This is a genomic window from Pseudomonas sp. rhizo66, assembly GCF_031931925.1.
Taxonomy (GTDB): Bacteria; Pseudomonadota; Gammaproteobacteria; order Pseudomonadales; family Pseudomonadaceae; genus Aquipseudomonas.
The window spans coordinates 1-115,343 of sequence record NZ_JAUJWZ010000014.1 but is presented as its reverse complement, the minus strand read 5'-3'; the positions used below and the strand labels follow the sequence as shown (position 1 = coordinate 115,343).

The window sequence follows — 115,343 nt, the reverse complement described above, 5'->3', positions numbered from 1 at the left end:
GATCTGGGCTACGCCAGGCGGGTTGCCGGCAACGGCACGGCTTTTCAGCACGGTCATGGCAGTTGCACCGCCGCCACCGGCGACAGCGCCGTCTTTCCAGGTGAAACCGTCTTTTTCGACTTGGGCCTTGAGCACGTCAACGGCCGCTTTTTCGCCACCGGACGTCCACCAGTGCACGACTTCGACCGAACCTTTGGATTCGGCAGCGGAAACACTGAGAGGCAGAATTGCGAGCGGGAACAGGGAGGCGACAGAAATGACAGTAGCGAGGCGAGAAATCGCATTCATCTGAGATGTACCTTTCTTGTTGTTATGCATTGCAAGTCTGGTGCTTGCGCTGCACAGGAGTTTAAACAGGGCGTATCCCTTCGCAGGTAACGAAGGGATGCGCGAATGTCACCACATGGTTACACAGGAGTGCTCCGGGACAACTGCGCCAAAGCGGTCGCCATGCTCGGCGACAAGGGTAGACGCGGGATCAGAACGGCTTGCCAGGCGTGATACAGATCGGGTTTGCCCGGCCAGATATCGGCACTTGGCTGGTTTTGCGGATTGAGTTCGTGGTGCCAGCTGCCGTTGCAACGGTCGATGAAATTTACTTCGCAGAATTCCCAGAACAGCCGGTACCAGGTTTCGTATTGCGCATCGCCGGTGCGTTTGAGCAAGGCACTGGCAGCGGCGCTGGCCTCGGCGTGCGTCCAGTGCAGGCGATGGCGGACGACGGATTTATTGTCCCAGTCGAGGGTGTAGACGATGCCCGGCGCGCCATCGACGTCCCAGCCGTGACGGCAGTTGTTCTCGAACAGTTTTGCCGCATCAGTGGCGAGCCAACCGGGCGTGAGCATGCCGGCCTGCACCCGCGCCGCTTCGAGGTGCAGCAGCAGCCGCGCCCATTCGAAACCGTGGCCCGGCGTGGTGCCGTAAGGACGGAAGCCGTCGGCGGGATTGTCGTGGTTGTATTCACGCAGCGGCTGCCAGTCGCGGTCGAAGTGCTCGATGACCATGTAACCGTTTCCGGCAGCGTGACCGTGGATCACCCGCTCGACGATGCGTTGCGCACGTACCAGCCAGCGCGGATCTTCAGTGACATCGGCCAGCGCGAGAAACGCTTCGGTGGCGTGCATGTTGCTGTTAGCGCCGCGATAGGCTTCTTCTTCACTCCAGTCGCGATTGAAGAATTCGCGCATCGCGCCCTCTTCCTCGCTCCAGAAATACGTGTCGATGATGTCGATGGCGTCATCCAGCAACGCCTGGGCGCCAGGACGTTGTGCGACCACTGCGGAGCTGGCGGCCAGTGCGACAAAGGCATGCAGATAGGCGTTCTTGCCCGTGTTGTCATCGCGGTGTTCGGCCACCGCAAACCAGCCACCGTGCAGGGCGTCGCGCAACGGCCCGCGCAAGGCCGCGATGCCGTGATCGACCAGTTCGGCAAAACCCGGCAGGCCCTGAATGTGGGCCATGGCGAAGCTGTGGGTCATGCGCGCAGTGTTCATGGTTTCGGCTTGTGCGTGCGCTGGCAAACGGCCGCGCTCGTCGAGGTTGCCGAAGCCTTCGGGCAGTTTCGAGGCCTTGGCGAAATCCAGCAGGCGCAGGCCTTCGGCGGCGAGCCATTGCTGGTGGGCAGGGGCATTCAGCCAACTGCTGAAGCCGGGTTGGAAGAGATCCATGGGTGGCCTTTTTTGTTGTTATGACTGCGGCAGTCTAAACAACGGGCCGGGGTGGTCTTGTAACGAAGGGGGCGGTGTTTGTCACCGGATCGTGACAAAAGAACAACCCTCACCCCAGCCCTCTCCCAGAGGTAGAGGGGGCCGACCGAGTGGTGCTGAGTTATCCGCCGACCTGACACATCGAGTCGATTATGGATTCGCTACCGGACTTCCAGGTCCGCGTATCTCTGCAGCATCCCCCGATCAATCCCCTCTCCCGGAGGGGAGGGGGCCGACCGAGTGGTGCTGGGTTATCCGCCGACCTGACACATCGAGTCGATTATGGATTCGCTACCGGACTTCCAGGTCGGCGTATCTCTGCAGCATCCCCCGATCAATCCCCTCTCCCGGAGGGGGAGGGGGCCGACCGAGTGGTGCTGGGTTATCCGCCGACCTGACACATCGAGTCGATTATGGATTCGCTACCGGACTTCCAGGTCGGCGTATCTCTGCAACATCCCCCGATCAGTCCCCTCTCCCTCCGGGAGAGGGTTAGGGTGAGGGAAAGCTTTTGACTCAATCCGCCGAACGCGGCAATTGCAGGGTCACGCGCAAGCCACCCTCACGCAAATTCTGCAACGTCACTTCCCCACCATGACTGTGGGCAATGTTGCGTGCGATGCCCAAACCCAGACCATAACCCTGCTGCTGCCCCGCCAGCCTAAAGTGCGGCTCGAACACCTGCTCCAGCCGCTGCTCGGGGACACCCGGCCCTTCATCGTCGACGTGCAGAACAAACGCGCGCTCATCGTCGTCGATGTGCAAATGCGCGTTCTGCCCGTACTTCAACGCGTTGTCGATCAGGTTACCGATGCAGCGCTTCAATGCCAGCGGCTTGCCCGGATAAGCTGCCAGCGCCTTGCCCTGCTGCGTCACCCGACCGTTGCCATTGGGCGCCAGATACGGCTCGACCAGACAATCAAGCACATGGTTGAGATCCACCGGTTCGATGTTCTCGTGGATGTCGGTGTCCTTCACGCATTGCAGTGCGCCTTTGACCAGCAGTTCCAACTCATCCAGATCGCGGCCGAATTTGGCTTGCAGCTTCTCGTCTTCAAGCAATTCGACGCGCAAACGCAAACGGGTGATCGGCGTGCGCAGGTCATGGGAAATCGCGCTGAACAACTGGCTGCGCTCGGTCAGGTAGCGACTGATGCGCTCGCGCATGGTGTTGAAGGCGCGGCCCACTTCGACCACTTCACTGCCGCCACCCTCGGCCACTGGCTCCACGTCAGCGCCCAGCGACAGATCCCGCGCGGCGCGCGCCAGGCGCTTGAGCGGGCGGCTCTGCCAATGCACCAGCAGGCCGATGAACAGCAGCAGGAATCCGCTGGTGAGGACGATGAACCACACCTGTTGCGAGGGCAGGCCCTGCTCTTCAAGGCTGGTGTACGGCTCGGGCAACAGTGAGGCGATGTACAGCCATTCGCCCGGGGCCATTTGAATCTGGGTAACCAGCACAGGTGGATTCACCGGTTCCAGGGTCAACGCGTAATGCGCCCAGGAGCGTGGCAGCTCATCGAGTTTCAGCCCGGCGTTGAAAATGCGCAGGTCTTCGGGACTGACAAAGGTCACCGAAATATCCGTGTCATTACCGAGGGTCTGACGCAGCACTTCGTCGACCGCTTTCATCACCGCCGCTTTGCGCGGCGTCACCGGTAGCACGTCCATGCCCAACGGTTTGTCGTTGAGGGTCACGACGAAGCGGGTACCGCCCATGCTGCGCAATTGATCCAACACCAACGGTCGATAAGCCACCGGCAACGAGCGGAAATAACTGACGCTGGCAGTCATCGAATGGGCGAGACTGCGGGCACTGGTAACCAGGCCTTCGAGCTGCGTGGCGCGCAGTTGAGAGACCCAGATCACGCTCGATAATGTCTGCGCAAACAACACCGCGAGCAGGGTCAGCAGCAACATCCGCCCAAGCAGCGAACGCGGCACCGGCACTCTGGCGGCGAATTTGCGCAGCGACTCAGTGACCATTGCCGGCAACCACGTTGGCTGCCAGTTGGTAGCCGCTGCCGCGTACGGTGCGAATCAGCCGTGGCGGTTTTTCCGTGTCGCGCAAGCGTTGGCGCAAACGGCTGACGGCCATGTCGACGATGCGATCGAGCGGCATCAGGTCGCGGCCACGGGTGGCGTTGCCGATGGTGTCACGGTCAAGGATTTCCTGCGGATGATCGAGAAACAGTTTCAGCAGGGCGAAGTCGGCACCGGAGAGAATCACTTCCTCGCCATCGGTGTGAAACAGCCGATGGCTGACCATGTCCAGGCGCCATTCATCGAAGGCCAGCACGTCGCTGCCACTGCGCTCCTGACCGAATTGCGCACGCCGCAGCAACGCCTTGATGCGCGCCTGCAGTTCGCGGGGGCTGAAGGGTTTGCCGAGGTAATCGTCGGCGCCGAGTTCCAGGCCGATCACGCGGTCGGCTTCGTCGGAACTGGCGGTGAGCATGATGATCGGCACCTGCGCTTGACGCGGATGCTGGCGCACCCAACGGCAGAGGCTGAAGCCGTCTTCGTCGGGCAGCATGACATCGAGGATCACCAGATCGCTCGGCGCCTCGTTGAGGGCCTGGCGGAAACTGGCACCGTCGGCGGTGGCCCTTACCTGAAACCCGGCGCGGGTCAGGTAGGTTTCCAGCAACTCGCGTATTTCCTGGTCGTCATCGACCAACAATATCGACTTGTTGACTGAGCTCACTTCGAAGGCATCCTTGTTGTTGGAATTGGGGCGGATTATGCCTGATGAACCTTGGAAATTTGTTGTCTGTTCTGGCCTCATCGCTGGCAAGCCAGCTCCCACACGGATCTGTGTCGTTCACAAAACCTGTGGGAGCTGGCTTGCCAGCGATGAAGGCGACTCGGAATCAAGCCTGTTCGAGGGCCACACCGGCACCGACAAGGCCGGAATACGGCGCCGTCACCAGCCACACCGGAATGCCTTTGAAGTAATCGCTCATGCAGCCTTTGTCAGCGAAGCTGCGGGCAAAACCGCTTTCAAGGAAAAAGTCGGCGAAGCGTGGAATCACACCGCCAACGATATACACCCCGCCACGCGCGCCAGTGGTCAACACGTTGTTACCCGCGACACGTCCGAGCCAGCAGCAAAACTGCTCCAGCACTTCCAGTGCAATCGGATCACCCGCAAGACCGGCCGCCGTAATCGCTTCCGGCGTATCGAGTGTCGGCTCGTGCCCGTCCACCGCGCAGATCGCCCGGTAAACCCGTGGCAAACCGCCGCCGCTCAATGCCGTTTCCGCACTGACATGACCGATTTCGTTATGGATGTGCTGCCAAAGTTGCGTCTCGCGCAGAGTACTCAGCGGCAGATCAACATGCCCGCCCTCACCCGGCAACGCCGCGAAACGGCCCTCGCCAAGATCGAGCAGGGTGCCGACGCCAAGGCCGGTGCCCGGGCCGATCACCACCGCCGGGCGCAACGGCTCCGGCGTGCCTTCGCAGACCACGCGGAATTCGCCCGGCTGCAAACGGGTCATGCCCAGCGCCATCGCCGAGAAGTCGTTGATCAGCAACAACTGCTCGACCTGCAAGGTCTGGCAGAACGCTGTGCGGCTCAGGCGCCAATGGTTGTTGGTGAATTTGAACTCGTCACCACTGACCGGGCCTGCCACGGACAAGCACACCGAACCGATCGAACCCGGCGCCAGACCGAGCCCGCTCAGATAGAGGCTGATCGCCTCTTCCGGGCTGGCGTGGTCGGCTGTGGCCAGCACCTGAACCGATTGCAGTTGCTGGTTTTTCCACAACGCAAACCGCGCGTTGGTGCCTCCGATGTCACCGACCAAAGCCAGTTTCAATTAAGCGTCTCCAGGGCAGAAGTGAAGGCGCTGGCGCCCTGCTCCGCCGAGCTGAAGGCCATGCGCATGAAGCCAAACAGTTCGCGACCGCTGCCGATGTTGTTGCCCAACAGGCCTTTGGCGGGTTCGCGCGCTGCAAATTCTGCGGCGTCGACCTTGAGTTCCAAGGTGCCTTTGACGCCATCGACGCGGATGATATCGCCCTCTTGCACGCGCGCCAAAGCGCCACCGACATAAGCTTCGGGGCTGACGTGAATTGCAGCGGGGATTTTTCCTGAGGCGCCGGACATCCGCCCGTCAGTCACCAGCGCGACTTTGAAGCCGCGATCCTGCAGCACGCCGAGGAACGGCGTCATCTTGTGCAGCTCCGGCATGCCGTTGGAACGCGGGCCCTGGAAGCGCATCACGGCGACGAAATCTTTTTCCAGCAGGCCGGCCTTGAACGCGTCGGCCAGGTCTTGTTGATCCTGGAACACCATCGCTGGCGCTTCGACGATCTGGTTTTCCAGCGCAACGGCGGACACCTTCATCACACCGCGACCGAGGTTGCCCTCCATAACGCGCAAACCACCCTCTGCCGAGAATGCACGGGCGACCGGACGCAGGATATTTTCGTCGAGGCTGTCGGTCGGGCCTTCGCGCCAGACCAACTGGCCGTTATCGAGGAACGGTTCCTTGGTGTATTTGCTCAGGCCGTGGCCAAGCACGGTGTTGACGTCTTCGTGCAACAGGCCGGCGCCGAGCAGTTCGCGGATCAGGAACGACATGCCGCCCGCTGCCTGGAAGTGGTTGATGTCGGCTTTGCCGTTCGGGTAGACGTGGCTGAGGGTCGGCACGACTTCGGAGAGGTCGGCCATGTCCTGCCAGGTCAGTTGAATGCCCGCCGCCATGGCGATGGCCGGCATGTGCAGGGTGTGGTTGGTCGAGCCGCCAGTGGCGTGCAGCGCAACAATGGAGTTGACCAGCGATTTCTCGTCGACGATTTCGCCGATCGGCATGAAGTTGCCGTTCTGCTTGGTCAGGCGCGTGACTTGATGCGCGGCTTCGCGGGTCAGCGCGTCACGCAGCGGCGTGTTCGGGTTGACGAACGAGGCGCCCGGCAAGTGCAGGCCCATGACTTCCATCAGCAACTGGTTGGTGTTGGCAGTGCCGTAGAAGGTGCAGGTACCCGGGCTGTGGTAGGACTTCATCTCCGATTCCAGCAGCTCTTCGCGGGTGGCTTTGCCTTCGGCGTACTTCTGCCGCACGTCGGCTTTTTCCTTGTTGGAAATCCCCGAGACCATCGGCCCGCCCGGGACGAAGATCGTCGGCAGGTGACCGAAGCGCAGCGAACCCATCATCAGGCCCGGGACGATTTTGTCGCAGATGCCGAGCATCAGCGCGCCGTCGAACATGTTGTGCGACAGCGCCACCGCCGTGGACATGGCGATCACTTCGCGGCTCGGCAGGCTCAGTTCCATGCCAGGCTCGCCTTGGGTCACACCGTCGCACATCGCAGGGGTGCCGCCAGCGAACTGGCCGACCGAACCAATTTCGCGCAGGGCATTTTTGATTTGTTCAGGAAAGACTTCGTATGGCTGATGCGCCGAAAGCATGTCGTTATACGAAGAAACAATGGCGATGTTCGCCGAGTTCATCATCCGCAGGCTGTGCTTGTCTTCGCTGCCGCAACCGGCCACGCCGTGGGCGAAGTTGGCGCATTGCAGCTTGCCGCGCATCGGCCCGTCGGTGGCGGCGCCGCGAATCAGTGCAAGGTAAGCCTGACGCGTGGCGCGGCTGCGGGCGATAAGCCGTTCGGTGACCTCAAGGACGCGGGGATGCATGTGTAGAACTCCAGGCTAACGGATGTGGCGACCTGATTGTCTATGCTGATCAAACGCCGTTGTTGTTGGAATGACAGACGGCTTTTTTGACCATTCGGACCAGTTGATTCAGGTCACTCGTTGTAGATAAAACAAAATATTGCCACTAAAAAGGCTTGTTTTCTATTTTTATGCGAATAATCTTGTAATTCCAACAACAAAACGACGGCGGCGCTGTTCCATGACTCTTCGAATCGCAATCAATGGTTTTGGCCGCATCGGCCGTAATGTCCTGCGCGCACTGTATACCCAAGGCTATCGACAGGATCTGCAGATCGTCGCCATCAATGATCTGGGCGACAGCTCGATCAATGCTCATCTGCTCAAATACGACACCGTTCACGGCACGTTCGACGCGCAAGTCGAGCATGACAAAGAAAGTCTCACCGTCAACGGCGACCGCATTGCGGTCAGCGCCATTCGCAACCCGGCCGAACTGCCATGGGCGGCGGAAAAGATTGATGTGGTGTTCGAATGCACCGGTCTCTTTACCGATCGCGCCAAAGCGGCCGCGCATATTACTGCCGGCGCACGCAAAGTGATCATCTCGGCGCCGGCCAAAGGCGCCGACGCCACGGTTGTCTATGGTGTGAACCACGACATTCTGCGCCAGTCGCACCAGATCATCTCCAACGCTTCGTGCACCACCAACTGCCTGGCGCCAGTGGCGCAAGTGCTGCACCGCGAGCTCGGGATCGAAAGCGGTCTGATGACCACCATTCACGCCTACACCAACGATCAGAACCTCACCGACGTCTATCACACCGACCCCTACCGCGCGCGTTCTGCCACGCAGAACATGATCCCGAGCAAGACCGGCGCTGCTGAAGCCGTGGGCCTGGTGCTGCCGGAACTGGCGGGCAAACTGACCGGCATGGCCGTGCGGGTGCCGGTGATCAATGTGTCGCTGGTGGACCTGACCGTACAACTGAAGAAGGAAGCCAGCGCCGAGGAAGTCAACGCGCTGATGAAAGCCGCCAGCCAGCATTCGAAGATTCTCGGCTTCAACACCCTGCCGCTGGTGTCCAGCGACTTCAACCACAACCCGCTGTCGTCGATCTTCGACGCCAACCACACCAAGTCCAGCGGCAAACTGCTGAAAGTACTGGCCTGGTATGACAATGAGTGGGGCTTCTCCAACCGTATGCTGGATAACTGCCTGGCGCTCTGCAACGCCGAGTAACTGAGCGACACTCCCCTGTAGGAGCTGCCGAAGGCTGCGATCTTTTGATCTTGTTTTAAATACAAGATCAAAAGATCGCAGCCTTCGGCAGCTCCTACATTCGATCACTCCAGACCTTTACCCTTCTTTAAGACAAATCAACACTTGACCACTCGATTAGATGATAAGCATTATCATTCGCTCGAAATCGATCAGGTCCTCCCGTGAGTCAATCGCGCTTCAACCACGTCTTCCTCACCCAGCGCACCTCGCTCCTGCGCACGCTGGAACGGATGGTCAACAATCACAGCACCGCCGAAGACCTGCTGCAGGAAACCTACCTGCGCGTGACGCGGGCGTTGAGCGAGCGGGCCATCGATCACCTCGAACCTTTTGTCTTCCAGACCGCGCGCAATCTGGCGCTGGATCATTTGCGTGCGCGCAAGATCCATTCGCGAACCATGGTCGACGACGTGCCGCAGGATGTCGTGCACAGCGTCGCCGCCCCCGCCAGCAGCGCCGAAGACGCCGCCCACGCCGAACAGATGCTGGAGCGCCTGAACGTGAGCCTCAGTCAACTCAGCCCCCGCCAGCAGCAGATTTTCATCCTCAGCCGTTTGCACGGGCACAGCTATCAGGAAATCGCCGACGAACTGAACGTGTCCCTCAGCACCGTGCAGAAGGAACTGAAGTTGATCATGAGCATTTGCATTGGCGTCGCCGAACGACACGACAGCAGCGGCAAGCTGTAAGCTTCAAGCCCCAAGTAAAAACGAAAAGCAGTACACGCATCTGGCTTGCAGCTTGCGGCTTGAAGCTTGAAACTGCTTCGCCAGTAGCCCTGAGGAAACACCGTGACGGACACCCACCGCTCGCCTTCGCCAGATTCGGCGCAGGACGCTGCCAATGCAATGGACCAGGCGCTGGACTGGCTCATCGTGCTCGGCAGCCCGGACGAGGAGCAGACCCGGCAGTTCCATGCCTGGCTGTCGGCCGATCCGCTAAATGCCGAGGCGTTCGCCAAGGCTCAGGCAATCTGGGACGGCCCGCAAGTCGCCCTGTGTGCGCAAAGCCTGGCGGCGAAACCTGCGAAAGTCACCGTCCTCAAGCGTCTGCGTCCGCACTGGAAACCGCTGGCCACTGCCGCGGTGCTGATCCTCGGTCTGTTCAGTTTCAGTAATCTGCCGATGCGCATTCAGGCCGATCATCTGACGGTGGTCGGCGAGCGTCAGCGCCTGCAACTGGAGGACGGCTCGAAAGTCCTGCTCAATACCAATTCGGCATTTTCCAGCACCATCAACGATCAGCAGCGCGTTGCCCGGTTGTTTCAGGGCGAAGCGTTTTTCGAGATCGCCAGCGGCCGCAGTCAACCGCTGGAAATCGATGCCGGCCCGGTCACCGCCAGCGTGCGCGATACCGCGTTCGCCGTGCGTTATCTCGATGGCGTCGCACAGGTCAACGTGCAACGCGGCGATGTCGATCTGCGCGCCACGCACAACGATGCTCGTGTGCGTCTGACCGCCGGCGAAAGCATTCGCATCGGCCCTAACGGTTTTGACCGTCCGGCCAAACTCGACGCCAACACTGACCTGGCCTGGGTGCAAGGTCGATTGGTGTTCGAGAACTGTCCGTTGAATCAGGTACTGGCCGAATTGCGCCGCTACTACCCGGGCTGGATCATCAACAACAACGAGCAACTGGCCGACGTCGCCGTGACCGGTAACTACCGTCTCGACCAGCCGCTAGATGTGGTTCGTTCCCTCGCCCAGATCACCTCGGCGCAACTGAAAGAATTCCCCGCCGTGGTCATCCTGAACTAAATGAGAATTATTTTTACTCGATAGCCAGCGTCAGTACGTCTCGTTATAGCCAATGCAATTGATTCGCATCACGCGAAGCCAATCAGCCCCTATAAAGATTCGTGCGACACGGAGCGCTATCGATGTCCTCACGCCTTACCCGCCAGACCGCTTCCCCTTCCCGCGTTCTCTCGCTGCTGACCGCCGCCATCCTGATGGCCGGCACGGCGCCGCTGATGGCTGCCACCGAACAGCCGGCGCGCAACATGGGCGATTACTCGTTCTCCATCGGTCAGAAGCCACTGGTGTCGGCACTCAATGACTTCACCGCCGTGACCGGTTGGCAGGTCGGCCTGCCGGCAGAACTGGGTCAGGGCGTGTCGTCGCCGGGCGTGCGTGGCTCGTTGCCAGCGGAAAAAGCCCTGGAGCGTCTGTTGGTGGGGACCAACCTGAGCTACCGCAAAATCAGCAACAACAACGTCGTGCTGGAAAAGCGCAACGCCAGCGGCACGCTCAATCTGGATCAGGTGACCATCAGCGCCACCCGTCAGGAGCAGTCGGTCAACAGCGTGCCGGCCACAGTCACTGTGCAGACCCGTCAGGATCTGGACCGCAACAACGTCAACACCATCAAGGATCTGGTGCGTTATGAGCCGGGTGTTTCCGTGGGCGGCGCGGGTCAGCGTGGCGGCATCAGCGGCTACAACATTCGCGGGATCGACGGCGACCGCATCCTGACTCAGGTAGACGGCGTGGAAGTGCCGGACGGTTTCTTCAACGGCCCCTACGCCAAGACCCAGCGCAACTACGTTGACCCGGAAATCGTCAAACGCGTGGAAATCCTCCGTGGCCCGGCCTCGGTACTCTACGGCAGCAACGCCATCGGTGGCGCCGTGAGCTATTACACCCTCGATCCGGACGACATCATCAAACCGGGCAAAGACGTCGGTGCGCGCCTGAAAAGCGGTTACAGCTCGGCCGATGACAGCTGGCTGAAGTCCGCCACCGTCGCCGGCCGCGCCGAGCAGTTCGACGGCTTGCTGCACTACAGCCAGCGCGACGGCCACGAAACCGACTCCTACGGCAGCAACAACGGCACCGGTCTGGAACGCACCGCCGCCAACCCGGAAGACGTCAGCGCCTACAACGTGCTGGCCAAGATCGGCTGGAACTACAACGAAGATTCGCGTCTGGGCCTGACCTACGAAAAGCACAAGGATGATCGCGACACCGATCAGAAAAGTGCCTACGGCGGCCCGTACTTCAACGGCGCCCCGACCATTCCGAACAGCGTACTGCCCGGCGGCATGTACCAGTGGCGCACCGGCAACGACACCATCACCCGTGAGCGTTTCGGCATCGAACACAGATTCGCCCTCGACAGTCTGCTGGTCGATAACGTGAAGTGGAGCCTCAACCACCAGATCGCCAAGACCGACCAGAGCACAACAGAGTTCTACTACCCGATCACCCGCAAAGTGCTGCGTACTCGCGACACGATCTACGAAGAAAAGCAGTGGGTGTTCGATGCGCAACTGGACAAGGCGTTCGCCATCGGCGCCACCGATCACGTCTTGACCTACGGCACCACGATCAAGCAGCAGAAAGTCACCGGCTCGCGCAGCGGCGACGGCACCTGCCTGGCGGTCGGTCGCGGCTGCACCGCCATTGGTGCAACCAGCACCGCTGACGTGCTGGCCAAAGCCACCGACTTCCCGGACCCGACCATCAACACCTACAGCGTGTTTGCTCAGGATCAGATCAGCTGGAACAACTGGACCTTCCTGCCGGGCCTGCGCTACGACTACACCCAACTCAAGCCGCACATCACCCAGGAATTCCTCAACACCGTGGCGGCTGACGGCCAAGGCACGGTCAGCGACAAGAACAAGACCTGGCACAAAGTCTCGCCAAAATTCGGCCTGACCTACGCCCTGAGCGAAAACTACACCTGGTACGGTCAGTACGCAGAAGGCTTCCGCACCCCGACCGCAAAAGCCCTGTATGGCCGCTTCGAAAACACCACCACCGGCTACAGCGTGGCGCCGAACCCGGATCTCGATCCGGAGAAAAGCAAAAGCTACGAAACCGGTCTGCGCGGCCACTTCGAGCAAGGCTCGTTCGACGTGGCGGTGTTCTATAACAAGTACCGCGATTTCATCAACGAAGACGCCGTGACCCCGGGCCGCAACGAGCTGACCTTCCAGTCGGCCAACATCAAGCACGCCACCATCAAAGGTGCGGAAGTCAAAGGTCGTCTGAACCTGGACTCGTTCGGTGCGCCGCAAGGTCTCTACACCCAGGGCTCGATCGCCTACGCCTACGGTCGCAACAACGACAACGGCGAGCCGATCAACAGCGTCAACCCGCTGACCGGCGTATTCGGTCTGGGTTACGACCAGGACAACTACGGCGGCCTGCTGAGCTGGACCTTGGTGAAGAAAAAGGATCGCGTCGACGACAGCAACTTCAAGTCACCGGATGGCGTCAGCAGCCAATTCAAGACCCCGGGCTTCGGCATTCTTGACCTGGCCGGTTATTACAAAGTCACCGACGACGTCACCGTCAGCGGCGGCATCTACAACCTGACCGACAAGAAGTACTGGCTGTGGGATGACGTGCGCGGTTACGACAGCGTCGGCGAAGCGTCGGTGACGCAACCGGCCAACCTCGATCGCCTGACCCAACCGGGCCGCAACTTCGCGATCAACCTGATCTGGGACATCTGATCCGGCCAACCTCACTGCGCGTGTTCAGGCACCGCGCCGTGAGGTTTTTTTACGCTTGTACGTCGCCTTGTTCGTCTCGTTATCAAGCGCCTCTTTTATCAAGGACATGTCATGACCACTTCGGAAAAAGCCCTGCGTTCACAACGCCTGAACCAGATCACCCACGAGCCGCACAGCAAGCTCGACGCGCTGGTCAAAGCCCATGCGCCGTTCGAGACCCGCGCCAATTTCGCCCGTTTCGTCGTCGCGCAGTACCTGTTCCAGTCGGAACTGGTCGAGCTGTACAACGACGCGGAACTGACCGCCATCGTGCCGGATCTGCCGGCCCGTTGCCGCGCCGAAGCGGCCAAGGCTGACCTCGCCGATCTCGACACTGAAGTGCCGGCACCGGTCGCCGGAGCAGTGAAAAACCCGAGCAAGGCTCGTGCTCTGGGCTGGATTTTTGTCTCCGAAGGTTCGAAGCTCGGCGCGGCATTCCTGATCAAACGCGCCGTGGCGCTGGAGTTGAGCGAAACCTTTGGCGCCCGTCACCTCGGTGAGCCTGAAGGTGGCCGTGCTGAAGGCTGGAAGCGCTTTGTGCGCACTCTCGACTCGTTGCAGTTCAGCGCTGAAGAAGAGGCTGAAGTGGAGCAAGGCGCGCTCGATGCGTTTAATCGCTTTACCGTGCTGCTGGAACAGGCTTACGCCACAGAGGCCGAACCGGCCTGACACAACACACATCCCCCTGTAGGAGCTGCCGAAGGCTGCGATCTTTTGATCTTGAAAACAACATCAAAAGATCGCAGCCTTCGGCAGCTCCTACAGGGGAACTGCGTAAGCCTGTAAGATCTCCATTCCGCTTCAGAAGCCACCGCTGAGCCCATGCCGCAACCCGCCTCCTCGAAACTCGCCCGTCTGCTGTTCGGCCTGCTGGCCTACGTCAGCCTCGGCATCGGCCTGATCGCCATTGTCGTGCCCGGCCTGCCGACCACCGAGTTCATCCTCCTCGCCGCCTGGGCCGCGACCCGCAGCTCGCCGCGCCTGAGTGCCTGGCTGGAAAACCATCGCTTGTTCGGGCCGATCCTGAGCAACTGGCGCAACGGCAAGATCATCGCGCGCAAAGCCAAGGTCAGCGCGACGCTGAGCATGTTGCTCTGCGCGACCTTGATGCTGGTGATGCTCGATCACGGCTGGCCGGTCTATCTGGCGATCGCCGGGATGAGCCTGGGCAATCTGTGGATCTGGTCGCGACCGGAATCCATCCGGGGCTGCACTGACCCGTCATCGCACTGAAACATCCCTGTAATTATTCGCTTTTTCAGCACTTTCCCCTGCGCAAACGTTTAGCGCTGACCGTTCGTCGGCACGCGCCTCATGCCCTCTGCTTCCACGCCGATGAGCATTGCATGGCGCTGAATGGATTTGGCGAAGCGGGTAGTTCCTGCCCGAATGCCACCCGTTTATTCATTCTCGAGATCGCCCCATGTTCGACTCTCTGTCCATTCGCCTGAAAATCGTCCTGCTCTCCGGCCTGTGCCTGCTCGGTGTGGTCGCGCTGATTGTTGGCATGAACATCTACCAGACCAACCAGAACGACGAACTGGTCAGTGCCTCCAGCAACAAGCTGCTCACCGCCAGCGTGCAAAACCTGCTGCAAGCCAAAGCCGCTGAACAAGCGGTGCGGGTGCAGAAGACCTTCGGCGAAAGCCTGACGGTGATCACTGCCGTAGCAGATCAGATCAAGGACATGCGCGTCATGGCCGCCAAGCGTTCGCTGGACGCCGGCGCCTTGCGCGAAGAGTTGAACCTGAGCCTGAAAACCGCTTTTGAGCGCAACGACAAAGTCCTCGGCATCTGGCTCGCCTTCGAACCCAATGGTCTGGACGGCAAGGACAGCGAGTTCGTCAATGACGCCGCGCGCCAGTCCAACGAAGCCGGGCGTTTCGCCACTTACTGGAGCCGCGCCGCCGGCTCGGCGCTGAATACGATCATGGTCGAAGAAGACATGACCAAGACCACCCTCAGCCTCAGCGGCACGCCGTACAACAGCTGGTACACCTGCCCTCGCGACAACAAACGTACCTGCCTGCTCGACCCGTACGCCGACACCGTCGGTGGCAAGGAAATGCTCATGACGACCATTTCCGTGCCGTTGATCGTCGACGGTAAAGCCATCGGCGTGGTCGGTGTCGACATCGCCCTCGACGCGCTGCAAGCGGCCGCCGTGGATTCCCAGCGCAATCTGTTCAACAACGCCGGGCACATGCTGATCGTCTCCGGCAGTGGCGTGTTGGGTGCCGACAGTTCTGACGCCACCAAGGTCGGCAAAAAAATCAGTGACACCCTTGGCGCCGATGGCAAGGACGTGCTGCAACTGCTGACCTCCGGCACACCGAAAATTCTCGAACAGGGCGACCTGATTCGTGCCGTGTACCCGGTCGATCCAATCGGCAACTCGCGCGCCTGGGGCGTGGTCATCGACCTGCCGAAACAAGTGCTGCTGGCTGACTCGGTCAAGCTGCAAGCGGTGCTCGATGATGCTCAGGAAACCGGTGTGATCACCGCGCTGCTGGTCGCTGTGGTCGCCGGTCTTATCGGCCTGCTGCTGATCTGGCTGACCGCGTCCGGCGTCACCCGGCCAATCAACAGCGTTGCCGAAATGCTGAAGAACATTGCGAGCGGCGAAGGCGATCTGACCCAGCGCCTGAACTACAGCAAAAAAGATGAACTGGGCGAACTGGTGAACTGGTTCAACCGCTTCCTCGACAAGCTGCAACCGACCATCGCGCAGATCAAACAGAGCATCACCGAGGCCCGTGGCACCGCCGACCAGTCTTCGGAAATCGCCCGCCAGACCAGCGAAGGCATGCAGGTGCAATTCCGCGAAATCGACCAGGTCGCCACCGCGTCCAACGAAATGAGCGCCACTGCCCACGATGTCGCCAACAGCGCCTCCAACGCAGCCAATGCCGCCAAAGGTGCCGATCAGTCGGCCAAGGACGGCATGTCGATCATCGAGCGCAGCACCCGCGATATCAATCAACTGGCTGATGAAGTCAGCAAGGCCGTGACTGAAGTTGAAGCGCTGGCAGTCAACAGCGAACAGATCGGTTCGGTGCTGGAAGTGATCCGCAGCATCGCCGAACAGACCAACCTGCTGGCCCTCAACGCCGCGATTGAAGCGGCCCGCGCCGGTGAGAGCGGCCGTGGCTTTGCCGTGGTCGCCGACGAGGTGCGCAACCTCGCCAAGCGCACTCAGGATTCGGTAGAAGAGATTCGCATCGTGATCGAGCGCATTCAGACCGGCACCCGTGGCGTGGTCGCGACCATGCATTTGAGCCAGACCCAGGCACACAACAACGCCGGACAGATTCGTCAGGCCGTGGATGCGCTGGGCAAGATCAGCGATGCGGTGACGGTGATCAGCGACATGAACCTGCAGATTGCCAGCGCGGCTGAACAGCAGAGCGCGGTGGCCGAGGAGGTCAACCGCAATGTCTCGGCGATTCGCACCGTCACCGAGACACTGACCGAGCAAGCCACTGAGTCGGCGGCGATCAGCAGCCAGCTCAATGCCCTGGCCAGTCAGCAGATGAAATTGATGGATCAGTTTCGCGTCTGACCGCGCCATTCAATCCACCACAAAACCTTGTGGGAGCTGGCTTGCCAGCGATGGCGGCACATCAGTCAGTACATTGTTGACTGACACTCCGCTATCGCTGGCAAGCCAGCTCCCACAGGGCTAAAAGGTGTCCTCTAGAATCGGGGTTTTCATCTGACCCGACATGCTTTTGCACTATCATTGCCCTCTCGCTCCGGAGGGCCTTCGATGACTGATTTACTCACGTCCATTCAAGCCGCACTCGGCTTGTCGCACACGCCGATTCCGTTCACCAACAGCGGCGCCCTGCCCTCGGCGTTCGCCGTCACTGAGCTTACCTGCGCGAGCATCGCCGCTGCCGGTCAGGCTGTCAGCCACTTGATCGATCAACAGACCGGTCATTTGCCCGCTGTTGAAGTCGACCGGCGCCTGGCCTCGTTCTGGTTCTCGACCTCGTTGCGGCCGATGGGCTGGCTAGTTCCGCCACTGTGGGATTCCGTCGCTGGCGACTATCAGACCCGCGACGGCTGGATTCGCCTGCACACCAATGCCCCGCATCATCGCGCCGCCGCTGAACGCGTGCTCGGTGCCTGCGCCGACCGTGGAGCGATGGCGGCGAAAGTCGCGCAATGGACAAGTACGGATCTGGAGCAAGCGGTGGTCGAGGCCAAGGGCTGCGCCGCCGAAATGCGCAGTTGGGCGCAGTGGCAGATGCATCCGCAGGGGCTGGCGGTAAATGCCGAGCCGCTGGTGCACTTCCTTGAGTCCCGGGATGAAAACAGCCGACCCTGGCAAGGCTGCGTGGCGCGACCGTTGGCCGGAATCAAAGTGCTGGACCTGACGCGTGTGCTCGCCGGCCCCACCGCCAGCCGTTTTCTCGCCGGCCTTGGTGCCGACGTATTGCGCATCGATTCACCGAGCTGGAACGAGCCCGGTGTCGTCCCGGAAATGACCCTCGGCAAACGCTGCGCGCGGCTGAATCTGCATGATCCGGTTGAGCGCGCGGTGTTCGAGAGATTGCTGAAAGACGCCGACATTCTGCTGCACGGTTACCGCGCCGACGCCTTGGAAAACCTCGGCTTCGGCGTTGAGCGCCGCCGGCAACTGGCGCCGGGCCTGATCGATGTCGGTCTCAACGCTTACGGCTGGAGCGGCCCGTGGCAGAACCGCCGTGGTTTCGACAGCCTGGTGCAGATGAGCAGCGGCATTGCCGAGGCCGGACAGCGCTGGAAGCAGACCGATACACCAACGCCGTTGCCGGTGCAGGCGCTGGATCATGCGACCGGATATTTAATGGCGGCGAGTGCGCTCCGACTTTTGACCGAGCGTTTGAACACGGGTCGCGGTGGCTCGGCGCGGTTGTCGCTGGCACGAACGGCGAAGTTGTTGGTTGAGCATGGGCCGGGGACCACTGAAGCACTGCGCGCCGAGGATGAACAGGATCAATCTTCGCTGGTGGAGCAGACTCCATGGGGCCCGGCGCATCGTTTGCAGGTGCCGGTGAAGATCAGCGGCACACCGATTCAGTGGGCGTTGCCGGCCACAGAATTGGGTTCACACCGCCCAGAGTGGTGGTAACTGCTCAGACCCCATCGCTGGCAAGCCAGCTCCCACAGGTTTCCGGGCGTTCACAGATTACAGGTGCGGCACGGACATTGTGGGAGCAGGCTTGCCAGCGATGGGGCCGATTTTGCCAACACAAACCTTTGATCAATCCGCCCGACTCAAGCACGCCCACAAAAGCTGCGCCGCATTCCCTCGATCAGACGAAAGGTCTCAACCCGCGCCGCGAGAACCCCCAACATCGCCTCCCAGTCATACGGCAGTCGATACGCCAGCGACAACCTCACAACGACAGCACACCGCTGTACAACCCATACGCCGCCAGCCCCGCGCCGATGATCACGCAGGTGAAAATGCCTTTCTCGACATGGGTGAACAGCGGCTCGCCCGCCTCATGCTTGGCCTTGGCAAACAGGATCACCCCCGGTGCATAGAGCAACGCCGAGAGCAGCAAATACTTCACCCCGCCGGCATACAACAACCACACCGCATAACCGAGGGCGATGCCGCCGATCAGCAGATCCTTGGTGCGCTCGGCCGAAGCGTGTTCGTAGGTTTCGCCGCGCCCGCTGAGCAACACCGCATATGCCGCCGACCACAGGTACGGCACCAGAATCATCGACGAGGCCAGATAAATCAGACTGGTGTAAGTGCCCGCCGAAAACAGCGTGATCAACAGGAAAATCTGGATCATCACGTTGGTCAGCCACAACGCGTTGACCGGCACATGGTTCTTGTTTTCCTTTTTCAGGAACGCCGGCATGGTCTTGTCTTTCGCTGTGGCGAAGAGGATTTCCGCGCACAGCAAGGCCCAGGACAGCAACGCACCGAGCAGTGAAATCGCCAGGCCAATGCTGATCAACAAGGCGCCCCACGGCCCGACGATGTGCTCGAGCACCGCCGCCAGTGACGGGTTCTGCAGATTGGCCAGTTCCGGCTGGCTCATGATCCCCAGCGACAGCACGTTGACCAGCACCAGCAGCGCCAGCACGCCGATAAAACCGATCACCGTGGCGCGGCCGACGTCACTGCGTTTTTCCGCCCGCGCCGAGTACACACTGGCGCCTTCGATGCCGATGAACACGAACACGGTGACCAGCATCATGTTGCGCACCTGGTCCAGCACCCCGCCGAAATTCGGGTTGCTGGTGCCCCAGATGTCACGAGTGAAAATGTCAGCCTTGAACGCGACCGCCGCGATGACGATGAACATGATCAGCGGTACAACCTTGGCCACCGTGGTCAACTGATTGATCAGCGCCGCTTCCTTGATCCCGCGCATCACCAGAAAGTGCACGGCCCACAGCAGCACCGAGGCGCAGCCGATGGCGACTGGCGTATTGCCCTGGCCGAACACCGGAAAGAAGTAACCGAGGGTGCTGAACAGCAGCACGAAATAACCGACGTTGCCCAGCCAGGCACTGATCCAGTAACCCCACGCAGATGAAAATCCCATGTAGTCGCCAAACCCGGCCTTGGCGTAGGCGTACACGCCGGAATCCAGCTCGGGTTTGCGATTGGCCAGCGTCTGGAACACGAACGCCAGGGTCAGCATGCCGATCGCGGTGATGCCCCAACCAATCAGGATCGCCCCGGCATCGGCGCGTGCCGCCATGTTCTGCGGCAGCGAGAAAATCCCCCCGCCAATCATCGAACCCACCACCAGCGCGATCAACGCGCCTAATCGCAGCTTTTGCGTCGGTTGCGACATTTCAATTTCCTTTTTATGTGTGATGAGCGGTTGCTTGTAACAACTATTGATTAAATGAATACAACAAGATGATAGCTATCAGATAAAGCCACTAAATATATAGCGGATGACGCTAACGCCTAGCACGCTAAGACAGTTTTGTGCGCTGATCCTGATAATTCGATTCTGTACTGAAAACAGAGGTGGAAAATTTGCCAAAAGCTGAAAAAGAACTAGCGTCATAATTCGAAAATAATGATAGACATTCCCAACAATGTAGCCACAACGCCTCTAGGACGGGCCTTGCGGGCAATATCCTTATGCCTTCAACCGAAGCCTAAGTCATTCATTAACAATGGAATGTGACCATGCACTGATCTAAGTCAGCTGTTTGAACAGACAACAGAACTACGCTGTGATCTCTTCTCTCCTGCAATGGAGTCATGCAATGTCTGAAGCGCCCGGAAAACTACGACTAGGTGCACTGGTTGCATTGGTAGTCGGCTCGATGATCGGTGGCGGGATATTCTCCTTGCCTCAAAACATGGCCGCCAGCGCCGACGTCGGTGCAGTACTGATCGGTTGGGCCATCACTGCTGTCGGCATGCTCACCCTCGCTTTTGTCTTTCAAACCCTCGCCAATCGCAAGCCTGACCTGGACGGTGGTGTCTACGCCTACGCCAAGGCCGGATTCGGCGATTACATGGGTTTCTCGTCCGCGTGGGGTTACTGGATCAGCGCCTGGCTGGGCAACGTCGGTTACTTCGTCCTGCTGTTCAGCACCCTCGGCTATTTCTTTCCGGTTTTCGGTGAGGGCAATACCGTCGCAGCCGTGATCGGCGCCTCGGTGCTGCTGTGGGCCGTGCACTTTCTGGTGCTGCGCGGGATCAAGGAAGCGGCGTTCATCAACCTGGTGACCACGGTCGCCAAGGTCGTGCCGCTGCTGCTGTTCGTGTTGATCGCGATTTTCGCCTTCAGACTGGACATCTTCACCGCCGACATCTGGGGCGTGAAAAACCCCGATCTGGGCAGCGTGATGAACCAGGTGCGCAACATGATGCTGGTCACCGTATGGGTGTTCATCGGCATCGAGGGCGCGAGCATCTTCTCGGCCCGTGCGGAAAAACGCTCGGACGTCGGTAAAGCCACCGTGATCGGCTTCATCACCGTGCTGCTGTTTCTGGTGCTGGTGAACGTGCTGTCGCTGGGCATCATGACCCAACCGGAACTGGCGAAACTGCAGAACCCGTCGATGGCCGCCGTGCTGGAGCACGTGGTCGGTCCATGGGGCGCGGCGCTGATCAGCGTCGGCCTGATCATCTCGCTGCTGGGTGCGCTGCTGTCGTGGGTGCTGCTGTGTGCGGAGATCATGTTCGCCGCCGCCAAAGACCACACCATGCCGGCGTTCCTGCGCAAGGAAAACGCTAACCATGTGCCGGTCAACGCCCTGTGGCTGACCAACGCGATGGTGCAGATTTTCCTCATCATCACGCTGTTCTCGGCCAGTACTTACCTGTCGCTGATCTACCTCGCCACTTCGATGATTCTGGTGCCGTACCTGTGGTCGGCGGCCTACGCCCTGCTGCTGGCGGTGCGCGGCGAAAGCTATGAAGGCTTTGCAGCCGAGCGGCGCAAGGATCTGATTATCGGCGGCATCGCCCTGATCTACGCGGTGTGGCTGCTGTATGCCGGCGGCGTCAAGTATCTGCTGCTCTCGGCGCTGCTCTATGCACCCGGCGCGATTCTGTTCGCCAAGGCCAAGCTGGAACTCAAACAAGCGATTTTCACTAACGTCGAGAAGCTGATTTTCGCCGCAGTGGTCGTCGGTGCCCTGGTGGCGGCCTACGGTCTCTACGACGGCTTCCTGACTCTGTAACCCCTGATTAATTTGTTATCTGGAGGATCTGAAATGACCACGGAAAAAGTTAAGTACGGCGTCCATTCCGAAGCCGGCAAACTGCGCAAAGTCATGGTGTGCTCCCCAGGTCTGGCCCATCAGCGGCTGACCCCGAACAACTGCGATGAACTGCTGTTCGACGATGTGCTCTGGGTGGCCCAGGCCAAGCGTGACCACTTCGACTTCGTCACCAAAATGCGCGAGCGCGGCATCGATGTACTGGAAATGCACAACCTGCTGACCGACATCGTCGCCATCCCTGAGGCGCTGGACTGGATCCTGGAGCGCAAGGTCACCGCCGATTCGGTGGGCCTGGGCCTGATCAACGAAGTCAAATCCTGGCTGAAAAGCCTCGAACCGCGACACATCGCTGAATTCCTGATCGGTGGCGTATCTGCCGATGATCTGCCGGACAGTTTCGGCGGCAAGACCATCCAGATGTTCCGCGACTTCCTCGGCCATTCGAGCTTCATTCTGCCGCCGCTGCCGAACACCCAGTTCACCCGCGACACCACCTGCTGGATCTATGGCGGAGTGACGCTGAACCCGATGTACTGGCCAGCGCGCCGTCAGGAAACCCTGCTGACCACCGCCATCTACAAATTCCACCCGCAATTCACCAACGCCGATTTCGAGATCTGGTACGGCGACCCGGACAAGGATCACGGCAGCTCCACCCTCGAGGGCGGCGACGTCATGCCGATCGGCAACGGCGTGGTGTTGATCGGCATGGGCGAGCGCTCATCGCGTCAGGCCATCGGCCAACTGGCGCTGAACCTGTTCAAGAACAAAGCCGTGGAAAAAGTCATCGTCGCCGGCCTGCCGAAGTCCCGCGCCGCGATGCACCTCGATACCGTGTTCAGCTTCTGCGACCGCGACCTGGTGACGATTTTCCCGGAAGTAGTGAATCAGATCGTCGCGTTCACCCTGCGGCCTGACGAAAGCAAACAGGGCGGCATCGACATCCGCCGCGAAGAAGGCACCTTCCTCGACACCGTGGCCAAAGCCCTCAACTTGCCGAAGCTGCGCGTGGTGGAAACCGGCGGCAACAGCTTCGCCGCCGAACGCGAGCAATGGGACGACGGCAACAACGTGGTGGCCGTGGAGCCGGGCGTGGTCATTGGCTACGACCGCAATACCTACACCAACACCTTGCTGCGCAAGGCCGGGGTGGAAGTCATCACCATCAGCGCCGGTGAACTGGGCCGAGGCCGTGGCGGTGGCCACTGCATGACCTGCCCGATCATCCGCGACCCGATCGATTACTAAACCTCTGAGCCCTGGCCGGCACTTATAAAGTGCGGCCAGGGGGATAACCGACACCGAAGGAGATCCATCATGGCTTTCAACATTCACAACCGTAACCTGCTCAGCCTCGAACACCACACACCACGTGAGCTGCGTTACCTGCTCGACCTGTCCCGCGATCTCAAACGCGCGAAATACACCGGTACCGAGCAGCAACACCTGAAGGGTAACAACATCGCCCTGATCTTCGAAAAAACCTCGACCCGTACCCGTTGTGCCTTTGAAGTGGCGGCGTATGACCAAGGCGCCAACGTCACCTACATCGACCCGAACTCGTCGCAGATCGGTCACAAGGAAAGCATGAAAGACACCGCCCGCGTGCTCGGGCGCATGTACGACGCCATCGAATACCGTGGCTTCAAACAGGAAATCGTCGAAGAGCTGGCGAAGTTTGCCGGCGTGCCGGTGTTCAACGGCCTGACCGACGAATATCACCCGACTCAGATGATCGCCGACGTGCTGACCATGCGTGAACACGCCGACAAGCCGATTCATGAAATCAGCTACGCCTACTTGGGCGACGCACGCAACAACATGGGCAACTCGCTGCTGCTGGTTGGCGCCAAACTCGGCATGGACGTGCGCATCTGTGCGCCGAAAGCCCTGTGGCCACTGGATGATCTGGTCGAGCGTTGCCACAAATATGCGGAAGAAAGCGGCGCACGTATCACCCTGACTGAAGACCCGAAAGCGGCGGTCAAAGGCGTCGACTTCATTCACACCGACGTCTGGGTGTCGATGGGCGAGCCGGTGGAAGCCTGGGCTGAGCGTATCCAGCAACTGCTGCCGTACCAGGTCAACGCCGAACTGATGAAAGCCACCGGCAACCCGCGTACCAAGTTCATGCACTGCCTGCCGGCGTTCCACAACAGCGATACCAAAGTCGGCAAACAGATCGCCGAGCAGTATCCGCACCTGGCCAACGGCATCGAAGTAACCGACGACGTATTCGAGTCGCCTGCCTGTATCGCCTTCGAGCAAGCGGAAAACCGCATGCACACGATCAAGGCGATTCTGGTCTCGACCCTGGCTGATCTGTAACTGGCTGATCAGGTTCTCCTGATCAACCAACAACCTGTAGGAGCTGCCGAAGGCTGCGATCTTTTGACTTTGCTTGTTCAAGATCAATATCAAGATCAACAGATCGCAGCCTTCGGCAGCTCCTACAGCGTCATCGAATTCTGAAAGGATTGCATTATGCGTATCGTCGTAGCGCTGGGCGGTAACGCCCTGCTCCGCCGTGGTGAACCGATGACCGCTGACAATCAGCGCGCCAACATCCGCATCGCCACCGAGCAAATCGCCAAGATCCATCCCGGCAACCAACTGGTCATCGCCCACGGCAATGGCCCGCAAGTCGGCCTGCTGTCACTGCAAGCGGCGGCTTATACCTCCGTCACCCCTTACCCGCTGGACGTGCTCGGTGCCGAAACCGAAGGCATGATCGGTTACATCATCGAACAGGAACTGGGCAACCTGCTCGACTTCGAAGTGCCGTTCGCCACCCTGCTCACTCAGGTGGAAGTCGACGCCAAGGATCCGGCCTTCCAGAAACCGAGCAAACCGATCGGCCCGGTCTACGACAAGGCTGAAGCGGAAAAACTCGCCGCCGAAAAAGGCTGGGCGATTGCCCCGGACGGCGACAAGTTCCGCCGTGTGGTCGCCAGCCCTCGGCCAAAACGCATCTTCGAAATCCGTCCGATCAAGTGGCTGCTGGACAAGGGCAGCATCGTCATTTGCGCCGGTGGCGGCGGGATTCCGACCATGTATGACGAGAACCGCAACCTCAAAGGTATCGAGGCGGTGATCGACAAGGACCTGTGCTCGTCGCTGCTCGCCGAGCAACTGGAAGCCGATTTGCTGGTGATCGCCACGGACGTCAACGCGGCGTTCATCGATTACGGCAAACCAACGCAGAAAGCCATCGCCGAAGCGCACCCGGATGAACTCGAACGCCTCGGTTTCGCCGCCGGCTCGATGGGGCCGAAGGTGCAGGCAGCCTGCGAATTTGCACGCCATACTGGCAAGGTCGCGGTGATCGGTTCGCTGGCGGACATCGAAGCCATCGTCCAGGGCACGGCCGGTACTCGCGTGACTACCGCGAAGCCCGGCATCACTTACCGATAATCAGAAACTACGGGGGCAGACCGAGGGTCTGCCCTTCTCCAATGCCTTGAAAGGAGAAAACCATGGCCCAATTTGAACCCGGTCATTTGCATATCGAGCGGCACGCGTTGACCCCGGACGATGTCAGTTACAACGTACACCTCGACTATGAAGTGTTCACCGATCCGCAAAAAGGCAAAGGCATCCAGTTCACGATGCATGGCAACCTTCAGGGAAAAGACATGAAAGAAACCTTCTTCCTGCCCAAGGAGGAGGCCTACAACTTCGCCAACAACGTGACGCGAATCGCCGAGAAATATGGCATACCCAGAACCCACAGCCAGATCGGCTCGGTGCACAAGCATTACGATCTGATGTTTGAAGACATTCGCAAGCAGCTCGATATGAAATCCGGCGACCCGGTCAATCTTGAGCATTTTGAGTAAACCTTGAAAAGCCCCTCACCCTAGCCCTCTCCCCGAGGGAGAGGGGACTGATTGGGGGATGCTCTAGAGTTACACCGACCTGACCTTGCTTTACCGAATCCATAATCGACTGGTTCTTTCAGGTCGATGTCAAACCTCAGACACCTCGGCCCCCTCTCCCCCTGGGAGAGGGCTGGGGTGAGGGGACTGATTGGGAGATGCTTCGGAGTTACGCCGACCTGAACTCGCTTTACCGAATCCATAATCGACTGGTTCTTTCAGGTCGATGTCAAACCTCAGACACCTCGGCCCCTTCTCCCCCTGGGAGAGGGCTGGTGAGGGGACTGATTGGGAGATGCTTCGGAGTTACGCCGACCTGAACTTGCTTTACCGAATCCATAATCGACTGGTTCTTTCAGGTCGATGCCAAACCTCAGACACCTCGGTCGGCCCCCTCTCCCCTTGGGAGAGGGCTGGGGTGGGGACTGATTGGGAGATGCTTCGGAGTTACGCCGACCTGAACTCGCTTTACCGAATCCATAATCGACTGGCTACTTCAGGTCGATGTAGAACCCAAGACACCTCGGTCAGCCCCCTCTCCCTCCGGGAGAGGGCTGGGGTGAGGGTGCTTTTGCTTTCACCTCTCTCCAAGCCCAAGGCATACTTGCCACCCTCCGCTCTGCAGATCACTGAACCGCCCCATGCGTATCCACGTCAGCTTCATCGACCGCGTCGGCATCACCCAGGAAGTCCTGGCTATCCTCGGTGGGCGCAATCTCAATCTGGATGCGGTGGAGATGATCCCGCCGAACGTCTACATCGACGCACCGACCCTGAGCCCGCAAGTGCTCGAAGAACTGAAAGATGCGCTGTTCCGGGTGCTCGGCGTGGAAGCGGTGACCGTGGTCGACATCCTCCCCGGCCAGCGTCGGCATTTGCAGCTCGACGCATTGCTGGCGGCAATGACCGATCCTGTTCTGGCGCTCGACAGTGCCGGCAAGGTGCTGCTGGCCAACCCGGCGTTGATCGCGATGTACGGTCGCGAACCGGCCGGCGAGAGTGTCGCGGAACTGTTCAACGATCCCGCGCTGCTCGACACCTTGCTCGAAAATGGCTTCCGTCTGCCGCTGCGCGAGATCACGGTCAACGGCCAGACCCTGCTGCTCGACGCCACGCCGATCACCGACGCCGGCGCCTTGCTGACCTTGTATCAACCCAACCGCATCGGCGAACAACTCTCGGCGCTGCACCACGACCACGCCGAAGGTTTCGATGCACTGCTCGGCGAATCCCCGGCGATCCGCACGCTCAAGGCTCGCGCCCAAAGAGTCGCCGCCCTTGACGCACCGCTGTTGATTCAAGGCGAAACCGGCACTGGTAAGGAACTGGTCGCCCGCGCCTGCCACGCCATCAGCGCTCGCCACAGTGCACCGTTTCTTGCCCTCAACTGCGCGGCGCTGCCGGAGAACCTCGCCGAGAGCGAACTGTTCGGCTACGCCCCCGGCGCCTTCACCGGCGCGGCGCGCGGCGGCAAACCGGGGCTGATGGAACTGGCCAACCAGGGCACGGTGTTTCTCGATGAGATCGGCGAAATGTCGCCGTACTTGCAGGCCAAGCTGCTGCGCTTCTTGAACGACGGCAGCTTCCGTCGCGTGGGCGGTGATCGCGAAGTGAAGGTCAACGTGCGCATCCTCAGCGCGACTCACCGCGACCTGGAAAAAATGGTCAGCGAGGGCTTGTTCCGCGAAGACCTGTTCTACCGCCTCAACGTGCTCAACGTCGAAGTCCCGCCGCTGCGCGAGCGCGGCCAGGACATTCTGTTGCTGGCGCGATATTTCATGCAGCAGGCTTGCGCGCAGATTCAGCGCCCGGTCTGCCGCCTCGCCCCGGGGACTTACCCGGCGCTGCTCGACAATCGCTGGCCGGGCAACGTGCGGCAGTTGCAGAACGTGATCTTCCGCGCGGCGGCGATTTGCGAGAGCAGCCTGGTGGATATCGGCGATCTCGACATTGCCGGCACCTCGGTGGCACGTCAGGCGGACAGCGATGTCGACAGCCTTGAACAAGCGGTGGAGGCGTTCGAAAAAACGCTGCTGGAAAAACTCTACGTCAGCTATCCCTCGACCCGCCAACTGGCCAGCCGCCTGCAAACTTCGCACACCGCCATCGCCCATCGACTGCGCAAATACGGCATTCCCAATAAACCCTGACTCACCCAAATCCCCTGTAGGAGCTGCCGAAGGCTGCGATCTTTTGATCTTGATGTTGAAAAAAACACAGTCAAAAGATCGCAGCCTTCGGCAGCTCCTACACTAGGCATATCTGCTTCAAAAACGACCTCCACCTGTACTGAAAGCGCTACAGCGGAACGATATCGCTACACCCTCCGCCAGTCACCGCCGTGCAAGGCTTTGATCCCGTTCAGCTTTTTTCCCTGCCCCACGCTGTAGCGATTTCGCTACACCCACACCCTCAGCCACAACCTAAAAAATCCACAAGCCATTGTTTTATATAGAAAAACTCACATTGGCCGCGATCTTGCTAATCAACTCCTCATAAATAAGGGCTTCCCTGCCCAAGCCTTCCACCGCGTCCACCAGACGAGTCTGGCCCCCTGAGGAGTTTCCATGAGCGAGTTGCGTTTTACTGAAGATCACGAATGGCTGCGCACCGAAGCTGACGGCAGCGTTACTGTCGGCATCACCGCTTTCGCGCAGAACGCCCTGGGCGACGTGGTGTTCGTGCAACTGCCTGAGCTGCAGGCTTACGAAAAAGGCGCCGAAGCCGCCACCGTCGAATCGGTAAAAGCCGCCAGCGGCGTATACATGCCCCTCGATGGCGATGTGCTGGAAGTGAACCCGGCGTTGGAAAACGCCCCGGAACTGGTCAACGAAGATCCGCTGGGCGAAGGCTGGTTCTTCCGCTTCCAGCCTGCCGACGCATCGGCCGTGGCCAAACTGCTCGATCAAGACGCCTACGACCGCCTGATCAAAGCCCAAGCCGAAGCCTGAGGAATAACGACATGACCCAAGTAAACCTCGGCACCGCCAACGAATTCATCGCCCGTCACATCGGCCCGCGCGCCGGTGACGAGCAAGCCATGCTCAACAGCCTCGGCTTCGATTCGCTCGAAGCCCTGAGCGCCAGCGTCATCCCGGAAAGCATCAAGGGCACCAGCGTGCTCGGCATGGACGACGGCCTCAGCGAAGCCGATGCCCTGGCGATGATCAAATCCATCGCCGGCAAAAACCAGCTGTTCAAGACCTACATCGGCCAGGGCTACTACAACTGCCACACGCCGTCGCCGATCCTGCGCAACCTCCTGGAAAATCCGGCCTGGTACACCGCTTACACCCCGTACCAGCCAGAAATTTCCCAGGGCCGTCTCGAAGCGCTGCTGAACTTCCAGACGATGATCAGCGACCTCACCGGCCTGCCGATCGCCAACGCATCCTTGCTCGACGAAGCCACCGCCGCTGCCGAAGCCATGACCTTCTGCAAACGCCTGAGCAAGAACAAGGGCAGCCACCAATTCTTCGCCTCAATCCACAGCCACCCGCAAACCCTCGACGTGCTGCGCACCCGTGCCGAGCCGTTGGGCATTGAAGTTGTGGTCGGCGACGAGCGTGAACTGACTGACGTAACGCCGTTCTTCGGCGCGCTGCTGCAATACCCGGCGAGCAACGGTGATGTGTTCGACTACCGCGAACTGACCGAGCGCTTCCATGCCGCCAACGCGCTGGTCGCCGTGGCTGCCGATCTGCTGGCCCTGACCCTGCTGACCGCGCCGGGCGAGTTCGGCGCGGACGTCGCCATCGGTTCGGCACAACGCTTCGGCGTGCCGCTGGGCTTCGGTGGCCCGCACGCTGCTTATTTCTCGACTAAAGATGCGTTCAAGCGCGACATGCCGGGCCGCCTGGTCGGTGTCTCGGTTGACCGTTTCGGCAAACCGGCGCTGCGCCTGGCGATGCAAACCCGCGAGCAACACATCCGTCGCGAGAAGGCCACGTCGAACATCTGTACCGCGCAGGTGCTGCTGGCCAACATCGCCAGCATGTACGCCGTCTACCACGGCCCGAAAGGCCTGACCCAGATCGCCAACCGCGTGCATCACCTGACCGCGATTCTGGCGAAGGGTCTGACCGCGCTGGGCGCTAACGTCGAACAAGCCAGCTTCTTCGACACGCTGACTGTAGCCACCGGCGCACACACCGCAGCGCTGCACGACAAGGCGCACGCTGCGCAGATCAACCTGCGCGTGATCGACGCTCAGCGTCTGGGCCTGTCGGTCGACGAAACCACCACCCAGGCTGACATCGAAACCCTGTGGAGCCTGTTCGCCGACGGCAAGACCCTGCCGGACTTCGCTGCGCTGGCTGCTTCGGTGCAGAGCACCATCCCTGCTGCGCTGGTGCGTCAGTCGCCGATCCTCAGCCACCCGGTGTTCAACCGTTATCACTCGGAAACCGAGCTGATGCGCTACCTGCGCAAACTGGCGGACAAGGATCTGGCGCTGGATCGCACCATGATCCCGCTGGGCTCGTGCACCATGAAACTCAACGCCGCCAGCGAAATGATCCCGGTGACCTGGGCCGAATTCGGCGCCCTGCACCCGTTCGCTCCGGCCGCGCAAAGTGCCGGCTACCAACAACTGACCGATGAACTGGAAGCGATGCTCTGCGCCGCCACCGGTTACGACGCGATCTCGCTGCAACCGAACGCCGGTTCGCAAGGCGAATACGCAGGCCTCTTGGCGATCCGCGCCTATCACCAGAGCCGTGGCGATGAGCGCCGCGACATCTGCCTGATCCCGTCGTCCGCTCACGGCACCAACCCAGCCACCGCCAACATGGCTGGCATGCGCGTGGTCGTGACTGCCTGCGACGCCCGTGGCAACGTCGACATCGAAGACCTGCGTGCCAAAGCCATCGAGCACCGCGAACACCTCGCTGCGCTGATGATCACTTACCCGTCGACCCACGGCGTGTTCGAAGAAGGCATCCGCGAAATCTGCGGGATCATTCATGACAACGGCGGCCAGGTGTACATCGACGGCGCCAACATGAACGCGATGGTCGGCCTCTGTGCACCGGGCAAGTTCGGCGGCGATGTTTCGCACCTGAACCTGCACAAAACCTTCTGCATCCCGCACGGCGGTGGCGGCCCGGGCGTCGGCCCGATCGGCGTGAAGTCGCACCTGACCCCGTTCCTGCCCGGCCACGGCCAGATGCAACGCAAGGAAGGCGCGGTCTGCGCAGCACCGTTCGGCAGCGCGAGCATTCTGCCGATCACCTGGATGTACATTCGCATGATGGGTGGCGCCGGCCTGAAACGCGCTTCGCAGCTGGCGATCCTCAACGCCAACTACATTTCCCGTCGCCTCGAAGAGCACTACCCAGTGCTGTACACCGGCAGCAACGGCCTGGTGGCGCACGAATGCATTCTGGATCTGCGTCCATTGAAAGACAGCAGCGGCATCAGCGTCGATGACGTCGCCAAGCGCTTGATCGACTTCGGCTTCCACGCCCCGACCATGTCGTTCCCGGTAGCGGGCACGCTGATGATCGAGCCGACCGAAAGTGAATCCAAAGAAGAACTGGATCGCTTCTGCGACGCCATGATCCGCATCCGCGAAGAAATCCGCGCGGTGGAAAACGGCACGCTGGACAAGGACGACAACCCGCTGAAAAACGCCCCGCACACGGCGGCGGAGCTGGTTGGCGAGTGGACCCACCCGTACAGCCGCGAACAAGCGGTGTACCCGGTAGCGTCGTTGATCGAAGGCAAATACTGGCCACCGGTCGGTCGTGTCGACAACGTATTCGGTGATCGCAACCTGGTCTGCGCCTGCCCGTCGATCGAAAGCTACGCTTAAAAGAATAAGGGGCGGGAAAACCTGCCCCTTTCTCCAGAACACCACGGATTCCTGTGGGAGCTGGCTTGCCAGCGATGAGGGTGGATCAGTCTCAATCTCTGCTGCCTGACACACCGCCATCGCTGGCAAGCCAGCTCCCACAATGAACGCATCAAGCCTGATATTTCGCCAATTCCTATAACAAGAAACCGGAGAACCACTCATGTCGTTAAGCGTGTTCGACCTGTTCAAGATTGGCATCGGCCCTTCCAGCTCCCACACCGTCGGCCCGATGCGTGCTGCTGCGCGTTTCGCCGAAGGTCTGCGCCGGGAGAACCTGCTGACCACCACCGCCAGCGTACGCGTCGAACTGTACGGTTCCCTAGGCGCCACCGGTAAAGGACACGGCAGCGACAAAGCCGTGCTGCTCGGCCTCGAAGGCGAACATCCCGATACCGTTGATACCGAAACCGTCGCCGCGCGCCTACAAGAAATTCGCGGCAACGGCCGCTTGAACCTGCTCGGCGAACACAGCATTGCGTTCAACGAGAAAGAACACCTGGCAATGATCCGCAAGCCGCTGGCCTATCACCCCAACGGCATGATCTTTCGCGCCTTCGATGCCGCGGGGATTCAGATTCGCAGCCGCGAGTACTACTCGGTCGGCGGTGGTTTCGTGGTCGACGAGGATGCTGCCGGTGCCGACCGCATCGTCGAAGACGCCACGCCGCTGACCTTCCCGTTCAAAAGCGCCAAGGACTTGCTCGGTCATTGCGCCACCTACGGTCTGTCGATCAGTCAGGTGATGCTGACCAACGAAAGCGCATGGCGCCCGGAGGCGGAAACTCGCGCCGGCCTGTTGAAAATCTGGCAGGTGATGCAGGACTGCGTCGCTGCGGGCTGCCGTAACGAAGGTATTTTGCCCGGCGGGTTGAAGGTCAAACGTCGTGCGGCGGCGCTGCATCGGCAACTGTGCAAAAACCCCGAATCGGCGTTGCGCGATCCGCTGTCAGTGCTCGATTGGGTCAACCTCTACGCGTTGGCGGTCAACGAAGAAAACGCCAATGGCGGACGTGTGGTCACTGCCCCCACTAACGGCGCGGCGGGGATCATTCCGGCGGTGCTGCATTACTACATGCGCTTTATTCCCGGCGCGAATGACGACGGCGTCGTGCGTTTTCTACTGACCGCAGCGGCCATCGGCATTCTCTACAAGGAGAACGCTTCGATCTCCGGCGCTGAAGTCGGCTGTCAGGGCGAAGTCGGCGTGGCCTGTTCGATGGCGGCCGGTGCGTTGTGCGAAGTGCTCGGAGGCAGCGTGCAGCAAGTCGAGAACGCGGCGGAAATCGGCATGGAACACAACCTCGGCCTGACCTGCGACCCGATTGGCGGGTTGGTGCAAGTGCCGTGCATCGAGCGCAATGCCATGGGCTCGGTGAAAGCGATCAACGCGGTGCGCATGGCCATGCGGGGCGACGGCCAGCATTTCGTCTCCCTCGACAAAGTCATCCGCACCATGCGCCAGACCGGCGCCGACATGAAAAGCAAATACAAAGAGACCGCCCGCGGCGGTCTGGCGGTCAACATTATCGAATGCTGATCAAGCCCCCCTCTCCCTCCGGGAGAGAAACGTAATTAACTCCCTCTCCCTCCGGGAGAGGGCTGGGGTGAGGGGCACTTGATCTTGCCCCAAATCCCGAACCACACTTTCAAGGAGCCACGCATGTCCACCGAACAACTGTCGAAAACCCCGCTGCACGCTCTGCATATCGAACTCGGCGCCCGCATGGTGCCGTTCGCCGGCTATGACATGCCGGTGCAATACCCGTTGGGCGTGATGAAAGAACACCAGCACACCCGTGACCAGGCCGGGCTGTTCGACGTCTCGCACATGGGCCAGATCCGCCTGACGGGCGCCAACGCCGCCAAAGCCCTGGAAACCCTGGTACCGGTGGACATCATTGACCTGCCGGTGGGCATGCAGCGTTATGCGATGTTCACCAACGACAACGGTGGCATTCTTGATGACCTGATGGTCGCCAACCTCGGCAACGACGAACTGTTCCTGGTGGTCAACGCCGCGTGCAAGGATCAGGACCTGGCCCACCTGCAAAAACACATCGGCGATCAGTGCACCATTACGGCGCTGTTCGAAGAGCGCGCTCTGCTGGCATTGCAAGGTCCGGCGGCGGTCACCGTGCTGGCGCGGCTGGCACCGGAAGTGGCGAAGATGACTTTTATGCAGTTCAACCGCGTGCAACTGCTGGGTGTCGACTGTTTTGTCAGCCGTTCGGGCTACACCGGTGAAGACGGTTTCGAAATCTCGGTGCCGGCCGCTGATGCAGAAAAACTCGCCCGCGCCCTGCTCGCCGAACCGGAAGTCCAGGCCATCGGCCTCGGCGCCCGCGACTCGCTGCGTCTGGAAGCCGGCCTGTGCCTGTACGGCCACGACATGAACACCGAAACCACGCCAATCGAAGCCAGCCTGCTGTGGGCGATCTCCAGGCCGCGCCGCGCTGATGGCGCGCGGGCCGGCGGTTTCCCTGGGGCGGAGCAGGTTTTCGCTCAGCAACAAAATGGTGTCGCACGCAAACGCGTCGGTCTGCTGCCGCAAGAACGCACGCCAGTGCGTGAAGGTGCGGAAATCGTCAACGAAGCCGGCGAAATCATCGGCAGTGTGTGCAGCGGCGGCTTTGGTCCGACCTTGGGCGGGCCGTTGGCGATGGGTTACCTCGACAGCGCGTATGTCTCGCTCGATACACCGGTTTGGGCAATCGTGCGTGGGAAAAAGGTGCAAATGCTTGTAAGCAAAATGCCATTTGTTCCACAACGCTACTATCGCGGTTGATTGACTGTTTCTATAAGTAACGCGATTGCGTTATGCGTGCACTAATGTGTAACGCAATCGCCACAAAAAAGTGCATTTTCTAACATCTGATTCGAATATGAACTTTGCTTATAACGTTCGAAAACATTTGAACAAGCTATTCGTCCAAGCCGCACTAGTGGACAGACTAAGTGCCAGCAAGCGCAGGAAAACCGGGGCCTTCACGGGGCTTGTTTTTTCTCCCGTAGTTGGCGTAGAGTTTCCCCACTGTGTTTGCATGGGTCAGCTTGGAATCGTGACCTGGGCAGTAGCCTACAAGTTAGCTACATCCCGTTCGACGTCTTCTTACTCTCCTGCAACCAGCCCCAGTACTCTTTCATGAGAAAGAGACTGTCATCAATTTATGCGTCAAAGGAAATAAGAAATGTCCACACGTCAGAGCGGTACCGTCAAGTGGTTTAACGACGAGAAAGGTTTTGGTTTTATCACTCCAGAAAGCGGTCCGGATCTGTTCGTGCATTTCCGCGCTATTCAGGGCAACGGCTTCAAGAGCCTGAAAGAAGGCCAGAAAGTGACCTTCGTTGCTGTGCAAGGCCAGAAAGGCATGCAGGCTGACGAAGTACAAGCAGAAGCCTGATCTTCTGATACGAAAAAGCCCCTGATATTGATATCAGGGGCTTTTTTGTGCGCGCTAATCCGTAAAATGGCGCTTCATTTTGCGCCCAGAGGCTGCCATGTCGAAAAACCTGCTCACCCCACAGGGCGATTTTCCTGCCGCTGGCCTCGGCCGGCGTCTGGCTGCGATGTTCTATGACTTCTTGCTGTGCACCGCCCTGCTGATTGTCACCGGATTCGTCTACAAGTTGATCCAGGCAGCAATAATTGGCGAAGAGCGCCTGCGGGCGATGACCGACGCCGGGCAACTGGACGGCGATCCACTGTACTCGACGGTGCTGGTGTTGGTGCTGTTCGCATTCTTCGCCAAGTTCTGGACCCATGGCGGGCAGACGCTCGGTATGCAGGTGTGGGGCATTCGTGTGCAGAACGCCAATGGCACGGCAATCAGTCTGTGGCAGGCGCTGTTGCGGTTTATGGTGTCGATTGCGTCGTGGCTGTGCGTGGGGCTGGGATTCTTCTGGTCGCTGTACGACAAGCAGAAGCGCACGTGGCATGACATCTATTCCGACACTCGCGTCGTCCGAATCCCGAAAAAGACCAAGTAACTTCCAGACTCTGAAAAACACTGTGCGAGCGAGCCTGCTCGCTCCCACAGGTTTTGTGGCGCTTTTCAGAATTCAGGCGTTACCGGCCAGCTTCATCCGCGCTGCCTGGGTGAAGTCCAGCATGCGCTTCAACGGGCGGATCGCTTGGGGAATCAACGCTGGATCAACAAAGATCTCGTTGGTCCCTTCCTTCAAGCTCTTGAGCGTGCGCTCAAGGGTGTTCATGGCCATCCACGGGCAATGTGCGCAACTGCGGCACGCAGCACCGTTACCGGCGGTTGGTGCTTCGATGAAGACCTTGTCCGGGCACAACTGCTGCATCTTGTAGAAGATGCCACGGTCGGTCGCGACGATCAGGGTCTTGTTTGGCAGCGATTGCGCAGCAGCGATCAACTGGCTGGTGGAACCGACGGCGTCCGCCAGTTCGATCACCGAAGTCGGCGACTCGGGATGCACCAGAATCGCCGCGCCCGGGTACAGCGCCTTCATGTCTTCGAGCTGCTTGGACTTGAATTCTTCGTGAACGATGCAGGCACCGTCCCAGAGCAGCATGTCCGCGCCGGTCTTGCGCTGAATGTAGGTGCCGAGGTGTTTGTCCGGGCCCCAGATAATGGTCTCGCCGTTGTCCATCAGGCTCTCGACAATCTCCAGCGCGCAACTCGACGTCACCACCCAGTCTGCCCGGGCTTTGACCGCCGCCGAGGTGTTGGCGTAAACCACCACCGTGCGCTCCGGGTGCTGATCACAAAACGCCGAGAACTCGTCCACCGGGCACCCCAGATCGAGTGAACAGGTCGCGTCCAGCGTCGGCATCAGCACGCGTTTTTCCGGGTTGAGAATCTTCGCGGTCTCGCCCATGAACTTCACGCCGGCGACCACCACGGTCTTGGCCGGGTGAGCGTTGCCGAAGCGAGCCATCTCCAGGGAGTCGGACACACAGCCGCCGGTTTCTTCGGCCAGAGCCTGAATCACCGGGTCGCAATAAAAGTGGGCCACCAGCACCGCGTCCTGAGCCTTGAGCTCGGCGGCGATGGCGGAACGGTAATAAGCCTCTTCCTCGGCGGTCAGCGGTTTGGGCTGTTTGGCATCGAGGTGAGCTTGAACCAGAAGGCGTTCGGAAATCTGCGTCATGTTCGCAAGACCTGCAGGCGCTTTCGCGCGAAAGTCGAGTATACACCCGGCTCCGGACCGCTTGAGGGTACCGCCGGGAGAGTGAGTATTATCAGGCACGGACAGCATTGAAGCTGCGCAAGGCTACAGAATATCCCGTTGATACAAAAGATGATTCTGACCTGCGTCAGCGCTGCGGGTATTGAAATAACGCAGAGCGAAATTACAGGCAAAAAAAAACCCGGAAATCCTCACTTTCGTGGGCCTTCCGGATTTTCTAAACCGCCAAATATGGTGGGTCGTGTGGGATTCGAACCTACGACCAATTGGTTAAAAGCCAACTGCTCTACCAACTGAGCTAACGACCCGCTGTGTGGTGGCGCGTATAATACTGATTTTTAAGGACTATTCAACACCTTTTTGAAAATAATCAAAAATAAGGTGTTGGGTCGTCCACACCAGCTGCCGCGAAGCCTTCTGCGCGCAGGCGGCAGCTATCGCATTTGCCGCACGCGCGGCCCTCATCGTCGGCCTGATAGCAGGAGACGGTGAGGCCATAATCTACGCCGAGCTTCACACCCGCCTGAACGATTTGCGCCTTGCTCAGGTTCTGCAGTGGCGCCTGAATCCGGAAGCCATTGCCTTCAACGCCGGCTTTGGTGGCCAGATTGGCCATGCGCTCGAACGACTCGATGAACTCCGGACGGCAATCCGGGTAACCGGAATAGTCCACGGCGTTGACACCAATAAAGATGTCACGTGCGCCAAGCACTTCTGCCCAGCCCAACGCCAGAGACAGGAACACCGTGTTACGCGCCGGCACATACGTCACCGGAATGCCTTCGCCCAACTCTTCCGGGATGTCGATGCTGCTGTCGGTCAGTGCCGAGCCGCCCATGCCATTAAGGTTGAGGCCAATCACTTTGTGTTCGATCACACCCAGGTCGCGGGCGACGCGGGCAGCGGCGTGCAACTCGGCATGGGAACGCTGGCCGTAGTCAAAGCTCATGGTGTAGCAGCGGTAGCCTTCGGCGCGAGCCATGGCCACGACGGTGGCCGAATCGAGGCCGCCGGACAACAAGATGACGGCACGTTTTTCAGTGGAATTCAGTTGTTCTGTCATATCAGCGCCCCGGCTCGTCATTCCATAGATATTTATGCAGCTGCAATTGCAACCGTACTGGCAGGTTGTCCGCTACCACCCAGTCCGCCAGATCTCGAGCATTGAGGTCATGGTGGCTTGGGGAAAACAGCACTTCACCGGCACGTCGATCAAGACCGTACTGAATCAGCTTGGAGACGGCCCAGTCATAGTCGTCGCGCGAGCAGATGACAAACTTCACCTGATCGTTGGGCGTCAGCAGTTCGATGTTCTCGTAACGGTTGCGATGCGCTTCTTTCGAGTCCGGCGTTTTCAGATCGACAACGCGACTGACGCGCGGATCGACGGCCGAAATGTCGAGGGCACCGCTGGTTTCCAGCGAGACCTCGTAACCGGCATCACACAACTGTTTGAGCAATGGAATGGCATTGGGTTGTGCCAGCGGCTCACCGCCGGTGACACAGACGTAGCGCGGACGAAATCCGGCCACTTGCTCGAGGATGTCGTCGAGGGTGCGCACGGTACCGCCACTGAAGGCATAGGCGCTGTCGCAGTATTGGCAACGCAGAGGGCAACCGGTCAGGCGCACAAAAACCGTGGGCAGCCCGGCAGTCCGCGTTTCCCCCTGCAACGAGTAGAAAACTTCGGTGATTCTCAATGTGTCTTGCATAGTCGCCACGGGCGTAACAGCTAAACAGGCTGTCCGCCTCCGTCAGGCACTTCAGGCAATCCCGCCAACGCGTAGACCGCAAGAAGCGTGTTTCAGAAAAAGGGCGTGAATTCTAACGAAAAAACCCGCGACAAGCGCGGGTTTCTTCCAAACGGGTCAAGCTTGCTTACATGCGTTGCAGATCGCGTTGAGCCAACTGAGCGGCGGAGGTACCCGGGTATTGGGCTACCACCTGTTGCAGAATGCCTTTGACCTTGTCGGTATGACCGAGGCGGCGCTCTACATCAGCCAGCTTGTACAGCGAGTCAGGCACTTTGGCATGCTTGGGATACAGCTGCGAAACCTTGGCGAAAGCCTGACCTGCGCCTTGCAGATCGCCCTTGGCCAGATTGACTTCGCCCAGCCAGTACTGGGCGTTGCCCGCGTATTGGCTGTTCGGGTATTTGCGCAGGAAAGCGGCAAAAGCCTGGCTGGCCTTGTCGAAATCCTTGGCTTTGATCAGGTCGAAAGCGGCATCGTAATACAGCTTTTCCTTGGCCGGATCACCCGGTTCACTGCTTGCAGCAGGTGCCTGGGCAGCAGCCCCGGCGCCAGCGGCAGCACCGGCAGCAGCACTTGCATCGCCACCGGCAGAAGAATTCTCAGGAGTCGCGGCAGGTGCAACGCCGGATCCTATGCGCCGATCAAGATCCTGGTATCGCTCCAGGGATTCCTGCTTCATGCGCGCAACCTGATTCTGCAGTTCTTCAATCACACCTTGCTGGCGCGATATCTGATCCTGCATTTGTTGCAGTTGGTTGAACAGCATGCCTTGTGCCGAGGCAGGGGCCGAAGCCGCTCCCCCGGCATAGGCGCCGTTCGTACCGTAACCTGCAGGCGGATAACTGCTCCCGCTATTGTTATAACCGGAGTTGTCATCGACCACAGGAACCGCAGCCCACGCCGCAAGCGGCGCGAGGCTGAGAGCCAGAACAGTTACAGCACGACGGCACGTTCGCATATCGAATTACTTACGCAGTTCGACGCGACGGTTTTGAGCCCAGGACTGCTCGTCGTTGCCGGTAGCAACTGGACGCTCTTCGCCGTAGGAAACCAGTTCCAGCTGAGCTGGGGAAACACCTTGCAGTACCAGGTAGCGCTGAACGGCTTTCGCACGACGCTCGCCCAGTGCCATGTTGTACTCACGAGTACCACGTTCGTCGGTGTTGCCTTCCAGAACAACGCGAGCGCCGTTTGCTTTCAGGTCTTTGGCGTGAACGTCCAGAGCGCGCATGGCTTCTGGCTTCAGGTCCGAGCTGTCGTATTCGAAGTAGAAGGTGGTGATTGCGCGCAGAGCAGCTTCTTCGCTCAGGGAACCGTCAACGGCACCAGTGTTTGCGCCGTAACCAGCGTTTGGATCAACAGCGCCTTCACCGGCGTTGTCGCCGCCTTTGGACGAGCAACCTACAGCTACAGCCATGGCCAGAGCCAGCGCAGCAAATTTACCAAACTTCAGCATTTCCATCGTGAAACTCCTAATGAACCCCAGTGTGTTAAGTAAAACGTGTAGCGCCCGCTCACTTCAGGTAAGGGGACCAGGACGGTTCTCTGACTTCGCCTTGAGCGGTAGGAAGCGGGAGCCTAACGCGTCCGTTAATGGACACGAGCATCAAGACTCCCCGGCCCTGCTGGCGGGTGGCGTAGATTACCATGGTGCCGTTGGGCGCAACAGTAGGTGACTCGTCCAGAGTGCTATCAGTGAGGATCTTTACACTACCTCGCTGCAGATCCTGAGCTGCCACCTTGAAATTGGTGAAGCCATCCTGACGGTGGATCATCACCAAAGTCTTTTCATCGGCCGAAAGTTTCGGGTTGGCGTTGTAGTTACCCACAAACGTTACACGCTCGGCACCACCGCCACTGGCGCTGGTTTTGTAGATCTGTGGCTTGCCGCCGCGGTCCGAGGTGAAGTAGATGGTCGAACCATCCTTGCCCCAGTACGGTTCGGTGTTAATGCCAGGACCTGCGGTCACACGAGTGATCTGACGCGAAGCCAGGTTCATCACGTAGATGTCCGGGTTACCGTCTTTCGACAGTACGAACGCCAGACGATTGCCATCCGGCGACCAGGCGGGCGCACCATTCAGGCCTTCGAAGTTGGTGATCTGCTCACGGCGACCGGTGTCGATGTTCTGCATGAAGATACGCGGCCGCTTCTGCTCGAACGACACATAGGCGATGCGCTTGCCATCCGGTGCGAAACGCGGCGACAGGATCGGCTCGCGCGATTGCAGCAGAGTCACCGCACGGGCACCGTCGTAGTCCGAGCGCTGCAGGGTGTAGCGCGTGTTTTTCTCGGAGAAACGCTCGGCCGTCACGTACAGCAGACGAGTCGAGAACGCACCTTCGATACCGGTCAGTTTCTGGAACGACTGATCGGAGATGTAGTGCGCCATGTCACGCAGTTGCTCGGTTGTACCGGAAACACTGCCGTCAGCCACTTTTTGTTCGGTGGCCACGTTGAACAATGCCCACTGCACCTGCAGACGACCGCCTGCTGGAACAATGCTGCCGACCATCATGTATTGAGCACCCACCGCCTTCCAGTCACGGAAGATGATTTCGCTTGGCTGGCTTGGCTGGCTGATCATGTTTTGCTTTGGAATCGGCGAGTAGTAGCCCGAGTTGCGCAAATCGTTACCAATGATTTCAGCCATGTCATCCGGCAGCACAGCACCGCCCTGGAAACCGAACGGTACAACGGCGATCGGGGTTGCCCGATCGCTGCCGCTGGTAACCAGAATGTTCTTTTCATCTGCCATCGCGATCCCTGCCATGCAGCAGATCACGACCAGCATTCCTCGAAGAAGGTTTCTCACAAGGCTAGATCCTCAGGTGTGAATGTCATCTTGAATGAACGATACGGAGCAAAATCGCTCGGCTTCATTCCCTGCATTTCTGTCAAACGTCCAATATTCTTCACCGCTGCCACTGCCGACGCATCGAACGGACCATCACCACTGGACTTGGCCACGCTGACCGAAGTCACCGTACCGTCCGGCAACATACCGATCTGCAGTACAACGGTCATGCCTTTGCGTGCCGAAGGTGGGCGAGCCCAGCCTTCTGCCGCTCGCGCACGAATCAGGTCATCGAAACTGCCCGCGACTTCGTCACCCTGCTCATCGGCCAAAGCCTGCTGGCGCTGCGGCGTGTCGGAAAGCAAATCGGCCAAGGCCTGAGCCTTTTTGTCTTCGGTCGATTTACGTGCCGCTTCCTGCGCTTTCTTCTTCGCAGCATCGGCAGCAGCTTTCTTCTTCGCTTCATCGGCGATTTTCTTCTTCGCCTCTTCAGCTTCAGCTTTCTTCTTGGCGTCTTCGGCGGCTTTCTTCTTCGCGTCTTCGACGATCTTCTTCTTGGCTTCTTCAGCGGCCGCTTTCTTGGCCTCTTCTTCAGCAGCCTTTTTCGCTTCTTCTTCGGCTTTCTTCTTGGCTATATCAGCCAATTGTTTCTCTTCGGCCTTCTTGGCTTCGGCTTTCTTCGCGTCGTCAGCTTTCTTGGCTTCATCAGCCTTCTTCGCTTCGTCCGCTTTTTTAGCCTCATCGGCCTTCTTGGCTTCCTCGGCCTTTTGAGCCGCTTCTTCTTTCTTTTGTTCCGCAGCCTTCACCGCTTCCTGCTCGACCTTCTTCTGCTCCATCTGCTCGACTTCGGTCTGGCGCGCGGCGGATTTCTTCGCCTCACCCGCAATCTTCTGATTGGTCTGGGTGGTTGCCTGACTTTTCGATTTCAGTTGGTAGAGGGTTGCCTGGACAATCGGTTTGGCCGGCGGCAGCTCTGGTGTGAAGGCAAAACTGACGAACAGCATGCCGAACACCAGCACGTGCAGCACAATTGCCAGAACACTAGGCCAGAAGTAGCTTTCCGAGGCGGACGGCTCTCGCTGTTGCTGCATCAGGGGGCCTCGGTAATCAAACCAACATTACCGACCCCGGCTTTCTGCAACCCGCCCATGGCGCCCATGACGGAACCATAGTCGACGGTCTTGTCACCGCGGATGAAGACCTGGGTACGCTTGCCGCCTTCAGTGCCGGCACGAATGATCTTGGTCACCGCGTCGGTCATTTGCGGCAGGGTCATGGCCCTGTCCTGTTGCTTCTCGGTATCGACTTCGCTGCCAAGGTTCCAGTAATAGGTCTTGTCAGCCTTGATCGAAATGGTCAGGACCTGAGTGTTGTTGTCCTGCGGCAAGGCTTCGCTGGAAACCTTGGGCAGATCAACTTTCACGCCCTGATTGAGCATCGGCGCGGTCACCATGAAGATGACCAGCAGTACCAACATCACGTCGATGTAGGGCACCACGTTCATCTCGGCGACCGGCTTGCGCTTTTTGCGAGCTCGAGCGATTAAAGCCATTGGAAATTACCTGCTTATTCTTCGCTGGTGTGCACTTTGCGGTGCAGGATCGCCTGGAATTCATCGGCGAAGGTGTAGTAGCGGCCCAACAAGGTTTCGCTGCGAGCGGCGAACCGGTTGTAAGCGATTACGGCAGGGATCGCGGCGAACAGACCGATCGCGGTGGCGATCAGGGCTTCGGCGATACCCGGGGCCACAGTGGCCAGGGTCGCTTGCTGGGCGCTGGCCAGACCGCGGAAGGAGTTCATGATGCCCCATACGGTACCGAACAGACCGATGTACGGGCTCACCGAACCGACGGTGGCGAGGAACGGCAGGCTCTGCTCCAGTTTCTCTTCTTCGCGGGAGATGGCTACGCGCATGGCACGGGCCACGCCTTCCATGACCGCTTCAGGGTCGACACCTGGCTGCTGACGCAGACGGGAGAACTCTTTGAAGCCAGCGCGGAAGATCTGCTCGACGCCCGAATCCGGGTCCGGGTTGCTACCCGCCTGACGGTACAGCTTGGACAGGTCGATACCCGACCAGAAGCGCTCTTCGAAGCTCTCCAGGGCGCGTCGACCGGCGCGCAGCAGATTGCTGCGCTGAAAGATCATGATCCATGAGGTCACCGATGCGGCCACCAGGGTCAACATTACCAACTGCACCACGATGCTGGCATTGCTGACCAGGCTCCACATGGAGGAATGGTCGACGACGTTAGCTTCCACGCTTTATCTCCTGCTTTGAGTGTGTACCCGGGCCGACCGCGTCGGCGAAGGCCGCACGCAAGTCTTCGGGAAGGGCCCGGGGTTTCAAACTGTTAGTGCGCACACAGGCCACCAGAAACTGCCCTTCACAGAGCAGCACATTATCCGTAGCCCGCCTGACCTGCTGTTTGAAGCGCAGGCTGGCACGGTTCAATTCGATTACTTCAGCGCTTACCAGCAGTTCGTCGTCCAGTCGCGCCGGCGCGTGATAGCGCGCTTCGCTGGAGTGCACGACAAACAACAGGTCCTCCCCTGCCAGCAGCGATTGGGCAAAGCCCAGTTCGCGGAGCCGCTCGGTTCGAGCCCGTTCCATAAACTTGAGGTAATTAACGTAATACACGATGCCGCCCGCATCGGTGTCCTCGTAATAAACGCGACAACGATGTGCGAACGGCCCAAGCCCGTTTTGCGCGCGCATACTCTAGTGCTTACTCCTCAGGTTGCCAATCCGGCCAGGCAACTGTTTTTCATGGTTTCAGGGCTTTACCGCAAAAGTACCGTCCTATGACCGTACAAACCCTGAATAAATCGACAAAAAATGTGTATCAATCGTCCACGGCATCGAGAAACTCGTCTGCCACGGGCATTTCACCCATTCGTGACGGGATGTTTAAACCGAAGTGCAGGTACGCATGCCGCGTCACCACCCTGCCCCGCGGTGTGCGCATGATGTATCCCTGCTGGATCAGGTACGGTTCCAGAACATCCTCAATGGTGTGGCGCTCTTCACTGATCGCAGCGGCGAGGCTGTCGATACCCACCGGGCCGCCGTCGAACTTCTCGATCATGGTCAGCAGTAAACGCCGGTCCTGATGATCGAAACCGTGTTCGTCGACATCCAGCAGGTTCAGCGCCAGGTCCGCCACCGCTTTGGTGATATGGCCCTTGGCGCGCACCTCGGCGAAGTCACGCACCCGGCGCAGCAAACGGTTGGCGATCCGCGGTGTACCCCGGGCGCGGCGCGCAATTTCGAACGACCCTTCCGGGTCCAGAGGCAGACCGAGAATAGCTGCAGAACGACTGACAATCGTTGCCAGATCGGCCGTGCTATAGAACTCAAGACGCTGGACGATACCGAAGCGGTCACGCAACGGATTGGTCAGCATGCCGGCGCGAGTCGTCGCGCCCACCAGAGTGAATGGTGGCAGATCGAGCTTGATCGAACGCGCGGCCGGCCCTTCACCAATCATGATGTCGAGCTGAAAATCCTCCATCGCCGGGTACAGCACTTCTTCAACAATCGGCGACAGGCGATGAATTTCGTCGATGAACAACACATCGTGCGGCTCAAGATTGGTCAGCAACGCCGCCAGATCCCCCGGACGTTCCAGCACCGGACCGGACGTACTCTTGATCGATACGCCCATTTCCTGGGCGATGATGTTGGCCAGGGTGGTCTTGCCCAGACCCGGCGGGCCGAAGATCAATGTGTGGTCGAGGGATTCGCTACGGCCACGGGCGGCCTGGATAAACAGCTCCATCTGCTCGCGCACGGTAGGCTGGCCGATGTAGTCGGCCAGACTGACCGGGCGAATGGCCCGGTCCTGGACTTCCTCGCGCTCGCGCGGACTGTGCGCGGCGGCGATCAGACGATCAGCTTCAATCACTTAAATCATTCCCTTCAGGGCACGGCGGATCAGGTCTTCACTGCTCAAATTCTTGTCCTTGATAGCGGTAATTGCCTTGCTCGCTTCCTGCGGCTTGTAACCCAGGGAAATCAGCGCGCTGACCGCATCGTTCTCGGCGGTGTTGACCGGCGCCGGACCATCCGGCTGATTCGGGACCAGCGCGAACATCGCCGGCGAGGTTTCCCAGGCCTTGAAGCGGTCTTTGAGCTCGACCAGCAGGCGCTCGGCGGTTTTCTTGCCGACGCCCGGCACCTTGGTCAACGCCGAGGTGTCCTGAGACTGCACGCAGCGGATCAGTTCGTCGACTTCAAGACTCGACATCAAAGCCAAGGCCAATTTTGGCCCGACACCGTTGAGACGGATCAACTCGCGAAAAAAGTCTCGCTCACGCTTGCCGGCAAAACCATAGAGTAATTGCGCGTCTTCGCGTACGACCAAATGGGTGTGCAAGGTCAGCGGTTCACCGACCGACGGCAGGCGATATAGCGTGGTCATGGGCACTTCCAGCTCATACCCGAGGCCGTTTACATCCAGAATCAGGTGCGGCGGCTGTTTTTCAGCCAGGGTGCCGCGCAAGCGTCCAATCACGTTTCAGATCCTTGAGCGTTGGCCAGCCGTGGGCTGGCGACTGTCGAAAGGCGGATTTCGGGCCGACGACCCAGGCGCAAAAACCGGCTTTCAGGAAAATTGATGCTGATGCTATCAGAGACGCAGGCGCCCGCCACGACTGCGTGCCGTTCCCAAACCGTGCGGCAGCAGACTGGAGCGCGTATGTGCGTGGCAAATGGCAATGGCCAGGGCGTCCGAGGCATCGATTTGCGGTTTGCTGGTGAGCTTGAGCATGTGCATGACCATCATCTGCACCTGCTCTTTATTTGCAGCGCCGGTGCCGACCACGGCCTGCTTGACCTGAGTGGCGGTGTATTCGGCAATCTCCAGGCATTCCTCAGCGCCAGCGACAATCGCTGCACCGCGCGCTTGCCCCAGCTTCAGCGCCGAATCGGCGTTTTTCGCCATAAAGACTTTTTCGATGCCCATGGTCACCGGGCCATACGTCTGGATGATCTCGCGTACACCGCGATAGACAATTTGCAAACGCTCATGCAACTCGCCCGAACCGGTACGGATGCAGCCCGAGGCCACATAAATGCAGCCACCACGCCCGGTATCACGAACAATCCCGTAACCGGTAATGCGCGAACCCGGGTCGATACCAAGAATTAAAGTCATAACGCCTGCAGAAATTGATGCGAAAGCCGAGGGTACATGTAGGAGCTGACGAAGGCTGCGATCTTTTGATCTTTAAAAACAGAAAGATCGCAGCCTTCGGCAGCTCCTACTGATGAAGTGTAGAGCCAGCAAAAACTGCGACCTTGCTATTTGCATCAACCGAGCTGAGCGGCCACGTCTTCCGGAATATCCGCGTTGGAATACACGTTCTGCACGTCATCCAGATCCTCAAGCATGTCGATCAGCTTGAGCACCTTCTCCGCGCCTTCCAGATCCAGTTCGGCGCTGGTGGTCGGCTGCATGACGATTTCCGCGTCATCGCCCTTGAATCCGGCGGCTTCCAGCGCGTTGCGCACGGCGTAGAAACCGGTGAACGAGGTGAACACATCGATCGAGCCGTCTTCGTGGCTGACCACGTCGTCGGCATCGGCTTCCAGTGCCGCTTCGGTCAGGGCATCTTCATCGACGCCCGGCGCGAAACTGATCTGGCCTTTGCGCTCAAACAGGTAGGCCACCGAACCGTCGGTGCCGAGGTTGCCACCGCACTTGCTGAACGCATGGCGCACGGCTGCTGCGGTGCGGTTGCGGTTGTCGGTCATGCACTCGACCATCACCGCCACGCCGCCCGGGCCGTAACCTTCGTAGGTCAGCTCTTCAACGTTATCCGCTTCGGTGGCACCGGCGCCGCGCGCAACGGCACGGTCGATGATGTCACGGCTCATGTTCGCGCTCAGCGCCTTGTCCAGGGCCAGACGCAGACGCGGGTTGGAACCCGGATCACCGCCGCCCTGACGGGCCGCAACGGTCAGTTCGCGGATCCACTTGGTGAAGATCTTGCCTCTCTTGGCATCCTGACGTTCTTTGCGGTGCTTGATGTTCGCCCACTTGGAATGACCTGCCATAACTCGCTCCGAATTCTCTTTGAAACGTTGCCCGCCCTGCTCATGCAGCGGCCAGCCAACAAAAAATCTCGACCTGCTCTCTATAGAAAGAAAAAAGGCGCATCCGAAGATGCGCCTTCAGGCCCGTCTTACTCAGCCTTTGGCGTTTCGCGCAAACGAATGTGCAGCTCGCGCAATGCCTTGGCATCCACCACACCCGGCGCTTGCGTCATGACGTCGGCAGCACTCTGGGTTTTCGGGAAGGCAATCACTTCACGGATCGACTGGGCGCCGGTCATCAGCATCACCAGACGGTCCAGACCGAAGGCCAGACCACCGTGCGGCGGCGCACCGTACTTCAGCGCGTCGAGCAGGAAGCCGAACTTCTCTTCCTGTTCCGCTTCATTGATACCCAGCAGACGGAACACCGCTTGCTGCATTTCCTTGCGGTGGATACGGATCGAACCGCCACCCAGCTCGGTGCCGTTCAACACCATGTCGTAGGCGCGCGACAGAGCGCCAGCCGGGTTGGCTTCCAATTCTTCAGGAGAGCATTTCGGCGCGGTGAACGGGTGGTGCAACGCGGAGAAGCTGCCGTCGTCGTTTTCTTCGAACATCGGGAAGTCGACGACCCACATTGGCGCCCACTCGCAGGTCAGCAGCTTGAGGTCGTGACCGAGCTTGATACGCAGTGCGCCCAAGGCTTCGCTGACGATCTTGGCCTTGTCGGCGCCGAAGAACACGATGTCGCCATCGACTGCGCCAACGCGATCGAGGATCACGTTCAGCTTGTCTTCAGGGATGTTTTTCACGATCGGCGATTGCAGACCGTCAACACCGGCAGCGCGCTCGTTGACCTTGATGTACGCCAGGCCCTTGGCACCGTAGATGCCGACGAACTTGGTGTAATCGTCGATCTGCTTGCGTGGCATGCTCGCCCCGCCAGGAACGCGCAATGCAGCGATACGGCATTTCGGATCGTTGGCCGGGCCGCTGAATACTTTGAATTCAACTTCTTTCAGTTGATCGGCAACGTCGACCAGTTCCAGCGGGTTACGCAGGTCTGGTTTGTCGGAACCGTAACGGCGCATAGCTTCTTCGAAGGTCATGTGCGGGAAATCGCCGAATTCCAGACCCAGCACTTCCTTGAACAGGTTGCGGATCATTTCTTCGGTCAGACCCATGATCTCTTTTTCATCGAGGAAGCTGGTCTCGATGTCGATCTGGGTGAATTCAGGCTGACGGTCAGCGCGCAGGTCTTCGTCGCGGAAGCACTTGGCGATCTGGTAGTAGCGGTCAAAACCGGCAACCATCAGCAGTTGCTTGAACAGCTGTGGCGATTGCGGCAAGGCGAAGAACGAACCGGCGTGGGTACGGCTTGGCACCAGATAGTCACGCGCGCCTTCAGGGGTGGCACGGGTCAGGATCGGCGTTTCGACGTCAAGGAAGCCGTTCTCGTCGAGGAAGCGACGGATGCTGGTGGTCATGCGCGAACGCAGACGCAGCTTCTCGGCCATTTCCGGGCGACGCAGATCAAGGAAGCGATAACGCAGACGGGTTTCTTCGCCGACGTCGGAGAACTCGTTCAGCGGGAACGGCGGGGTTTCCGACTCGTTCAGCACTTCCAGTTCGTAGCCCAGCACTTCGATCATGCCCGACGCCATGTTGGCGTTGGTGGCACCGGCCGGACGCAGACGAACCTTGCCGGTGATCTTCACGACGTACTCGCTGCGCACGCGATCGGCGGCGGCGAAGCTCTCGGCGCGATCCGGATCGAAAACCACCTGGGCCAGACCGTCACGATCACGGATATCGAGGAAAATCACCCCGCCGTGGTCGCGACGACGGTGAACCCATCCGCAAAGGGTAATTTCCTGGCCTTCCAGGCTTTCGTTCAGTTGGCCGCAATAGTGGCTGCGCATCATGATAATGGTTCGCTTCTCGTCATTCGATATTCGGTGGAGATCCCGCTGCTTTCCAGCAATGCGGAAACTCACGCGTGTCGTTCAACCTGGGGTTGAACCCTAGTCAGATTTGTCGCCACCGGCCAGATTCTTCTTGGTCCCGGTCTTGAAATCGGTTTCGTACCAGCCAGCGCCACTAAGGCGAAAGCCTGGCATCGACAGCTGTTTCTTGAGCTCTGGCGCCTGACAGGCAGGGCAGTCGACCAGCGGTGCCTCGCTGATCTTTTGGATGGCTTCCAACTGATGACCACAGGAAGCACATTGGTAATCGTACATCGGCATGGGGGGTGTCTCGGCGATCAGATTGCCACCGCGTGCAAGGCTTTGCGGCGAAAGAGCGGGATTATATCGATTAAATGCGGCCTGTGCAGCCGTAAGACTGCACAGGCCGCGACCTCGTTTGCAACTGCCGTTTCAGGGCGATTCGGCAGACGTCGCTTGCTTGATGCCATTCATGACGCACACCACCCTCACCAGCGCGCTGAAATTTCTCACCCCGCCGTGACGCAGATGCACTTCACGGTCGACGTGGGACAACAGCGAGCTGATCGAACAGCAGTTGTCTGCCGCCATATTGCCGAGAATGTTCCAGTAGACCCGCTCCAGCCGCAAGCAGGTCGCATAACCGTTCAGACGCACGGATCGCGACGATGGCTGAACCAGTGCCATATCGAATTCGTTGACGAACGGATCAACTTTCAATTCATGTGGCAAGCCGACAATCCTGTCGCCTCGCCTGTCTCCCTCTACCATATCGGTGACACTCCTTTGCCATCTCTGCTTGTTTGAAAAGTCACATCCTGTGGCTTTCATAAAAGCGCAGACACAAAGTTATAGCCAGACGACTTATTGACCGTTCCCGTAGGATAAGCCAACGATAAAGGTAAGACCCCGGACAGCGCGCAGGCCTTCGAACGCCGGCCTGCGCACCCGGATGATCAGGCTTGCAGCAGGGCGCGCAGCATCCACGCGGTTTTCTCGTGAACCTGCATGCGCTGGGTCAGCAGGTCTGCGGTCGGCTCATCGCTGACCTTGTCGAGCAGCGGGAAGATGCCTCGCGCCGTGCGGGTCACGGCTTCCTGACCATCGACCAATTGTTTGATCATGTCTTCGGCACTCGGCACCCCCTCCTCCTCCTTGATAGAAGAAAGACGTGCGTAAGTGGCATAGGCGCCCGGTGCCGGGAAACCCAACGCGCGAATACGTTCAGCGATCAGATCCACCGCCAGCGCGAGTTCGTTGTATTGCTCTTCGAACATCAAGTGCAGGGTACGAAACATCGGGCCGGTGACGTTCCAGTGGAAGTTGTGGGTTTTCAGATACAGCACGTAGGTGTCCGACAGCAGACGCGACAAGCCTTCGACGATGGATTTGCGATCTTCTTCACTGATACCGATATCGATTGCCATGTTTACCCCCTAACGGCGATTGAATTCATCCAACAGGTGCAGAACCACTCTAGCAAGGCAACCGAGACCTCGCAGCCCTGATTGGCTGCATACGCTGCGACAAATCGACCGACACGATGCCGCTGGCCGGGCTGATTTGAGTAGCCGCAGGCTTTGCTGTTAAATAGGCAGTGTGTCGCCATGCCCCATTTTTCGGGGCGTTGCGCATAGGCTGATGCCGTGAACGTGTCCACCGCCTCTTATTTTGTTCCGAAGCGAACCGTGCGCCTTCAGCTCTTCCTTGTGAGCCGTCATAAACGTGAGCCAATCAAAATGTTGAAAATCGTCCACCTGCTAATGGGCGCAGCGGCACTGCTGCTGTCGTTCATACCCAGCTTGAAATCCGAAGCCGTTCCCTACCTGCAACAACCCGATGCTCTTTACCTGGCCTTTTTCGGCCTGCTTAACCTGGTGATTGCTCCAGTGATTCCTTTCTGGAACAAAGGCCCTCGTCAGCATCTGCAAAACCTGGTCAGTGCGCTTCTGGTACTGACCGTCGTCCTGCAAACCTTGACCCTGATCGCCCCGATGCCCGTCATCGCCGGTCAGCCAGCCGTGCTGTTCACCCTGGTGATCGCGCTGGTTGCCGTGGTCCTGCACCTGGCAGTCAGCTTCTATCGTTCTTCACCGGCGGCTGCTCCAACCACCTATGACATGACCAATCGTGATACCGGTACCGTCAAGTGGTTCAACACCTCCAAAGGCTTCGGCTTTATCTCCCGGGATTCCGGCGATGATATTTTCGTGCACTTTCGCGCGATCCGTGGCGAAGGGCACCGCGTACTGGTCGAAGGCCAGCGCGTGGAGTTCTCGGTGATGAACCGGGACAAGGGCCTGCAAGCCGAGGACGTGATCGCCGCGCTGCCGCGACGCTGATCCAAGGCAATAAAAAACCGCGAGCAGCATGCTGTTCGCGGTTTTTTTACGCCTGATGAAAAGTGCCCGCCTCAGTAGTGCGGCGGTGGCGCCTCATCCTCAAAGGACTCGAACTGGCCGACCATCTCTTCCTGACGCTTGAGCATTGCTGCCATTTGCAATTGCAGGCGTTCGACCACGCGCTGCTGAGCGACCAACACGTCGTTCAATGCCTGAATAGTGTCATCCTGAAATGCCAGACGACTTTCCAGATCGGTAACGCGGTCTTCCAGGCTCATGAATCAGCCCTCCAGAAACGTAAAGTCTTCGGTCAACACCAGACGCAACTTTGCGCGAATGGCCTCTACTTGCTCGGCATTGTAAGGCTTGGCCGGGAGCTTGCCCCAGACCGGCGCCGGCCAGGCTGCGTCATCGAGTTTGCGCACAATCACATGCATATGCATCTGGCTTACAACGTTACCCAGGGTTGCGACGTTCATTTTGTCAGCATCGAACAGATCCTTGAGCAGCTCAGCCAGCGCGGTGGTTTCAAGCCAAAACTGTTGCTGATCGGCGACATCCAACTGAAACAACTCACTGATATCGTCGCGACGAGGCACCAGAATGAACCAAGGGTAATTGGCATCATTGGACAACAGCAGTCGGCAGAGAGGGAAATCACCGATCGTCAGCGTGTCCTGTTGAAGTCGTGAATCTAAAGCAAACACTGCGCGCACTCCCGGCTGGTCTTCATTATTCAGCTTAGCGGCGATCCTTAGAGACAGCGCACCAAGCGACAGGACCGCAGCATACCTGCGAATGCGCCAGCCTTCACGACGACGGTGAACCTCGTCGCCCTGCCAACGCCCCGAGATGTGACATTTGTGAGCAGGACGCACCAGTACGGAACCAACATCCAAGCTCAAACCGTAAAATCGACCGGAATCGGCCGCGACGTGCAGCGTCAGGCCTTCTGCAAACTGTATGAATTCAGAACAGCTGTAAATTTTTTTGCACCAAAACCGCACAGTGCGTCTACGCTCACTGCGTCGGGCATCCGCCAAATACTCACTGTCGGGGTGAACCGGTAACGTTTTTGGTTGTCACGCGCGTTTCCAGGCGTGGCAACACCATAGGAGGAATGGCGTCAAGCACAGAAAAAATCAGGCTTGAAGCCCCGCTTTCATGAGGTTTTCACAAGTGCAGGCAGGTGCTCAGAAAAATAACCGTAGCGAAATTGCGGTTTGTGCACGCTTGTTGCATTCGTACACATATGGACTATAAGCGTACCACTGGAAGTGGATGCCTTAAGCCCCATAAAAACAGTGGCAGGGTTGCCCGATGGAGATTCAAGTGTTTTGCCAGGGACTCTTTTTTACCGATGCAAAAAGGCCCATAAACAGCGAGAAAGTTGTCAGTCCGGCTGCGTCGGTACTGTGAATTTGCGACATCCACCACGCCATTTGCGACACTGTCGTAAAGATGCTGAAAGGTTGGATCAGCAAGTATCGCCAACATTGTCGGCGTGATATAAGTTTGCGCCGACACAAAAAGAAAGAGCCGCCCAGATAATAAAACAGGTGGGACGGCAGTACTCTTCTAAAACCAAAGGAGCAAATCACGATGCGCGTGATGAAGTGGAGCATGATCGCACTGGCAGTTGCTGCAGCCGCCGGTACTCAAGTGGCTACGGCCGCCCCGTTTGTAAGTGACCAGGCTGAAGCCAAAGGTTTTGTTGAAGACGCGAAACTCACCGAGACGTTGAAGAACTACTACTTCAACCGTGACAACAAAGACGGTGGCCATGATCAGAAAGACTGGACCCAAGGCTTTCTGGGTAATTTCACCTCCGGTTACACCCAAGGTACTGTCGGTGTAGGTATCGATGCATTCGGTTACCTGGCGATCAAACTGGATGGCGGTGACGGCACTTCCGGCACTGGCAACATGAGCCGTAGCGACACTCTGAAGGCTAACGGCTATGCTCACGACGTTAACGACAGCCAAGGTAAAGCCGGTGCTGCCGTTAAATTCCGCATCTCCAAAACCGAACTGAAAATCGGTGACCAACAGCCAAGCACAGCTCCAGTGTTCGCTGTCGGTGGTTCCCGCGTCATTCCTCAATCTGCCAGCGGCTTCCAGCTGCAGAGCAGCGAAGTCAAAGACCTTGACCTCGAAGCCGGTCACTTCTACTCGGCGACCAGCCAGGACAAAAACGCCCGTGATGGCGGCCTGTACGCTAACTACGCAGGCCAGGAAGCCAAGACCATCGACTATTTCGGTGGCAAATACGGCATCACCGAAAACCTGAGCGCATCGCTCTACGGCGCCAAGCTGGAAGACATCTGGAACCAGTACTACGCCAACGTGAACCTCACCACTCCATTCGGTGGCGACACTTCGCTGAACACTGACTTCAACATCTACCGCACCACCGACACCGGTGACAAGCTGGCGGGTGACATCAGCAACACTGCCTTCTCCCTGGCAACCGCGCTGTCGTTCCTGAAAGCACACACCTTCACCCTGGCCTTCCAGAAGGTCAACGGCGATACCCCGTTCGACTACGTCGGTGTGGGTAAAAACAACCGTGGTGGCGACTCGATCTTCCTCGCCAACTCCATCCAGTACTCTGACTTCAACGGTCCTGGCGAGAAATCTGTTCAGGCTCGCTACGACCTGAAAATGGCCGAGTACGGCGTTCCAGGCCTAAGCTTCATGGTTCGTTACGTTAAAGGTTGGGACATTGACGGTACCGGTCTGGCTGCAAACAGCCAATACCGCACCAGCACTGGCGCTCCGCTGTACGGTGAAGACGGCAAACACCACGAAACCAACTTCGAAGCCAAGTATGTTGTTCAGTCTGGCCCGGCGAAAGATCTGTCTTTCCGCATTCGTCAAGCTTGGCACACTGCCAACTCCGACCAAGGCGAAGGCGACGTCAAAGAGTTCCGTCTGATCACCGAATACCCACTGAACATCTTGTAATTGTCAGTGGTTAGTTTGGAAGCATAAAAAAAGGCCCATCTTGCGATGGGCCTTTTTTATTGCCGGTCACTTGTAATAGTTGCCTGACCGACAAGTCAGGCAATTAATTAGCAACCTATCATTGTGTTGCCGATTCCTGCACCACACGAATCACGCGTTGCGGAAAAGGAATATCAATGCCGGCAGCTTTTAAACGGTCTCGCGACTGTTCGTTAAACATGAACATCACGTCCCAATAGTCTGCAGTTTTAACCCACACACGCAGGGAAACAGTGATCGAACTGTCACCCAGGGTCGAAATCACGGCTTGCGGTGCAGGATCCTGCAACACGCGCTCATCCTTGGCCAGATCCAGCAGCACCTGACGGGCCTTTTGCAGATCGGCTTCGTAATCAACACCTACATCAAACACGACTTTGCGAGTCGGCTGACGATTGGTGTTGGTGATGATCCCGTTCGACAGGTTGCCGTTCGGCACGATGATGGTTTTGTTGTCACCGGTACGCAGCACGGTGTGGAAAATCTGGATGCTATCTACCGTACCCGACACGCCTTGCGCCTCGATCCAGTCACCGATACGGAACGGACGGAACAGCAGAATCAGCACGCCGCCAGCGAAGTTCGCCAGGCTGCCCTGCAAGGCCAGACCGATCGCCAGACCGGCCGCACCGATCGCGGCAACGAAGGACGTGGTTTCAACACCGATCATCGACGCGACGCTGACAATCAGCAGCACTTTGAGAATGATGTTCGCCAGGCTGCTGATAAAGCCTTGCAGCGCCAGATCGGCATTACGCAGGGCCAGCAGACCGCCGAGTTTTTGCGTGACCTTGTTGATCAGCCACCAGCCGATGGCCAGGGTAATGACCGCCAGCAAAACGCGGCTGCCGTATTCCATGATCATCGGAATCCACGCCTGGGATGCCTTGACCAGGTTGTCCACCTCAGCATTCAAATCCATGTTCTATCTCCTGATTTCCGGCCATTCGGCACGCGAAAAATAAGCGGCAGAAAACCGCCGGGTGTACACAAAACAATGTGGGAGCGAGCCTGCTCGCGAAGACGGTGTGTCAGTCAACTCATTATTGAATGACATACAGCCTTCGCGAGCAGGCTCGCTCCCACAGATCATCTGACCGAGCTTAGTCGCGGAAGTTGTTGAACTGCAGAGGCATGCCGAATTCCTTGGCCCGCAGGGCCGCGATGGCCTCTTGCAGGTCATCACGCTTTTTGCCGGTGACGCGCACTTGCTCGCCTTGAATGGCAGCCTGCACTTTCAACTTGGCTTCCTTGATGTGGCCGACGATCTTCTTCGCCAGTTCCTTGTCGATGCCTTCCTTGAGCACGGCGTCCTGCTTCATCAGTTTGCCCGATGCGTAAGCGTCCTTGACCTCAAGGCACTGCACGTCGATCTTGCGCTTGACCAGCGCCAGCTTGAGGATTTCGATCATCGCTTCCAGCTGGAACCCGGCTTCAGCGGTCAGGCTGACGGTGAGGTCTTTTTCCTTGAACTCGAAGCTGCCTTTGCCTTTCAGGTCATAACGACGATCGAGTTCCTTCACGGCGTTCTCGACCGCGTTGGTGAGTTCGTGTTTGTCCAGTTCGGATACCACGTCGAACGACGGCATGTAATCTCTCCAATAAAAAGGCGCGCTCGATGTGGATGGAGCGCGCTTGGCTTGCGGTTAAAATCGGGCTCATTATAACGGGTCTTTTCCCACCGACACGGCGAGCCGCACATGCCTGTACGCAATCGAGCAAAAAACTGATGGCCACCACCTGGCATGTATTGGGTGCCGGCAGCCTCGGCACGCTGTGGGCCACCCGTCTGGCCCGGGCCGGCCTGCCGGTCCGGCTGATCGTGCGTGATGCCGAGCGCTTGCGCAGCTACGAAACCGTGGGCGGATTGACGCTGGTCGAACAAGGTCAGGCCAGCACCTATGCCGTGCCCGGGGAAACACCCGACAGCCCCGAGCCAATTCGCCGCTTGCTGGTTGCGTGCAAGGCCTACGACGCCGAAAGTGCCGTCGCCCGCCTCGCCCCACGGCTGACAGCGGACGCCGAACTGATCCTTCTGCAAAACGGCCTCGGCAGTCAGGATGCCGTGGCCACGCGGGTGCCACAGGCGCGCTGCATCAGCGCCTCTAGCACCGAAGGTGCGTTTCGCGATGGCGACTGGCGTGTGGTGTTCGCCGGTCACGGATTTACTTGGCTGGGCGACGCTGGCCATCCGGTCGCGCCGATCTGGCTGGACGATCTGGACGCGGCAAAGATCCCCCACGAATGGAGCACCGATATCCTTACGCGGTTGTGGCGCAAACTGGCGCTCAACTGTGCGATCAATCCGTTGACGGTACTGCATAACTGCCGAAACGGCGGATTGCAGGCACATCACTGCGAAGTCGCCACCCTGTGCGCTGAGCTGGCTGAGTTACTCGAGCGTTGCGGCCAACCCGCCGCCGCCGACAATCTGCAACAGGAAGTCGAACGGGTGATCCACGCCACGGCGGCCAATTATTCGTCGATGTATCAGGACGTCGCCAACCGGCGCCGTACCGAAATCAGCTATTTATTAGGCCACGCCTGCAAAGTCGCCACGCGCCATCAGTTGAACCTGCCGCACCTCAATCAATTGCAGCAACGACTGGTCGCTCATCTGCACAGCCTTGGATTGCCCAGCGACTGAGCAGCGGCTACGCTGGCCACTTGTTCCTTCGTTGCGATAAACCTGATGCCATTGCGCCAGCGTCTCGAAAACCTGCCGGTCGGCCAGAAACTGCTGGCCGCCCTGTTGGTGCTGTTGACCACTGTTCTGCTGGTCGCCAACCTGACCTTTATCAGCGCCGCCTATTACATATCCCAGGAAAGTATGGCGCCGCAGGCTTTGCAGACCATCGGCCGACTGATTTCCAACCCGAGCCTGGTCAGCGAAGCCCTGCAATCGCCGCAAAGCGCCGAGCGTCTGCTCAAAGAACTCGACAGTTACTCACCGCTGCGCGCCGCCGCGCTGTATGACGGCAAGGGCGAACGCTTGGCGCAAGTGCAGCGCGGCGACAAACTCAACCTGCCGGAACGCTATCGGCACATCGAAGCGTGGCAACTGACCGAGTTTCGCAGCAACCAGTTGATCACCCTGCCCCGCCCCGGCACCGCGCCAGGGCACCTGTTGCTGGTAGCCAGCAGCGAGCTGCCGATGGCGTTCTACACCGGCACGCTGACCGCGAGCCTCGGCATCCTGATTTTCAGCGTGCTGCTGTGGCTGGTGATTGCCCGGCAGATCAAACGCCTGATCACCCGACCGATTCATCAGTTGGAAGAGCTGTCTCGCCAGGTGACCCGCGAAGAGAACTACGCCCTGCGCGCCTCACGCGGTAATCATGACGAAATCGGCAGCCTCGCCGAGGCGTTCAACACCATGCTCTCGCGCATTGAAGCCCGCGAACAGCAGCTCAAACGCGCCCGCGATGATTCGCAAGCGGCTTACGATCAGGCTCAGGGCCTGGCTGAAGAAACCCGCCACACCAACCGCAAACTGGAACTGGAAGTCCAGGTGCGCAGCAAGATCGAAAAGAAGCTCACCGGTTTCCAGAACTACCTCAACAGCATCATCGACTCGATGCCCTCGGCGCTGATCGCCCTCGACGAGCAGCTTTATGTCACTCAGTGGAATCAGGAGGCCAGCGCCCTCTCCGGCACGCGACTGGACGAAGCACTGAACCAGCCGATCTTCCTCGCCTTCGAACCGCTCAAGCCGTTTCTGCCGCAACTCAAGCAGACCGTTGAACAGCATACGGTGGCAAAAATCGAGCGGGTAACGTGGTTCAAGGATGAGGAGCCCAAGCATTACGCGCTGACGTTCTACCCGTTGATGGGCGGCGCCGGACGTGGCGTGGTAATCCGCATCGACGACATCACCCAGCGCCTGTCGCTGGAAGAAATGATGGTGCAGTCGGAAAAAATGCTCTCGGTCGGCGGCCTCGCCGCCGGCATGGCCCACGAGATCAACAATCCGCTGGGTGCGATCCTGCACAACGTGCAGAACATCCGCCGACGCCTGTCTGCCGACCTGCCGAAAAATCTCGAAACCGCCGAGCAGTTGGGCATCGACCTAGACACGGTCAACCGCTACCTGCAGGGCCGCGAAGTGCCGCAGTTGCTGGATGGCATTCAACAGGCCGGCGCCCGCGCAGCGAAAATCGTCACCCACATGCTCAGCTTCAGCCGCCGCAGCACCCGGCAAATGGCGCCGTGCGACTTGCCGGCACTGATCGATCAAGCGGTGGAAATCGCCGGCAACGACTTCGACCTGGCCATCGGCTTCGACTTCAAGGGCCAGGCGATCATCCGCCAGTTCGATCCTGCGCTCGGCCCGGTGCCCGGCACCGCCAACGAACTCGAGCAGGTGCTGCTCAACCTGTTGAAAAACGCCGCACAGGCCATCCATCAGCGTGAAGACGACAGCGAACCCGGACGGATCATCCTACGCACCAGGCTCAATCCGCCGTGGGCCGAAATTCAGGTCGAGGACAACGGCATCGGCATGAGCGAGAGCGTGCGCAAGCGCACCTTCGAGCCGTTCTTCACCACCAAGGAAATCGGCCAGGGCACCGGGCTGGGCTTGTCGGTGTCGTACTTCATCATTACCAACAATCACAAAGGGCAGATGGAGGTGCAGTCAGCACCGGGCCAGGGTACGTGTTTCACCTTGCGCCTGCCGCTGACGCAACCCCAGCCTATTGCTGCAGAAACCAATCCATTATCGAGGTAACCCATGGGCTTCCGCCTGTCGAAAATCTACACCCGCACCGGTGACCAAGGCGAAACCGGCCTGGGCGACGGCCGCCGCGTACCCAAGGACCACCCGCGCATCGAGGCCATTGGCGAGGTCGACACGCTGAACAGTCAGGTCGGCGTGCTACTGGCCGGGTTGCTGGCCGAACGCGAAACGTTTCCGGGGCTGAATGAACTGATCGAGGTGTTGGCGCCTTGTCAGCATCGGCTGTTCGACCTGGGTGGTGAGCTGGCAATGCCGGAATATCAGGCGTTGAATGCGGTGGAAATCGAGCGCCTGGAAACGGCAATTGATGTGTGGAATGAGGAGTTGGGGCCGCTGGAGAACTTCATTCTGCCCGGTGGCTCGATGCTGATTGCCCAGGCGCATGTATGCCGCAGTCTGGCGCGCAGTGCCGAGCGTCGTTGTCAGCATTTGAATGCGCTGGAGCCGTTGGCCGGGGCAGGGCTGGCGTATATCAATCGGTTGTCGGATTTGCTGTTTGTGGCGGCGCGGTTGATTGCGCGGCGGCAGGGGGTTGCGGAGATTCTGTGGCAACCGGCGGCCAAGCCCGCAGAGCAGTAGCGCCTGACAGGCCGCCATCGCTGGCAAGCCAGCTCCCACAGGGTTTCATGGTGTACACAACATGTGTGAACGACACTAAAACCTGTGGGAGCTGGCTTGCCAGCGATGAGGCCAGCAGCCTTTACAGAGAATCCGGCCAGAACGCGCGAATCCCCGCCACACCTTGAGCTCCGGAACTCCAGGCTTTCTCGCGCTCCGCCGGACCCACCCCGCCCAACAGAAACACCGGTTTGCTGAAGCCTTCTATCAACGTCGAAGCCTGTTCCCAACCCAATGGCTGCGCGTCCGGATGAGTCAACGTCGGCTGTACCGGCGACAGCGTGACGAAATCCACGCCCATCTGCTCGGCCAGCGCCAGTTCTTCAGCGTTGTGGCACGAAGCCGCCAACCAGCGTTCCGCCGGCAACGGACGTCCCGCCGCTGCATATTTACGCAGCTGTGCAGACGTTATGTGCCATCCGGCAGACGGGAAATCGCCAAGCCATTCGAATGGCCCTTTGATCATCAATTGCGCCTTGCCTGCGCACAGGCCGGCCGCATCCACTGCCAGATCGCGATACTTGGGGTCGTACCCGTTCGGTGCGCGCAACTGGATCAGTTTGATCCCCCCGGCAATTGCTTTCTGGATACCGCGTAGCAATACCGGGGCCTCCAGATCTTCCGGGGTGATCAGATACTCGGCCGGCAGACGCGCTGCTGCGACGATCGGCTGGTTGGCGGCCGGAAACTCATAGCTCGCCAACTCCTTGGTGGTCACCCAGGCCAAGGGCTGACCTTCAGCACCGTGCGGCTCGCCAGTGAAAGCCGACACTTCCCAGACATCCAGCAAAACCTGCTTGTCCGGGTAATCGTGACGCACTTTGATCAGCGGGCGGGCAGCGCCAACGACGATACCCAACTCTTCGTTCAGCTCACGGGCGAGCGCGGTTTCAACCGACTCATCCGCCTCGACCTTGCCGCCGGGAAACTCCCACAGGCCGCCCTGATGCTGGGTATCGGCACGGCGAGCGATAAGGATTTTGCCACTGTCGTCACGAATGACCGCAGCGGCGACGTGTACACGTTTCACGGATTCAACTCCTCCAGTCCAGCCTGTTGCCACGCCTTGAAGGCTGGCCAATGGTAGACAGTTTCAACATAAGCTTCGTCAGCGGCCGGCAGCTTCACCTGATAGGTGCGCAGACGCACGGCAATCGGCGCGAAGAAGGCATCGGCCAAGCTGACGCGACCAAACAGATACGGCCCGCTTTCCGTGGCGGCAGCGCGGCATTCGGCCCATAGCGCGAGCATGCGTTCAATATCGGCTTTCACTTCCGGTGGCACCGGGTTCAACGGCGCGTCATGGCTGAGGTTGAACGGCATGTGATTGCGCATGGCGAAAAAACCGCTGTGCATCTGCGCACAGGCTGACCGGGCCTGGGCGCGGGCGAAAATATCGCTCGGCCAGAGTTGCTCGGATGGAAACTGCTCGGCGAGGTATTCGGCGATGGCCAGCGAGTCGGCAATCGTGCCCCGGGCAGTTTTCAGCAGCGGTACTTTGCCGGTCGGCGAGTGCTTGAGCAGCAGTTCGCGGGTATCGGGCTTACCGAGTTTGATCAGCTCTTCGCTGTAGGGTGCGCCGGTCAGCTCAAGCGCCAGGGCGGCACGCAGGGACCAGGAGGAAAGCAGTTTGTCGCCGATGATCAGGTGCAAGGACATGGTTGTGGCGCCTTTTCGTCAGGGGGAAACTTCGCGATCTGTAGCGTCTGAGCTGGCGCAATCGCTAGCAGGCTAGCTCCCACAGGGGATCTTCAGTGGATATAAAGTCTGTGTCCGACAGAAGACAGTGTGGGAGCCAGCCTGCTGGCGATGCAGGCGACTCGGTCTCAGGTTAGATCAAGTGCGGTATTCGGCGTTGATCTTCACGTATTCATGCGACAGGTCGGTGGTCCAGATGGTTTCGCTGCAATCGCCGCGACCCAATTCGATGCGGATGGTGATCTCTTCCTGCTGCATCACCGCCGAACCCTGCGCTTCCGTGTAGGTGCTTGCGCGGGCGCCACGGCTGGCGATGCACACGTCGCCGAGGAACACGTCGATCTTGCTCACGTCCAGATCCGGCACGCCGGCACGGCCCACAGCGGCGAGGATACGGCCCCAGTTCGGGTCGGAGGCGAACAATGCAGTCTTGATCAGCGGCGAATGGGCCACGGTGTAGCCGACATCGAGGCACTCCTGATGGTTGCCACCGCCATTCACTTCAACGGTGACAAACTTGGTCGCGCCCTCGCCGTCACGCACGATGGCCTGGGCCACGTCCATGCACACTTCGAACACCGCTTGCTTGAGCTTGGCGAACAGCTCGCCTTCGGCACGGGTGATTTCCGGCAGTGCAGCCTTGCCGGTGGCAATCAGCATGCAGCAGTCGTTGGTCGAGGTGTCGCCGTCGATGGTGATGCGGTTGAACGACTTGTTGGCACCGTCGAGCATCAGGTTGTGCAGTACTTCGCGGGAGACTTTGGCGTCAGTGGCGATGTAGCCGAGCATGGTCGCCATGTTCGGGCGGATCATGCCCGCGCCTTTGCTGATGCCGGTAACGGTGATGGTCACGCCGTCATGCTCGAACTGGCGGCTGGCGCCCTTCGGCAGGGTGTCGGTGGTCATGATCCCGGTAGCGGCGGCTTCCCAGTTGTTTTCCGACAAATCGTCCAGCGCCGCTTGCAGTGCGCCTTCGATCTTCTCGACCGGCAGTGGCTCGCCGATCACACCCGTGGAGTACGGCAGGATCTGGCTGGCATCGACGCCAGTCAGCTCAGCCAGTCTGGCGGTGGTGCGCTCAGCAGCGGCCAGGCCAGGTTCGCCGGTGCCAGCGTTGGCGTTGCCAGTGTTGGTCAGCAAGTAGCGCACAGCGTTTTGTACGCGCTTCTTCGCCAGGATTACCGGCGCGGCGCAAAAGGCGTTCAACGTGAACACACCGGCCACGGTCGAACCTTCGGCGCAGCGCATCACGACGACATCTTTACGCCCAGGGCGCTTGATGCCGGCCGAGGCGATACCGAGTTCAAAACCGGCAACCGGGTGCAACGTTGGCAAAGGACCAAGACCAACAGCCATGAATGCGCTCCTTACTCAATGATGTCAGCACCGCCACTCGCAGTGACGATGGTTTAAATGGCAAAACGCCGCGACGGCAGGAGCCGGTCGCGGCGCGGGTATTTCAGCGATTGAAACGGGTTTTACTGGATCTGCCCGTGGCAATGCTTGAATTTCTTGCCCGAACCGCAGTAGCACAGTTCGTTGCGGCCCAGCTTCTGCTCATTGCGAACCGGGGCGGTGGCGAGGGCTACATCGACCTCTTCACCAAGTATTTCCGGTTGCTCCAGACCAGGGGCCTCGGCGTGTTCGAACTGCATGCGGGCGGCCAGTGCTTCGGCTTCCTGACGCAGACGTTGCTCCTCGGCTTCCGGATCTTCGCGGCGTACCTGAACGTGCGACAGCACACGGATCGAGTCGCGTTTGATCGAATCGAGCAGCTCGGAGAACAGCGTGAACGACTCGCGCTTGTATTCCTGCTTCGGGTTTTTCTGGGCGTAGCCACGCAGGTGGATACCGTGACGCAGGTGATCCATGGTCGACAGGTGGTCTTTCCACAGGTCGTCCAGTACGCGCAGCACGATTTGCTTCTCGAACGAGCGCAGTGCTTCGGCACCGGCCTGGTCTTCTTTCTCGTTGTACGCCGCCATCAGCTCGGTCATGAGCTTCTCGCGCAGGGTTTCTTCGTACAGGTGATCGTCTTCGTCGAGCCATTGCTGGATCGGCAGTGTCACGCCGAAATCGCTGGCAATCGACGCTTCCAGACCGGCCACGTCCCACTGCTCTGGCAGCGATTGCGGTGGAATGTGAGCGCTGACGGTGGCGTTGAGCACGTCCTGACGGAAATCGGCGATGGTTTCACCAATGTTGTCGGCGGCCAGCAACGTGTTACGCATGTGATAAATCACTTTACGCTGTTCGTTGTTGACGTCGTCGAACTCAAGCAGTTGCTTGCGGATGTCGAAGTTACGGCCTTCAACCTTGCGCTGCGCCTTCTCGATCGCGTTGGTCACCATGCGGTGCTCGATCGCTTCGCCCGGCTGCATGCCCAAGGCTTTCATGAAGTTCTTCACCCGGTCAGAGGCGAAAATGCGCATCAGGCTGTCTTCCAGCGACAGGTAGAAGCGGCTGGAACCGGCGTCACCCTGACGGCCGGCACGGCCACGCAGCTGGTTGTCGATACGACGGGATTCGTGGCGCTCGGAAGCAATCACCTGCAGACCGCCGGACTCCAGCACTTGCTGGTGACGCTTCTGCCAGTCGGCCTTGATCTGGGCAATCTGCTCAGGGGTCGGGTTTTCCAGGGACGCGACTTCAACTTCCCAGTTACCGCCCAACAGGATGTCGGTACCACGACCGGCCATGTTGGTGGCGATGGTCAGGGCGCCCGGACGACCGGCCTGCGCGATGATCTCGGCTTCTTTTTCGTGGAACTTGGCGTTCAGAACCTTGTGTTCGATGCCTTCCTTCACGAGCAATGCGGACATGTGCTCGGAGGTTTCGATGGTGGCAGTACCCACCAGCACCGGACGCCCGGCAGCCATGCTTTCCTTGATGTCCGCAACAATGGCCGCGTACTTCTCTTCGGCGGTCAGGAACACCAGGTCGTTGAAGTCTTTACGCGCCAACGGTTTGTTCGGCGGAATAACCATGACTTCCAGACCATAGATCTGGTGGAACTCGAACGCTTCGGTGTCAGCGGTACCGGTCATGCCGGACAGCTTGGTGTACAGACGGAAGTAGTTCTGGAACGTGGTCGAGGCCAGGGTCTGGCTCTCGGCCTGGATGTTCAGGCCTTCCTTGGCTTCGATGGCCTGGTGCAGGCCTTCGGACAAACGACGACCCGGCATGGTACGACCGGTGTGTTCGTCGACCAGTACGACCTGACCGTCCTGCACGATGTATTCGATGTTGCGATTGAACAGCTTGTGCGCACGCAGACCGGCATACACGTGGGTCAGCAGGCCCAGGTTGTGTGCCGAGTACAGGCTCTCGCCTTCAGCCAGCAGGCCGACGCGGGTGAGCATGTCTTCGATGAACTGGTGACCGGCTTCGTTGAGTTCGACCTGACGGGTCTTCTCGTCAACGGTGTAGTGGCCAGCCTTGGTGACTTCGCCTTCGACTTCTTCAACGTGGAGTTCCAGCTGCGGGATCAGTTTATTGATCTCCATGTACAGCTTGGAGCTGTCCTCGGCCTGACCGGAGATGATCAGCGGGGTACGCGCTTCGTCGATAAGGATGGAGTCGACTTCGTCGATCACGGCAAAGTTGAGTTCGCGCTGGAATTTTTCTTCCATGCTGAACGCCATGTTGTCGCGCAGGTAGTCGAAACCGAATTCGTTGTTGGTGCCGTAGGTGATGTCGGCGGCGTACGCCTGACGTTTCTCTTCCGGCGGCTGGAACGGCGTCACGACGCCGACGGTCAGGCCGAGGAATTCATACAGCGGACGCATCCAGTTGGCGTCACGGCGGGCCAGGTAGTCGTTCACCGTCACAACGTGTACGCCCTTGCCGGACAGTGCGTTGAGGTAAACACCCAGGGTCGCAACGAGGGTTTTACCCTCACCGGTGCGCATTTCGGCGATCTTGCCTTCGTGCAAGGTCATGCCACCGACGAGCTGTACGTCGAAGTGGCGCATACCCATGATGCGCTTGCCGGCTTCGCGGGCGACCGCAAAGGCTTCTGGCAACAGCTTGTCGAGGGTTTCCCCTTTGGCGATGCGGGCCTTGAACTCAGCGGTCTTGGCGCGCAATTGATCGTCCGAAAGGGCCACCATTTGCTCTTCGAAGGCATTGACGAGCTGCACCGTCTTGAGCATGCGTTTGACTTCACGCTCGTTCTTGCTTCCAAAAAGTTTCTTTAACAAAGGCGCAAACATATCGGCAGGATCTTCCACACTAAAGGGATGGAGGGCGGCCCCGTGAGCGTCGCCCGTGCAGCCCTCATGGCCGCATGCGAACGAGCATTCTACCCGGAAACGGAAGTGAGGAAAGTGGCGATGTTCCACGATGCTGGCACTGCGCTTTGACGGGGCTCACTTAAAATAGGGGCTTTTTGCTCAACTTCAAGTCATACAAGGCAGAAGTTAGTCGTTGATTTAATGGGTAAAGCGGGGGCAAAAGCAATGGGCGAGTGACTTCGGCCTTTCTGCTACCATGGCGTTTCTGTTACTTCAGGTGTTCGATCATGGCATTCCGCCCTCTTACGGCCAGAGCACCCGCCGTTCTCCTGCGCGAAGCCAAGCCGCTCAAAGCCATCCTCGGCCATGCCCAGCGACTGGGGCATTTGCAGCGCCTGCTCGAAAGCCAACTGCAACCCGCCGCCCGTGAACATTGCCATGTAGCGTCGTGGCGTGAAGGCAGTCTGTTGCTGATTGTCACCGATGGGCACTGGGCCACACGCCTGCGTTACCAGCAAAAACGCTTGCAGCGGCAGTTGCAGATGTTCGACGAGTTCGCCAGTTTGACGCGGATTCTGTTCAAGGTGCAGCCGCCGACCGTTCAACGCGGGGCGACCGGGCATACGATGGATTTGTCGACGGATGCGGCAGCGACGATTCAGGCCACGGCAGACGGAATCACTGATCCGGGTCTGCGCGCGGCGCTGGAGCGTTTGGCGGCGCACGCCAAGGCCAAAACCTGAGCGCTATCCGAACGTGAATAATTATTTAATGTGGGAGCGAGCCTGCTCGCGAAGAGGTTGTGTCAGATAACATTAAAGTTGAATGACACACCGCTTTCGCGAGCAGGCTCGCTCCCACATTCTGATCTCCAATACTTCAGGTTTAGCGGCGTTTACTGCCACCGAGTAATGATCCCATCAAGCCGCGTACCAGCTGTTTGCCCAGATTGTTGGCGGCCTGGCGCATGGCGGATTTCAGCGCCTGCCCTGCCGCCGTACCTAGAAACTCCCCAGCCCTGTCAGCCAGGCTCGGCTCTTCGGGCTCGGGTTTACCCGCCGGCACTTCAGCTTCTGGTGCCAATCCTTTGCGCCCCATTAGAATTTCATAAGCCGATTCACGATCAATCGGCTTGTCATAGCGCCCTTTGAACGGCGATCCGGCAATCAACACTGTGCGTTCGGTTTCGGTCAACGGCCCGATCCGCGATTGCGGCGGTGCGACCAGTACGCGCTGAACCATCTCCGGCGTACCTTTCTCGGTCAGTGTGCCGACCAACGCCTCGCCAATCCCCAACTCAGTCAACACCGACAAGCTGTCGAATGCCGGATTTGGTCGGAAACCGTCGGCTACCGCACGCAAGGATTTCTGTTCTTTGGCGGTAAACGCGCGCAAACCGTGCTGAATGCGCAGGCCAAGTTGCGCCAGCACGTCATCGGGCAAGTCCGCCGGCGATTGCGTAACGAAGTACACGCCAACGCCTTTGGAACGGATCAGGCGCACCACTTGCTCGAGCCGTTCCTGCAAAGCCTTGGGCGTATCGCCGAACAACAAATGCGCTTCATCAAAAAACAGCGCCAGCAGCGGTTTGTCCGCATCACCGCGCTCCGGCAACTGTTCGAACAGCTCAGCCAGCAGCCACAACAGGAACGTTGCGTAGACCTTCGGCGCCTCGTGCACCAGACGGCTGGCGTCGAGCAAGTGAATGCGGCCACGGCCATCGGCGGTCGGTTGCAGAATGTCTTCAAGTTGCAGTGCCGGTTCGCCGAACAAGGCTTCGGCGCCCTGCTGTTCGAGGATCGCCAGACGGCGCAACAGCGCCTGACTGGAGCCGGTGGTCATCAGCGCCGCGTCTTCACCCAAGAGTTGCGGATTGTCCTTGAGGTGATTGAGCAGCGCTTTCAGATCCTTCAGATCAAGCAGCAACAAACCTTCACGATCGGCGACCTTGAAGGCTGCGTAGAGCGCCGATTGCTGGCTGTCGGTCAGCTCCAGCAGGCTGCCGATCAGCAGCGGGCCCATTTCACTCAACGTAGTGCGCAATGGATGACCGGACGCACCGTGAATATCCCACAAGGTCACCGGATACGCCTGCGGCTTGTGGTTTAGCCAAGGCATCCCGGCGATACGCTCGGCAACCTTGCCCTGCGGGCTGCCGGCAGCACCGAGGCCACACAGATCACCCTTGATGTCAGCGGCAAATACCGCCACGCCAGCATCGCTGAACGCCTCGGCCAAACGCTGCAAGGTCACGGTTTTGCCGGTACCGGTGGCGCCAGCGACCAGTCCGTGGCGATTCGCCAGGCGCATGGCCTGAGCGATCTGTTGGCCTGCGAGATCAGCGCCGATTACGAGTTGCGAGGAGTCAGGCATTTTGTCACCCAATGGTTAATCTTTGATTGCGCATGGCCGATAAAGAAGAGTGAGAGACCCGACCACAAGTCAGGCCGGACATTTCCCTAAGGAGAGACGGAAATATCAGCTTGTTTTCACCCTTGCCCATTTTGCGCGCATCTATAAAAGCACGCCCTGGACATTAAGACCTTAGCGGAACCCCAAGCCATGAACAAAAATCTGCGCTTCAGCCATAAAATTTTGCTTGCCGCCGCCCTCATCGTCATCGCCGCCTTCGCCTCGTTTACGCTGTACAACGACTGGTTGCAGCGCAACGCGATCCGCGATGACCTGAACAACTATCTCAACGAGATGGGCGAGGTCACCGCCGGCAATATCCAGACCTGGCTCACCGGTCGCATTCTGCTGATCGAGAACGCCGCCCAGAACATCGCTATCAACCCGGAACCGGCCAACGTCGCCAGCCTGCTGGAACAGAAAGCCCTGACCTCGACGTTCATGGCTTCCTACCTCGGCGATGCCACCGGGCACTTCACCATCCGCCCGGATGCGAAGATGCCGGACGGTTTCGATCCACGGGTGCGCCCTTGGTATAAAGGTGCAGAGAGCAGCAGCACCTCGACCCTGACCGAACCGTACATCGACGCTGCCACTGGCCAGTTGATCATTTCCATCGCCACCGCCTCGAAAAAGGCCGGCCAGAGCGTCGGCGTGGTCGGCGGTGACCTGAGCCTGCAATCGCTGGTCGACACCCTCGCCGCCCGTGACTTCGACGGCATGGGTTATGTGTTCCTGGTCAGCGCCGACGGCAAGATCCTCGTGCACCCGGACAAGGCATTGGTGATGAAATCACTCAAAGAAGCCTATCCGCAGGACACCCCGCGCATCAGCAGCGACTTCAGTGAAGTCACCGTCGATGGCAAGACCCGCATCGTCACCTTCGCGCCGATCAAAGGCCTGCCGTCGGTGAACTGGTACATCGGCCTGTCGGTGGACAAGGATCAGGCTTTTTCTATGCTCAGCCAGTTCCGCACCTCGGCAGTGATTGCCACGGTGATTGCGGTGGCGATCATCATTGCCCTGCTCGGCATGCTGATCCGCCTGCTGATCCAGCCGTTGCACGTGATGACCCGCGCCATGGAAGACATCGCTGACGGTGAAGGCGACCTGACCAAACGCCTGACTATCGTCAATAACGATGAATTCGGCGTACTCGGTACGGCATTCAACCGTTTCGTCGAGCGAATTCACGGTTCGATCCGCGAAGTGTCGTCGGCCACCGGCCAGGTCAACGAAGTCGCCCTGCGCGTGGTCGCTGCGTCGAACTCGTCGATGTACAACTCCGACCAGCAAGCTTCGCGCACCAGCAGTGTCGCTGCGGCGATCAACCAGCTCGGCGCCGCGGCGCAGGAAATCGCCCGCAACGCCGCCCAGGCTTCGAATCAGGCCAGCGACGCGCGCGGTCTGGCTGAAGACGGTCAGCAAGTGGTGGATCGCAGCATCAAGGCGATGAATCAACTGTCGAGCATGCTCAGTGCGTCGAGCAGCAACATCGAGTCGCTGAACAGCAAAACCGTGAATATCGGCCAGATTCTCGAAGTAATCACCAGCATTTCCCAGCAAACCAACCTGCTGGCGCTCAACGCAGCCATTGAAGCGGCGCGTGCCGGTGAAGCCGGCCGTGGTTTTGCCGTGGTGGCGGATGAAGTGCGCAATCTGGCACACCGCACACAGGAATCGGCGCAACAGGTGCAGACCATGATCGAGGAGCTGCAAGTCGGCGCCCGTGAGTCCGTAAGCACAATGAGCGACAGCCAGCGCCACAGTCAGGACAGCGTCGAAATCGCCAACCTTGCCGGGGAGCGCTTGAACAGCGTGACGCAGCGCATTGGCGAGATCGACGGGATGAACCAGTCGGTAGCCACCGCGACCGAAGAGCAGACGGCGGTGGTGGAGTCGATCAACGTCGATATCACCGAGATCAACACGCTGAACCAGGAAGGCGTGGAGAACTTGCAGGCGACGTTGCGGGCGTGTTCGGACCTGGAGCAGCAGGCTTCGAGGTTGAAACAACTGGTTGGCAGCTTCCGCATTTAAGATCAAAAGCCTCCCCCTCACCCTCACCCTAACCCTCTCCCTCTGGGAGAGGGTTAGGGTGGGCTCTTCCGCTCTGAAGCTCTTCAGCTCTACCGCGCAATCCCGACCGAACATCTATTCTTGATAAAGGTCAACCTAGGGAGAACCACGCAGCGGAGGGATGATCACCGTGCATATCGCCGACATCACCATGTTCTACGCCCCGGCCAGCGGCGGCGTACGCACTTATCTGGATGCCAAACACCGCCGACTGGGCGTCAAGCCCGGTATTCGTCACAGCCTGCTGATTCCAGGCGCGCACTTTGGCGAGCACGACGGGATATACACGGTTCCCGCCCCCGCCCTGCCGTTCGGCAAAGGCTATCGCTTTCCCGTGCGCCTCGCGCCTTGGCGAAATGTCCTGCAGGGTTTGCAGCCCGATCTGATCGAAGTCGGCGACCCTTATCTGACCGCCTGGGCCGCCCTGGATGCGCGGCGGCAGCTGGATGTGCCAGTGATCGGCTTCTATCACTCTGATCTGCCCTTGCTGGTTGGCAATCGCATGGGCCACTGGGTCACACCGAATATCGAGGCCTACGTCACGCGGCTTTACGGCAACTTCGACCGCGTTTTGGCGCCCAGTCAGGTGATGGCTGACAAGCTCAGCGGACTCGGCGTGCGCAATGTCTTCGTGCAGCCACTGGGCGTGGACCTGCAAACCTTTCATCCAGACGCGGGTGATCTCGACCTGCGCGCAGAACTGGGCATCGCTGCGGACACGCGTCTGTTGATTTTCGCCGGGCGCGGTTCGAAAGAGAAAAACCTGCCGGTGCTGCTCAACTGCATGAAACGCCTTGGCCCGCGTTATCACTTGCTGTTGGTCGGCTCGTCTATGCCCGCCGCAGTGCCGGATAACGTCAGCGTGATCGATGAATTCTGCCCGCCCTGGCGAGTGGCGCAATTGATGGCCAGTGCAGACGCCTTGGTCCATGCCGGCGATCAGGAAACCTTTGGCCTGGTGATTCTTGAGGCCATGGCCTGCGGCATCCCGGTGGTCGCCGTGGCCGCTGGCGCGTTTACAGAAATCGTCAGCGAGTCTTGCGGCCTGCTCTGTGCGCCAAACAATCCGCAGGCGATGGCCAATGCCGTGCGCGAATTGTTCAGCCGTGGTTGTGTGAACCTCGGCCAACAGGCGCGCCAACATGTTGAGCAGCATTACGCTTGGGACACGGTGGTCGACAGTCTGCTCGGTCACTACCACGCCGTCCTCGGCCATACACTGCCGCGGGTGGCCAATGGCTGAAACCATGAATCAACCCGCCGTGTTGCTGGTGCTGCACGATGTGGCACCAGCGACATGGGCGGATTATCAACCGTTTGTCGCAGCGGTCGACGCATTGGGACAGGTGCCGATGACGTGGCTGGTGGTGCCGGATTTCCATCGCCGTAACGCCCTCGATGCTTATCCGGCGTTTCGCCGACTGCTCGACGAGCGCGTTACTCGGGGCGATGAACTGGCCCTGCACGGTTACTACCATGACGACCAGGAACCCGGCCCGACGACCCCGCGCGACTGGTTCATGCGCCGGGTCTACACCCATGAAGGCGAGTTCTATCGTTTGTCCCGCGAGTCCGCCTTGGCCCGTCTGCGCGCGGGCATCGACGTGTTTGAACGCCACGACTGGCCCCTGCACGGTTTCGTCGCCCCGGCCTGGCTGATGAGCAACGGCACCCGCCTGGCCCTGCGCGAGTTACCGTTGAGCTACACCAGCGATCCGCAGCATCTCTACCGCTTGCCGGACTTTACCGCCATCGATGCCCCGGGACTGGTCTGGAGTGCGCGCAGTGCCTGGCGCCGAGGCCTGTCAAAGTTTGTCTGCGAGCAGCGTGAACAGCGTTGGCGCCAGGCGCCGGTGATTCGTCTAGGCTTGCACCCGGTGGACATGCGCCACCGTTTCTCCCGTGATTACTGGTTGCAAACCCTAAAACGAATGCTGGCGGAAGGACGCGTACCGATGACTAAAATCGACTGGCTGGCGCAACAGCGCAGCCAATTGGAGCGCGCCGCATGAGTCGCGGTTTTCTGCTGTTGATTGGCCTGCTCGCAGCCGTGTTGATCCCGGTGATGCTCGGCGGCGGCGACACCTGGGCACGCCTGCAAAGCTTTCCGTTGCAATGGCTGTTGGTGATGTTCGGCATGATCCTGTTGTGCTGGGGCATCAATACCTTGCGTTTACGCCTGTTGCTCGGTGATCAACGCGAGCGCGTCACGCCGCTGAAAAGTCTTGGCGTGGTCATGGCCGCCGAGTTCGCCTATTGCGCGACGCCCGGCGGCAGCGGCGGACCGCTGACGATCATGGCCCTGCTGGCGCGATCGGGCGTGCGCCCGGCGCGGGGCAGCGCCGTATTCGCCATGGATCAGTTGAGTGACCTGCTGTTCTTTCTCTGCGCCCTGAGCGGGATTCTGATTTATGCGCTGTTTCAGCACCTCAGCGATCGGCTGGAGTGGCTGCTGACGGTCAGCGCGGTGTCGTTATTTGGTGGCCTGCTCAGTTGCGTATTGCTCGCCCGTTATCACCGCGCGCTGATTCGTCTGAGCGGACGCTTATTGGCGAGAATCAACGTCAAGGCCAGCACCCGGCGCCGCTGGGCGCGCAAGTTGCTGCACTTTCTCGCCGCGTTCACCGATACCCTGAAGCTGCCCTGGCAGACGCTGGTCAAAGTCTTCGCCCTGACCTGCGTGCATTGGCTGCTGCGTTACAGCGTGTTGTATCTGGCATTGCGCGGCCTGGGCGCGGACTTGCAGTGGGCGTGGAGTTTTCTGGTGCAGATGCTCTCGCTCGGCGCCGGGCAATTCAGCCTGCTGCCGGGCGGTGCGGGGGCGGCGGAGCTGACGTCGGCAGCGTTGCTGGCGCCGATGGTGGGGAAATCCACCGCAGCAGCGGCGATTCTGATTTGGCGGGTAGTGACGTATTACTTCTATCTATTGGTCGGTGGCCCGGTGTTTCTGTTGATGCTGGGCCGGCCGCTGTTGAAGAAGCTGATGAATGTCAGACAGGCTTCTTGACGTCATCCTGTTGTTCTTCCTGGAGTTGTTCCCACAACTCGGCGGCTCCGGGAAACTCGGTGCCATCCTCCGGGCTCATGTCCTCGGGATCATATCGACTCAAACAGCCCTCGCCCAAAGTTGCCGGCGCTTGGGAAGTGGCTTTGTCCAGTGGATCACTCATGAGGGTTTCCTCGGGGCTTGAATGACAAAGGGTCTGAGCGATTGAACGCCCAGACCCTTGGTTTTTCAAGCCTGTGGGGATGAGATCAGAACACCACGGTCTTGTTGCCGTGCACCAGCACGCGGTCTTCAAGGTGGTAGCGCAGGCCACGAGCCAGGACCATCTTCTCGACGTCACGGCCGAAACGCACCATGTCTTCGATGCTGTCACTGTGGCTGACACGCACCACGTCCTGCTCGATGATCGGACCGGCGTCCAGCTCTTCGGTCACGTAGTGACAGGTCGCGCCGATCAGCTTCACGCCACGCAGCGACGCTTGGTGATACGGCTTGGCGCCAACGAACGATGGCAGGAAACTGTGGTGAATGTTGATGACCTTGTGTGCGTATTCACGGCACATGTCCGGCGGCAGGATTTGCATGTAACGCGCCAGTACCACCACTTCGGCATCGTGCTGTTTGACCAGACGCGACACTTCGTCAAATGCCGGTTGCTTGTCCTGCGGATTGACCGGGACGTGGTAATAAGGAATGCCGTGCCACTCAACCATGCTGCGCAGGTCGTCGTGGTTGGAAATCACGCAGGAGATTTCGCAGTCCAGTTCATCGCTGTGCCAGCGGTGCAGCAAGTCCGCGAGGCAGTGCGATTCGCGGCTGGCCATCAGTACAACGCGCTTTTTCTGCTCGGTGTCGGTGATGCGCCAGTCCATCGAGAACTCTTCGGCGATCGGCGCAAACTTCTCGCGCAGCACTTCAATACCGAATGGCAGCGAGTCGGCACGAATTTCGTGACGCATGAAGAACCAGCCCACCTGGTTGTCCGAGTGATGACTCGCTTCGGTGATCCAGCCGTTGTGGGCTGCCAGAAAATTACTGACTTTGGCAACAATGCCAACGCGGTCCGGGCAAGATATCACCAGCCGAAAAGTGCGCATGAGGGGGGAACTCCAGAACTTCGCAAAGGCCGCCATTCTAGCGGCTGCGCAGGAAAACTGCAGTATTGATCAGCACTGACCCGACCTGGGCCCGGCGCTAAAGCGTATCAATGCAGTCGTGGTCAACCTGATGCGGATCCAGTGGCATCGTTTGATCAGACAACTGTGAATATCTGTGATGACTGGATCACACTATTTAACCGAATATTCAATAGCGGGCTATTTCTCGTAACTAATTTAAATAAAAACCCCGGTTAAATGTTTACTTGATGAAACAGCCTGACTATTATTGCGACACTGTCCCCTGCCATCCCGTACTCTACTAAGGTAGTAATCATGTCCTTGATCAACGAATATCGCGCCACCGAAGAAGCCATCAAAGAGCTGCAAGCCCGTTTGAAGAACCTGTCCCAAGACGACAAACTGCAAGCCGAGCTGGAATTCGAAGGCAAACTGCGCACCCTGATGGGCGAATACTCCAAATCCCTGCGTGACATCATCGCGCTGCTGGATCCGGAAGCAAAAACCAAGGCAGTACGCGGCGGCGCAGTAAAAACTACCGGCACCAAGCGTGCTCGCAAAGTTAAACAATACAAAAACCCGCACAACGGCGAAGTCATCGAAACCAAAGGTGGCAACCACAAAACTCTGAAAGAGTGGAAAGCCAAGTGGGGCGGTGACGTGGTTGAAGGCTGGGCTACCCTGCTGGGCTAAGCCGCGACGCCTTCGCAGAGCGATCCGCGAAAAACAAACGCCAGCGAATGCTGGCGTTTTTTTATGCCCGGGATTTAACCCCGGTCATGTTCGATTTCAAAGATTCAAACGTTTGCGCAATGCCTGGACATAATTCTGCCATTCATTGAGCACCTCACTCTGCATCGGCGTGGCATTAACCGACCATTGCTCGACCGCCTCGGTAAAAGATTTCAAGGTATTCGGTGCGCCGCACTCCGGCGTGGACAAACGCTGCTGACAAAATATTCTCCAGCGTGCTTGCTCTTCGAAATTCAACGTCTCCGGAAAGTTGCGTGCGCGATAACGAAAGAGTAATTCAGGCAAACGTTCGTCATCGAAAGGCCATTGCTCTTGCGCTAGTTGTGCCGGGTCAGCGCTTCTCACTTGCTCACATAGACGTCGGTCGCGGTCGCCGATAAATCCGTCGTACAACTGTTGTTCCGGATCCTCGCTCGGAATGAAATCTTCGCTGACATAAATCTCAGCAACTTTATCTTTCCAAACTTGTTGTGCGTCAGTTAGCCGCAGTGCTCGCTGTTGATACAGCGCCATGTCCAGCCCCAGACGTTGCTGATCCTGCGCGCGCAAAACCGCAAGCGGTGCCACCACTGGACAACGGTTGATGTGAATCAGCTTGAGCGGCACCGGTAACTCGCCTTCCAGCAAATCATCGCGACGGGTGTACAAACGCTGGCGCAGGGTTTGCGCATCCAGATCGAGCAAGCCCTGCGGGTCGAGGTGCAGGTCACAGACGATCAGGGCATTACGGTTTTTCGGGTGCCAGGCCAAAGGCAGGACCACACCGACATAACTGCGCGCCGCCGAGAAACGCCCGGAGACATGCACCAAGGGTTGCAACAGACGAATCTGATCCATGACCTTTTGCTTGCTGCGCAACTGGAACAACCAGTCATACAGTTTCGGCTGTTTCTCGCGGATCAGCCGCGCCAGAGCGATGGTTGCGCGCACGTCAGACAACGCTTCGTGAGCGTGGCCGTGATCGATGTGGTTGGCGGCGGTCAGACGCTCAAGCTTGAGCGTCACCCGACCTTCGTCATCGGTCGGCCAGACCAGACCATCAGGACGCAGCGCATAAGCGGCTCGCACCACATCGATCAGATCCCAGCGACTGTTGCCGCCCTGCCACTCCCGGGCGTACGGGTCGAAGAAATTTCGATACAGGCTGTAACGGGTCATCTCGTCGTCGAAACGCAGGGTGTTGTAACCCGCGCCACAGGTGCCGGGGGCCGCCAGTTGGGCATGCACACGGGTCATGAAATCAGCCTCGCTCAAGCCTTTTTCGGCGAGCTGGCCCGGGGTAATGCCGGTAATCGCGCACGCCGCCGGGTGCGGCAGGATGTCTTCGCTGGGCTGGCAATAGAGGTTGACCGGCTCGTCGATTTCGTTGAGTGCATGGTCGGTGCGAATCCCGGCCACTTGCAGCGGGCGGTCGTTACGCGGATTGATGCCAGTGGTTTCGTAGTCGTACCAGAAGATTGAAGTCACGGGCGGTTCCTGAACTGAAGATCGGCAAAGTCTAGGCGCTCGACCTCGCTCGCGGCCAGCCTCGCGTCATTCAAACACTTCGCGCTTCACGATGTGCAATACATAGTTATGTCGTTTTCCCCCGAGAGGCTGCTAGCATCGACCTCACTTGCACCCCGAACAGGCGAACATCAGGTAGCCCATGCTCGAACCCACAGCACCGCCAAGGAAAGCACCGCTGGCCCCGCCGCTGGATACGCGGCATCAGGTCGAAACGCCGGAAGGCATCGATCTGCCGTTGCGTCCCGCCGGGTTGATGGTGCGTGCCGTGGCCTTCGCGATCGACCTGGCCATACGCGGCGTGATCATCGGCGTGCTGTTCATCGCCCTGGCCTTTCTCGGCAAGCTCGGCATGGGCCTCGGTTCGCTGCTGCTGTTTGCAATCAGCTGGTGGTACATGGTGCTGTTCGAAGTGCTGCGTCAGGGTCGCTCACCGGGTAAACAATGGATGAGGTTGCGCGTGGTGCACGACGACGGCACACCGATTGGCTGGTCGGCCTCGCTGCTGCGCAATCTGCTGCGTTTTGTCGATCTGCTGCCCTTCGGCTACTTCCTCGGCACCCTCAGTTGCCTGCAACACCCGACCTTCAAACGCCTCGGCGACATCGCTGCCGGCACATTGGTGGTCTACAGCGAACGCCCGCTGACGCGTCCGCAATTACCTGATGCCGAACCTCGCCGTTCACCCGTACTCCTGACACTCGCCGAACAGCGCGCCGTGCTGGGCTTTGCCGAGCGCCAGGGAGAATTATCGCCAGCACGGGTCAATGAACTGGCGGCCCTGCTCGCCCAACCACTGCACATTTCCGCGCCCAAGGCTGTGGCGGAACTCAATGGCATCGCTCGCGGCTTGTTGGGTCCGACATGAAGCAGAGCCTTTTCGAAACGCGGCACAAGGCTGAGTGGGAGCGTTTTGCGCTGGCCCTCGAACGCCTTGAGCATGGCAAGGAGACCTCGCAAGTCGCCGGTTTCCCCAAGGCCTATCGGCGGCTTTGCCAGCATCTGGCGTTGGCACAGGAGCGTGGCTATAGCAGTTTCCTTATTGATTCGTTGCAACAACAAGTACTGCGCGGGCATCAACAGCTTTACCGTCACCGCAGTCGACTCGGCGCCAATGTGCTGAGTTTCATCCTCGCCGACTTCCCCCGCCTGGTCCGTGCCGAATGGCCCTTTGTACTGGTCGCCAGCCTGCTGTTCTTCGGCAGCCTGATCGGCGTCGGCGTATTGGTGTATGTGTTTCCCGAACTGGTCTACAACCTGATCCCTGCCGAGCAGGTGCGCGAGATGCAAGGCATGTACGACCCGATTGCCGGCCACCTCGGGCGCCCCGCCGAACGCGCGGCCAGCGAAGACTGGGTGATGTTCGGTTACTACGTGATGCACAACATCGGCATCGCCTTTCAGACTTTCGCCAGTGGCTTGTTGCTGGGCGTCGGCAGTGCGTTCTTTTTGTTCTACAACGGCATGGTCATCGGTGCGGTGGCCGGGCATCTGAGCGAGATCGGTTTCGGCCAGACCTTCTGGTCATTCGTCATTGCCCACGGTGCCTTTGAACTGACCGCCATCGCCCTTGCCGGGGCCGCCGGACTGAAACTCGGCTGGGCCTTGATCGCGCCCGGGCGGCTGACCCGCAGCGAAGCGCTGAAACGGGCCGCACGTAAAAGCGTATTGCTGGTCTGCGGGGTGATGTTGTTCCTGTTGATTGCCGCGTTTATCGAAGCCTATTGGTCGTCGAAAACCAGCGTCACGCCACTGACCAAATATCTGGTCGGCGCCGGACTCTGGGCATTGGTCGCGGTCTATCTGTTGTTCGCCGGAAGGACCCGCCATGCGCCTGAGTGACGCCACCGTGGTGATCCGTCCGCGCACGACCTGGGAAGCCATGGACCTGGGCGTGCTGATGAGCCAGCAACATCGGCGTCTGCTGATGACCAGTTGGGCGATCGTCACCCTGCCGCTGTTCGCCTTGCTCAGTCTGTTGCTGTGGGATTCGCCGTCACTGGCGGTGTTCATTTTCTGGTGGCTGAAACCGGCGTATGAACGCCTGCCGCTGTACATCCTGTCGAAAGCACTGTTTGGCGAAACGCCGACACTCAAGCAAGCCCTGCGCGAATGGCCGCGTCTGCTCAAACCGCAACTGCTGGCCAGCCTGACCTGGCGCCGCCTGAGTTTCAGCCGCAGCTTTCTGCTGCCAGTGGTGCAACTCGAAGGCCTCGATGGCAGCGCCCGACAACAACGCCTGCACGCGTTGCTGCAACGCAACGCCGGCGCCGCGCAATGGCTGACCATTATCGGCGTGCACCTGGAAACCGCGCTGTGGATCGGCCTGATGGTGCTGTTCTACATGCTGCTGCCACAACAGATCGAAACGGATTGGAGCTGGCAGTCGCTGATACTCGCGGCGGATCAGGACTGGCGCTGGCTCGAACACCTGACCAATGCCTTCTACGCACTGGTGCTGGTGGTGTGGGAACCGATCTATGTCGCCTGTGGCTTCAGCCTTTATCTGAACCGGCGCACACAACTGGAAGCCTGGGATATCGAACTGGTGTTCCGCCGCTTGCGCCAGCGTCTCAACACCAGTGTGCTGGGGTTGCTGCTGGCGGTCTGTCTGGTGCTGCCCACTGTGCCGCCGGCCTGGGCGGCCGAACCGGATGACAGTCCGCAGGCACCGCGTTTGTTGCATCAGCCGCTGACCAGCCAGGCCTCACGGGACAGCATCAAGGCGCTGCTTGAACAGCCGCCCTTCAAGAACAAGGAAGTTGTCACCCGCTATCGCTTTGGCGATGACCCGGCGAAACCTGCCGAAGCGCAAACACCGGGTGAAGCGCCGCAGTGGCTGAAAACCCTGCTGGAGTGGCTCGACGGGCAACACTTCAATGTGCTGGCGAAGATCATTGAAGTGTTGCTGTGGGGGGCGGTCATTGCGGCGCTTGGCTGGCTGATCTGGCGTTATCGCGAGTTTTTCCAAGCCTTCGTCAGCCGTCGCCCGAGATTGCCTGCCAAGCCGAAACGCGCGGTGCCGCAACAAGCCTTCGGTCTGGACTTGAACCGCGACACCTTGCCTGACGACATTGCAGGCAGCGCCGAACACCTCTGGCAAAGCCAACCCCGTGCAGCGCTGGGCCTGCTGTATCGAGGGTTGCTCAGCCATCTGCTCCACGACTTCGATCTGAGCCTGAAACCCGCCGACACCGAACTTCAGGTGCTGGTGCACGTTGAACAATTGCAGCACCCTGAACTGCTCGCCTTCAGCCGCAGCCTGACCACGCATTGGCAGAACATGGCCTACGGGCATCGCGTCCCCGCAGCCCCTCTGAAACAGGAATTGTGCGATGGCTGGCGCGCCTTGTTCGGTTCCGGAGCCGCCCGTTGAATCGCCGGACACAGTGGTGGGTGGCTGCGTTGATCGGCCTGTTGATCGGGACGCTGAGCGTGTTCCTCTACCTCAAAGCCAAGCCTTATCAGGAAGAAGTCGATCACGGCCCTGCGCCTGCCGCGCAAGCCAATCCGTATCTGGCCGCTGAGCTGTTTTTGCGCGAACGCGGCCTCAACGTCAGCCATGCCGAAAGCCTCGCAGTGCTCCCCGATATCGATCCGCGCCGCCACACGTTGCTGTTGTTCAACGACCGTTCGCGCATGACCCCGCGTCAGGTCGATCAGGTGTTGAACTGGGCGCGAGCCGGCGGACGGCTGGTGTTCGTCGCCGAATCGCTGTGGGACGAGCAGACGAAACAGAGTAACGACCTGTTGCTCGATCGGGTGCAACTGCATCAATCCCTGAGCAAGGATCTGAAGGACTTGCCCGACGACGTTGAGCCAGAACGCTTCCCGAAACTGACCAAACTCTATCTGGAAGACGAAGACGCACCGGCCTACGCCGGCTTCGACACCGACTTCCACCTCGACGACCCGAAGAACCTCGCGCAAGCCTGGGCCAATAGCGCCAAGGCCACGCACATGATGCAACTGCCCTACAGCCTCGGCACGATCACCGTGGTCACCGACGCCGAGTTGTGGAAAAACAAGACCATCAGCCAATACGACAACGCCTGGCTGCTCTGGTATTTGAGCGCCGACACCGACGTCACGTTGATCTACAACACCGAGCACGATGGCCTGCTGACCTTGCTCTGGCGCTATTTCCCGCAAGCCATCGTCGCTTTGCTCGCGTTGATCGGCCTGTGGCTCTGGCACATTGGCGTTCGCCACGGCCCAGTGCAATTACCCGCTCCAAGTGGACGTCGGCAATTGCAGGAACACTTGCGCGCCAGCGCCGATTTCCTCTTGCGCCACAACGGCCAGCAGGCACTGCTGCAAGCACTGCAACAGGATGTGCTGCGCCGCGCCCGTCACCGTCACCCCGGCTTTGACCAATTGAACGTTGCCGAACAATGGCTGGCGTTGTCACGTCTGACCCGGCAACCCACCCGCGCCATCAGCCAGGCCCTGAGCCCGGTGTCGGATCGGCGCCTCTCCAGTGCCGATTTCTGCCGCCAGGTCGCCCACCTGCAAACCTTGAGGAACACGCTATGACTGAACAGATCGAGCCCGGCAGCGCCAGCCACGCCGCCCAGCAACGCCAGCGTGCCAGCCAGTTGGCGCAAGCGGTGCGCGGTGAATTGCAGAAAGCCCTGATCGGCCAGAACCAGGTGATCGATGACGTGCTGACGGCACTTATCGCCGGTGGCCATGTGCTGCTCGAAGGCGTGCCGGGGCTGGGCAAGACCCTGCTGGTGCGCGCATTGGCCCGTTGTTTCGGCGGTGAGTTTGCGCGGATTCAATTCACCCCGGACCTGATGCCCAGCGACGTCACCGGCCACGCCGTGTACAACCTGCAAACCGAACAGTTCAAGCTGCGCAAAGGCCCGCTGTTCACCAATCTGCTGCTGGCCGACGAGATCAACCGCGCCCCGGCGAAAACCCAGGCAGCCTTACTCGAGGCGATGCAAGAGCGTCAGGTCACACTCGAAGGTCGTGCCTTGCCCATCGCGCAACCGTTCATGGTCCTGGCCACGCAAAACCCGATCGAACAGGAAGGCACTTATCCCCTGCCGGAGGCCGAGCTCGACCGGTTCATGCTCAAGGTGCGCATGGACTACCCCGACGCCGATCAAGAGCTGAACATGGTGCGTCAGGTCTGCCGTTCGACCCGCGCCGACATGCTCGATGTGCAACCGCTGCGCACGGTGTTGCAAGCCAAGGATGTGCAAGCCCTGCAACGGATTGCCAGTGATTTGCCGCTGGACGATCAGGTTCTCGATTACGCCGTGCGCCTCGCACGCAGCACGCGCACCTGGCCGGGGCTGACTCTTGGTGCCGGGCCACGCGCCTCGATTGCCCTGGTGCGTTGCGCCCGTGCCCGCGCCTTGTTGCGGGGCGGCGAGTTCGTGATTCCCGACGACATCAAGGGCTGCGCGCTGGCCGTGCTGCGCCATCGCGTACGCATCGCCCCGGAGCTGGACATCGAAGGTCTGCAGGTCGATCAAGTCCTCCAGCAACTGCTCGACCAGATTCCGGCGCCGCGTCTGTGAAATTCGCGATGAGCCAAAAAGATCGCAGCCTTCGGCAGCTCCTACAGGGAGTAAAAGCATGAAACCGTCGAAACTGCTGTTGATCTGGCTGGCCTTGCTGCTGGTCATCGGCATTGTGCTGGGCACGTTGCGCGCACTGGAGATCGACACTCCGACGAGCCTGATATCGATCAACTGGGGTTTGCTGCTGGCGCTGCTGGCCCTGGCGGCGCTGGATGCGCTACGCCTGCAACGTCTGCCAACACCGCGCATCACTCGACAGATGCCCGGCAGTCTGGTACTCGGCCGTTGGGGTGAAGTGCGCCTGGAAATCGAACACGACTTCAGCGAGCCGATGCACATTGAACTGTTCGACCACCCGCCAGAAGGCCTGAGTTTCGAAAACCTGCCGCTGTCGATTGAATTGCAACCCGGTCAGCGCAGTGTGCTCGGCTATCGCCTGCGCCCGCTCAAACGGGGTTACTTCAGCTTCGCCCACTGCGAAATCAGCCTGCCCAGCCCCTTGGGATTATGGTCAGGCAAACGCCTGCTCAGCGTCAGCGACCAGACCCGTGTCTATCCCGACTTCGCCCGGCTCTATGGCGGTGAGCTGCTGGCAGTGAATAACTGGCTCAGCCAGCTCGGCGTACGTCAGCGGCAACGTCGCGGTCAGGGCCTTGAATTCCATCAACTGCGCGAGTTTCGAGAAGGCGACAGCCTGCGCCAGATCGACTGGAAAGCCACCGCGCGCCAACGCACACCGATTGCCCGTGAATATCAGGACGAGCGCGACCAGCAAATCATCTTCATGCTCGACTGCGGCCGACGCATGCGCAGCCAGGACGATGAACTGTCGCACTTCGACCACGCGCTCAATGCCTGTCTGCTGCTCAGTTATGTAGCTCTGCGTCAGGGCGATGCGGTGGGTTTGAGTACCTTTGCCTGCGAGCAGCCGCGCCATCTCGCGCCGGTAAAAGGCAGCGGCCAACTGAACGTGCTGCTGAACACGGTTTATGACCTCGACAGCACGCAACGCCCTGCTGATTATCAGGCCGCTGCCAATCAACTGCTGACGCGACAGAAACGGCGGGCACTGGTGGTGCTGGTGACCAACCTGCGCGATGAGGATGACGGTGAACTGCTGAGCGCGGTCAAACGGCTGAGCGCACAACATCGGGTGCTGGTGGCCAGTCTGCGTGAAGAGACGCTGGATACGTTACGCCAGACCCCGGTGCAAACCCTGCCCGAGGCGTTGGCCTACTGCGGCACGGTGAGTTACCTGAATGAGCGGGCAGAACTCCATGAGCGGTTGAGCGCTCATGGCGTTCCGGTGGTGGATGTCCGGCCCGCCGAGTTGGGAGCCGAACTGGTGACGCAGTATCTCAGTTGGAAACGCAGTGCCGCGCTTTGAAGCTCGGTCAACTTGTGACTTTCACAGTAACGGCACCACTTTCGGATGTGCCATCAGGGTTGTCGACCTTGACGGCGAGGGAAACGGTTTCCGTTATAGACATCGGCCTCCAGTGAGATTCATATCGCCCCTTGTGATCGGTCTTGCTGTCGATAAATGGTGCTCCATTATTCGAGACCTGGATTTTTCTGTCAGGCATTGGCTCTCGCGAGTACTTATCCACGATCAGCGCAGTCATGGAGACGTAATTCTGCAAGGGAACCGGATTAGGCGAGGCGACAACGGATGCCACGAGCGCGGGACGCTCACTGACGCTGAACGACAACGCTTTCACATCCCAGCCAGCCAAGCCGCCTTTTACCGACGCCCACAACCCAGTCTCACCAGCAGAGCCCAGGAAAAAGCGCACCGTTGCCATGCCATCTTTATCCGTCAGTGTGGCCGGTAAATATTTGCTGTCGTACTCCCACATCACTTCGACATTGGCCAAAGGCTCGCCGGTATTGGCTGAAACCACCAAGGCCTGCGCTGTAATCTCTTGTCCTGGATATCCGGTCAAATCATCGCTGACCAGTTCTTTTACTTCCCGGGGTTCATGCAGGATAAAAGGCAACGAAATCGATTCCGAATACTGCGCATCCCCCACCGTCGCAGTCAGTTGCGCCGCTCCGGGAGTCTTGGGCACAAAGCGGATCCGCGCCTCACCGTAGAAGTTGGTGGTCGTCGTCACTTCGCCAAGATCCGCACTGCGCCAGACAACGACCATCCCCGCCATCGGCCTGCCACTGATGGCCGAAACAACGGTGATCTGTTCAGACACCACCTCGCCCCAAAGCAACGTCTGACTGACCCGCGAACGCTCGGCGATTTTCACCACTTGTGCGCCTTCGCCCAAAGACATTGCGTTGACGGGAGAAAGATTCGCCAGTCGTTCGCAGGCAAAGCACAGTCCGAAGCGGCCGTTCTTCAGGTCCCCGGCGGAATAGAGGTAGGTAAGTCCCTCCTCAGTGAAACGCTGGAATTCGCCGAGCATGGGTCCATCGAAGCGTATGCCCAATTCCTCTGGACCGGTTCCCGTCATCCCAAGGGCAAGACTGCAATCGAGCAACGCGCTGTTGGCCGCGGCTTTCACATCGATCCGATGCTGGCCCTTGCGGCGCGGGAAGTAGGTTTTCTCACCCCACAGTTGCGCCGGCTTGTTGTCGAAACTGACCCACAATTCGCTCCACGGATCCGTTAGCTGCGCTTTGACGGCTACCGTGCGAGCGTCTTCGAAGTTGTCAAAGTAGCTCTCTACCAGCGCCGTCACCGAATGCATATCGCCGGTGTCCGGACGGAAGCCGAAACCGCTCCAACCCTCGGCATCGGTCAACGTCGTCGCGCCATCCATGCCGTCCCACCATTTCACCGGAACCTGCCCCACCGCGCGGTCGGTAAAATGCGAGTACACCTGAACCCACAGCCAGGCGGGTGTCTGACCCACGACCGGATCCACGGCAGCTTCGCGCACGGCGTGGATCTTCACTTTGTTATGGCCCAACACCAGCGGTTTGGCCTGGGTGACATAACCCAGCTCAGGCAAGGCGAGGGTCAGCGCAAACTGGCCGGGCTGCTCGCTGGCGGAAAAGTCCAGCTCCCAGATCGCCCCCCCATCGCTCAATGTCTGTGAAGTATCCAACGAGGGGCGGACGCTGGCGTCGAGGTCATCCATCGAAGTACCCGACCAGCTCAGCGCGGCCTGCAATCCCACCAGTGGGCTTAACTCACCAGGCAACACATTGAAAAGGTGGGTGGCGCCCAGACACGGATAAAGCACATGATCATTCGGCGCCGCCCGGACCTGATCCAGCAGCAGGCTGACTTCCGTACTCAAATCGGCAGCTAACAGGCGCCCGGACAATTCTCGAACAATCGAGACACTTTCCAGACGCAGCTCCAGTTCAAACAGACTGCTGATGCTGTCTTCTGCCGCTGAACTCAATGTCCATTGCACCCCCGCGGCCGTCAGGGGTTTGCTGACTCCAGGTTCAGAGAACTGCAAGCCGATGTCAGGGGGATCATCGTCACGCCATTGCAGGCTGACACCTTTGCCAATCCACGAGCTGCCGGCGACAGGCGTGACGCTTAAGGTGTGCCGCAGACCTTTTTTACACACCAGACCGAGCGTATTGCGCTGGACTATTTCCCCATCCAGCCGGATTTCGACCTCGGTTTTCCAGGGGCTCGTAGCGATCGCACTGACCTCGAACTCCCGAGTGACCGGCACGGCTTCCGGGTGGGCCTTGACGTGGGCCATGACCTTCAAATCCCCGGCCCTCATCGGTGTGTAGAACACGTTCGCCCAACCACCGTAGCCCGTACAGGTCGTAATAACGTCTTCAGGCGTGTGCCATTCGACCAACGCGTTACGAACCGGATCACCGTCAGCGGATGCCGTTTCATGCAGCACTTGCACGCGTAACAACACGCTTTCCTGCTCGTCGACGACCGGGAATTTGTTGGCTTCGTGCACCTCACCGACCCTGACCCTATTGCGCGCCAGCGACATCGGTTTGCCCGGCGATGGCAGCAGCAATTTCGAGCAGACCAGCGACAGCAGAAATCGGCCGTCGAGCTCATCATCACAGGTCAGCGTCCAGAGCATGTCGGGCCGGGCAACCTGTACCGGATCCTCAAGTGGCGGGCTGACATCAACGCCCAGTTGTTCATGACTGTCGCCGCTCCAATGCAAAGACAGCTCTGTATCAAGCAATGGACTGTTATCCGGCAGACGCGCCAGCAGGTCATGGGTGCTGCCACGGTTCGGATAACCGTTTGTATCCCAGGCTGTTTCGACTTCATCGACGACGGCCCGCAGATCTTTCCATGGATCAGTGGCCAATACCCGCACGTTGAACTGTTCGGTGTAAACGCCGCTGGAGTAATAAGGGCTCCCGACCGATGCCTCGATAAGCGCTTCTACTGCCACTGTCGGCTGAAAATCAAAGTAGGCCCAACCGTACTCATCGGAAACAGAGACGGCGGTCACACGTTCTGCCGTCGACCAGTTGACCGTCACGCCAGCGACGCTCTGCTGGGTATAGAAAGACGCCACCTGCACGCCCAGACGCACGCTTTGCCGATATTCCAGTACCGGGTAATACGCAGCTTCGAGTCTCTCGCGAAACTTCAGGCGGTGGTGTCCCAGCGATACCTGGATCGGATAAGGCTCTGCGTTGTAGCGGTTGACCAGGTTCAGCGTGAATGAATAAGGATCTTCGTCACCGACCACCGGGCAATCGAGCGACCATTGCTCGGTCAGCAACTGTTCAACCTCCGGTCCCGGTTTGACGATGATCGCTTGTTGTGGATTATCAGTAAGCGTCAGTGCCGCCTCGGTATTCTCCCAGGCATTCTGCGGTTCAGGTTCGAAGGTCAAACTGTGTGGGGCGGCGTCCGTTGCCCCCAGACAAAAATACAACGTGCTGCCCTCGTCCAGGACCTGATCATCCAGTTTCATCGTTCGCAATTTCAGTGGATCCAGGTGCAACTGGAGGTCGAGGCGGGTAATGCGAACTTTCGAGTAATAGTCGTTATTGGCGTTTGGCGGACTCTTGATCTCTACACGCAGCGTATCGCCAGCGTCGAACGATGAATCCAGCGTTTGTTCGTATTCAATCGGGACAAAATCCAGAGGTTGCCCGACCGCCAGTCGCGCCGGATCCTGCTCAAGGTTGCGGCCAGTCCCGGGTTTCAGCTCTACCTTCAAGAGCTCTTCCGAGCCCTTGAAGAGGAATAGCCATCCCGACTGTTCGTGGATCGTCTCGCACAGGAAACTCAGGCGGTATCGCGCATCGCTGGAGGTTTTTCTGGGCACTTCAAACTCTTGGCTCACATAACTTTCATGAGAGAGGTGCAGAAGCAAAATTCGATCCCCGGCGTACCAGTCACCCGATACACCGATTGAAATACCGCTTTTTTTCCAGCCGTCTGTCCCTTCGCTGAAATCACCATTGAACAACAGATTCCGGTTGGCTTGAACGATCGGCTCACTCATGACGACTCCCCCCCTTTAACCTGAGTGTTACGCGCAGCACTCTCGATTTCGTCGACCAAGTCTTTGACTTTGCTGACAAAAGTCGGCTCGCCAACCTTGGCCGAGTAGCGGATACGCAGGATGACGTCGCTCATGGAATGCAGCATGCCTGCTTGCGGTTGTTTCAAATGCCAGGGGAAAGTCAGTTGCCATTTCGACACTGCGCCCGTTTTTTCAAAAGGATTGAGCAAGCCATCATCGGGTTTCATGGCCGTCAGACCGTTGTCGGCGATCCCTGCCGACAACACGATTTGCTGGCCACTGCGCAAATTGATCAACACGTCGCCAGGCGCCACGTTCCCTGGTTTATGCAAGTACTGCACTGACTGCGTGGTTGCCCGGGTCGCCGTCTTGCTTGAGATCTGCAGCAAGGTCGCCCGCACATCCTCATACGGTCCTGTCAGGACCGGCAAGTCGACTTCCACCGAGTCGATCTGCCGGCAGAAGTGGCCTGGGTGATCACGATCAAAGAGCAACTGGGTCAGGTGGAATTCCAGTGTGCCGGTGGTCTGCAGCTGCGTGAGCGCAGCCTCCCAGCTGTCGATACCTGGCTGCGGTTCAACCGTGTCGTTGAACAATTTGCGCAGGGAAACGGTTTTCAACAACTCCGGCCGACGCTCGTAGCGCTGCAGATATTCGCGCTCCATCCGCAGCAGATGCGCACGCAAGTGCTCGCCGGCCGTCAAACCATGGCGCTGTTCCAGAAAGACGTTCGGCAAAGGGATCTGCGCGTCGTAATCGCCGGTTTCGGCATTCAGAGAAGCCTGGGCACTGAGACACAGGCTGATCACGGCGTCATAGGCCTGATAGTGCAAAGCCTTGAACTGGCCAAGCATCCAGCCAAACAACTCGGCATTGCTCGCGCGTTTTTTCAGGAAGTTGTAAACCGTCAGGGCCTGAGCGTTGGCCCGCAGGGTTTGTGCAAGGTTTGAGCGAGCTGAAGCAACCGCATGGCGCTGCGCCTCGATCTGCGCATTGAGCGCGTCGACTTCGGCCAAGGCCTGATCACGTTGCAGCCCCCATTCGTTGCGGCGGCGACGGTAACCCTCGGTAGTGGCCTGATCGTCGGCGTCGATTTGCAACAGTGACGAGGCGATTTCCAGGCCGTAACACACCGCATCAATCGCATTTTCGGGTTTCATCCCGCCATTGGACATGCCATAGATTTTCGGCAACGCTGCGATAACCGCCCCGGTGGGTCTGAGTACTTTGGCGGTCAAGGCTTGAATCTTCGACTCCTTCAGGCTCGCCATGACCTGATATTCAACCGCCGAAACGTTCTCGTTGTAGCGCTGCGCGTAGGCATCCGCTCGCTGTTGCGCCACGACCCGACTCTGTTCGAGCGCCGTAACGCTGGCTTCCAATTGAGCAATGGATTGCTCCTGGACGGTCTGGGCGTACTCGCCCAGTTCCACCAGATGCGTTTGCTGCAATTCTTCCTGCTCGGCACGATCGCGTCGTTCGAGCATATTGAGCACCTGACTACCGAAATCCTGTAGCACCTGCACCGCACGCGAGGCAATTTCGTGAACCGGACGCCACCGGAATGCGCCGACCACAAGCCGCCCGCCCATCGGCCGTGGCCCACCGAGGCCACCCGAGGCCAGAAAACGCAGCAACTCGTTCGGATCGGACGGTGGACTGAACAACGGGATATCCAGCGGTTTGCCATCGAGAGTGAGGTTGTTACGCAAGTTATGCAGGCGTTGACCGGGTGCAGCAAACAAGTCCACCAGCGAGTGATCGATCGGAATCCTGAATGGCCCGGAAGCCAACAAACCGAGCCTTGGCGCACTATCGGAACCGGCCGGGATATCCGCCAGACTGAATTCGAGCGATTGTTCAAACGCCTCCAGCGCCGGACGGCTAATGCTTGCGTCTAAAAGTTCTTTCACCGTCGAGGTTTGCCAACGATTCACCGACCGGGCCAGCGGCGGCCTGCCCATCAGGAACTCGGCTTGCACGTAACACAACTTGGCCGCCACCAGGCTATCGCGGGTCAGTTGACGGTAATACCAGTCGCCCCAGGCCATCAGGTTTTTCACGTACTCGCGAAACATCAGAATCCTGAAGTGCTTGGGCGCCGCATAGCCGATGGCATCCGGATCGGCAGGGGCCAGCGCCTCACAGCCTGAATTGCCAGCGTCGAGAGCTAACGGCCGGCAGCGCCAGTACGCCTCTTTGGGAACGGGGCTGTCCGGTTCCGCGATGGCTTGCGGGTCGAACACGTAGTGCAAACATTTCTGCGCTTCGGCAAAACGCCCTTCAACGTGCAGACGCGTGTACAACAGGTGCGCTACATGAAAAAACAACTCCCAGAAAAACAGGCCGTTGGCGCCATCGAAGGCTCCGTTGGGCTCGTTGAACTCAATACCCGTCGGCGGTGGTTCCGGAAGAAACTGCGTATCCCAGTGCAGTACGGCTTCAACGGAAATACTGGCACGCAGCACCAGTTCAGGGCCGAACTGTGAGTTCAGCCGGCTGTATTTGAGGTAGGGATCCGGCAACTCGTAGGCAATGAACTGCGCTGCATCGCGGGTGTTTTTCACCAGCTTTGGCGGGGTGAAGTCCGCCAGATTGACGATCTTGAGTTTGAACTCCTTGCCGCCATACTTCGTCTCTGTAGCTTTTAGAGTGATGGTGGTGTCTGCGGGCCATGAACCTTTGTCACGTTTGAACTCCAGCGATGCAGTGGCCCAGTCTCCGGCTTGCGAAAACTGCGCTTTTAAAGGCGCAGGGTCTGTACCGGTGCGGCCCACCAGCGTCAACTCGAACTCTGGCGTAACGTCGCCGGACAACCCGGTAGGCCTGCAAAACCCGTTGACGGTCAGCACATCCTGGTCGTTTATACGCTGGGCCGCCGCCCGGAGGCCGAGATAACGGGACATGGAGCCGGGCGTTTGATCCTCCGAGGTCATCGTCACTTGGCTGCCGAAGGAATGCTGCACTGTTTCGGGCGTGGCAAACCGGGTTTTCGCGACATCCAGCCAACCGCCCGCGTCAGTGGTGTCGGGCCGCATCAGTACGTCATAAATCCGGTGTATCACCGGTTTTTCCGGAGTCGAGTCTTTGTCCACCAGCGGAATCAATACCCCCAGTTTGCCCTTGGGTGAATCGATATCGGTCCACACCGAGACAATCAACTGCAACGCCTTGTCATCCCCCTCCTCTGCTTGTGCACTGTACAAACTCAGCGGTGCCGACCACTGACCGTTCTGCTTCATGAACGCCAGGTTGACGCTCAGTTTTTCGGGGATGAATTCCGCTTCCGTTTTACCTTCAACCCTGTCACTCCACTCGGCCCAGACCAGGCACAACCGGCCGTTCCAGAAGACCGGGCGAATATCCAGCACCCGATACGCTGGCTGAATCTCCACCGCCTGCCATTCACCCCAGGCAGCCGGATTGACAGCGACGCAGCTCGGCGTGAGTTCAATCTCGGCCTTGCGCCAGAAGTACTGGTAGGGCGGCACCCGCTGCCGGCCAACAAAGTAGTAATCGGCGCGGTCAGGTGTGACGCCGTCCATGTAGCAACTGATGACATCCAGGTCACAGACCTGCTCGAACGCTTGCAGATAGTTCTGCAAGGCCACCTGTACTGAATCAGTCGTCAAACGGGTCTGATTAAGATCGTTTTCGAGGATCCTGAACAGACTGCTCTTCCGTTGGCGGACAGACGGGATAATGACGTTTTCCGGGTAGAGCTGGATCAACTGCACCGCCGCCCAGTCGGGATAGTTGTTGCACAGTTCCCACTCGGCCAGATGGCTGGCGGGAAACTGGTGGGTGGTATATCCGGGTTCAAGTTTGCGGTACACCGCATGAATGTACTGCTGCGCGCAACTGGTCGCTTCGGCCACCCAGGAGCTTTGCACGGCGAAGGTGTCCAACGGGTCCATGCGCAGCAGTTCGAACAGGTCTGCCGGCGTTTCCACAAAGGGATACTTCACCCGGCTGGCATGGCCGATGCAGTATTCAAGCAAAGCGGAACGCCGTTTTTCCTGCAGATCGCCAATGTAATTCAATGCCATGATCCTTGCTCCTTGATCAAATTCCGGGGTGCGTGCTGCACGGGGCTTTGTCACGTCGGTGATCAACTACCCTCGAACGTAATGGCATCGAAGTGACCCTTCTGTTCACTTGCATGGCAGAGCACGCTTAACCTGAATGTGCCGCCCGTAGCGCTGGAAACGTACACGCGCGTGAGCCCTTCCTGATTCGTCCTCCCGTGCCGTCCCCGGAAGTCCACCCTGGTTGTTTCTCCCTGACCACTTTCGACGAACCAGTCCACTAGCTCGCCTACACCCAGGTTGCCAAACTTATCCATCAACGTTGCGTAGAGTTCGACTTCCTGGCCGCTTGGCACAGGCCCCGATGGCACCGGCGACTTCAGCATCGTTACGAAGTCCAGGGTGTCTTCGTCGGGAATGAGTTCGATGGTCGGGGCGTTCTCGGGCTCAAACAGGTCCAGCCAGAAAACGGGCGTGTCCTCGCCCATTTTGTCGCCGGGGGTATATGTGGCCATGAATTGCCCGTTGTGATCGGTATCGCCTGTTTCTTCGATGTCGCCCAGGCTGGCGCGAAAATGCACGCCGATACCGCTCAAAGGCTCTCCTGCGGGGTCTCTGAGCGTTACCGTGTAAGTAGCGGTTTCGGTCGAGCGAGGTACCACCTGGGTGGGTTGCACAACGCAGGTCATGGTCACCAGTTGCCGCAGATCCCCCGGCACTTGAGCGAGCGGCGTACGCGCCTCGGACTGACTCAGCAAGGCCAGTTCAGCAGCCTCGGCGTAGGCGTCCTTGTCCACCGCTTCAGGCAAATGGCCCATCAGGAAGATCGTCAGCGCATCCATTCCCGTTTTCCTGGACATCTCAAGGACGCGAACAAGCACAGCCAGCTGGCTAAGGTTTCGCAGTATCGGCCGAGCCGGATCCAGGCGATTGACGCACTCACGCACCTCCTGCACGCTCCAGTCGAAAAACTCGGCCAGACGCAGGGTAGAAGCCTGGTGCGCCAGTTGCCGCGCCTCCACACCAAGAGCTTCTTTCAGTGCGTTGACTTCGCGCAGGTAGTCGAGCAACTGTTGCGCTGGCTGTGTGCTCAAGCCAAATGCCCGGGTCAGCGTGGTCAGGTGATAAAGCGTGGTGACCGTGAGGGCATACTTGTCGGTCTGCCCCATCCAGGCCCGATAACCGTAATCCAGATAATCCTGGAGCAGGGTGGCACTCAGCCCCAGCGTTGAAAACACCTCACTGCGCCGCCGAACCTCGGCCAACAGCGTAAGCAACAGATCGGCATCCGGATTGCGCCTGGATGGTTCGGTATTCGAATCGATGCGAGATTTCACCTGGCGCAAAAACTGGTAAACCGTTTTGTCGGCCCAGTTCAGTACCGGTATTGCCTGATCCGGTTCAATACCGGCATAGACCGCCAGCGTTTCCTTCACCAGGGATGCCTGAGCGTCCCTGGCCTCGAGCAGAACGTTGAGCAGGGTGTTGGCCAAATTCGTGCGCACCCCGGGTTCCAGGGTACCCAGGGCCTGATCGACTGCCCATTCGACCCTTCTCTGCATCTCGATCAAATACTGCTCCGGCGTGCCGATGGGCGCCAGCAACAACCCATCGGCATCGACAACAGGCGCCGGTCCGTCCTCAGTTGCTACCAGGTAATCCAGCCAGCTGGCCGCACCGGCGGGCGGTAAACCAGCCATCAACACCGCCGCGTTGGAGAACAGCACCGTAGGCAACAGATTACGTATCTGATCAAACAGCTGCTGGTCCTGTTCGGAGGCTTCACGAGCGGGTTGCGATGTTGCCGCGTGTTGCAACATCCACAGCACAGGCAAGTTGTTTTGCTCGCACCACTGCACGCACGATTGCAGGGCGTCAATGATGTTCAGAACGTCCGGCGTCTCGCTGACGGTCGAACCAATCTTTGGAGTGCCCGCCAACTCATTGAGCCAGGTCTCCCCCCCCATCAGTAGCAGCATCAGCACGCCTTCAACGGGGGTCATGCTCAGCAATCGGGACAACCGCACCAGTCGATAGAAACTGGAAATGATCGGCAGGCTGCGCTTGAACGTGTTGTCGCTGATGCCGTGGGCCTTGGCCACTTGCAACGCCAGATACTGGTAAGTCTGTGTGTCGATCCCCAGGCCACTGCACAACTGGCTGATGGTCAGGTGGACTTCGCCCGGTGCGGGCGTTACCGGAAACTCGCTGTCATCCAGTACCAAAGGCTCCCGGTAGCGGCCTTGACTGTTGAACACCTGATCGAATTGCGATAACGCTTCGCCGCGCCCGTAAATGGCCAACTGATCGATGAATACCGCAAAATCTGCCGCTGTGCAGTTGTAGCGTTCGCGCAAGGTCTGGAACAGCCCAATAGCATGCACGACGTTGTCCGTGATCCACCACTTCGTTTCATCCGCACCGCCGCGCACTTCAGCCCTGATCGCAGCAGCCAGCAAGGCGTCCACCTGGTCACTGGGCAGTTCCAGCCAGTTGCACAGGCGTATCATGCGGTTCATCCGGTCGAAGGCGGCAAGCCCTTCATCATCGTCGTGAACAACAGACAATCGATGCAGAGACGCAGGGCTTTCATCCGCAACGTTGATATTCACGCCGGGATGGGCATTGGCATTGATGTAGACCGACCCGGAAAGCCCGCTTTCTGGCAGCGGCGGGACGGGATCTTCGGCGCTCCTCACAGGGAGAGAAGGTGACGATGGAGGATCTTCGGGGTCAAAATTGGCCGATAGTACCGGGGCGAAATCACGAATGGACAGCAAACGTTCAATCGCCAGCGTGTCGAGCTTGGTGTGTTCGCCGAAGTACGGAACCTGATTCAGGTTCTGCGGCCCCGCATCATGCTCTATGTCTGAGCCGTAGTTGTCCCGATAAAATGCGTTACGGTCTGCAAGCGGTACGGGAGGCTCCGTTAATACGTTCCGCTGATAGGGTCCGAATCGCGAGGAATGCGCCAGCGCACGTTCGGCGAAACCAATCCAGGTGCCGGACTGCAAAAAGTAGGGGTAGTCCAAATGGACCGTGTGGGCAAAATCACCCACTGACAGATTGTTGAGTTGCGCAACACCGTCAAGGGTGACCCAGTGTTGGTAGTACGGCAGGCCATTGGGATAACGCGCTTCAATCATCGCATCTTCGATTGTCTCGGCCGGCGAGTCTTCTAATGGATGCTCCTTAATGAAGCGCTCCAATACCGAGACGATGATGTCCACCGAAGACACTGGTCGGAACACTGCATTGAAATCCACAGACAGATCCATCAGATCAGCACGCCGCTCTTCGAGGGGGAAGCCCGGTGGATCAAGCTTTACGGCCTCGATCCGGTCGCGGATCCAGAGCAACAGAAAGATCAGGTAGGCCACCGGGGATGCCATGGACTCCAGAGACTCCGGCAGAGCCAGCTTTTCGAACTCGGTCTTGAAAAGCAGCTCATATCGTGGCCCGGTCACCCACGATAGCAATCCGTCCGCCGGCTCAGGCACACCATCGCCACCGCTCAGTTGCTGCTCAATGAACTGACGGCTCAGGTAAGTGGCCATGCTGTTGGCGCGGCGTAAGAACCGTCGGGCGTCCTCCCGGTTCATCTGATACTGGCTGGCCAAGTGCTCCACGCCCTTCTCCACCAGCGGGAAAATCGAGCCACCGTTTTTCAGGTAGGCGTGGAGCGGTTGCAGAACAGTGTCCTTAGCGTTTTCCTCTTCTGGAAACAACTGCGTGTACAGTTGCAGACCGGGACGGCGCGAATCAGCCATGATCGGATTCCTTGGGTCGAGAGCTGGCCTGAACTGCCCGACGTGTTCGTCAGGCTGCACATGTGTTCAGGTCAATTTGGCGCTGGAAAGCCAGAAGCGTCTACTGTCAGAAATGACAGGTTTAATGACCATCCGTCGGCTTTTCGCGACTCCGTGGTCCGGAAGGAACCTGCACAACTTCAAAGCGTGCGCTCTCGGCCCAATCGGACACCCTTGTTCCCGGCGTGAGGGTCTGCCGGAAACGGCACCATCTGCCGCCCGCTGATAACGACACAGCCGAATCACCGCGCCATGCGTTGCCGGAGACGGTAAGCAGCGGCGTCCATTTCTGCTCCGGGTTGAACCAGCTCACGACCTGCCCGACACCCCCCTCGCCCGTACCGGCAAAAGCCACCGGATCTTGCACCCAGCGTCCCGCTGCCGGTTCAGCGATGATGGGCAGATACAGCCCCGCCATGACCTTGCGCGAGGCAGCGCCTGACTCGAAACCATCAAGCACTGATGTCACTTGCAGAACCATGTCGCCGTCGGTCTGAGCTTCCACGTTGATCGACCAGGTTCGGTCCTCCAGAACGACAGCACTGGGCGTGGCGCTCCCCAGCGTCACCGTGACGGTATCGCCGGGCACACCGAAACCTGACACCACCACTTGCCGGCCGACCTGTTCGCCTTCGACCGGGGTTTCGACAAAAGGCGCTGCCGGGACCACGTCATAGGTCAAGTCTTCTGTGAAGGCAGATTCATGTGTCTTGTTGTTTTCCGTGAACAATTGTCGGGCCTGGATAATGTAATTGCCGACCGGCAGCGTCACTTCCCGTTGCCAGTTACCGCTCGCCGGCACCGTAATATCGCTCAACCACGGTGAGTCAGCGCCCTTGAACCAGATCTCGACTTGCGCTGAAGGGAAGCCCTCGCCCCTGAGCGTCGCAGTGCGCGTCAGTTTTTCGCCCGGCTGCGGCGTGGTGATCTGCGGTGGCGGCACCATCACGTTGAAAGTTCGATGGTCGCTTCTTTCGGACGGACGCCCGTTGCTCTCCTGTTTCGCGAAGATCGTCAACTCACCGAACTTCAAACCAGTGAGCGGGATTGCCCATGCGCCGTCCTCGACAAGCTGAGCTTCTGCTAATTCGTTTCCAAACTGAGACTCGTGCAGTTTCATCGTGGCGCCGCTCACACCTTCGATGCCCTGGATCACCACGTCCGGCTCCACGGCAGCGCTTTCGACCGGATACGTAATGACCGGTTTGAGCATGGCCGGTTGAAGCGTGAAGTCTCTGGATTGCGCCTCCGAGTTTTGCCCGGCTGCCGTTTGGGTAACGAAGATGGTTTGCGGGACATCCGCGGGAAACGGCGCTGGTCGCTGGAATGTCCATGTACCGTTGTCGACGATTCCGGCATAGACGCTGCTGTCACCGCTGAAGGTAATGCTCACCGTGGCGCCTTCCAGGCAGGTGCCGCGGAACGTCGGTGTCAGGTCTTCCCGGGGTGGCTCGTCCACTGTGGGTGGCAGGGGTGGTATCAAGACCTTCAACACTACACGGTTGAGTGAACAATGCTCCTCGATACACTGCTGGATATGGACTTCCCGATCCTTCACCGGCCCCCAGTATTCATTGGCTGTGCTCGACCAGGTCCCACCGCTCACGACGGCATCAGGGGCTGCCTTGAGGTCGCCGCCAGGATGGTAAAAACTCACGGTGGCGCCGTTATAACCCTTGCCGCTGAAGACCGGCCGGTAGGCCTTGGTGTGGGTCACCTCGGTGACATCCGGCACGGTGTTGCGGATTTCCAACTCAAAAGGCTGCGACTCGATCCAGCCACCGGCGTTGTCGACGATCTTCTGCACGACCTCGACTGAAAAAGTCCCCAAAGTCCAGCCTGTCGAGGTTGTTGTCCAGGTACCATCGGCTCGCACAATGGCATTGGGCGGCGTGTTCGGTGGCAGGTTGCCCGGGTAGCTCTTGATGGTGAACTGAATCTGCGTTTCGAGGTACTGGTCGTAATGGCCACTACTGAAAAACGTCATGGTTTCCTGATTGTGGGTGTACTCGACCGTCGGTTTGCCTGGGCGCACCCGTATGCCGAAGGGTTCATTCGTGATTGAGGTAATCCCCTTGACTGTCTGCGTGCCAAAAATCGAATGAGGGCCGGGCGTAAGGGTGCATTCTCGGCGCCATTCACCAGTGTCGGGATGTGGCCAGCCCACAGCCACGGCATCGTCCCCCATTTGCTCCGAATACACGTCGACCCTGTTCTGATAGAAACCGGTGGCACCGGTCCCCTCGAACATCGATTTCATTTCCACGATTGGCGGCGACGCGGGATTGGGCTTGGGTGCTGTAAACACGGGAGGGCCAATAACATAAATCTCTTGAGGGTCGCTCCACTCGGAGTAGCCGCCACCCAGATTCTGCCTGGCAATAATGGTGTAACGTGCCCCTCGCGCGAAAGTATGGCTACTGGTTGCGAGCCATTCGCCGTCGGAATCAACCGGATCGGATAAGGCCACAGGCATGAGGGGTTTTACTAAGTAAACACTGATGCGGGCTCCCGGCAGCGCCCCGTTGCCCTTGAACACGGGTAGAACACTCTCGACGGGCAGATTGATATCCGGGGACGTAATTTTGATTTTGCCTAAAACGGTGAACGTCTTGGTCTGGGTATATCGCCCCACCGTTCCGTCGACGTCTTCACGGATTTGTAGCTCGCGCACACCTTGGGGAAGACCCGTCGATAGTGTGACAGTCCAACGCCTATCAGATTGAGTGGTGTGCGTGGTGCTCATTACGGCTTTGTCGGCAGGACGCACAAGCCTTATTACACTGCCTGGACTTGCAGTGCCTGATACCCTGACGCCAACCACATTAGCGGCATCAAACGCGGCAGGCTTCCTCACTTCAACATGCTGGGAAGTCCACGGAGCCCACTCGTCACCTCGCCTCCAGACACCATCAAATTTGGCCTTCCCTTCTTCAAGTCCATTGACCTGAATAGTGTTCCAATGAACTGCCTGGAACCAATCTCCATCAAGAATCTTCCTGCTCGAGTTTGCAGAATGAAAGTCCATCCACACCTGATTATGTTCTCCGACATACGATGGGATACTGAATGTTAGCGGCGTATCGGGGCTAACAAGAATCGTGCTGTTCTCGTGGAGAAATTGGAGAGGCTGCCAAGCCCGAACATCCGAGTTCCCGTCATCCTCGTTCAGAGCATGCTCAGCCTGCTGTGGATTAAAAGTATTCTCTGACATGATCGCGCGCCTTTCGCCGGGGCCTTCGGCCGATAAGTCTTGTTTTTACAGAACACACGGATACCTGGACACCTGTAAAATCTGACAGTCCCGACGAACGGTAAACCCTTCTGCAGAGCAGACTGAAAGCGTGCTGCAACAGCAGACATATCGCTGGTTATTGGCAAAGCACGCTGGATAGGGAGTGGACGAATGCCACTCTCTGACATGGATGCAGGCGCATCCGTAACGACGCTTTCACATGCAGGCCCGCCCTCACAGGATTTGCGCAAAGCACAAATCGAAGGTGAAGCGAACCTGCTCGCGAAGCTTTTAGCGGGTTTGAATCAGGCAGAAGCCGGCAACGGCTGAAAACTGAAATAACGCTGCAACGCCTGCACCAGTTGGGCAAACTCCGGCGGTGCGCGTTGCAGGACGAAGCCGGCGTCGTAGTGCAGCGGCGTGGCGTCTTCATGGCACCACACGCAGCACGCGGTGAAGTCGATCACCTGTTGGCAGCCATCGCTGGCGGGGATTTTCAGGCGTAACTGAAAGTCCACGCCGACCATCATGGGCAATTGGCTGATCAGCATCAGCCCGTCTTCGGAGAGGTTGCCGAGAAAACCGATGGGCTTGTCGGTGACGCTGTTGAACACTCTGAGGAAATACGGCAATTGATGCCGTTCGATCCGTTGGGTAAACATGCGCAGTTCGCCATGCAAGGCTCCGTCACAGAGCCGCACCTTTGCTTCGGAACGTGCCTGTGTCGCAGGCCCGCTCTCCCCGCTTCCGGTGTAACGGTCGCTACGTCGCCGTCACCTTACAACTGCCAGTCGCAGGTGTTGCTCCGGATTCAGAATGCGGTGCTGAATCCGGGTTATTCGACTATAGCTCAGCTTGTACACACGGCCAGATTTTGTATGACAACTGTCATCAGAAACGGGTCGGGCGCACCACGGCAGCGGCGCTGCGCGTCGGGTAATGGCCCAGACTCTGCAAGGTTTCCAGGCGGGCGCGGGCGCGGTAGGCGTATTCGCTATTGGGGTACGAGGCGATGATGAACTGGTAGGTCTGCGCCGCATCGACAAACATTTTCTGCCGTTCCAGGCACTGGCCGCGCATCATCGACACTTCCGGCCACACGTACGGGCGGGCACGGCTGGCGCGTTCGACCTTGGACAGTTCGAGCATGACCTGCTCGCAGTTGCCGCGATCATAGGCGCTGTAGGCGTTATTCAAATGATGGTTCATCGACCAACGGGTGCAGCCCGTCACGGCGAGGACGCTGAGGGCAAGGGCGGCAATGGGCAACAATCGCATGGGGGTTCTCCTGTCTTGTGCTCTGTATCGACCCCTGCCGGGAAATCTTCAGAAGTGTTTAAGCCGGTTGTCGTGTTCAATAAAGAAAGTATTAAGTAGTGCAAACGAACAATGACTACACCCTTCGAGCATAGTAGCCTTCGCTAGCGCTTGAACTCAGGAGTCTTTGCATGTCCGTCCGTCGTACCAAAATCGTCGCTACCCTTGGCCCGGCCAGTAACTCGCCGGAAGTTCTCGAACAGCTGATTCTGGCTGGTCTGGACGTTGCCCGTCTGAACTTCTCCCACGGCACCCCCGACGAGCACAAGGCTCGCGCGAAGCTGGTGCGTGACCTCGCTGCCAAGCACGGCCGCTTCGTTGCCCTGCTCGGTGACCTGCAAGGCCCGAAAATCCGTATCGCCAAATTCGCCAACAAGAAGATCGAGCTGAAGATCGGTGACAAGTTCACCTTCTCCACCAGCCATCCGTTAACCGAAGGCAACCAGCAAGTGGTCGGCATCGACTACCCGGATCTGGTCAAGGACTGCGGCGTGGGCGACGAGCTGCTGCTCGACGACGGCCGCGTGGTGATGCGCGTTGATACCGCCACCGCAACAGAACTGCATTGCACCGTGACCATCGGCGGCCCGCTGTCCGACCACAAAGGCATCAACCGTCGTGGTGGCGGCCTGACTGCCCCGGCCCTGACTGAAAAAGACAAGGCCGACATCAAGCTCGCGGCGGAAATGGAAGTCGACTACCTCGCGGTGTCCTTCCCGCGTGACGCTGCCGACATGGAATACGCCCGTCAACTGCGCGACGAAGCCGGCGGCACTGCCTGGCTGGTGGCGAAGATCGAACGTGCCGAAGCCGTGGCCGACGACGAAACCCTCGACGGCCTGATCAAGGCGTCCGACGCAGTGATGGTTGCCCGTGGTGACCTCGGCGTGGAAATCGGCGACGCCGAACTGGTGGGCATTCAGAAGAAAATCATTCTGCACGCACGTCGCCACAACAAGGCAGTGATCGTCGCGACCCAGATGATGGAGTCGATGATCCAAAACCCGATGCCGACCCGCGCCGAAGTGTCCGACGTGGCCAACGCCGTGCTCGACTACACCGACGCCGTGATGCTCTCGGCCGAATCCGCCGCTGGCCAGTACCCGCTGGAAGCTGTTCAGGCGATGGCGCGCATCTGCGTCGGCGCTGAAAAACACCCGACCGGCAAGACTTCCAGCCACCGTATCGGCAAGGAATTCACCCGCTGCGACGAAAGCATCGCGCTGGCGACCATGTACACCGCCAACCACTTCCCGGGCGTCAAAGCGATCATCGCGTTGACTGAAAGCGGCTTCACCCCGCTGATCATGTCGCGTATCCGTTCTTCGGTGCCGATCTACGCGTTCACCCCGCACCGCGAAGCCCAGGCCCGCGCGGCGATGTTCCGTGGCGTGTACACCATTCCGTTCGATCCGGCCTCGCTGGAACCGCACGAAGTCAGCCAGAAAGCCATTGATGAGCTGACCAAACGCGGCGTTGTGGAAAAAGGCGACTGGGTCATTCTGACCAAGGGCGACAGCTACCACACCACCGGCGGCACCAACGGCATGAAGATCCTGCACGTGGGCGATCCGCAGGTCTGAGTGACGCGCTGAAAAACAAAGCCCCGCTGTTATAACAGCGGGGCTTTTTTATGCCTAATGGATTGGTTCGACTGTCAGTTCTGTCAGTAGTCCGTCGATTTTTTCCTCGTTAACGTTGAGATGCGTAACCCACTCACGAAGAACTGGACGCATTGCGTGGTCAGGGAGGATGCATCGATGAACTTACAGCAGACACCAATAACCGTTTCCCAGGGCGAACTGGATCCGGCGTTCGGCGAGAACGGCAAGGTTTTTCTGAAGACGCCGAATCCACTGGATCAGTCATTCGATATGCGGGGACTTTTAGTAGATGAAGAGGGCAACACCTACATTACTGGAGATATTCTTCGCTCGACCCGTCGCACTGACTATTGCTGCGTAAAGCTGGATGCCCGAGGCAACCTCGATAAAGCGTTTGGCACGGCAGGTTACGTCGCCGGCCGTTTTGACAGTGACAATGGCGGAATGACGCATTCACACGCCCACGAAATAGTGAAACTGGGCGATGGAAAGCTGCTCTTGATTGGCAGTTTCTTTGACGGCAGTTTGAAAAAGTCCAAGGCACTTGTCCGCCTGAACGCCGACGGCAGCCTGGATCTTGGATTTGGCGAACAAGGCAAAGTCATCATTGACCTTGGGGACGAAAGCAAGCTCCTGCGCAAGTCACGCGGGCCTTCCAGGTTTGCCGCGCAATCACAGGGTGAAAACTCCCGTTCGACTGTATTGGCAGATGGCAGGATAGTTCTGCATGAAACGGTAGGTTGGAGCTTTGCCAAAACGACTAGCGCAGTCATTCGACTCTCGGCGACGGGTGATCTGGATGACAGTTTCGGCAAACACGGAATCGTTCAGATTTCCCACCCGGATTTTTCTCACACAGAGCTGAATGATCTGTTAGCCAAAAAGGACGGTACTTATGTACTGGCAGGCCACGCCTACAATGACGACTTTAACTCTGTCTCGGCCCTGTTGACTCGATTGACTGACGCGGGTGAGATCGACACCTCATTCGCCGATGATGGTTACCGATTAGTAACGCCAGAACAGAATGACTTGGATTTCCTCATCGGAAAACTTGTCGCTCAAACCAACCGGCGCCTTCTTGCCGTGGGGTGGACTTATGGCGGCGGCGTGGCGGGTTTGCTGATCAGCCGGGAAGCAGACGGCAGTAAAAATATCCAGTTCAACGGTGGCGAGCCGTTGCAGACCAGACTGGACGGATACCAAACCACCTGGCATTGCGCGTCAATCAAGCACGATGGAAAAATTCTGGTTTTCGGGCTAGTACAGACATCCGATACACCCAGCTATGTTGTAGCCAGATTCATCGATGACGGCACTCTCGACACTTCATACGCGAACGGCAAGGGTTGGCGGACGTTCCCCATTGGCGAGGCGTTCCTGGATGCAGCCAGTTTCACCGAGGACAAAGTGACGTTTCTCGGCCAGGTCATTGTTGCAGGAAGGCCTGCCTATTGCGTTGCCCGTGGACTGATCGGGTGAACTCATCACGAGGACGCCAGGAAGTCCAATGACTGATAGCAGCTGAAAAACCAAAGCCCCGGCCGGGGCTTTTTTATTGGCAACGCACAAAGCGGACAATGACGTCCACTGTCAGACCTGACAGTGGACCGGGAACGTTGTTCGGTAGCTAATCGAAGCTTAACCATCCCCTCAAGGAGAGTGGCATGCAGGCACCTTCTTACCCCATGAGTGGTTGACTCAATCAATAGAGGTGAAAGGCAGGCTGACATCGGGGCCCCATTAAAAAGCGACCGTTCGTCGAGACTGTAATTTCTGACAGTAGCCCCTTTCCCACCGCACCCGGCCCAATAGGCACGACACCGTTCAGGGCGTTTGCAGTCGGACGGCACCGCAAACAACGAAGCTTCATGGAGCAAACTGATGAACCTGAAAAAAGCTCGTCCCGGTGATCTGGATCCGGATTTTGGCGACAACGGGCAGGTGATTTTCACTTCGCCTGACGTCTTGCAGTTCACCCCTTGGGCAATCAACGTCGACTCCGAACAGCGGATCTACGTCGCAGGACATGCTCTGCGAACCGGGGTTGGCAACCAGTATTTCTGCATGCGATTAACCTCAACTGGCCAACCCGATAAGGATTTTGGGCAGGCTGGCTACGTATTCGGGACATTCGGCGACAATATTTCCCATCAGGTCGGCGAGGTGCTGGTTCAAAAGAACGACAATAAGCCCCTGTTGATCAGCACCTTTGGCCAAACGAAAGCCGTCATGCGCCTGAATCTCGACGGCAGCCGTGATCTTTCTTACGGCAAGGACGGTGTGGCGATCATCCCTACAGGCGCCAGTATGCGTTCTGACGAGGTTGAAACCGCAGCTTCAGGCACTGGGGGCACCAGCCATTCAACGCTGTTGAGCGACGGTAAACTGTTGCTGATAGCAGAGGTTTGGGTGGGCTCGAGTGTGCATCACTCTTTAGTCGTTCGACTCAATACCGATGGCACACTTGATAACCAGTTCGGTGAACAGGGGATCACGCGCGTCCGCCATCCGGATTTCGATGGCACGCTCCTGCTCGGCTCGCTTGAGCTGGAGAATGAAAATGAAAATGAAATGAAGTACCTATTGTCAGGCGCCGTGCTCAAGCAAGGACAGCACGACAGAGCACTGTTCATGCGGCTGCTGCCATCGGGAAAGCTCGACACGTCCTTTGCCGACGAGGGTTACAAAGTGGTGCTGTCAGAGTTCAGGACCGGGTTCTACCCAGACAAGCTCATCCTGCAGACCAATCATCGCCTTTTGGGCGTCGGCCATACCTACGACGCAAGAGACGCGGGATTGTTGATCAGTCGCGAAATGGACGGCAGCGAAAACATTCAGTTCAACGGCGGCCGGCCCCTCCTGGAGTCAAACGGTGCGCTGCGCAACAAATGGACGAATGCACTGATTCAGAATGACGGCAAAATCCTGGTTCACGGCAGCACTCTGAACGCTCAATCGGGAGAAGATAAAAATGCCGTCGCCCGCTTTACCGACGACGGTCAGCTAGACACAAGCTTTGGTATTTCTTTTCCGGTCAGGCAAGCCTACCGCCCAGCGGCCTGGTTTACCGGCAACACCGTATTGTTTCTGGGAACCATCAAAGTCGATGAGACGAAATATGTGCACTGCATCGCACGCGGTGTAATCGCCTGAAACGTTGAAAGCCCCGGCATGTGAGTGCCGGGATCTTTTTGGTGCCAACGCACAAAGCCGTTGGCCACAGTTTTTGTATTCAGCACTGGCCCGTGTGGGAGCGAGCCTGCTCGCGAAGAGGCCGGCACAGTCAGCGAAAATCTCAATGTCGTTTGATGAATCCGGTCAACGCCGCCATTGCTTCTGACGAACGAAGGCGTTGGGTGAACAATGCGCCCTCCTCCTCGATCACCTTACGCATCAACTCGCGATCCGGCGCTCGCATCAATTGCTTGCTGATACGCACTGCTTCGGCCGGCAGCTCGTCGAAACGCAACGCCACTTCCCGCGCCTTGCTCAACGCCGCAGCACCGCTGCCCAGCGCTTCGGTGGCAATGCCCCACGCCGCTGCTTGTTCACCGGTAAAGCCTTCGCCCAATAACAAAAGCTCTGCTGCTTTGGCCTGCCCGAGCAGACGCGGCAGGATCAGGCTGGAACCGAACTCCGGGCATAACCCAAGGTTGACGAACGGCATGCGCAAACGCGCATCGCGGGCCACGTAAACCAGATCGCAATGCAGCAACAACGTCGTACCGATGCCCACCGCGGCGCCGGCCACCGCGGCGATCACCGGCTTGCGGCATTCGAGCAGGTTGAGCATGAAGTGAAACACCGGACTGTCGAGGTCACTCGGCGGTTGCTGGATGAAGTCGGCGATGTCGTTGCCGGCAGTGAAGCATTCGGCGCTGCCGGTGATCAGCACGGCGTTGATCTCGGCGTCGCCATCGGCCCGCTTCAGCGCCTCGGCGAGGCGGCTGTACATGGCGCGGGTCAGGGCGTTTTTCTTGTCCGGGCGGTTGAGCCGCAGGGTCAGCAAACCGCGTTCGCGTTCCAGCAGGATGGCATCAGTCATGGCGTGTCTCGCGTCTGAAATTCAGCGCTCAACCACGGCTCAAAAATACGTCGGCCAGCAGTTGGTTGCGCGGCAATCCGGCCAGGTAAAGCCGCCGGGCGAAGGCGTCGACACTGGCCGTCGAGCCGCAGACTAAGGCCAGGGTTTGCCGGGAAACAAGGCGCAGTTGCGCCAAAGCGGCGGCTGACTCGGCCGCTGTCCACAGCTCGACGCTGAGGTTGTCCCGCTGCGCAGCCAGCGCTGCCAGGGGTTTGGCCAGATAATGCTGCTCAGCATCATGGGCCACGTGAATGACGCGGATCGCGCCTTGGTGATCCTGACGCAAGGCTTCGCGCAGCACACCGAACAACGGGCCTAACCCCGTACCGGCCGCCAAAAGCCACAACGGCCGGCTGTGCCAGTCCAGGTCGTAGTGCAAGGCGCCACCACGCAGTTCGCCGAGGCGGATCGGGTCGCCGATCTGCAAGCGCCGCGCGGCATCACTGAATTCGCCGGGCTGGCGACAATCGAGATGGAATTCGAGAAAGCGGTCTTCTTCCGGCAGGCTCGCCAGCGAATACGGCCGCGCAATGTGTCCGATCCACAACACCAGGTGTTGTCCGGCGCTGTAGCGCAACGGCCGTTGCGGGGTCAGACGCAAGCGCAGCACGCTGTCGCTGAGCCAGTCCAGCGCTTCGACCACTGCCGGGCGACCATCGGTGAGCGGGTCGAAGGTGTGCACTTGCAAGTCTTCGACGACCTGACACTGACAGGCCAGGCGCCAGCCCTCCTGCCGCTGCTCGGCGCTCAAGGCGTCTGGTCGATTGTCGGCGGGCAGGCCTTGCACGCATTGCACCAGACAGGCGTGGCAACTGCCGGCGCGGCAGCTGTAAGGCACGGCGACGCCATGCTGATTGAGGGCATCGAGCAGATTGCTGCCCGCGGCCACTGACCAATGTCGTTCACCGACGCGAAGTTCAGGCATCGACGTTCTCCCACGCGGCCGCACACCGATTGCGCCCGTCACGCTTGGCCCGATACAAGGCCTGATCGGCGCGCTGCAAGGCGTCGTCCAGATCATCGCCCAACGCCAACAGCGTCATGCCGGCCGACAGGCTGAGGTTGCGCACATTCAGGCCAACCAGTTCAACGTCGGTAAAGGCAATACGCAGACGTTCACAGCAAGCCGTCAGCCGTTCGGCGTCGCAATCGGGCAGCAACACGACGAATTCCTCTCCACCATAACGCGCCAGCACATCGCCGTCGCGCAGACACGCCTGGGCAACCCCGGCGAAGGCCTGCAGCACCTGATCGCCGGCGGCATGGCCATGCAGGTCGTTGATGCGTTTGAAGTGGTCGAGGTCGATCAGCGCCAGGCCGTGCACGACATCGTTGTCCATTTCATCCAGCTCTCGCGTGGCCAGACGCAGAAAATGCCGACGATTGAACAGCCCGGTCAATTCATCGGTGGCGACCAGATCTTCCAGCTGCCGCATCATCCCGCGCAGGGTGTCCTGATGCGCCTGCAAGGCAAACCGGCGCTGGCGCTGGCGCTGCCGCGAAACCTGGACGAAGCGCGCGTATAGCACCAGCCACGCCAGCACCATTGCCAGAATGCACACCTGCAAAGCGGCAAGCGCCGGCTCGCGCAAGCGGAAGTGGTAGCCGTCCCACAGCGTGATGGCACAGAAACTGAAGAACACCAGCAATGCGCAGCGGATGAACGCTCGTCGACTGAGATGGAACAGACCGAACAACAGGATCAGCACGTAGAACACCAGAAAGGCGCCGCGGGCTTCGTCCAGATGGGCGATCAGCCAGGTCTGCCAGCCGAGACCGATCAACACCTGCGCTTCGGTCAGGCTGGGATCGGCAAAGCGCAGATTGCGCCCACTCCAGAACAGCGCGAACAGTACCGACTGGCTGATCACCACCAGCCCACTGCCGATGGTCACAGAACTCAGGGTTTGCTCGTAATGCCCCGTGAAAAACGCCAGCCACAGCAGCAGCAAAGCCAATCCATAGGTGGCCGCAGCGAGGGCAAAGCGTTTGAGCAAAAGACGTTGAATGGCGTTATGGGTCAATCGTTGACTCACCGTGCGATAAGAGGCTGACCGAGTGTCCTACTCTACAGACCGGCTGCCACTTTAGAGGCGTAGTCGATAAATGACCACCGATTTTCGGGCCCGAAATTTGACGTCAAAAGTGCGGCTGCAAAAGCCCCTCACCCTAGCCCTCTCCCAGAGGGAGAGGGGACTGACCGAGTCGATTGCTGGCAATACGCCGACCTGAAATACCGAGCCGAACTCAGGTTTGAATAACATGAAGATCGGCTCCCTTTCCTGAGTCGAACCCAGATTTTGAACAGCATGCAGATCGGCTCCCTTTCCTGAGTCGAACCCAGATTTTGAACAGCATGCAGATCGGCTCCCTTTCCTGAGTCGAACCCAGATTTTGAACAGCACGCAGATCGGCTCCCTTTCCTGAGTCGAACCCAGATTTTGAACAGCACGCAGATCGGCTCCCTTTCCTGAGTCGAACCCAGATTTTGAACAGCATGCAGATCGGCTCCCTTTCCTGAGTCGAACCCAGATTTTGAACAGCATGCAGATCGGCTCCCTTTCCCCCTCGCCCCCTTGGGGGAGAGGGCTGGGGTGAGGGGGTAGATCTTGAAGTGCAAACCCGCTGTCCGATATTCGCCCACCCATGCGACCAACGAATGACTGCCGGCGCGTGTACGCCCCACCGAGGCGCGGTATACTGCCGCGCCTTTTTAGCGTCGCGCCAGCAGCCCCGGCGTGCCTTGAAAGGTGCTTGCGACCGACCGATGCACCCAAGCCGCAGGCACCTTATTGAATGTTCCCGTCTTTTAGAGGAGCGCGACTCATGACCGTGATCAAGCAAGACGACCTGATTCAGAGCGTTGCCGACGCCCTGCAGTTCATTTCCTACTACCACCCCGTGGATTTCATCCAGGCGATGCACGAAGCCTACCTGCGCGAAGAATCGCCAGCGGCCCGTGACTCGATGGCGCAGATCCTGATCAACTCGCGCATGTGCGCCACCGGCCATCGCCCGATCTGCCAGGACACCGGTATCGTCACCGTGTTCGTGCGCGTCGGCATGGACGTGCGCTGGGATGGCGCCACCATGGGCCTGGACGACATGATCAACGAAGGCGTGCGTCGCGCCTACAACCTGCCGGAAAACGTCCTGCGTGCCTCGATCCTCGCCGACCCGGCGGGCGCTCGGAAAAACACCAAGGACAACACCCCGGCCGTGATTCACTACTCCATCGTCCCGGGCAACACCGTGGAAGTGGACGTGGCGGCCAAGGGCGGCGGTTCCGAGAACAAGTCGAAAATGGCCATGCTCAACCCGTCCGACTCGATCGTTGACTGGGTACTCAAGACCGTTCCGACCATGGGCGCCGGCTGGTGCCCACCGGGCATGCTGGGCATCGGCATCGGCGGCACCGCCGAGAAAGCCGCTGTCATGGCTAAAGAAGTGTTGATGGAATCCATCGACATCCACGAACTGAAGGCCCGTGGCCCGCAGAACCGCATCGAAGAAATGCGTCTGGAGCTGTTCGAGAAGGTCAACCAGCTGGGCATCGGCGCCCAGGGCCTCGGTGGCCTGACCACCGTGCTCGACGTGAAGATCATGGATTACCCGACTCACGCAGCATCGCTGCCGGTGTGCATGATCCCCAACTGCGCCGCCACCCGTCACGCCCACTTCGTGCTCGACGGTTCCGGCCCGGCCTCGCTGGAAGCGCCACCGCTGGACGCCTACCCGGAAATCGTCTGGGAAGCCGGCCCGTCGGCCCGTCGCGTCAACCTCGACACCCTGACCCCGGAAGACGTGCAGAGCTGGAAGCCGGGCGAAACCGTCCTGCTCAACGGCAAAATGCTCACCGGTCGCGACGCGGCGCACAAGCGCATGGTCGAGATGCTGAACAAGGGTGAAACCCTGCCGGTAGACCTGAAGGGTCGCTTCATCTACTACGTCGGCCCGGTTGATCCGGTCGGTGACGAAGTGGTTGGCCCGGCGGGTCCTACCACCGCAACGCGGATGGACAAGTTCACCCGTCAGATCCTTGAGCAAACCGGTCTGCTGGGCATGATCGGCAAATCCGAGCGCGGCCCGACTGCGATCGAAGCGATCAAGGACAACAAAGCCGTGTACCTGATGGCTGTCGGCGGCGCGGCTTACCTGGTGGCTCAGGCGATCAAGAAGTCGAAGGTGCTGGCGTTTGCCGAACTGGGCATGGAAGCGATCTACGAGTTCGAGGTCAAGGACATGCCGGTCACCGTTGCGGTGGACAGCAAAGGTGAGTCGGTGCACATCACTGGTCCTGCGATCTGGCAACAGAAGATCAGCGAAAGCCTGGCGGTAGAAGTGCAGTAAGCCCTTCACCGCCATGAAAACGGCCGGTTCATCCGCAGTGATGACCCGGCCGTTTTTGCATGTGCAAACCAGTCGCGATAAAAAACCCGTCGATGCATAGAAAATGATCTTGCGCACCTGTCAGATCTGACAGGTTAATTTCAACGCCATTCCTGATAGCGTCAGTCCATTCACGCCCACCCCGCGCGCAATGGATGCGACCATGCCTGATCAACAAGAACTGAGCATCACCACACCCTCCATCGCCAAAAGCGCATCGATCGCCACCATCGGCAAAAGCTGGGGCGCGGTGGGGCCGACCGGAGCGGCATCGTTCGAATTGCCGATTCCGACGTCTGCCGGGAGGGGTTGGGATCCACAGTTTTCGCTGAGTTACAGCAGTCAGAGTGGCAACGGTCCGTTCGGCCTGTCCTGGCACCTGGGTGGCGTCGGTCAGATCAATCGCAGGACCCACAAAGGCGTGCCACGTTACACCGATCACGACGAGATCATCGGTGTCGATGGCGAAGTGTGGATGCCGGAGCTGGATGAGCACGGCGAGCTCAAATTCCGTGAGGAAAGCACCTACAACGGCGTCGACATCGGCCCGCACAGAGTGGTGCGCTACTGGCCTCGGGTGGAGAGCGATTTTGCCTTGCGCGAGCGCTGGCAGCGGCAGACCAGAGAGACAGATCCACCGGTGTTCTGGCTGATCCATGGCGCCGACGGTTCGCTGCACCTTTACGGCAAGACCGAAGCGACACGCGTCGCCGACCCCGACGCTCCCGGATGCATCGCCACCTGGCTGCTGTGCGAAAGCATGAACGCGCGCGGCGAACACATCTGTTTCGAATACAAGGCTGATGATCAGGATCCCGACCCGCTGCATGACTACCGCGCCCAGCGCTATCTGCGCCGCGTGTGCTACGGCAACTTCACGGCCAGCAGCAATCTGTACAGCTGGACCACGGACGCCCCCGCCGACCTGAACTGGCACTTTCATCTGCTGTTCGATTACGGCGAGCGCAGCACGTCACTGACCGATATCCCTGCGTACGACGAAGATCCCCTGAAACCCTGGACGGTCCGCCCGGATCGTTTTTCAACCCATGGTCAGGGTTTTGAGCGGGGCACTCGCAGACTCTGCCAACAGGCGTTGCTGTTTCATCAGTTCTCCGAGCAATCGACAGACAAACCGAAACTGGTACGCCGTCTGCTACTGGAGTATCGCCAACCGCAAAATATCGCGCAGTGGACCTACAGCCAGATCAGCGCGGCGCACTATCAGGCATTCGATGCCAGCGGCGTGGTCGAAAACACGCCACCGATCGAGTTCGACTACGCGCCTTTTGACATCAATAAAACCGCGACCCGATTCTTCGAACTCGATGTTCAGCCGGGTATCGACGACGGTGGCTTTTACCAGTGCGTTGATCTTTATGGCGAAGGCGTACCGGGTTTTCTGTGTCGCTACGATCAGGCCTGGTACTACCGCGAACCGCTGCGCGCGACCAAGGGCACCGATGAAATCGGCTATGGACCATGGACCGCGCTGGACAAGATTCCAGTCGCCGACCGCAACCGTCCGGTCCAGCAACTGCTGACCGACCTGACGGGCGACGGGCGGCTCGACTGGGTCACCGCGCAACCGGGTATCAGTGGTTTTCGCACGCTGACAGAGCAACGCGAGTTTGCCGACTTCGTGCCCTTCGGCAAATTCCCGCCGGAGTTTTTCAACGCCCTCTCGACACTTGGCGATTTGAGCGGTGACGGCCTGAGTAGCCTGGCGTTGATCGGACCGAATTCCGTGCGGTTGTATGCCAACGCGCGTGAACAAGGCTTCGCCGCGCCTGAAGAGGTCGCTCACCAACCCGACGACGACCGCTTGCCACTGTTCAGCAATTCACGCACAGAACTGGTGCTGTTGGGCAACCTGCTGGGCAGCGACATGCCCGATCTGTGCCGGATTCGCCACGACGAAATCCGCTGCTGGCCGAACCTGGGCCATGGCCGCTTTGGCAAGGGGCGCAAGATCAGCGAGTTGCCCTTCAACTACGAACAATTCGATTCGTCACGCGTGCGCCTTGCCGACCTCGACGGCTCCGGTGCCGCGTCGCTGATTTATCTGCAATCGGAGTCCTTCGAGATCTACCTGAATCGCGGCGGCAACGGCCTGCAGCAGACACCGATCAGCGTGCCGTGGCCCGACGGCGTGCGCTACGACCGTTTCAGTCAAGTGAGTTTCGCCGACCTGCAAGGTCTGGGCTGCGCCAGCCTGATCCTGACGGTGACGCATATGGAACCGCAGCACTGGCGTTACGATTTCGTCTCGGCCAAACCCTATCTGCTGACCAGCAGCAACAACAACATGGGCTGCAGTGCCAGTGTGGTCTACCGCAGCTCGGCCCAGGAATGGCTGGATGAAAAACACCGTTTGCTCACCCTCAAGCGTTTACCGGTCTGTCACCTGCCCTTCCCGGTGGCGGTGGTTAACAAACAGCAGCAACTGGATGAGATCACTGGCAACTGTCTGACGCAGACGTTCGCGTGGCGCGAAGGTTTCTACGACAGCCGTGAGCGCGAGTTCCGCGGTTTCGGCCTGTTGCAGCAAACCGACAGCGAGAGCGCCGGCAGCGATGAGGGCGAAGGTTTCAGCGAGCCGATGCGGGTCTTCACCTGGTTTCATACCGGGCAATCGATGGACCGGCCGCGCGAGGCCTATTTCCATGAAGATGCGCAAGCGGTCGCGCTGGGCAACACCCTGTTCAGTCGCCATCACCCGGAAGACGACGTCGATCAGATCATTCCTCCGCACACCGATGACACCGGGTATCAATGCGCCCGGGCACTGGTCGGCCGGCCTGCACGCATCGAAACCTATGCCGATGCAGAAGTGGACGGCCCCGGAATCGCCACGCCTTACGCAGTCGAAGAGTTTCGATATCTGGTGCGCGAGGTGCGCGAGCAAGGGACTTATGCTGCCGCTGTACTGCTGCCATTGATGGTGGAACAGATCAGCTATCAGTACGACGGTTTCGTCGAAGATCCACTCTGCCGCAATGAAGTCGTCCTGCGGTGGAATGACTATGGCCAGCCGACGCACACCATCACAGTGAGCTACGCACGACGGCTCACCGAAAAGGACACGCCACCGTTCGACGATCCCGATGAACAGCAATGGTGGTACGACGCCCATGACCAGGCGCAACAAAGCAGCTACCTGAATGAAAGTCGCGCTACGTTCATTGATCTGGACAAGGACCTGCAGCATTGGCGCCTGGGGCTGCCTTATCAACAGCGCGGCAATGCTTTGGTTTTGCCCAAAGGCGCCCTGCCCACCGGGCTTGCGCCTGCTCAGGTGTCCTATGAGTGTCTGTTGGAGCACGAGGATTCGGCGCACTGGAACGCCGAGCGCGTGCTGACCACCCAATCCGTGCAGCGTTACCTGGATATAGAAGGACGGACGCTGGACGATGGCGACGCCGGATTTGAAGCGCTGGTCGGTCCATTGGAAGTGGCACAACTGGACAAGACCGCGCTGGACGCCTACAGCGTGCTGTCGAATTTCGACGTGAGAAGTGAACTGACAAAAATCGGTTATACGCCGATGCCGTTTCTGTTCGGGAGTCAGCCGTTGGGCAGTACAGAACAAGACCTGTGGTCGGCGAATTTTGGCTACGCCGAATACGCCGGACTCGACGGGTTCTACAAGGTACTGCGCTATCGCGAAACGCTCAGCTATGGCTTCACCCGCGCCGAATACGACACCTATGCGCTGGCCATCACCCTCGTGGAACTGGCGGATGGCTGCACGACGCGCGTCAAGTACGACTACCACGCACTGCAGCCGCTGGAAATCACCGATGCCAACGACAACATTCAGGAGGCGATGTACGAACCGTCAGGGCAACCGCTGGTCACCGGTTTTCATGGCACCGAGAACGATAAGGTTGTGGGTTTCAGGCCCCTGAGCGAATACACACCTCCCGAGGACCGGAGCCCGGCAACAGCGATAGCCCAGCCGGTCGATGCCGTGCAAAAAGCCGCAAGTACCCTGCGCAAGGATCTGTTCAGCTGGATGGGGCAGATCGCCAACGACACCCGTGCCGGCCAGGCATGGATCGCTCAGGGTTATCTGCTGCCCAGCGGCCACATCAGGGCCAGCACACGCCGCCGACTGGCCCGGCGCAGCGGCGCCTTGACGCCTGATGAGCGGGCACTGCACGAAGCCATCGCAGCGGTGCATCGCGAACCGGTGCACAGTGTGATCCTCAGTGCCGACCGTTACCCTGACGACGATGCGCAGATCCAGATCACCAAAGCCTGCGTCGACGGTTTTGGCCGGGCTCTGCAAACCCAGCAATTGGTCGATCCGGGCAAGGCGTATGCCGTGGACGACGACGGCTCGCTGATTGTCGAGGATGGCCAGATCAAAGAGGTTGATGCCAACCCGCGCTGGCGCATCAGTGAACGTGTCGAATACAACAATAAAGGCTTGCCCGTTCGTCAGTACCGCGCGTTTTTCGCCAACACCCATACCTACGTCAACGATCAGTCCCTGCGCACACTGGGCCATCACGATCAGCTTCGCTATGACGTCAAGAGTCGGCAGGTCCAATTGATCAATGCCAAGGGCGACTTTTCCCGCGAGAGGTACCACCCTTGGTATCACACCAGCGAAGACTTCAACGACACCGCCGAACCGACATTGCTAACCAAGGCACCGCAGCCATGACAGCCAATGTGCATTGGCGTACACCCGCACTGGCGGTGAGCGATGCGCGGGGCTTGCCAGTGCGGCAGGTCGGGTACTTGCGTAGCGCGGCCGATGACACACCCCTTGCGCTCGTCACTCGCCAACGCCACGACCCTGCCGGGCGTCTGATCGAGCAATGGGACCCGCGCCTGCCCGTACCCTGCCTGACCACGGTTTACAGCCTGGACGGCTCGCCATTGAAATCCGACAGCGTCGACGCCGGCTGGCGTCTGACCTTGCAGGGGTTGGCCGGTGAACCTTCTCGGCGCTGGGACCAGCGCGGCAGCCATTGGCAGACGACCTTCGATGAGCAACTGCGGGTGATCGCGGTCGAGGAAAATGGCCAACCCGATGTCGATGTTTTCATTTACGCCGACGCATCGGCCGAGGCCGGGTACAACCGCCGGGGCCAGTTGCTGGAA

89 protein-coding genes, 1 tRNA gene and 3 pseudogenes (1 of these 93 running past the window's edge) are annotated in these 115,343 nt (G+C 59.2%); 46 read left to right on the top strand and 47 right to left on the bottom strand.

The features are described from left to right. The 6 genes from QZR14_RS17690 to edd form a co-directional block, all read right to left on the bottom strand. Positions 1-288 carry the 5' portion of an ABC transporter substrate-binding protein gene (locus tag QZR14_RS17690; RefSeq protein ID WP_016983700.1) on the bottom strand. The gene continues 1,014 nt to the left of window position 1, outside the view, so 288 of the gene's 1,302 nt are visible here — the first part of the coding sequence; its start codon is at positions 286-288; its stop codon lies beyond the left edge, outside the window. 119 nt (positions 289-407) lie between these two features. Then, positions 408-1,667, bottom strand: coding sequence for a D-mannose isomerase (locus QZR14_RS17685; RefSeq protein ID WP_311997254.1), 1,260 nt, complete (start codon positions 1,665-1,667; stop codon positions 408-410). A gap of 555 nt (positions 1,668-2,222) precedes the next feature. Continuing rightward, positions 2,223-3,692, bottom strand: a complete 1,470-nt coding sequence (locus QZR14_RS17680; protein ID WP_311997253.1) for an ATP-binding protein — start codon at positions 3,690-3,692, stop codon at positions 2,223-2,225. Beyond that, positions 3,682-4,413: a response regulator gene (locus tag QZR14_RS17675; RefSeq protein ID WP_003227460.1), complete on the bottom strand. Its 732-nt coding sequence runs from the start codon at positions 4,411-4,413 to the stop codon at positions 3,682-3,684. The genes QZR14_RS17680 and QZR14_RS17675 overlap by 11 nt, the downstream gene beginning before the upstream one ends. A 166-nt stretch (positions 4,414-4,579) precedes the next feature. Beyond that, the gene (locus QZR14_RS17670; RefSeq protein WP_311997252.1) at positions 4,580-5,530 is read right to left on the bottom strand and encodes a glucokinase; all 951 of its coding nucleotides are present in this window, start codon (positions 5,528-5,530) and stop codon (positions 4,580-4,582) included. After that, positions 5,527-7,353: a phosphogluconate dehydratase gene (edd, locus tag QZR14_RS17665; protein WP_311997251.1), complete on the bottom strand. Its 1,827-nt coding sequence runs from the start codon at positions 7,351-7,353 to the stop codon at positions 5,527-5,529. Before edd ends, QZR14_RS17670 begins: the two co-directional genes overlap by 4 nt. Before the next feature lie 220 nt (positions 7,354-7,573). Between edd and gap the strand changes: the two genes are divergently transcribed. The 9 genes and pseudogenes from gap (at position 7,574) to QZR14_RS17625 (ending at position 18,240) form a co-directional block, all read left to right on the top strand. Further along, the gene (gene gap, locus QZR14_RS17660) at positions 7,574-8,575 is read left to right on the top strand and encodes a type I glyceraldehyde-3-phosphate dehydrogenase (RefSeq protein ID WP_311997250.1); all 1,002 of its coding nucleotides are present in this window, start codon (positions 7,574-7,576) and stop codon (positions 8,573-8,575) included. A 203-nt stretch (positions 8,576-8,778) separates the two neighbouring features. Further along, a complete protein-coding gene (locus tag QZR14_RS17655; RefSeq protein WP_123453570.1) occupies positions 8,779-9,306 on the top strand; it encodes an RNA polymerase sigma factor in 528 nt (175 codons plus the stop codon). 102 nt (positions 9,307-9,408) lie between these two features. Further along, positions 9,409-10,374 (top strand): FecR family protein, encoded by a 966-nt coding sequence (locus tag QZR14_RS17650; RefSeq protein ID WP_311997249.1) that lies wholly within the window; start codon positions 9,409-9,411, stop codon positions 10,372-10,374. 122 nt (positions 10,375-10,496) lie between these two features. Then, positions 10,497-13,082, top strand: a complete 2,586-nt coding sequence (locus tag QZR14_RS17645; protein WP_311997248.1) for a TonB-dependent receptor — start codon at positions 10,497-10,499, stop codon at positions 13,080-13,082. A 111-nt stretch (positions 13,083-13,193) separates the two neighbouring features. Next, the gene (locus tag QZR14_RS17640) at positions 13,194-13,790 is read left to right on the top strand and encodes a biliverdin-producing heme oxygenase (RefSeq protein WP_250607492.1); all 597 of its coding nucleotides are present in this window, start codon (positions 13,194-13,196) and stop codon (positions 13,788-13,790) included. 153 nt (positions 13,791-13,943) lie between these two features. Then, a complete protein-coding gene (locus QZR14_RS17635) occupies positions 13,944-14,354 on the top strand; it encodes a YbaN family protein (RefSeq protein WP_311997247.1) in 411 nt (136 codons plus the stop codon). A gap of 190 nt (positions 14,355-14,544) precedes the next feature. Beyond that, positions 14,545-15,825, top strand: a pseudogene (locus QZR14_RS28115) (PDC sensor domain-containing protein); the annotation flags it as partial. Positions 15,826-15,927: 102 nt separating this feature from the next. Further along, positions 15,928-16,683 (top strand): methyl-accepting chemotaxis protein, encoded by a 756-nt coding sequence (locus QZR14_RS28110; protein ID WP_442967409.1) that lies wholly within the window; start codon positions 15,928-15,930, stop codon positions 16,681-16,683. A 207-nt stretch (positions 16,684-16,890) separates the two neighbouring features. Then, positions 16,891-18,240 carry a CoA transferase gene (locus QZR14_RS17625; protein ID WP_311997245.1) on the top strand — a complete coding sequence of 450 codons (1,350 nt, stop codon included), beginning with the start codon at positions 16,891-16,893 and terminating at the stop codon, positions 18,238-18,240. A 268-nt stretch (positions 18,241-18,508) separates the two neighbouring features. On the opposite strand, the gene arcD (QZR14_RS17620) is transcribed toward QZR14_RS17625, so the two are convergent. Next, positions 18,509-19,936: an arginine-ornithine antiporter gene (gene arcD, locus QZR14_RS17620; protein WP_311997244.1), complete on the bottom strand. Its 1,428-nt coding sequence runs from the start codon at positions 19,934-19,936 to the stop codon at positions 18,509-18,511. 427 nt (positions 19,937-20,363) lie between these two features. Here arcD (QZR14_RS17620) and arcD (QZR14_RS17615) point away from each other — a divergent pair, with 427 nt between their 5' ends. The 12 genes from arcD (QZR14_RS17615) to QZR14_RS17560 all read left to right on the top strand — a co-directional run bounded on the left by arcD (QZR14_RS17615) (position 20,364) and on the right by QZR14_RS17560 (position 35,555). Continuing rightward, complete coding sequence (gene arcD, locus QZR14_RS17615; RefSeq protein ID WP_311997243.1) at positions 20,364-21,791, top strand: arginine-ornithine antiporter; 1,428 nt, start codon at positions 20,364-20,366, stop codon at positions 21,789-21,791. A gap of 33 nt (positions 21,792-21,824) precedes the next feature. Continuing rightward, positions 21,825-23,081: an arginine deiminase gene (gene arcA, locus QZR14_RS17610; RefSeq protein ID WP_095048203.1), complete on the top strand. Its 1,257-nt coding sequence runs from the start codon at positions 21,825-21,827 to the stop codon at positions 23,079-23,081. A 69-nt stretch (positions 23,082-23,150) separates the two neighbouring features. Continuing rightward, positions 23,151-24,161 carry an ornithine carbamoyltransferase gene (locus QZR14_RS17605; protein ID WP_250607504.1) on the top strand — a complete coding sequence of 337 codons (1,011 nt, stop codon included), beginning with the start codon at positions 23,151-23,153 and terminating at the stop codon, positions 24,159-24,161. Between the two features lie 156 nt (positions 24,162-24,317). Next, the gene (gene arcC, locus QZR14_RS17600; protein WP_311997242.1) at positions 24,318-25,247 is read left to right on the top strand and encodes a carbamate kinase; all 930 of its coding nucleotides are present in this window, start codon (positions 24,318-24,320) and stop codon (positions 25,245-25,247) included. A 62-nt stretch (positions 25,248-25,309) separates the two neighbouring features. Then, the gene (locus tag QZR14_RS17595; RefSeq protein WP_250607508.1) at positions 25,310-25,672 is read left to right on the top strand and encodes a DUF5064 family protein; all 363 of its coding nucleotides are present in this window, start codon (positions 25,310-25,312) and stop codon (positions 25,670-25,672) included. Between the two features lie 680 nt (positions 25,673-26,352). After that, entirely contained in the window at positions 26,353-27,861 is a 1,509-nt protein-coding gene (locus tag QZR14_RS17590) for a sigma-54-dependent transcriptional regulator (RefSeq protein ID WP_311997241.1), read from the top strand. Between the two features lie 417 nt (positions 27,862-28,278). Beyond that, positions 28,279-28,662, top strand: a complete 384-nt coding sequence (gene gcvH, locus QZR14_RS17585) for a glycine cleavage system protein GcvH (protein ID WP_250607512.1) — start codon at positions 28,279-28,281, stop codon at positions 28,660-28,662. A gap of 11 nt (positions 28,663-28,673) precedes the next feature. Then, on the top strand, positions 28,674-31,526 hold the full coding sequence (gene gcvP, locus QZR14_RS17580) for an aminomethyl-transferring glycine dehydrogenase (protein ID WP_311997240.1): 2,853 nt from the start codon (positions 28,674-28,676) through the stop codon (positions 31,524-31,526). Between the two features lie 202 nt (positions 31,527-31,728). Continuing rightward, positions 31,729-33,105, top strand: coding sequence for an L-serine ammonia-lyase (locus tag QZR14_RS17575; protein WP_127929513.1), 1,377 nt, complete (start codon positions 31,729-31,731; stop codon positions 33,103-33,105). A gap of 123 nt (positions 33,106-33,228) precedes the next feature. Then, positions 33,229-34,353: a glycine cleavage system aminomethyltransferase GcvT gene (gcvT, locus tag QZR14_RS17570; protein WP_311997239.1), complete on the top strand. Its 1,125-nt coding sequence runs from the start codon at positions 33,229-33,231 to the stop codon at positions 34,351-34,353. A 403-nt stretch (positions 34,354-34,756) separates the two neighbouring features. After that, positions 34,757-34,969 (top strand): cold-shock protein, encoded by a 213-nt coding sequence (locus tag QZR14_RS17565; RefSeq protein ID WP_003227496.1) that lies wholly within the window; start codon positions 34,757-34,759, stop codon positions 34,967-34,969. 97 nt (positions 34,970-35,066) lie between these two features. Next, the gene (locus QZR14_RS17560) at positions 35,067-35,555 is read left to right on the top strand and encodes an RDD family protein (protein ID WP_311997238.1); all 489 of its coding nucleotides are present in this window, start codon (positions 35,067-35,069) and stop codon (positions 35,553-35,555) included. A 72-nt stretch (positions 35,556-35,627) separates the two neighbouring features. Here QZR14_RS17560 and nadA read toward each other — a convergent pair whose 3' ends face one another. From nadA to QZR14_RS17465, 19 genes are all read right to left on the bottom strand, one after another. Then, a complete protein-coding gene (gene nadA / locus QZR14_RS17555) occupies positions 35,628-36,686 on the bottom strand; it encodes a quinolinate synthase NadA (protein WP_311997237.1) in 1,059 nt (352 codons plus the stop codon). A gap of 271 nt (positions 36,687-36,957) precedes the next feature. Continuing rightward, positions 36,958-37,033 (bottom strand) — tRNA-Lys (locus QZR14_RS17550). A gap of 62 nt (positions 37,034-37,095) precedes the next feature. Further along, positions 37,096-37,788, bottom strand: a complete 693-nt coding sequence (gene queC / locus QZR14_RS17545) for a 7-cyano-7-deazaguanine synthase QueC (RefSeq protein WP_250607520.1) — start codon at positions 37,786-37,788, stop codon at positions 37,096-37,098. Between the two features lies 1 nt (position 37,789). Then, a complete protein-coding gene (gene queE, locus QZR14_RS17540) occupies positions 37,790-38,437 on the bottom strand; it encodes a 7-carboxy-7-deazaguanine synthase QueE (protein ID WP_108183611.1) in 648 nt (215 codons plus the stop codon). A gap of 166 nt (positions 38,438-38,603) precedes the next feature. Continuing rightward, positions 38,604-39,437, bottom strand: coding sequence for a tol-pal system protein YbgF (gene ybgF / locus QZR14_RS17535; RefSeq protein WP_007912724.1), 834 nt, complete (start codon positions 39,435-39,437; stop codon positions 38,604-38,606). A gap of 6 nt (positions 39,438-39,443) precedes the next feature. After that, positions 39,444-39,941: a peptidoglycan-associated lipoprotein Pal gene (gene pal, locus QZR14_RS17530; protein WP_003178634.1), complete on the bottom strand. Its 498-nt coding sequence runs from the start codon at positions 39,939-39,941 to the stop codon at positions 39,444-39,446. A 52-nt stretch (positions 39,942-39,993) separates the two neighbouring features. Next, positions 39,994-41,274 (bottom strand): Tol-Pal system beta propeller repeat protein TolB, encoded by a 1,281-nt coding sequence (tolB, locus tag QZR14_RS17525; RefSeq protein ID WP_250607590.1) that lies wholly within the window; start codon positions 41,272-41,274, stop codon positions 39,994-39,996. A gap of 17 nt (positions 41,275-41,291) precedes the next feature. After that, positions 41,292-42,368, bottom strand: coding sequence for a cell envelope integrity protein TolA (gene tolA, locus QZR14_RS17520; protein ID WP_250607522.1), 1,077 nt, complete (start codon positions 42,366-42,368; stop codon positions 41,292-41,294). After that, complete coding sequence (tolR, locus tag QZR14_RS17515; protein ID WP_161806672.1) at positions 42,368-42,820, bottom strand: protein TolR; 453 nt, start codon at positions 42,818-42,820, stop codon at positions 42,368-42,370. Before tolR ends, tolA begins: the two co-directional genes overlap by 1 nt. A 23-nt stretch (positions 42,821-42,843) precedes the next feature. Further along, complete coding sequence (tolQ, locus tag QZR14_RS17510) at positions 42,844-43,539, bottom strand: protein TolQ (RefSeq protein ID WP_008080223.1); 696 nt, start codon at positions 43,537-43,539, stop codon at positions 42,844-42,846. After that, positions 43,529-43,996: a tol-pal system-associated acyl-CoA thioesterase gene (ybgC, locus tag QZR14_RS17505; protein ID WP_250607524.1), complete on the bottom strand. Its 468-nt coding sequence runs from the start codon at positions 43,994-43,996 to the stop codon at positions 43,529-43,531. Before ybgC ends, tolQ begins: the two co-directional genes overlap by 11 nt. 127 nt (positions 43,997-44,123) lie before the next feature. Beyond that, a complete protein-coding gene (ruvB, locus tag QZR14_RS17500; protein WP_016983825.1) occupies positions 44,124-45,185 on the bottom strand; it encodes a Holliday junction branch migration DNA helicase RuvB in 1,062 nt (353 codons plus the stop codon). Then, positions 45,186-45,794: a Holliday junction branch migration protein RuvA gene (gene ruvA / locus QZR14_RS17495; RefSeq protein WP_003227522.1), complete on the bottom strand. Its 609-nt coding sequence runs from the start codon at positions 45,792-45,794 to the stop codon at positions 45,186-45,188. It lies immediately after the preceding gene. Positions 45,795-45,908: 114 nt separating this feature from the next. After that, positions 45,909-46,436: a crossover junction endodeoxyribonuclease RuvC gene (gene ruvC, locus QZR14_RS17490; protein ID WP_122507705.1), complete on the bottom strand. Its 528-nt coding sequence runs from the start codon at positions 46,434-46,436 to the stop codon at positions 45,909-45,911. 155 nt (positions 46,437-46,591) lie between these two features. After that, positions 46,592-47,338: a YebC/PmpR family DNA-binding transcriptional regulator gene (locus QZR14_RS17485; RefSeq protein WP_250607526.1), complete on the bottom strand. Its 747-nt coding sequence runs from the start codon at positions 47,336-47,338 to the stop codon at positions 46,592-46,594. 128 nt (positions 47,339-47,466) lie between these two features. Further along, the gene (gene aspS / locus QZR14_RS17480; RefSeq protein ID WP_093430490.1) at positions 47,467-49,242 is read right to left on the bottom strand and encodes an aspartate--tRNA ligase; all 1,776 of its coding nucleotides are present in this window, start codon (positions 49,240-49,242) and stop codon (positions 47,467-47,469) included. Positions 49,243-49,341: 99 nt separating this feature from the next. Then, complete coding sequence (locus tag QZR14_RS17475; protein WP_250607528.1) at positions 49,342-49,563, bottom strand: FmdB family zinc ribbon protein; 222 nt, start codon at positions 49,561-49,563, stop codon at positions 49,342-49,344. 132 nt (positions 49,564-49,695) lie between these two features. Beyond that, a complete protein-coding gene (locus tag QZR14_RS17470; protein WP_250607530.1) occupies positions 49,696-50,034 on the bottom strand; it encodes a ribbon-helix-helix domain-containing protein in 339 nt (112 codons plus the stop codon). A gap of 185 nt (positions 50,035-50,219) precedes the next feature. Further along, entirely contained in the window at positions 50,220-50,690 is a 471-nt protein-coding gene (locus QZR14_RS17465) for a Dps family protein (RefSeq protein ID WP_250607532.1), read from the bottom strand. Between the two features lie 312 nt (positions 50,691-51,002). Between QZR14_RS17465 and QZR14_RS17460 the strand changes: the two genes are divergently transcribed. Continuing rightward, a complete protein-coding gene (locus tag QZR14_RS17460) occupies positions 51,003-51,605 on the top strand; it encodes a cold-shock protein (protein WP_123453614.1) in 603 nt (200 codons plus the stop codon). Between the two features lie 71 nt (positions 51,606-51,676). On the opposite strand, the gene QZR14_RS17455 is transcribed toward QZR14_RS17460, so the two are convergent. Beyond that, a complete protein-coding gene (locus QZR14_RS17455; RefSeq protein WP_007912748.1) occupies positions 51,677-51,883 on the bottom strand; it encodes a SlyX family protein in 207 nt (68 codons plus the stop codon). A gap of 3 nt (positions 51,884-51,886) precedes the next feature. Then, positions 51,887-52,312 carry an HIT domain-containing protein gene (locus QZR14_RS17450; protein WP_311997298.1) on the bottom strand — a complete coding sequence of 142 codons (426 nt, stop codon included), beginning with the start codon at positions 52,310-52,312 and terminating at the stop codon, positions 51,887-51,889. An 895-nt stretch (positions 52,313-53,207) separates the two neighbouring features. Here QZR14_RS17450 and QZR14_RS17445 point away from each other — a divergent pair. Next, entirely contained in the window at positions 53,208-54,572 is a 1,365-nt protein-coding gene (locus QZR14_RS17445) for an OprD family porin (RefSeq protein WP_311997236.1), read from the top strand. Positions 54,573-54,690: 118 nt separating this feature from the next. Here the strand turns inward: QZR14_RS17445 and QZR14_RS17440 are convergent, their stop codons facing one another. Together QZR14_RS17440 and QZR14_RS17435 are read right to left on the bottom strand one after the other, a co-directional pair. After that, positions 54,691-55,533 (bottom strand): mechanosensitive ion channel family protein, encoded by an 843-nt coding sequence (locus QZR14_RS17440; protein WP_250607536.1) that lies wholly within the window; start codon positions 55,531-55,533, stop codon positions 54,691-54,693. A 181-nt stretch (positions 55,534-55,714) separates the two neighbouring features. Continuing rightward, positions 55,715-56,200 carry a YajQ family cyclic di-GMP-binding protein gene (locus QZR14_RS17435; protein WP_250607538.1) on the bottom strand — a complete coding sequence of 162 codons (486 nt, stop codon included), beginning with the start codon at positions 56,198-56,200 and terminating at the stop codon, positions 55,715-55,717. A 140-nt stretch (positions 56,201-56,340) separates the two neighbouring features. On the opposite strand from QZR14_RS17435, the gene QZR14_RS17430 reads away from it, so the two are divergent. From QZR14_RS17430 to QZR14_RS17420, 3 genes are read left to right on the top strand one after another with little or no spacing between them, the layout of a single operon-like run. Next, the gene (locus QZR14_RS17430; RefSeq protein ID WP_311997234.1) at positions 56,341-57,258 is read left to right on the top strand and encodes a putative 2-dehydropantoate 2-reductase; all 918 of its coding nucleotides are present in this window, start codon (positions 56,341-56,343) and stop codon (positions 57,256-57,258) included. Positions 57,259-57,303: 45 nt separating this feature from the next. Next, positions 57,304-59,340, top strand: a complete 2,037-nt coding sequence (locus QZR14_RS17425) for a sensor histidine kinase (protein WP_311997233.1) — start codon at positions 57,304-57,306, stop codon at positions 59,338-59,340. A 3-nt stretch (positions 59,341-59,343) separates the two neighbouring features. Continuing rightward, positions 59,344-59,928, top strand: a complete 585-nt coding sequence (locus tag QZR14_RS17420; protein WP_311997232.1) for a cob(I)yrinic acid a,c-diamide adenosyltransferase — start codon at positions 59,344-59,346, stop codon at positions 59,926-59,928. Positions 59,929-60,049: 121 nt separating this feature from the next. Here QZR14_RS17420 and QZR14_RS17415 read toward each other — a convergent pair whose 3' ends face one another. From QZR14_RS17415 to secA, 4 genes are all read right to left on the bottom strand, one after another. Next, positions 60,050-60,997, bottom strand: a complete 948-nt coding sequence (locus QZR14_RS17415; RefSeq protein WP_311997231.1) for a Nudix family hydrolase — start codon at positions 60,995-60,997, stop codon at positions 60,050-60,052. Next, the gene (locus QZR14_RS17410) at positions 60,994-61,626 is read right to left on the bottom strand and encodes a glutathione S-transferase family protein (protein ID WP_250607548.1); all 633 of its coding nucleotides are present in this window, start codon (positions 61,624-61,626) and stop codon (positions 60,994-60,996) included. The genes QZR14_RS17415 and QZR14_RS17410 overlap by 4 nt, the downstream gene beginning before the upstream one ends. A 177-nt stretch (positions 61,627-61,803) precedes the next feature. Further along, entirely contained in the window at positions 61,804-63,021 is a 1,218-nt protein-coding gene (gene argJ / locus QZR14_RS17405) for a bifunctional glutamate N-acetyltransferase/amino-acid acetyltransferase ArgJ (protein ID WP_311997230.1), read from the bottom strand. A 122-nt stretch (positions 63,022-63,143) separates the two neighbouring features. Next, positions 63,144-65,879: a preprotein translocase subunit SecA gene (secA, locus tag QZR14_RS17400; RefSeq protein WP_250607552.1), complete on the bottom strand. Its 2,736-nt coding sequence runs from the start codon at positions 65,877-65,879 to the stop codon at positions 63,144-63,146. Between the two features lie 308 nt (positions 65,880-66,187). Between secA and QZR14_RS17395 the strand changes: the two genes are divergently transcribed. Then, positions 66,188-66,643, top strand: a complete 456-nt coding sequence (locus tag QZR14_RS17395; protein ID WP_221730673.1) for a DUF721 domain-containing protein — start codon at positions 66,188-66,190, stop codon at positions 66,641-66,643. A gap of 142 nt (positions 66,644-66,785) precedes the next feature. Here QZR14_RS17395 and QZR14_RS17390 read toward each other — a convergent pair whose 3' ends face one another. Then, positions 66,786-68,273 (bottom strand): helicase HerA-like domain-containing protein, encoded by a 1,488-nt coding sequence (locus QZR14_RS17390; RefSeq protein WP_250607554.1) that lies wholly within the window; start codon positions 68,271-68,273, stop codon positions 66,786-66,788. A 189-nt stretch (positions 68,274-68,462) separates the two neighbouring features. Here QZR14_RS17390 and QZR14_RS28105 point away from each other — a divergent pair. From QZR14_RS28105 to QZR14_RS17370, 5 genes and pseudogenes are all read left to right on the top strand, one after another. Further along, positions 68,463-69,494: pseudogene (locus tag QZR14_RS28105) on the top strand (HAMP domain-containing protein); the annotation flags it as partial. Between the two features lie 93 nt (positions 69,495-69,587). After that, the gene (locus QZR14_RS28100) at positions 69,588-70,352 is read left to right on the top strand and encodes a methyl-accepting chemotaxis protein (protein WP_371043227.1); all 765 of its coding nucleotides are present in this window, start codon (positions 69,588-69,590) and stop codon (positions 70,350-70,352) included. A 160-nt stretch (positions 70,353-70,512) separates the two neighbouring features. Beyond that, positions 70,513-71,634 (top strand): glycosyltransferase family 4 protein, encoded by a 1,122-nt coding sequence (locus QZR14_RS17380; RefSeq protein ID WP_311997228.1) that lies wholly within the window; start codon positions 70,513-70,515, stop codon positions 71,632-71,634. Next, positions 71,627-72,403, top strand: a complete 777-nt coding sequence (locus QZR14_RS17375) for a DUF2334 domain-containing protein (RefSeq protein WP_311997227.1) — start codon at positions 71,627-71,629, stop codon at positions 72,401-72,403. Before QZR14_RS17380 ends, QZR14_RS17375 begins: the two co-directional genes overlap by 8 nt. Further along, on the top strand, positions 72,400-73,398 hold the full coding sequence (locus tag QZR14_RS17370) for a lysylphosphatidylglycerol synthase transmembrane domain-containing protein (protein ID WP_250607561.1): 999 nt from the start codon (positions 72,400-72,402) through the stop codon (positions 73,396-73,398). Before QZR14_RS17375 ends, QZR14_RS17370 begins: the two co-directional genes overlap by 4 nt. Here the strand turns inward: QZR14_RS17370 and QZR14_RS17365 are convergent. Together QZR14_RS17365 and purU are read right to left on the bottom strand one after the other, a co-directional pair. Further along, a complete protein-coding gene (locus QZR14_RS17365; protein ID WP_250607563.1) occupies positions 73,382-73,561 on the bottom strand; it encodes a hypothetical protein in 180 nt (59 codons plus the stop codon). The two genes, QZR14_RS17370 and QZR14_RS17365, sit on opposite strands and share 17 nt — an antisense overlap. Before the next feature lie 85 nt (positions 73,562-73,646). Then, positions 73,647-74,495, bottom strand: a complete 849-nt coding sequence (gene purU, locus QZR14_RS17360; protein WP_007912774.1) for a formyltetrahydrofolate deformylase — start codon at positions 74,493-74,495, stop codon at positions 73,647-73,649. Positions 74,496-74,831: 336 nt separating this feature from the next. Here purU and mvaT point away from each other — a divergent pair, with 336 nt between their 5' ends. Further along, a complete protein-coding gene (gene mvaT / locus QZR14_RS17355) occupies positions 74,832-75,209 on the top strand; it encodes a histone-like nucleoid-structuring protein MvaT (RefSeq protein ID WP_007912775.1) in 378 nt (125 codons plus the stop codon). A gap of 96 nt (positions 75,210-75,305) precedes the next feature. On the opposite strand, the gene sbcB is transcribed toward mvaT, so the two are convergent. Next, positions 75,306-76,736: an exodeoxyribonuclease I gene (gene sbcB, locus QZR14_RS17350; RefSeq protein ID WP_250607565.1), complete on the bottom strand. Its 1,431-nt coding sequence runs from the start codon at positions 76,734-76,736 to the stop codon at positions 75,306-75,308. Between the two features lie 181 nt (positions 76,737-76,917). Here sbcB and QZR14_RS17345 point away from each other — a divergent pair, with 181 nt between their 5' ends. Genes QZR14_RS17345 through QZR14_RS17320 form a run of 6 tightly spaced genes read left to right on the top strand, consistent with a single transcriptional unit; the run spans position 76,918 to position 83,699 of the window. Then, entirely contained in the window at positions 76,918-77,643 is a 726-nt protein-coding gene (locus tag QZR14_RS17345; RefSeq protein WP_250607567.1) for an RDD family protein, read from the top strand. Beyond that, on the top strand, positions 77,640-78,617 hold the full coding sequence (locus QZR14_RS17340; RefSeq protein ID WP_311997226.1) for a stage II sporulation protein M: 978 nt from the start codon (positions 77,640-77,642) through the stop codon (positions 78,615-78,617). The genes QZR14_RS17345 and QZR14_RS17340 overlap by 4 nt, the downstream gene beginning before the upstream one ends. Beyond that, positions 78,604-80,151: a DUF4129 domain-containing protein gene (locus tag QZR14_RS17335; RefSeq protein WP_311997225.1), complete on the top strand. Its 1,548-nt coding sequence runs from the start codon at positions 78,604-78,606 to the stop codon at positions 80,149-80,151. Before QZR14_RS17340 ends, QZR14_RS17335 begins: the two co-directional genes overlap by 14 nt. Continuing rightward, positions 80,148-81,311 carry a DUF4350 domain-containing protein gene (locus QZR14_RS17330; RefSeq protein ID WP_311997224.1) on the top strand — a complete coding sequence of 388 codons (1,164 nt, stop codon included), beginning with the start codon at positions 80,148-80,150 and terminating at the stop codon, positions 81,309-81,311. Before QZR14_RS17335 ends, QZR14_RS17330 begins: the two co-directional genes overlap by 4 nt. Further along, positions 81,308-82,309, top strand: coding sequence for an AAA family ATPase (locus QZR14_RS17325; protein ID WP_311997223.1), 1,002 nt, complete (start codon positions 81,308-81,310; stop codon positions 82,307-82,309). Before QZR14_RS17330 ends, QZR14_RS17325 begins: the two co-directional genes overlap by 4 nt. 58 nt (positions 82,310-82,367) lie before the next feature. Beyond that, positions 82,368-83,699, top strand: a complete 1,332-nt coding sequence (locus QZR14_RS17320) for a DUF58 domain-containing protein (RefSeq protein WP_311997222.1) — start codon at positions 82,368-82,370, stop codon at positions 83,697-83,699. 7 nt (positions 83,700-83,706) lie between these two features. Here the strand turns inward: QZR14_RS17320 and QZR14_RS17315 are convergent, their stop codons facing one another. The 4 genes from QZR14_RS17315 to QZR14_RS17300 all read right to left on the bottom strand — a co-directional run bounded on the left by QZR14_RS17315 (position 83,707) and on the right by QZR14_RS17300 (position 98,807). Next, positions 83,707-87,735: a hypothetical protein gene (locus tag QZR14_RS17315; RefSeq protein ID WP_311997221.1), complete on the bottom strand. Its 4,029-nt coding sequence runs from the start codon at positions 87,733-87,735 to the stop codon at positions 83,707-83,709. Then, complete coding sequence (locus tag QZR14_RS17310; protein ID WP_311997220.1) at positions 87,732-91,805, bottom strand: neuraminidase-like domain-containing protein; 4,074 nt, start codon at positions 91,803-91,805, stop codon at positions 87,732-87,734. The genes QZR14_RS17315 and QZR14_RS17310 overlap by 4 nt, the downstream gene beginning before the upstream one ends. 62 nt (positions 91,806-91,867) lie before the next feature. Beyond that, positions 91,868-95,554 carry a Tc toxin subunit A gene (locus QZR14_RS17305; protein ID WP_311997219.1) on the bottom strand — a complete coding sequence of 1,229 codons (3,687 nt, stop codon included), beginning with the start codon at positions 95,552-95,554 and terminating at the stop codon, positions 91,868-91,870. Positions 95,555-95,675: 121 nt separating this feature from the next. Further along, positions 95,676-98,807: a hypothetical protein gene (locus QZR14_RS17300; protein WP_311997218.1), complete on the bottom strand. Its 3,132-nt coding sequence runs from the start codon at positions 98,805-98,807 to the stop codon at positions 95,676-95,678. 192 nt (positions 98,808-98,999) lie between these two features. On the opposite strand from QZR14_RS17300, the gene QZR14_RS17295 reads away from it, so the two are divergent. Continuing rightward, entirely contained in the window at positions 99,000-99,158 is a 159-nt protein-coding gene (locus tag QZR14_RS17295) for a hypothetical protein (RefSeq protein WP_250608129.1), read from the top strand. On the opposite strand, the gene QZR14_RS17290 is transcribed toward QZR14_RS17295, so the two are convergent. Together QZR14_RS17290 and QZR14_RS17285 are read right to left on the bottom strand one after the other, a co-directional pair. Beyond that, positions 99,134-99,490 (bottom strand): PilZ domain-containing protein, encoded by a 357-nt coding sequence (locus QZR14_RS17290; RefSeq protein ID WP_250608131.1) that lies wholly within the window; start codon positions 99,488-99,490, stop codon positions 99,134-99,136. The genes QZR14_RS17295 and QZR14_RS17290 overlap by 25 nt on opposite strands. A gap of 229 nt (positions 99,491-99,719) precedes the next feature. After that, positions 99,720-100,106, bottom strand: coding sequence for a tetratricopeptide repeat protein (locus QZR14_RS17285; protein ID WP_042560673.1), 387 nt, complete (start codon positions 100,104-100,106; stop codon positions 99,720-99,722). Between the two features lie 170 nt (positions 100,107-100,276). On the opposite strand from QZR14_RS17285, the gene pyk reads away from it, so the two are divergent. The 3 genes from pyk (at position 100,277) to QZR14_RS17270 (ending at position 104,905) form a co-directional block, all read left to right on the top strand. Continuing rightward, positions 100,277-101,728, top strand: coding sequence for a pyruvate kinase (gene pyk / locus QZR14_RS17280; RefSeq protein WP_250608133.1), 1,452 nt, complete (start codon positions 100,277-100,279; stop codon positions 101,726-101,728). Between the two features lie 177 nt (positions 101,729-101,905). Next, positions 101,906-103,231 carry a delta-60 repeat domain-containing protein gene (locus QZR14_RS17275; protein WP_311997217.1) on the top strand — a complete coding sequence of 442 codons (1,326 nt, stop codon included), beginning with the start codon at positions 101,906-101,908 and terminating at the stop codon, positions 103,229-103,231. 402 nt (positions 103,232-103,633) lie between these two features. Continuing rightward, entirely contained in the window at positions 103,634-104,905 is a 1,272-nt protein-coding gene (locus QZR14_RS17270) for a delta-60 repeat domain-containing protein (protein WP_311997216.1), read from the top strand. 142 nt (positions 104,906-105,047) lie between these two features. Here QZR14_RS17270 and QZR14_RS17265 read toward each other — a convergent pair whose 3' ends face one another. The 3 genes from QZR14_RS17265 to QZR14_RS17255 are packed head-to-tail and all read right to left on the bottom strand — an operon-like array spanning position 105,048 to position 107,860. Next, positions 105,048-105,797 (bottom strand): enoyl-CoA hydratase-related protein, encoded by a 750-nt coding sequence (locus tag QZR14_RS17265; RefSeq protein ID WP_311997215.1) that lies wholly within the window; start codon positions 105,795-105,797, stop codon positions 105,048-105,050. A gap of 28 nt (positions 105,798-105,825) precedes the next feature. Continuing rightward, positions 105,826-106,761 (bottom strand): iron-sulfur-binding ferredoxin reductase, encoded by a 936-nt coding sequence (locus QZR14_RS17260; protein WP_311997214.1) that lies wholly within the window; start codon positions 106,759-106,761, stop codon positions 105,826-105,828. Next, positions 106,754-107,860 carry a GGDEF domain-containing protein gene (locus QZR14_RS17255; RefSeq protein ID WP_311997213.1) on the bottom strand — a complete coding sequence of 369 codons (1,107 nt, stop codon included), beginning with the start codon at positions 107,858-107,860 and terminating at the stop codon, positions 106,754-106,756. Before QZR14_RS17255 ends, QZR14_RS17260 begins: the two co-directional genes overlap by 8 nt. Before the next feature lie 802 nt (positions 107,861-108,662). On the opposite strand from QZR14_RS17255, the gene QZR14_RS17250 reads away from it, so the two are divergent. The 3 genes and pseudogenes from QZR14_RS17250 to QZR14_RS17240 form a co-directional block, all read left to right on the top strand. Continuing rightward, positions 108,663-110,186 (top strand): fumarate hydratase, encoded by a 1,524-nt coding sequence (locus QZR14_RS17250; RefSeq protein ID WP_007916251.1) that lies wholly within the window; start codon positions 108,663-108,665, stop codon positions 110,184-110,186. Positions 110,187-110,388: 202 nt separating this feature from the next. Continuing rightward, on the top strand, positions 110,389-114,900 hold the full coding sequence (locus QZR14_RS17245; RefSeq protein WP_311997212.1) for a SpvB/TcaC N-terminal domain-containing protein: 4,512 nt from the start codon (positions 110,389-110,391) through the stop codon (positions 114,898-114,900). Further along, positions 114,897-115,343: pseudogene (locus QZR14_RS17240) on the top strand (toxin); the annotation flags it as partial. The gene QZR14_RS17245 and the pseudogene QZR14_RS17240, both read left to right, overlap by 4 nt.

Excerpts from the sequence above, each read along its gene's own strand:
- QZR14_RS17440 (WP_250607536.1), bottom strand. The coding sequence starts at position 55,533 with ATGGATTTGAATGCTGAGGTGGACAACCTGGTCAAGGCATCCCAGGCG.
- arcA (WP_095048203.1), top strand. The coding sequence starts at position 21,825 with ATGACCACGGAAAAAGTTAAGTACGGCGTCCATTCCGAAGCCGGCAAA.
- QZR14_RS17425 (WP_311997233.1), top strand. The coding sequence starts at position 57,304 with ATGCCATTGCGCCAGCGTCTCGAAAACCTGCCGGTCGGCCAGAAACTG.
- ruvC (WP_122507705.1), bottom strand. The coding sequence starts at position 46,436 with ATGACTTTAATTCTTGGTATCGACCCGGGTTCGCGCATTACCGGTTAC.
- QZR14_RS17380 (WP_311997228.1), top strand. The coding sequence starts at position 70,513 with ATGATCACCGTGCATATCGCCGACATCACCATGTTCTACGCCCCGGCC.
- QZR14_RS17370 (WP_250607561.1), top strand. The coding sequence starts at position 72,400 with ATGAGTCGCGGTTTTCTGCTGTTGATTGGCCTGCTCGCAGCCGTGTTG.
- QZR14_RS17635 (WP_311997247.1), top strand. The coding sequence starts at position 13,944 with ATGCCGCAACCCGCCTCCTCGAAACTCGCCCGTCTGCTGTTCGGCCTG.
- QZR14_RS17420 (WP_311997232.1), top strand. The coding sequence starts at position 59,344 with ATGGGCTTCCGCCTGTCGAAAATCTACACCCGCACCGGTGACCAAGGC.
- QZR14_RS17430 (WP_311997234.1), top strand. The coding sequence starts at position 56,341 with ATGGCCACCACCTGGCATGTATTGGGTGCCGGCAGCCTCGGCACGCTG.
- QZR14_RS17595 (WP_250607508.1), top strand. The coding sequence starts at position 25,310 with ATGGCCCAATTTGAACCCGGTCATTTGCATATCGAGCGGCACGCGTTG.
- edd (WP_311997251.1), bottom strand. The coding sequence starts at position 7,353 with ATGCATCCCCGCGTCCTTGAGGTCACCGAACGGCTTATCGCCCGCAGC.
- QZR14_RS17485 (WP_250607526.1), bottom strand. The coding sequence starts at position 47,338 with ATGGCAGGTCATTCCAAGTGGGCGAACATCAAGCACCGCAAAGAACGT.
- tolB (WP_250607590.1), bottom strand. The coding sequence starts at position 41,274 with ATGCTGGTCGTGATCTGCTGCATGGCAGGGATCGCGATGGCAGATGAA.
- QZR14_RS17605 (WP_250607504.1), top strand. The coding sequence starts at position 23,151 with ATGGCTTTCAACATTCACAACCGTAACCTGCTCAGCCTCGAACACCAC.
- QZR14_RS17250 (WP_007916251.1), top strand. The coding sequence starts at position 108,663 with ATGACCGTGATCAAGCAAGACGACCTGATTCAGAGCGTTGCCGACGCC.
- QZR14_RS17365 (WP_250607563.1), bottom strand. The coding sequence starts at position 73,561 with ATGAGTGATCCACTGGACAAAGCCACTTCCCAAGCGCCGGCAACTTTG.
- secA (WP_250607552.1), bottom strand. The coding sequence starts at position 65,879 with ATGTTTGCGCCTTTGTTAAAGAAACTTTTTGGAAGCAAGAACGAGCGT.
- gcvP (WP_311997240.1), top strand. The coding sequence starts at position 28,674 with ATGACCCAAGTAAACCTCGGCACCGCCAACGAATTCATCGCCCGTCAC.
- QZR14_RS17325 (WP_311997223.1), top strand. The coding sequence starts at position 81,308 with ATGACTGAACAGATCGAGCCCGGCAGCGCCAGCCACGCCGCCCAGCAA.
- QZR14_RS17590 (WP_311997241.1), top strand. The coding sequence starts at position 26,353 with ATGCGTATCCACGTCAGCTTCATCGACCGCGTCGGCATCACCCAGGAA.
- QZR14_RS17575 (WP_127929513.1), top strand. The coding sequence starts at position 31,729 with ATGTCGTTAAGCGTGTTCGACCTGTTCAAGATTGGCATCGGCCCTTCC.
- queC (WP_250607520.1), bottom strand. The coding sequence starts at position 37,788 with ATGACAGAACAACTGAATTCCACTGAAAAACGTGCCGTCATCTTGTTG.
- QZR14_RS17645 (WP_311997248.1), top strand. The coding sequence starts at position 10,497 with ATGTCCTCACGCCTTACCCGCCAGACCGCTTCCCCTTCCCGCGTTCTC.
- QZR14_RS17265 (WP_311997215.1), bottom strand. The coding sequence starts at position 105,797 with ATGACTGATGCCATCCTGCTGGAACGCGAACGCGGTTTGCTGACCCTG.
- QZR14_RS17340 (WP_311997226.1), top strand. The coding sequence starts at position 77,640 with ATGAAGCAGAGCCTTTTCGAAACGCGGCACAAGGCTGAGTGGGAGCGT.
- QZR14_RS17475 (WP_250607528.1), bottom strand. The coding sequence starts at position 49,563 with ATGCCGATGTACGATTACCAATGTGCTTCCTGTGGTCATCAGTTGGAA.
- pyk (WP_250608133.1), top strand. The coding sequence starts at position 100,277 with ATGTCCGTCCGTCGTACCAAAATCGTCGCTACCCTTGGCCCGGCCAGT.
- QZR14_RS17410 (WP_250607548.1), bottom strand. The coding sequence starts at position 61,626 with ATGTCCTTGCACCTGATCATCGGCGACAAACTGCTTTCCTCCTGGTCC.
- QZR14_RS17445 (WP_311997236.1), top strand. The coding sequence starts at position 53,208 with ATGCGCGTGATGAAGTGGAGCATGATCGCACTGGCAGTTGCTGCAGCC.
- QZR14_RS17310 (WP_311997220.1), bottom strand. The coding sequence starts at position 91,805 with ATGGCATTGAATTACATTGGCGATCTGCAGGAAAAACGGCGTTCCGCT.
- QZR14_RS28110 (WP_442967409.1), top strand. The coding sequence starts at position 15,928 with ATGCAGGTGCAATTCCGCGAAATCGACCAGGTCGCCACCGCGTCCAAC.
- QZR14_RS17245 (WP_311997212.1), top strand. The coding sequence starts at position 110,389 with ATGCCTGATCAACAAGAACTGAGCATCACCACACCCTCCATCGCCAAA.
- gcvT (WP_311997239.1), top strand. The coding sequence starts at position 33,229 with ATGTCCACCGAACAACTGTCGAAAACCCCGCTGCACGCTCTGCATATC.
- QZR14_RS17335 (WP_311997225.1), top strand. The coding sequence starts at position 78,604 with ATGCGCCTGAGTGACGCCACCGTGGTGATCCGTCCGCGCACGACCTGG.
- gcvH (WP_250607512.1), top strand. The coding sequence starts at position 28,279 with ATGAGCGAGTTGCGTTTTACTGAAGATCACGAATGGCTGCGCACCGAA.
- QZR14_RS28100 (WP_371043227.1), top strand. The coding sequence starts at position 69,588 with ATGTACAACTCCGACCAGCAAGCTTCGCGCACCAGCAGTGTCGCTGCG.
- QZR14_RS17435 (WP_250607538.1), bottom strand. The coding sequence starts at position 56,200 with ATGCCGTCGTTCGACGTGGTATCCGAACTGGACAAACACGAACTCACC.
- tolA (WP_250607522.1), bottom strand. The coding sequence starts at position 42,368 with ATGCAGCAACAGCGAGAGCCGTCCGCCTCGGAAAGCTACTTCTGGCCT.
- QZR14_RS17640 (WP_250607492.1), top strand. The coding sequence starts at position 13,194 with ATGACCACTTCGGAAAAAGCCCTGCGTTCACAACGCCTGAACCAGATC.
- QZR14_RS17260 (WP_311997214.1), bottom strand. The coding sequence starts at position 106,761 with ATGCCTGAACTTCGCGTCGGTGAACGACATTGGTCAGTGGCCGCGGGC.
- queE (WP_108183611.1), bottom strand. The coding sequence starts at position 38,437 with ATGCAAGACACATTGAGAATCACCGAAGTTTTCTACTCGTTGCAGGGG.
- QZR14_RS17565 (WP_003227496.1), top strand. The coding sequence starts at position 34,757 with ATGTCCACACGTCAGAGCGGTACCGTCAAGTGGTTTAACGACGAGAAA.
- QZR14_RS17390 (WP_250607554.1), bottom strand. The coding sequence starts at position 68,273 with ATGCCTGACTCCTCGCAACTCGTAATCGGCGCTGATCTCGCAGGCCAA.
- QZR14_RS17305 (WP_311997219.1), bottom strand. The coding sequence starts at position 95,554 with ATGGCTGATTCGCGCCGTCCCGGTCTGCAACTGTACACGCAGTTGTTT.
- QZR14_RS17290 (WP_250608131.1), bottom strand. The coding sequence starts at position 99,490 with ATGTTTACCCAACGGATCGAACGGCATCAATTGCCGTATTTCCTCAGA.
- nadA (WP_311997237.1), bottom strand. The coding sequence starts at position 36,686 with ATGACGCAGATTTCCGAACGCCTTCTGGTTCAAGCTCACCTCGATGCC.
- QZR14_RS17460 (WP_123453614.1), top strand. The coding sequence starts at position 51,003 with ATGTTGAAAATCGTCCACCTGCTAATGGGCGCAGCGGCACTGCTGCTG.
- QZR14_RS17295 (WP_250608129.1), top strand. The coding sequence starts at position 99,000 with ATGCCACTCTCTGACATGGATGCAGGCGCATCCGTAACGACGCTTTCA.
- QZR14_RS17345 (WP_250607567.1), top strand. The coding sequence starts at position 76,918 with ATGCTCGAACCCACAGCACCGCCAAGGAAAGCACCGCTGGCCCCGCCG.
- QZR14_RS17470 (WP_250607530.1), bottom strand. The coding sequence starts at position 50,034 with ATGGTAGAGGGAGACAGGCGAGGCGACAGGATTGTCGGCTTGCCACAT.
- QZR14_RS17285 (WP_042560673.1), bottom strand. The coding sequence starts at position 100,106 with ATGCGATTGTTGCCCATTGCCGCCCTTGCCCTCAGCGTCCTCGCCGTG.
- ybgC (WP_250607524.1), bottom strand. The coding sequence starts at position 43,996 with ATGCGCGCGCAAAACGGGCTTGGGCCGTTCGCACATCGTTGTCGCGTT.
- arcC (WP_311997242.1), top strand. The coding sequence starts at position 24,318 with ATGCGTATCGTCGTAGCGCTGGGCGGTAACGCCCTGCTCCGCCGTGGT.
- purU (WP_007912774.1), bottom strand. The coding sequence starts at position 74,495 with ATGCGCACTTTTCGGCTGGTGATATCTTGCCCGGACCGCGTTGGCATT.
- arcD (WP_311997243.1), top strand. The coding sequence starts at position 20,364 with ATGTCTGAAGCGCCCGGAAAACTACGACTAGGTGCACTGGTTGCATTG.
- QZR14_RS17315 (WP_311997221.1), bottom strand. The coding sequence starts at position 87,735 with ATGAGTGAGCCGATCGTTCAAGCCAACCGGAATCTGTTGTTCAATGGT.
- pal (WP_003178634.1), bottom strand. The coding sequence starts at position 39,941 with ATGGAAATGCTGAAGTTTGGTAAATTTGCTGCGCTGGCTCTGGCCATG.
- arcD (WP_311997244.1), bottom strand. The coding sequence starts at position 19,936 with ATGTCGCAACCGACGCAAAAGCTGCGATTAGGCGCGTTGATCGCGCTG.
- aspS (WP_093430490.1), bottom strand. The coding sequence starts at position 49,242 with ATGATGCGCAGCCACTATTGCGGCCAACTGAACGAAAGCCTGGAAGGC.
- QZR14_RS17320 (WP_311997222.1), top strand. The coding sequence starts at position 82,368 with ATGAAACCGTCGAAACTGCTGTTGATCTGGCTGGCCTTGCTGCTGGTC.
- QZR14_RS17465 (WP_250607532.1), bottom strand. The coding sequence starts at position 50,690 with ATGGCAATCGATATCGGTATCAGTGAAGAAGATCGCAAATCCATCGTC.
- QZR14_RS17275 (WP_311997217.1), top strand. The coding sequence starts at position 101,906 with ATGAACTTACAGCAGACACCAATAACCGTTTCCCAGGGCGAACTGGAT.
- QZR14_RS17625 (WP_311997245.1), top strand. The coding sequence starts at position 16,891 with ATGACTGATTTACTCACGTCCATTCAAGCCGCACTCGGCTTGTCGCAC.
- QZR14_RS17685 (WP_311997254.1), bottom strand. The coding sequence starts at position 1,667 with ATGGATCTCTTCCAACCCGGCTTCAGCAGTTGGCTGAATGCCCCTGCC.
- mvaT (WP_007912775.1), top strand. The coding sequence starts at position 74,832 with ATGTCCTTGATCAACGAATATCGCGCCACCGAAGAAGCCATCAAAGAG.
- QZR14_RS17375 (WP_311997227.1), top strand. The coding sequence starts at position 71,627 with ATGGCTGAAACCATGAATCAACCCGCCGTGTTGCTGGTGCTGCACGAT.
- gap (WP_311997250.1), top strand. The coding sequence starts at position 7,574 with ATGACTCTTCGAATCGCAATCAATGGTTTTGGCCGCATCGGCCGTAAT.
- QZR14_RS17680 (WP_311997253.1), bottom strand. The coding sequence starts at position 3,692 with ATGGTCACTGAGTCGCTGCGCAAATTCGCCGCCAGAGTGCCGGTGCCG.
- QZR14_RS17300 (WP_311997218.1), bottom strand. The coding sequence starts at position 98,807 with ATGTCAGAGAATACTTTTAATCCACAGCAGGCTGAGCATGCTCTGAAC.
- QZR14_RS17270 (WP_311997216.1), top strand. The coding sequence starts at position 103,634 with ATGAACCTGAAAAAAGCTCGTCCCGGTGATCTGGATCCGGATTTTGGC.
- QZR14_RS17560 (WP_311997238.1), top strand. The coding sequence starts at position 35,067 with ATGTCGAAAAACCTGCTCACCCCACAGGGCGATTTTCCTGCCGCTGGC.
- argJ (WP_311997230.1), bottom strand. The coding sequence starts at position 63,021 with ATGGCTGTTGGTCTTGGTCCTTTGCCAACGTTGCACCCGGTTGCCGGT.
- QZR14_RS17395 (WP_221730673.1), top strand. The coding sequence starts at position 66,188 with ATGGCATTCCGCCCTCTTACGGCCAGAGCACCCGCCGTTCTCCTGCGC.
- QZR14_RS17455 (WP_007912748.1), bottom strand. The coding sequence starts at position 51,883 with ATGAGCCTGGAAGACCGCGTTACCGATCTGGAAAGTCGTCTGGCATTT.
- ybgF (WP_007912724.1), bottom strand. The coding sequence starts at position 39,437 with ATGCGAACGTGCCGTCGTGCTGTAACTGTTCTGGCTCTCAGCCTCGCG.